General features: G+C 63.0%; 102 protein-coding genes, 2 tRNA genes and 1 pseudogene (1 of these 105 only partly in view). 52 read left to right on the top strand and 53 right to left on the bottom strand.

Translation table 11 applies throughout. The features are described 5' to 3' along the window. Window positions 1–36: 36 nt before the first annotated feature. Together AC5I5I_RS13575 and secB are read left to right on the top strand one after the other, a co-directional pair. Window positions 37–531: an FxsA family protein gene (locus tag AC5I5I_RS13575; RefSeq protein ID WP_495973800.1), complete on the top strand. Its 495-nt coding sequence runs from the start codon at window positions 37–39 to the stop codon at window positions 529–531. 137 nt (window positions 532–668) lie between these two features. Beyond that, complete coding sequence (secB, locus tag AC5I5I_RS13570) at window positions 669–1,157, top strand: protein-export chaperone SecB (protein WP_495973798.1); 489 nt, start codon at window positions 669–671, stop codon at window positions 1,155–1,157. Between the two features lie 133 nt (window positions 1,158–1,290). On the opposite strand, the gene dnaQ is transcribed toward secB, so the two are convergent. The 4 genes from dnaQ to AC5I5I_RS13550 form a co-directional block, all read right to left on the bottom strand. Then, window positions 1,291–1,986 (bottom strand): DNA polymerase III subunit epsilon, encoded by a 696-nt coding sequence (gene dnaQ / locus AC5I5I_RS13565; protein WP_495973796.1) that lies wholly within the window; start codon window positions 1,984–1,986, stop codon window positions 1,291–1,293. A gap of 22 nt (window positions 1,987–2,008) precedes the next feature. Beyond that, a complete protein-coding gene (coaE, locus tag AC5I5I_RS13560; protein WP_495973794.1) occupies window positions 2,009–2,605 on the bottom strand; it encodes a dephospho-CoA kinase in 597 nt (198 codons plus the stop codon). A gap of 109 nt (window positions 2,606–2,714) precedes the next feature. Continuing rightward, a complete protein-coding gene (locus tag AC5I5I_RS13555) occupies window positions 2,715–3,326 on the bottom strand; it encodes a Maf family protein (protein WP_495758405.1) in 612 nt (203 codons plus the stop codon). Then, the gene (locus tag AC5I5I_RS13550) at window positions 3,327–4,166 is read right to left on the bottom strand and encodes a pyruvate, water dikinase regulatory protein (protein WP_495758404.1); all 840 of its coding nucleotides are present in this window, start codon (window positions 4,164–4,166) and stop codon (window positions 3,327–3,329) included. Between the two features lie 114 nt (window positions 4,167–4,280). Between AC5I5I_RS13550 and AC5I5I_RS13545 the strand changes: the two genes are divergently transcribed. The 7 genes from AC5I5I_RS13545 to AC5I5I_RS13515 all read left to right on the top strand — a co-directional run bounded on the left by AC5I5I_RS13545 (window position 4,281) and on the right by AC5I5I_RS13515 (window position 14,661). After that, a complete protein-coding gene (locus AC5I5I_RS13545; RefSeq protein ID WP_495973792.1) occupies window positions 4,281–4,511 on the top strand; it encodes a hypothetical protein in 231 nt (76 codons plus the stop codon). A 41-nt stretch (window positions 4,512–4,552) separates the two neighbouring features. After that, the gene (gene hemE / locus AC5I5I_RS13540) at window positions 4,553–5,590 is read left to right on the top strand and encodes a uroporphyrinogen decarboxylase (RefSeq protein ID WP_495973790.1); all 1,038 of its coding nucleotides are present in this window, start codon (window positions 4,553–4,555) and stop codon (window positions 5,588–5,590) included. A gap of 8 nt (window positions 5,591–5,598) precedes the next feature. Further along, complete coding sequence (gene hemJ / locus AC5I5I_RS13535) at window positions 5,599–6,117, top strand: protoporphyrinogen oxidase HemJ (RefSeq protein WP_495973908.1); 519 nt, start codon at window positions 5,599–5,601, stop codon at window positions 6,115–6,117. 288 nt (window positions 6,118–6,405) lie between these two features. Continuing rightward, on the top strand, window positions 6,406–7,671 hold the full coding sequence (gene rho / locus AC5I5I_RS13530; RefSeq protein WP_495973788.1) for a transcription termination factor Rho: 1,266 nt from the start codon (window positions 6,406–6,408) through the stop codon (window positions 7,669–7,671). Window positions 7,672–7,919: 248 nt separating this feature from the next. Continuing rightward, a complete protein-coding gene (locus AC5I5I_RS13525) occupies window positions 7,920–9,596 on the top strand; it encodes a tetratricopeptide repeat protein (RefSeq protein ID WP_495973786.1) in 1,677 nt (558 codons plus the stop codon). 93 nt (window positions 9,597–9,689) lie between these two features. Further along, window positions 9,690–12,155 (top strand): tetratricopeptide repeat protein, encoded by a 2,466-nt coding sequence (locus AC5I5I_RS13520; protein ID WP_495973784.1) that lies wholly within the window; start codon window positions 9,690–9,692, stop codon window positions 12,153–12,155. 184 nt (window positions 12,156–12,339) lie between these two features. Continuing rightward, window positions 12,340–14,661, top strand: a complete 2,322-nt coding sequence (locus AC5I5I_RS13515; protein WP_495973782.1) for a transporter substrate-binding protein — start codon at window positions 12,340–12,342, stop codon at window positions 14,659–14,661. 136 nt (window positions 14,662–14,797) lie between these two features. On the opposite strand, the gene AC5I5I_RS13510 is transcribed toward AC5I5I_RS13515, so the two are convergent. Further along, window positions 14,798–16,849, bottom strand: a complete 2,052-nt coding sequence (locus tag AC5I5I_RS13510) for a thioredoxin domain-containing protein (protein WP_495973780.1) — start codon at window positions 16,847–16,849, stop codon at window positions 14,798–14,800. A 138-nt stretch (window positions 16,850–16,987) separates the two neighbouring features. Between AC5I5I_RS13510 and AC5I5I_RS13505 the strand changes: the two genes are divergently transcribed. Further along, window positions 16,988–17,728 (top strand): sulfite exporter TauE/SafE family protein, encoded by a 741-nt coding sequence (locus AC5I5I_RS13505; RefSeq protein ID WP_495973778.1) that lies wholly within the window; start codon window positions 16,988–16,990, stop codon window positions 17,726–17,728. Between the two features lie 57 nt (window positions 17,729–17,785). Here the strand turns inward: AC5I5I_RS13505 and AC5I5I_RS13500 are convergent, their stop codons facing one another. Then, window positions 17,786–18,052 carry a Txe/YoeB family addiction module toxin gene (locus AC5I5I_RS13500; protein WP_495973776.1) on the bottom strand — a complete coding sequence of 89 codons (267 nt, stop codon included), beginning with the start codon at window positions 18,050–18,052 and terminating at the stop codon, window positions 17,786–17,788. Further along, the gene (locus AC5I5I_RS13495) at window positions 18,049–18,324 is read right to left on the bottom strand and encodes a type II toxin-antitoxin system Phd/YefM family antitoxin (RefSeq protein ID WP_495973774.1); all 276 of its coding nucleotides are present in this window, start codon (window positions 18,322–18,324) and stop codon (window positions 18,049–18,051) included. Before AC5I5I_RS13495 ends, AC5I5I_RS13500 begins: the two co-directional genes overlap by 4 nt. 74 nt (window positions 18,325–18,398) lie before the next feature. Here AC5I5I_RS13495 and mnmE point away from each other — a divergent pair, with 74 nt between their 5' ends. The 7 genes from mnmE to AC5I5I_RS13460 all read left to right on the top strand — a co-directional run bounded on the left by mnmE (window position 18,399) and on the right by AC5I5I_RS13460 (window position 25,960). Further along, the gene (gene mnmE, locus AC5I5I_RS13490) at window positions 18,399–19,772 is read left to right on the top strand and encodes a tRNA uridine-5-carboxymethylaminomethyl(34) synthesis GTPase MnmE (RefSeq protein ID WP_495973772.1); all 1,374 of its coding nucleotides are present in this window, start codon (window positions 18,399–18,401) and stop codon (window positions 19,770–19,772) included. Between the two features lie 146 nt (window positions 19,773–19,918). Next, window positions 19,919–21,790 (top strand): tRNA uridine-5-carboxymethylaminomethyl(34) synthesis enzyme MnmG, encoded by a 1,872-nt coding sequence (mnmG, locus tag AC5I5I_RS13485; RefSeq protein ID WP_495973906.1) that lies wholly within the window; start codon window positions 19,919–19,921, stop codon window positions 21,788–21,790. Beyond that, window positions 21,790–22,506, top strand: a complete 717-nt coding sequence (gene rsmG / locus AC5I5I_RS13480; protein ID WP_495868006.1) for a 16S rRNA (guanine(527)-N(7))-methyltransferase RsmG — start codon at window positions 21,790–21,792, stop codon at window positions 22,504–22,506. Before mnmG ends, rsmG begins: the two co-directional genes overlap by 1 nt. 30 nt (window positions 22,507–22,536) lie before the next feature. After that, window positions 22,537–23,406, top strand: a complete 870-nt coding sequence (locus tag AC5I5I_RS13475) for a ParA family protein (RefSeq protein WP_495973769.1) — start codon at window positions 22,537–22,539, stop codon at window positions 23,404–23,406. Window positions 23,407–23,470: 64 nt separating this feature from the next. After that, window positions 23,471–24,361 carry a ParB/RepB/Spo0J family partition protein gene (locus AC5I5I_RS13470; protein WP_495973767.1) on the top strand — a complete coding sequence of 297 codons (891 nt, stop codon included), beginning with the start codon at window positions 23,471–23,473 and terminating at the stop codon, window positions 24,359–24,361. 163 nt (window positions 24,362–24,524) lie between these two features. Further along, a complete protein-coding gene (locus tag AC5I5I_RS13465; RefSeq protein WP_495973765.1) occupies window positions 24,525–25,625 on the top strand; it encodes a DUF2336 domain-containing protein in 1,101 nt (366 codons plus the stop codon). Between the two features lie 41 nt (window positions 25,626–25,666). Further along, window positions 25,667–25,960: a PilZ domain-containing protein gene (locus AC5I5I_RS13460; RefSeq protein WP_495973763.1), complete on the top strand. Its 294-nt coding sequence runs from the start codon at window positions 25,667–25,669 to the stop codon at window positions 25,958–25,960. A gap of 23 nt (window positions 25,961–25,983) precedes the next feature. Here AC5I5I_RS13460 and holA read toward each other — a convergent pair whose 3' ends face one another. The 3 genes from holA to leuS all read right to left on the bottom strand — a co-directional run bounded on the left by holA (window position 25,984) and on the right by leuS (window position 30,336). Continuing rightward, window positions 25,984–27,012: a DNA polymerase III subunit delta gene (holA, locus tag AC5I5I_RS13455; RefSeq protein WP_495973761.1), complete on the bottom strand. Its 1,029-nt coding sequence runs from the start codon at window positions 27,010–27,012 to the stop codon at window positions 25,984–25,986. 104 nt (window positions 27,013–27,116) lie between these two features. Then, entirely contained in the window at window positions 27,117–27,716 is a 600-nt protein-coding gene (lptE, locus tag AC5I5I_RS13450) for an LPS assembly lipoprotein LptE (protein WP_495973759.1), read from the bottom strand. After that, window positions 27,703–30,336, bottom strand: a complete 2,634-nt coding sequence (leuS, locus tag AC5I5I_RS13445) for a leucine--tRNA ligase (RefSeq protein ID WP_495973757.1) — start codon at window positions 30,334–30,336, stop codon at window positions 27,703–27,705. The genes lptE and leuS overlap by 14 nt, the downstream gene beginning before the upstream one ends. 155 nt (window positions 30,337–30,491) lie before the next feature. On the opposite strand from leuS, the gene AC5I5I_RS13440 reads away from it, so the two are divergent. After that, a complete protein-coding gene (locus tag AC5I5I_RS13440; protein ID WP_495758419.1) occupies window positions 30,492–31,178 on the top strand; it encodes a YggS family pyridoxal phosphate-dependent enzyme in 687 nt (228 codons plus the stop codon). Between the two features lie 40 nt (window positions 31,179–31,218). Here the strand turns inward: AC5I5I_RS13440 and AC5I5I_RS13435 are convergent, their stop codons facing one another. Then, window positions 31,219–33,024, bottom strand: a complete 1,806-nt coding sequence (locus AC5I5I_RS13435; protein ID WP_495973754.1) for an ATP-binding protein — start codon at window positions 33,022–33,024, stop codon at window positions 31,219–31,221. A 133-nt stretch (window positions 33,025–33,157) separates the two neighbouring features. Then, window positions 33,158–33,688 (bottom strand): L,D-transpeptidase family protein, encoded by a 531-nt coding sequence (locus AC5I5I_RS13430; RefSeq protein ID WP_495973752.1) that lies wholly within the window; start codon window positions 33,686–33,688, stop codon window positions 33,158–33,160. A gap of 121 nt (window positions 33,689–33,809) precedes the next feature. Between AC5I5I_RS13430 and AC5I5I_RS13425 the strand changes: the two genes are divergently transcribed. Together AC5I5I_RS13425 and AC5I5I_RS13420 are read left to right on the top strand one after the other, a co-directional pair. Beyond that, the gene (locus AC5I5I_RS13425) at window positions 33,810–34,496 is read left to right on the top strand and encodes a response regulator transcription factor (RefSeq protein ID WP_495973750.1); all 687 of its coding nucleotides are present in this window, start codon (window positions 33,810–33,812) and stop codon (window positions 34,494–34,496) included. A gap of 21 nt (window positions 34,497–34,517) precedes the next feature. Next, window positions 34,518–34,979, top strand: coding sequence for a Crp/Fnr family transcriptional regulator (locus AC5I5I_RS13420; RefSeq protein ID WP_495973748.1), 462 nt, complete (start codon window positions 34,518–34,520; stop codon window positions 34,977–34,979). Here the strand turns inward: AC5I5I_RS13420 and AC5I5I_RS13415 are convergent, their stop codons facing one another. Next, complete coding sequence (locus tag AC5I5I_RS13415) at window positions 34,980–35,795, bottom strand: exodeoxyribonuclease III (protein ID WP_495973746.1); 816 nt, start codon at window positions 35,793–35,795, stop codon at window positions 34,980–34,982. It lies immediately after the preceding gene. Between the two features lie 74 nt (window positions 35,796–35,869). Between AC5I5I_RS13415 and AC5I5I_RS13410 the strand changes: the two genes are divergently transcribed. Beyond that, entirely contained in the window at window positions 35,870–37,105 is a 1,236-nt protein-coding gene (locus tag AC5I5I_RS13410; protein WP_495973744.1) for an NAD(P)/FAD-dependent oxidoreductase, read from the top strand. A 132-nt stretch (window positions 37,106–37,237) separates the two neighbouring features. On the opposite strand, the gene AC5I5I_RS13405 is transcribed toward AC5I5I_RS13410, so the two are convergent. From AC5I5I_RS13405 to tesB, 9 genes are all read right to left on the bottom strand, one after another. Continuing rightward, window positions 37,238–38,032: an outer-membrane lipoprotein carrier protein LolA gene (locus tag AC5I5I_RS13405; protein ID WP_495973742.1), complete on the bottom strand. Its 795-nt coding sequence runs from the start codon at window positions 38,030–38,032 to the stop codon at window positions 37,238–37,240. A 112-nt stretch (window positions 38,033–38,144) separates the two neighbouring features. Next, complete coding sequence (locus AC5I5I_RS13400) at window positions 38,145–40,595, bottom strand: DNA translocase FtsK (RefSeq protein ID WP_495973740.1); 2,451 nt, start codon at window positions 40,593–40,595, stop codon at window positions 38,145–38,147. 5 nt (window positions 40,596–40,600) lie between these two features. Beyond that, on the bottom strand, window positions 40,601–41,830 hold the full coding sequence (locus AC5I5I_RS13395) for an aminotransferase class I/II-fold pyridoxal phosphate-dependent enzyme (protein ID WP_495973904.1): 1,230 nt from the start codon (window positions 41,828–41,830) through the stop codon (window positions 40,601–40,603). Between the two features lie 221 nt (window positions 41,831–42,051). Beyond that, the gene (locus AC5I5I_RS13390) at window positions 42,052–43,500 is read right to left on the bottom strand and encodes an ammonium transporter (protein ID WP_495973738.1); all 1,449 of its coding nucleotides are present in this window, start codon (window positions 43,498–43,500) and stop codon (window positions 42,052–42,054) included. Window positions 43,501–43,528: 28 nt separating this feature from the next. Then, entirely contained in the window at window positions 43,529–43,867 is a 339-nt protein-coding gene (locus tag AC5I5I_RS13385; RefSeq protein WP_495973736.1) for a P-II family nitrogen regulator, read from the bottom strand. A 491-nt stretch (window positions 43,868–44,358) separates the two neighbouring features. Continuing rightward, window positions 44,359–44,994: a 2-hydroxychromene-2-carboxylate isomerase gene (locus AC5I5I_RS13380; protein ID WP_495973734.1), complete on the bottom strand. Its 636-nt coding sequence runs from the start codon at window positions 44,992–44,994 to the stop codon at window positions 44,359–44,361. A gap of 56 nt (window positions 44,995–45,050) precedes the next feature. Next, on the bottom strand, window positions 45,051–46,037 hold the full coding sequence (locus AC5I5I_RS13375; protein ID WP_495973732.1) for a tripartite tricarboxylate transporter substrate binding protein BugD: 987 nt from the start codon (window positions 46,035–46,037) through the stop codon (window positions 45,051–45,053). A gap of 197 nt (window positions 46,038–46,234) precedes the next feature. Continuing rightward, a complete protein-coding gene (locus AC5I5I_RS13370) occupies window positions 46,235–46,573 on the bottom strand; it encodes a P-II family nitrogen regulator (RefSeq protein ID WP_495973730.1) in 339 nt (112 codons plus the stop codon). A gap of 114 nt (window positions 46,574–46,687) precedes the next feature. Continuing rightward, the gene (gene tesB, locus AC5I5I_RS13365; protein WP_495973728.1) at window positions 46,688–47,554 is read right to left on the bottom strand and encodes an acyl-CoA thioesterase II; all 867 of its coding nucleotides are present in this window, start codon (window positions 47,552–47,554) and stop codon (window positions 46,688–46,690) included. A gap of 80 nt (window positions 47,555–47,634) precedes the next feature. Here tesB and AC5I5I_RS13360 point away from each other — a divergent pair, with 80 nt between their 5' ends. Next, a complete protein-coding gene (locus AC5I5I_RS13360) occupies window positions 47,635–48,861 on the top strand; it encodes a ubiquinone biosynthesis hydroxylase (RefSeq protein ID WP_495973726.1) in 1,227 nt (408 codons plus the stop codon). Here AC5I5I_RS13360 and AC5I5I_RS13355 read toward each other — a convergent pair. The 6 genes from AC5I5I_RS13355 to AC5I5I_RS13330 form a co-directional block, all read right to left on the bottom strand. Beyond that, a complete protein-coding gene (locus tag AC5I5I_RS13355) occupies window positions 48,858–49,826 on the bottom strand; it encodes an alpha/beta hydrolase family protein (RefSeq protein ID WP_495973724.1) in 969 nt (322 codons plus the stop codon). The genes AC5I5I_RS13360 and AC5I5I_RS13355 overlap by 4 nt on opposite strands. Before the next feature lie 10 nt (window positions 49,827–49,836). Continuing rightward, complete coding sequence (locus tag AC5I5I_RS13350; RefSeq protein WP_495973722.1) at window positions 49,837–50,460, bottom strand: glutathione S-transferase family protein; 624 nt, start codon at window positions 50,458–50,460, stop codon at window positions 49,837–49,839. Window positions 50,461–50,584: 124 nt separating this feature from the next. Continuing rightward, window positions 50,585–50,779, bottom strand: a complete 195-nt coding sequence (locus AC5I5I_RS13345) for a Trm112 family protein (RefSeq protein WP_495973720.1) — start codon at window positions 50,777–50,779, stop codon at window positions 50,585–50,587. Between the two features lie 48 nt (window positions 50,780–50,827). Then, entirely contained in the window at window positions 50,828–51,502 is a 675-nt protein-coding gene (locus AC5I5I_RS13340; RefSeq protein ID WP_495973718.1) for an LON peptidase substrate-binding domain-containing protein, read from the bottom strand. A 69-nt stretch (window positions 51,503–51,571) separates the two neighbouring features. Next, the gene (gene trxA / locus AC5I5I_RS13335) at window positions 51,572–52,495 is read right to left on the bottom strand and encodes a thioredoxin (RefSeq protein WP_495973716.1); all 924 of its coding nucleotides are present in this window, start codon (window positions 52,493–52,495) and stop codon (window positions 51,572–51,574) included. A gap of 113 nt (window positions 52,496–52,608) precedes the next feature. Then, entirely contained in the window at window positions 52,609–53,115 is a 507-nt protein-coding gene (locus AC5I5I_RS13330) for a prolyl-tRNA synthetase associated domain-containing protein (protein WP_495973714.1), read from the bottom strand. A gap of 166 nt (window positions 53,116–53,281) precedes the next feature. Here AC5I5I_RS13330 and AC5I5I_RS13325 point away from each other — a divergent pair. From AC5I5I_RS13325 to AC5I5I_RS13300, 6 genes are all read left to right on the top strand, one after another. Beyond that, window positions 53,282–53,356 (top strand) — tRNA-Gly (locus AC5I5I_RS13325). Between the two features lie 239 nt (window positions 53,357–53,595). Continuing rightward, the gene (locus AC5I5I_RS13320; protein WP_495973712.1) at window positions 53,596–54,318 is read left to right on the top strand and encodes an AzlC family ABC transporter permease; all 723 of its coding nucleotides are present in this window, start codon (window positions 53,596–53,598) and stop codon (window positions 54,316–54,318) included. Then, window positions 54,311–54,622, top strand: a complete 312-nt coding sequence (locus AC5I5I_RS13315) for an AzlD family protein (RefSeq protein ID WP_495973710.1) — start codon at window positions 54,311–54,313, stop codon at window positions 54,620–54,622. The genes AC5I5I_RS13320 and AC5I5I_RS13315 overlap by 8 nt, the downstream gene beginning before the upstream one ends. A gap of 92 nt (window positions 54,623–54,714) precedes the next feature. Further along, on the top strand, window positions 54,715–55,323 hold the full coding sequence (locus AC5I5I_RS13310; protein WP_495973708.1) for a LemA family protein: 609 nt from the start codon (window positions 54,715–54,717) through the stop codon (window positions 55,321–55,323). A 13-nt stretch (window positions 55,324–55,336) separates the two neighbouring features. Next, on the top strand, window positions 55,337–56,134 hold the full coding sequence (locus tag AC5I5I_RS13305; protein WP_495973706.1) for a TPM domain-containing protein: 798 nt from the start codon (window positions 55,337–55,339) through the stop codon (window positions 56,132–56,134). Continuing rightward, the gene (locus tag AC5I5I_RS13300) at window positions 56,134–56,745 is read left to right on the top strand and encodes a TPM domain-containing protein (RefSeq protein ID WP_495973704.1); all 612 of its coding nucleotides are present in this window, start codon (window positions 56,134–56,136) and stop codon (window positions 56,743–56,745) included. Before AC5I5I_RS13305 ends, AC5I5I_RS13300 begins: the two co-directional genes overlap by 1 nt. Before the next feature lie 33 nt (window positions 56,746–56,778). On the opposite strand, the gene AC5I5I_RS13295 is transcribed toward AC5I5I_RS13300, so the two are convergent. Next, entirely contained in the window at window positions 56,779–58,221 is a 1,443-nt protein-coding gene (locus AC5I5I_RS13295; RefSeq protein WP_495973702.1) for a sensor histidine kinase, read from the bottom strand. A 166-nt stretch (window positions 58,222–58,387) separates the two neighbouring features. After that, complete coding sequence (locus AC5I5I_RS13290; protein WP_495973700.1) at window positions 58,388–58,669, bottom strand: hypothetical protein; 282 nt, start codon at window positions 58,667–58,669, stop codon at window positions 58,388–58,390. Window positions 58,670–58,886: 217 nt separating this feature from the next. Here AC5I5I_RS13290 and AC5I5I_RS13285 point away from each other — a divergent pair, with 217 nt between their 5' ends. Further along, on the top strand, window positions 58,887–59,702 hold the full coding sequence (locus AC5I5I_RS13285) for a helix-turn-helix domain-containing protein (protein WP_495973698.1): 816 nt from the start codon (window positions 58,887–58,889) through the stop codon (window positions 59,700–59,702). Window positions 59,703–59,799: 97 nt separating this feature from the next. Here the strand turns inward: AC5I5I_RS13285 and ggt are convergent, their stop codons facing one another. Then, window positions 59,800–61,524, bottom strand: coding sequence for a gamma-glutamyltransferase (gene ggt / locus AC5I5I_RS13280; RefSeq protein ID WP_495973696.1), 1,725 nt, complete (start codon window positions 61,522–61,524; stop codon window positions 59,800–59,802). Between the two features lie 112 nt (window positions 61,525–61,636). Beyond that, a complete protein-coding gene (locus tag AC5I5I_RS13275) occupies window positions 61,637–62,185 on the bottom strand; it encodes a peroxidase-related enzyme (protein WP_495973902.1) in 549 nt (182 codons plus the stop codon). 354 nt (window positions 62,186–62,539) lie between these two features. On the opposite strand from AC5I5I_RS13275, the gene AC5I5I_RS13270 reads away from it, so the two are divergent. After that, entirely contained in the window at window positions 62,540–67,378 is a 4,839-nt protein-coding gene (locus tag AC5I5I_RS13270; protein ID WP_495973694.1) for an NAD-glutamate dehydrogenase, read from the top strand. Between the two features lie 93 nt (window positions 67,379–67,471). Here the strand turns inward: AC5I5I_RS13270 and purH are convergent, their stop codons facing one another. The 3 genes from purH to htpX all read right to left on the bottom strand — a co-directional run bounded on the left by purH (window position 67,472) and on the right by htpX (window position 72,371). Continuing rightward, a complete protein-coding gene (gene purH / locus AC5I5I_RS13265; RefSeq protein ID WP_495973692.1) occupies window positions 67,472–69,058 on the bottom strand; it encodes a bifunctional phosphoribosylaminoimidazolecarboxamide formyltransferase/IMP cyclohydrolase in 1,587 nt (528 codons plus the stop codon). 192 nt (window positions 69,059–69,250) lie between these two features. Continuing rightward, on the bottom strand, window positions 69,251–70,975 hold the full coding sequence (locus AC5I5I_RS13260) for a heparinase II/III family protein (protein ID WP_495973690.1): 1,725 nt from the start codon (window positions 70,973–70,975) through the stop codon (window positions 69,251–69,253). 379 nt (window positions 70,976–71,354) lie between these two features. Further along, window positions 71,355–72,371 (bottom strand): zinc metalloprotease HtpX, encoded by a 1,017-nt coding sequence (gene htpX / locus AC5I5I_RS13255; protein WP_495973688.1) that lies wholly within the window; start codon window positions 72,369–72,371, stop codon window positions 71,355–71,357. Window positions 72,372–72,569: 198 nt separating this feature from the next. Here htpX and AC5I5I_RS13250 point away from each other — a divergent pair, with 198 nt between their 5' ends. Further along, the gene (locus tag AC5I5I_RS13250) at window positions 72,570–73,133 is read left to right on the top strand and encodes a thermonuclease family protein (protein WP_495973686.1); all 564 of its coding nucleotides are present in this window, start codon (window positions 72,570–72,572) and stop codon (window positions 73,131–73,133) included. 43 nt (window positions 73,134–73,176) lie between these two features. On the opposite strand, the gene AC5I5I_RS13245 is transcribed toward AC5I5I_RS13250, so the two are convergent. Further along, the gene (locus AC5I5I_RS13245; protein ID WP_495973684.1) at window positions 73,177–73,710 is read right to left on the bottom strand and encodes an REP-associated tyrosine transposase; all 534 of its coding nucleotides are present in this window, start codon (window positions 73,708–73,710) and stop codon (window positions 73,177–73,179) included. Between the two features lie 630 nt (window positions 73,711–74,340). On the opposite strand from AC5I5I_RS13245, the gene AC5I5I_RS13240 reads away from it, so the two are divergent. Continuing rightward, window positions 74,341–75,051, top strand: a complete 711-nt coding sequence (locus AC5I5I_RS13240) for an alpha/beta fold hydrolase (protein ID WP_495973682.1) — start codon at window positions 74,341–74,343, stop codon at window positions 75,049–75,051. A gap of 142 nt (window positions 75,052–75,193) precedes the next feature. Here the strand turns inward: AC5I5I_RS13240 and AC5I5I_RS13235 are convergent, their stop codons facing one another. Then, on the bottom strand, window positions 75,194–75,706 hold the full coding sequence (locus AC5I5I_RS13235; protein WP_495973680.1) for a L,D-transpeptidase: 513 nt from the start codon (window positions 75,704–75,706) through the stop codon (window positions 75,194–75,196). Between the two features lie 195 nt (window positions 75,707–75,901). Then, a complete protein-coding gene (acs, locus tag AC5I5I_RS13230; RefSeq protein WP_495973678.1) occupies window positions 75,902–77,848 on the bottom strand; it encodes an acetate--CoA ligase in 1,947 nt (648 codons plus the stop codon). A gap of 134 nt (window positions 77,849–77,982) precedes the next feature. Here acs and AC5I5I_RS13225 point away from each other — a divergent pair, with 134 nt between their 5' ends. After that, complete coding sequence (locus tag AC5I5I_RS13225) at window positions 77,983–79,146, top strand: DNA topoisomerase IB (protein WP_495764445.1); 1,164 nt, start codon at window positions 77,983–77,985, stop codon at window positions 79,144–79,146. On the opposite strand, the gene AC5I5I_RS13220 is transcribed toward AC5I5I_RS13225, so the two are convergent. From AC5I5I_RS13220 to tsaD, 3 genes are read right to left on the bottom strand one after another with little or no spacing between them, the layout of a single operon-like run. After that, the gene (locus tag AC5I5I_RS13220) at window positions 79,143–79,559 is read right to left on the bottom strand and encodes an EVE domain-containing protein (protein ID WP_495764449.1); all 417 of its coding nucleotides are present in this window, start codon (window positions 79,557–79,559) and stop codon (window positions 79,143–79,145) included. The two genes, AC5I5I_RS13225 and AC5I5I_RS13220, sit on opposite strands and share 4 nt — an antisense overlap. A 3-nt stretch (window positions 79,560–79,562) precedes the next feature. Further along, window positions 79,563–80,552: an NAD(P)H-dependent glycerol-3-phosphate dehydrogenase gene (locus tag AC5I5I_RS13215; protein ID WP_495973675.1), complete on the bottom strand. Its 990-nt coding sequence runs from the start codon at window positions 80,550–80,552 to the stop codon at window positions 79,563–79,565. Between the two features lie 2 nt (window positions 80,553–80,554). Next, a complete protein-coding gene (tsaD, locus tag AC5I5I_RS13210; protein ID WP_495973900.1) occupies window positions 80,555–81,601 on the bottom strand; it encodes a tRNA (adenosine(37)-N6)-threonylcarbamoyltransferase complex transferase subunit TsaD in 1,047 nt (348 codons plus the stop codon). A 95-nt stretch (window positions 81,602–81,696) separates the two neighbouring features. On the opposite strand from tsaD, the gene hemC reads away from it, so the two are divergent. The 5 genes from hemC to AC5I5I_RS13185 all read left to right on the top strand — a co-directional run bounded on the left by hemC (window position 81,697) and on the right by AC5I5I_RS13185 (window position 86,639). After that, window positions 81,697–82,638 (top strand): hydroxymethylbilane synthase, encoded by a 942-nt coding sequence (gene hemC / locus AC5I5I_RS13205; RefSeq protein WP_495973673.1) that lies wholly within the window; start codon window positions 81,697–81,699, stop codon window positions 82,636–82,638. A gap of 4 nt (window positions 82,639–82,642) precedes the next feature. Further along, window positions 82,643–83,365, top strand: coding sequence for a uroporphyrinogen-III synthase (locus tag AC5I5I_RS13200; RefSeq protein WP_495973671.1), 723 nt, complete (start codon window positions 82,643–82,645; stop codon window positions 83,363–83,365). Window positions 83,366–83,455: 90 nt separating this feature from the next. After that, entirely contained in the window at window positions 83,456–84,880 is a 1,425-nt protein-coding gene (locus AC5I5I_RS13195; RefSeq protein WP_495973669.1) for a COG4223 family protein, read from the top strand. A gap of 12 nt (window positions 84,881–84,892) precedes the next feature. Further along, the gene (locus tag AC5I5I_RS13190) at window positions 84,893–86,494 is read left to right on the top strand and encodes a heme biosynthesis protein HemY (protein ID WP_495973667.1); all 1,602 of its coding nucleotides are present in this window, start codon (window positions 84,893–84,895) and stop codon (window positions 86,492–86,494) included. 70 nt (window positions 86,495–86,564) lie between these two features. Beyond that, window positions 86,565–86,639, top strand: a tRNA-Thr gene (locus AC5I5I_RS13185). Window positions 86,640–87,281: 642 nt separating this feature from the next. Here the strand turns inward: AC5I5I_RS13185 and AC5I5I_RS13180 are convergent. After that, the gene (locus AC5I5I_RS13180; protein ID WP_495973665.1) at window positions 87,282–87,638 is read right to left on the bottom strand and encodes a response regulator; all 357 of its coding nucleotides are present in this window, start codon (window positions 87,636–87,638) and stop codon (window positions 87,282–87,284) included. A gap of 1,245 nt (window positions 87,639–88,883) precedes the next feature. Here AC5I5I_RS13180 and AC5I5I_RS13175 point away from each other — a divergent pair. Together AC5I5I_RS13175 and AC5I5I_RS13170 are read left to right on the top strand one after the other, a co-directional pair. Continuing rightward, window positions 88,884–89,120: a hypothetical protein gene (locus AC5I5I_RS13175; RefSeq protein ID WP_495973663.1), complete on the top strand. Its 237-nt coding sequence runs from the start codon at window positions 88,884–88,886 to the stop codon at window positions 89,118–89,120. Window positions 89,121–89,245: 125 nt separating this feature from the next. Continuing rightward, a complete protein-coding gene (locus AC5I5I_RS13170; protein ID WP_495973661.1) occupies window positions 89,246–91,396 on the top strand; it encodes a hypothetical protein in 2,151 nt (716 codons plus the stop codon). A gap of 7 nt (window positions 91,397–91,403) precedes the next feature. Here the strand turns inward: AC5I5I_RS13170 and AC5I5I_RS13165 are convergent, their stop codons facing one another. Further along, the gene (locus AC5I5I_RS13165) at window positions 91,404–91,871 is read right to left on the bottom strand and encodes a hypothetical protein (protein ID WP_495973659.1); all 468 of its coding nucleotides are present in this window, start codon (window positions 91,869–91,871) and stop codon (window positions 91,404–91,406) included. 353 nt (window positions 91,872–92,224) lie between these two features. Between AC5I5I_RS13165 and AC5I5I_RS13160 the strand changes: the two genes are divergently transcribed. Together AC5I5I_RS13160 and AC5I5I_RS13155 are read left to right on the top strand one after the other, a co-directional pair. Beyond that, window positions 92,225–92,866, top strand: a complete 642-nt coding sequence (locus AC5I5I_RS13160) for a competence protein CoiA family protein (protein ID WP_495973657.1) — start codon at window positions 92,225–92,227, stop codon at window positions 92,864–92,866. A 141-nt stretch (window positions 92,867–93,007) separates the two neighbouring features. Next, window positions 93,008–93,673: a nuclear transport factor 2 family protein gene (locus AC5I5I_RS13155; protein ID WP_495973655.1), complete on the top strand. Its 666-nt coding sequence runs from the start codon at window positions 93,008–93,010 to the stop codon at window positions 93,671–93,673. A 348-nt stretch (window positions 93,674–94,021) separates the two neighbouring features. Here the strand turns inward: AC5I5I_RS13155 and AC5I5I_RS13150 are convergent, their stop codons facing one another. The 9 genes from AC5I5I_RS13150 to AC5I5I_RS13110 all read right to left on the bottom strand — a co-directional run bounded on the left by AC5I5I_RS13150 (window position 94,022) and on the right by AC5I5I_RS13110 (window position 101,726). Next, entirely contained in the window at window positions 94,022–96,328 is a 2,307-nt protein-coding gene (locus AC5I5I_RS13150) for a VapE domain-containing protein (protein ID WP_495973653.1), read from the bottom strand. Further along, a complete protein-coding gene (locus tag AC5I5I_RS13145; protein ID WP_495973651.1) occupies window positions 96,312–96,626 on the bottom strand; it encodes a hypothetical protein in 315 nt (104 codons plus the stop codon). Before AC5I5I_RS13145 ends, AC5I5I_RS13150 begins: the two co-directional genes overlap by 17 nt. 59 nt (window positions 96,627–96,685) lie before the next feature. Then, complete coding sequence (locus AC5I5I_RS13140) at window positions 96,686–97,453, bottom strand: hypothetical protein (RefSeq protein WP_495973649.1); 768 nt, start codon at window positions 97,451–97,453, stop codon at window positions 96,686–96,688. Window positions 97,454–97,465: 12 nt separating this feature from the next. After that, on the bottom strand, window positions 97,466–97,669 hold the full coding sequence (locus AC5I5I_RS13135) for a hypothetical protein (RefSeq protein WP_495973647.1): 204 nt from the start codon (window positions 97,667–97,669) through the stop codon (window positions 97,466–97,468). Between the two features lie 200 nt (window positions 97,670–97,869). After that, entirely contained in the window at window positions 97,870–98,061 is a 192-nt protein-coding gene (locus AC5I5I_RS13130; protein ID WP_495973646.1) for a hypothetical protein, read from the bottom strand. A 79-nt stretch (window positions 98,062–98,140) separates the two neighbouring features. Further along, a complete protein-coding gene (locus AC5I5I_RS13125; protein ID WP_495973644.1) occupies window positions 98,141–99,139 on the bottom strand; it encodes a hypothetical protein in 999 nt (332 codons plus the stop codon). 50 nt (window positions 99,140–99,189) lie between these two features. Further along, window positions 99,190–99,570, bottom strand: a complete 381-nt coding sequence (locus tag AC5I5I_RS13120) for a hypothetical protein (RefSeq protein ID WP_495973642.1) — start codon at window positions 99,568–99,570, stop codon at window positions 99,190–99,192. Continuing rightward, complete coding sequence (locus AC5I5I_RS13115) at window positions 99,567–99,815, bottom strand: hypothetical protein (RefSeq protein WP_495973640.1); 249 nt, start codon at window positions 99,813–99,815, stop codon at window positions 99,567–99,569. Before AC5I5I_RS13115 ends, AC5I5I_RS13120 begins: the two co-directional genes overlap by 4 nt. Window positions 99,816–100,493: 678 nt before the next feature. After that, a complete protein-coding gene (locus AC5I5I_RS13110; protein ID WP_495973638.1) occupies window positions 100,494–101,726 on the bottom strand; it encodes a tyrosine-type recombinase/integrase in 1,233 nt (410 codons plus the stop codon). A 249-nt stretch (window positions 101,727–101,975) separates the two neighbouring features. Between AC5I5I_RS13110 and AC5I5I_RS13105 the strand changes: the two genes are divergently transcribed. The 10 genes and pseudogenes from AC5I5I_RS13105 to AC5I5I_RS13060 all read left to right on the top strand — a co-directional run bounded on the left by AC5I5I_RS13105 (window position 101,976) and on the right by AC5I5I_RS13060 (window position 112,545). After that, complete coding sequence (locus AC5I5I_RS13105) at window positions 101,976–102,485, top strand: hypothetical protein (RefSeq protein WP_495973636.1); 510 nt, start codon at window positions 101,976–101,978, stop codon at window positions 102,483–102,485. A gap of 525 nt (window positions 102,486–103,010) precedes the next feature. Then, window positions 103,011–103,367, top strand: coding sequence for a cupin domain-containing protein (locus tag AC5I5I_RS13100; RefSeq protein ID WP_495973634.1), 357 nt, complete (start codon window positions 103,011–103,013; stop codon window positions 103,365–103,367). A gap of 132 nt (window positions 103,368–103,499) precedes the next feature. Next, the gene (locus tag AC5I5I_RS13095) at window positions 103,500–105,068 is read left to right on the top strand and encodes a sugar ABC transporter ATP-binding protein (protein WP_495764921.1); all 1,569 of its coding nucleotides are present in this window, start codon (window positions 103,500–103,502) and stop codon (window positions 105,066–105,068) included. Further along, window positions 105,061–106,014 (top strand): ABC transporter permease, encoded by a 954-nt coding sequence (locus AC5I5I_RS13090; RefSeq protein ID WP_495973631.1) that lies wholly within the window; start codon window positions 105,061–105,063, stop codon window positions 106,012–106,014. Before AC5I5I_RS13095 ends, AC5I5I_RS13090 begins: the two co-directional genes overlap by 8 nt. Then, window positions 106,011–106,991 (top strand): ABC transporter permease, encoded by a 981-nt coding sequence (locus tag AC5I5I_RS13085; protein WP_495973629.1) that lies wholly within the window; start codon window positions 106,011–106,013, stop codon window positions 106,989–106,991. Before AC5I5I_RS13090 ends, AC5I5I_RS13085 begins: the two co-directional genes overlap by 4 nt. 42 nt (window positions 106,992–107,033) lie before the next feature. Then, window positions 107,034–107,996 carry a sugar ABC transporter substrate-binding protein gene (locus tag AC5I5I_RS13080; RefSeq protein WP_495973627.1) on the top strand — a complete coding sequence of 321 codons (963 nt, stop codon included), beginning with the start codon at window positions 107,034–107,036 and terminating at the stop codon, window positions 107,994–107,996. Window positions 107,997–108,080: 84 nt separating this feature from the next. Then, window positions 108,081–109,757 (top strand): GMC family oxidoreductase, encoded by a 1,677-nt coding sequence (locus tag AC5I5I_RS13075; protein WP_495973625.1) that lies wholly within the window; start codon window positions 108,081–108,083, stop codon window positions 109,755–109,757. Between the two features lie 54 nt (window positions 109,758–109,811). Next, window positions 109,812–110,840 carry a ketopantoate reductase family protein gene (locus AC5I5I_RS13070; protein ID WP_495973623.1) on the top strand — a complete coding sequence of 343 codons (1,029 nt, stop codon included), beginning with the start codon at window positions 109,812–109,814 and terminating at the stop codon, window positions 110,838–110,840. 351 nt (window positions 110,841–111,191) lie between these two features. Then, window positions 111,192–111,494, top strand: a pseudogene (locus AC5I5I_RS13065) (amidohydrolase family protein); the annotation flags it as partial. A 190-nt stretch (window positions 111,495–111,684) separates the two neighbouring features. After that, window positions 111,685–112,545, top strand: a complete 861-nt coding sequence (locus tag AC5I5I_RS13060; protein ID WP_495973621.1) for an amidohydrolase family protein — start codon at window positions 111,685–111,687, stop codon at window positions 112,543–112,545. Between the two features lie 428 nt (window positions 112,546–112,973). Here the strand turns inward: AC5I5I_RS13060 and AC5I5I_RS13055 are convergent, their stop codons facing one another. Continuing rightward, a protein-coding gene (locus AC5I5I_RS13055; protein WP_495973619.1) for a cupin domain-containing protein crosses the window boundary here: on the bottom strand, window positions 112,974–113,291 show its 3' portion. Its footprint extends 216 nt past the window's final position; 318 of the gene's 534 nt are visible here — the last part of the coding sequence; its start codon lies beyond the right edge, outside the window — the gene reads right to left on this strand; the stop codon is at window positions 112,974–112,976.

Genomic DNA, 113,291 nt, shown 5'->3' with positions numbered 1-113,291 from the left:
CAAAGGCCAACACGAGACCGCGATTGGGACGCGCCGATGCCGGTCGGAAAACTCATCCTGTTCGGACTTTTAGGCCTGGTTGTGGCCGAGGTCGCGGTTTTTCTGACCATTGCATGGGTATTCGGCTCATTCGTCGCGGTCTTCGCCCTGCTGGCGACCTCGGGCTTCGGAATGCTGGTTCTCGCCCGGATGGGCCGGCGACTGGCCGGTCGCCTCGCGGACTTATTGTCTCAGGGCGGCTTGTCTCAGCGCGGCCTGGGCGTCGCCGGCGCCCGGTCCGGCGGGCTGCTCACGACACTGGGCGGGCTGCTGCTCGTGCTACCGGGCTTCATCACCGACTGCGTGGGCCTGGCTTTGCTGGTGCCGGCGATCCAGCAAAGGTTGATCGACCGCGCCCCGACCGGCCGGCCCCGCCCGACCAAGGGCGTTATCGAACTGGACCGCAGCCAGTGGCGCGACCTGCCCGACCGGCACATCGAGAACGCCAGCGACCAGCCCCCCAAGATCCCGCCCAAACGCCGGCGGCGCTGATCGCCGGCAGCCTTTATGGAAGAGATATAAGCTGAGGCAGCTGGGCGCCGCCCATCCTTGTTCGCCTTCGAGGCGTGTGTTAGCCACACCGCCGCACGCGCTCTTTCGCGGCGCGCAACACTGACGCAGGATTGACGATGGCGAACCCGACCAATGGCGGCCCGCACCCTTCCGACGAGCAAGTGGCTCCGCCGCAGCTCAACGTGCTGGCGCAATATGTGAAGGACTTCTCGTTCGAGAATCCGAATGCGCCGCGGTCGCTGCAGCCATCCAACGAACAGCCCCAGATCAACATCCAGATCAACGTCAACGCGTCGCCGCTGCAATCCGATTACGAGATCGACCTCAAGATCGAGGGCAAGGCGGAGCTCGGAAACTCGCTGCTGTTCGCCTTCGACCTCGTCTATGGCGGCGTGTTCCGGATCCAGAACGTTCCGCAGGAAAGCATTCATCCGGTCCTGATGATCGAATGCCCGCGGCTGCTGTTCCCGTTCGCACGCGAGATCATCGCGTCGGCGGTGCGCAATGGCGGCTTCCCGCCGCTCTATATCGATCCGGTCGATTTCGTCGGGCTCTACCGCCAGAAGCTGGCGGAGCAGGCCGCAGGCCAGCAGCAGCCAAGCTGACCCTTGCGGTCATGGCCGGCGTAGCCGTTCGAAGAACGGCGTCGCTTCGCTAGCCTGTGACCCGGCCATCCATCGCCTCGATTCTATTTTGCGTTGTTGATGGATGCGCGGGTCAAGCCCGCGCATGACAGGATCAATTGGTTACGCCGTAACCTCGCCACACCGCGGCATCGCCCAGCGTCGCGACAAAAGCCGCATGCGCGATGCGCTCCTCGTCGCTGATCCGCGGCGGCAGCGGTGTCGGCCGGACGCGGCTGGCGATCTGACCGCCGACCGTCACGATGCGGCTTCCGGTCGCGACCAGACCAAGCGTGGTCTGCCGCGCATCGGTCAGCTCGATATAGACTTCGGCCAGCAATTCAGCATCCAGCAGCGCGCCGTGCTTGGTGCGTTTCGAGTTGTCGATCTTGTAGCGGGCGCAGAGATCGTCGAGCTTGTTGGACACGCCAGGATGCTTGCGGCGGGCGAGCATCAGCGTGTCGATGATGCGGTCGCGCGCGAAGACCGGACGCTTGGCGAGATCCAGTTCTGAATTGATGAAGGCGAGATCGAAATAGCCGTTATGCGCGACCAGCGGCGCGTCGCCGACGAAATCGAGAAACTCTTCGGCGATATCGTGAAACAGCCCGTGCTGCCGCAGAAACTCGATCGACAGCCCGTGCACGTTGAAGGCTTCGATAGGCATGTCGCGCTGCGGGTTGACGTATTTGTGAAACGTCCGTCCGGTCGGAAACCGGTTCAGCAACTCGACGCAGCCGATCTCGACGAGCCGGTGGCCCTGAACCGGGTCGAGGCCCGTGGTTTCGGTATCGAATACGATCTCGCGCAAGATGGTCCGCCTGCAGTCCGAATCAGCGTTTCGGCGGCATGTTAACAACCTTCGCCAGGATGTCCCGCACCTGCAGACGTGCCTGTTCGATGCCGTGCCCGCTATCCACGATGTAATCGGCCCGCCGCCTCTTTTCGGCATCGGGAGTCTGCTTGGCGAGCAGCGCCTCGAATTTTTCCACGCTCATGCCGGGCCGCTCCAGCACCCGCTGCCGCTGAATCTCCGGTGCCGCCGACACCACCACCACGGCATCCACGAGCGCGTCGCCGCCGGTTTCGAACAGCAGCGGAATATCGAGCACGACCACGGGCGCACCCGCTGCACGGGCCTCAGCGAGAAAACGGTCGCGAGCCTGCGCGACCAACGGATGCACGATCGCCTCGAGCCGCTTCATCGCATCGGGCTTGCCGACCACCGCCTGCGCCAGCAGCACGCGATCGACGCGGCCATCGCGGGTGGTCCCCGGAAATGCGGCTTCCACCGGCGCCACGGCCTCGCCTTCATAAAGCGCATGTACGGCTGCGTCGGCGTCGTGCACCGGCACGCCTTCTTCCGCGAACAGCCGCGCGGTGGTCGACTTTCCCATTCCGATCGAACCGGTCAGACCGAGGACAAACATCTCTATCCTGTGGTCATTGCCGGGCTTGACCCGGCAATCCATCGTTGCTGCGCAAAACCTGTATTTGTCCGATGGATGCGCGGGTCAAGCCCGCGCATGACGGCAAAAGCTATTCCTTCAGGAAGCCCTGCTGCCGCAGGAATGCCAGCAGCGGCAGCAGCGGCATGCCGAGAATCGTGAAGTAGTCGCCTTCCACCCGCTCGAACAAATGCACTCCGAGCTTTTCGAGCTGATAGCCGCCGACGCTCTGGGTCACCGACGGGCCGGCCGCTTCCAGATATTCCTCCAGGAACTTGTCGGAGAAATTCCGCATCCGCAGCCGCGCGGTATCGACCACCTTGAACAGCACCGAACCGTCTTGCACCAGCGTCACGGCCGATTGCAGGGTATGGCTGTTCCCGCGCAGTCGTCGCAATTGCTCGCGCGCCTCGTCGCGGTCGGCCGGCTTGTTGAATCGCACCGAACCCATTGCCAGCGTCTGGTCGGCGCCGACCACGATCCGCGATGGCAAGTTGAACGACACCGCACTGGCCTTCTCCCAGGACAGCAGCAGCGCCAGTTCGTCCGGGTCCCGCTTTTCGCCGAGCGTGCGCTCGATCGCCCGCTCGTCGATCTGCGCATGCACGATTTCGATCGGAATGCCGGCTGCACTCAGCATGGTGCGCCGCGCCAGGCTTTTCGACGCCAGAATCAGCGGAGCCGGAGCGGACCAGAACTGCATCTAGAGTAACGGAGCGCGTCGCTTCTCGGCGAGAAGCTGGAGCACGGCCGCGGCGGTTTCCTCGATCGAGCGGCGGGACACGTCGATCAGCGGCCAGTTGTGACGACCGCACAGCTTGCGGGAGAAATTGATCTCGTCCGCGACCGCCTGCCGGTCGATATAGGACGCCTCGTTATGGTGAGCCTTCAAACCGAGAAGCCTGTTCTGCCGGATCTGCACGATGCGTTCCGGGCTCGCGAATAACCCCACCACCAGAGGCTTCGTCAAGGCTTCGATCTGTGCCGGTACCGGCACGCCCGGCACCAGCGGATAATTTCCGGTCTTCACCCCGCGATTGGCAAGATAGATCGAGGTCGGCGTTTTCGAGGTGCGCGAGACGCCGACCAGAACCACATCGGCCTGCTCGAGATCGTCGATATGCTGACCGTCGTCATGCAGCATGGTGTAGTTGAGAGCATCGATGCGCTTGAAATATTCGGCATTCAGGGTGTGCTGGGCGCCGACCCGCGGCGTGGTCGTCGCTCCGAGATAGGACTGGAACACCCGCAGCACCGGTCCGAGGATCGAGCGGCAGGGCAGGCTCAGTTCCAGACACTTCTTCTCCAGCCGATCGATCAGCTCCTCGTCCAGCAGCGTGTAGAGGACGATCCCCGGCGCCTCCTCAATCTCGGTCAACACCCGGTCCAGCTGCTTCTGGGTGCGGATCAGCGGATAGACATGCTCGATCGGCGAGATCTGGGCATATTGGGCCGCGGCCGCATGCGCGACGGTGGTCAGGGTCTCTCCGGTGGAATCGGAGACCAGATGCAGATGGAAATAGCTCGGATTACGATGCGGCAAAGGAGGGCTCAGACCGGGTATATACACGGGACGATATGTGCGGCGCTGGGGAGAAGGCCATGCCGTTGGGCAAAGCGCAAGGCGATCGGCCGGCCGGGCGGTCCATTGCTCCACATGGCTGGCCGGTTGGACAGAATTCGGGAAATTGCCGATGCTGGTGTTGAAAACGGGACAGTCGACGGCTCCGGCGCGGTAATTGCGCCCGACAAGCCTTACGAGTCAGTGACTTGCCACCTGTTGATGGATGTGAACAAGCGCAGGCGAAAAGTGGGGATGTGTGCAGAAGCGATGAGCAAGCCTGCAACAACGAGTCGTGAGTCCAATCAACCGCGTAATAAAAACTGAACTGAAGATTCTAAGACTCTTTTAAGGGAAGGATGCCTGCGGTGAGTGCCCTTGTGAACAAACCTCTCCTGAGCGTGCTGAACGGTCAGCGCGCTAAAGTTCCGCCGGTCTGGATGATGCGGCAGGCGGGCCGCTATCTTCCCGAGTACCGAGCAACGCGGCAGCAGGCCGGTTCGTTCCTCGATCTGTGCTTCAATCCCGAACTGGCTGCCGAAGTGACCCTGCAGCCGATCCGCAGGTTCGGGTTCGACGGCGCCATCCTGTTCTCGGATATTCTGGTCATCCCCTATGCCCTGGGCCGCAAGGTCGATTTCGTGGCGGGCGAGGGACCGAAGCTCGAGCCGATCACCGAGCCGCAATCGGTAAGTCAGATCAACCGCGAGGTCGATCACGGGTTGCTCGAGCCGGTCTATCAGACGATCCGGCGGGTCAAGCCGCAACTGCCCGAGCATGTGACATTCCTCGGATTCTGCGGGGCGCCCTGGACGGTCGCGACTTACATGATCGCGGGTCACGGGACGCCCGACCAGGCGCCGGCCAGGCTGTTCGCCTACCGGCATCCCGATGCCTTTGACGAGCTGATCAATGTGCTGGTGAAGGCCTCGGCCGAATATCTTATCCAGCAGCTCAAAGCTGGCGTCGATGCGGTGCAGATCTTCGACACCTGGGCCGGCGTGCTGCCGCCGGAGGAATTCGCGCGCTGGTCGATCGCGCCGACCCGGCGGATCGTGCTTGCGGTGCGCGACGCCATTCCGGATGCGAAGATCATCGGCTTTCCGCGCGGCGCGGGCGCGACCCTTTTGCCGTATGCCACCGAAGTGCCGGTCAACGCGGTCGGTCTCGACTGGATGATCGACAAGACCTTCGCGCGCGAGCGCATCCAGCCGATCAAGCCGGTGCAGGGTAACCTCGATCCGCTGGTGCTGATCGCGGGCGGCGAAGCGCTCGACCGGTCCGTCGACGATGTGATGCGGGCGTTTTCAGACGGCCCGTTCATTTTCAATCTCGGTCACGGCATCACGCCGGAAACGCCGATTGCCCATGTCGAGCAGATGCTGCGGCGGGTGCGGGGCGGCTGATGCCGGCGATGTCTGCGACCGGCACCGTGATTCTGCGCGCGTCGATCGCTCTGGCGATCACAGCAGCACTCGCCTTCCTGCTGTTCTGGTGGAACCCGTCCGGTCTGTATCCCTGGCTGAAGTCCCTCCACGTCATCGCCGTCATCGCTTGGATGGCGGGCATGCTCTATCTGCCGCGGCTGTTCGTCTATCACTGCGAGGCGGAGCCGGGTTCGAAGCAATCCGAGACCTTCAAGGTGATGGAACGTCGGCTGCTGCGGGCGATCATGAATCCGGCCATGATCGTGACATGGGTTGTTGGCCTGTGGCTGATGTGGTCCGCCGGTTTTCTGAGCAGCGGCTGGATGCACGCAAAACTGCTGCTGGTTGTCGCGATGTCGGCCATGCACGGGATGCTGTCACGCTGGGTGCGCGACTTTGCTGCCGACCGGAATCTGCACAGCCAGAAATTCTACCGATTTATCAATGAGGTACCGACCCTCTTGATGATCGTCATCGTCATCCTGGTGATTGTGAAGCCGTTCTGATGTCAACATCCGGCGGCGATGCGGCAGGATAGCCACTTGCGGAATCGGATGTCTGTCCGTATTCTCAGTCATCCCCCCGAACGCAGGCGGATGCCCGACAGCGCCATCGGTACACCCGTAAGGGCGCAAGCATCGGCCGGGACGTAATGCCCGTCAGCCAGGTCTCTAAAACTCCAGACTTTCGGCACGACCCTCCGGCCAAGACCTGCGGACTCCTCTCCTGAATCGCTGCCGCTGTTTCGATTTTTCGTCTGGCGCCGGTGATCCTCATCCCAAGGACTGCCCCCTATGCGGGAAGTAAAGCTTCAAGACCTCAAGACCAAAACCCCCGTCGAACTTCTCTCCTTCGCCGAAGAACAGGAGATCGAAAACGCCAGCACGCTGCGCAAGCAGGAGCTGATGTTCGCGATCCTGAAACAGCTCGCGACCAAGGAGATCGACATCGTCGGCGAAGGCGTCGTCGAAGTGCTGTCCGACGGCTTCGGGTTTCTCCGCTCGCCGGAGGCGAATTACCTGCCGGGCCCGGACGACATCTACGTCTCGCCCTCGCAGATCCGCCGCTTCGGCCTGCGCACCGGCGACACCGTCGAAGGCCATATCCGTTCGCCGAAGGAAGGCGAGCGCTATTTCGCACTGCTCAAGGTCTCGACCATCAATTTCGAGGACCCTGACAAGGCGCGCCACAAGATCAACTTCGACAACCTGACGCCGCTTTATCCCGACGAGCGGCTGAAGATGGAACACGACGATCCGACCAAGAAGGATCTTTCGGCGCGCGTGATCGATATCGTGGCGCCGATCGGCAAGGGCCAGCGCGCCCTGGTGGTCGCTCCGCCGCGCACCGGCAAGACCGTGCTGCTGCAGAATATCGCGCACGCCATTACCGCCAATCATCCCGAATGCTATCTGATCGTGCTTCTGATCGACGAGCGTCCGGAAGAAGTCACCGACATGCAGCGTTCGGTGAAGGGCGAAGTGGTTTCGTCGACCTTCGACGAACCGGCCACGCGTCACGTCGCCGTCGCGGAAATGGTGATCGAAAAGGCCAAGCGCCTGGTCGAACACGGCCGCGACGTGGTGATCCTGCTCGATTCGATCACCCGCCTCGGCCGCGCCTACAACACCGTGGTGCCGTCATCCGGCAAGGTGCTGACCGGCGGTGTCGACGCCAACGCGCTGCAACGGCCGAAGCGCTTCTTCGGCGCCGCGCGCAATATCGAGGAAGGCGGATCGCTCACCATCATCGCGACCGCGCTGATCGATACCGGCTCGCGCATGGACGAAGTGATTTTCGAAGAGTTCAAGGGCACCGGCAATTCCGAACTCATCCTCGACCGCAAGGTGGCCGACAAGCGCACCTTTCCGGCCATGGACATCACCCGGTCCGGCACCCGCAAGGAAGAGCTGCTGGTCGAGCCGCAGGTACTCAAGAAGATGTATGTGCTGCGCCGCATCCTCAACCCGATGGGCACCATGGATGCGATGGACTTCCTGCTCGACAAGCTGCGCAACACCAAGAGCAACGCGGAATTCTTCGAGAGCATGAATACTTAAAGAGCAGCCGGTCCAGTACCGACACTGCGAAAAGCCGGGCATATCGCCCGGCTTTTTTGTTTCGACGTGTCCTGTCGGCATGGCGATGCGGGCCAATCGTAATTTCGGATGATTCTAATTCCAGTCTGAAGCTGCAGAGCAACGCGGCGATGTTTCACGCGGCTCGGGCGGTCATGTCGCGTGCGCCTGTGCGCCCGATGCCTTACGGTGCGATGCGCACCATGAGGCTTCACAAACGGGAAAGCGGCATGCACCTGATTGTTCGATGCGCTGCTGTGATTGTTGCGGCGGGATGCTGGGCGTCCGCGACTCAGGCGGATGACCGCGCCTTGTGCTCGGGCAACGAGGGAACCCGGGACGACCGGATCGCGGCTTGTACGCGGCTGATCGAGCAGGACAAGGTGGAAGGCGCGGGCCTTGCCCAGGCGCTGCAGAATCGCGGCATGGATTATGCGGCCAGGGGCGACCGCGAGCGCGCGATTGCCGACTACAGCCGGGCGATCGAGATCAATCCGTCGCAGACGGCTGCGTTCGTCGCCCGCGCCAACGCCTATGTCGCGATGAAGCAGTATGACCGGGCGATCGCCGATTACAGCGCGGCGATCAAGCTTGATCCGGATTCGGCCGTTGCCTATCGCAATCGCGCCATCGCCTATGGCGCCAGGGGCGAAACCGGGCCCGGCATCGCCGATTACGGCGAGGCGATCCGGATCGATCCGAAGGATGCGCTGGCGTTCTACAATCGCGGCAACCTGCATTACCGCGCCAAGGACTACGACCGCGCCATCGTGGATTACAGCGAGACCGTCCGGCTCGATCCGGATCATGCGGCGGCTTACAACAATCGCGCCAATCTTTACCTGATGAAGCGCGAGGCCGACCGGGCGATGCCGGACCTCGACGCGGCGATCCGGCTCGATCCCAAACAGACCGCGGCCCTGATCAACCGCGGCAACATCCGTCGCGACCGCAAGGATTACGAGGGCGCCATCGCCGATTATAGCGAGGCGATTCGGCGCAATCCGGATTATGCCCTGGCCTACAACAACCGCGGCAGCGTGCACCGGATCAAGGGCGACATCCGGCAGGCGATTGCGGATTATGGCGAGGCGATCCGGTTGAACCCGAAGTCGGCGACCGCGTACAGCAACCGCGCCAATGCCTATCTGGCGCTTGGCGACAGCGACAATGCGATTGCTGATTTCGGCGCGGTGTTGCGGCTCGATCCGAAGCAGACGGCGGCATGGATCGGTCGGGCCAATGCGAGTCGCGGCCGCAAGGATTACGACCGCGCCATATCGGATTACAGCGAAGCGATCCGCCTCGATCCCAACAAGGCCGGCATCCATAACGATCGCGGCAGCGCCTATCACATCAAGCAGGATTGCGGCCGGGCGATCGCCGATTACAGCGAGGCGATACGGCTCGATCCGACCTTCGTGGCGGCTTACAGCAATCGCGCCAATTGCTACCTCGTTCAGGGCGACACCGATCTTGCCATGGCAAACTTCGACGCGGTGATCCGGCTCGATCCGAAACACGTCGCCACCCTCATCAATCGCGGCAATATCTTCCGGGATCGCAAGGACTATGACAGCGCCATCGCCGACTACAGCGAGGCGATAAGGCTCGATCCGTCAAATGCCATCGCTCACAACAATCGCGGCAACACCTTCCGCAATCAAGGCGACATCGCCCGTGCTATCGGCGATTATGACGAAGCGGTGCGGCTCGATCCGCATTATGCGGTGGCCTACATGAATCGCGGCGCTGCGCATTACGAAGCCCGGAAATTCGAACGGGCGCTGGCGGATTTCGAGAAGGCTTTACAGATCGATGCCGCCTTGTCGGACGCGATCAAGGGCCGCGACCTGGCTAAGATTGCGCTCTCAGCGGCAAAGCCTGTGGACCGCCGGAAGCCATAACGCCCCACCTCGCCTCACCGAGTCTTGACCCGCCCGGAGTCGCGACAAGTCCGCCGTCCGTGGTAAAACGGTGCGGCGAGTGGGAGGGCTCCAATGGGTCGCGGTTCGATTCTCGGAATTGCGTTGCTGGTCCTGATGTCGTCAGTTGCCGTCGCGCAGAAGAACGATCAGAATCTTTGCGCCGGCGAGACCGGGACCGCCGAAAGCCGGGTGGCGGCCTGTACGCGATTGATCGCGGCAGGACGGACCAAAGGTGAAGCGCTCGCCGATCTCTACGTCTATCGGGCGTTCGAATTTTATACGCACCTGAACGACTATGACCGCGCCATAGCCGACTACAATCAGGCGATCCGCCTCAATCCGAAATCCGCCACGGTCCATCGCAGCCGCGGCAACGCCTATCTTCAAAAGAAGGACATCGATCGTGCGATCGATGACTTCTCGACCGCCATTCGCCTCGACAAGAAGTATGTCGATGCGTACATTTCTCGCGGCGACGCCTATCACGGCCGCGGGGATTACGATCTCGCCATCGCCGATTACAGTGCGGTGATCCGGCTCGATGACAAGAACGCACTCGCGTATCACAGCCGCGGCAATTCCTATCACGACAGCAAGGATTACGACCGCGCCATCGCCGATTACAGCGAGGCGATTCGTCTCGAACCGAAGGACGCGACGCGCTATGCCGCGCGCGCCGGTTCCTATGGTGACAAAAAGGATTTCGACCGCGCGTTGAAGGACGCCAACGAGGCGGTTCGGCTCGATCCGAAACTGGCCGACGCCTATTTCAGGCGCGGCTATATCTACGGAGAGCTGAAGGATTTCAAAAAGTCGATCGCGGAATATGATGCCGCCATTCGCCTCGATCCGGAGATGAATTCGGCATATCAGAATCGTGGTCATTCCTATTGGCAGTTGAAGGACTACGACAGGGCCATCGAGGACTATTCGGCTGCGATGCGGCTTGCTCCGGACGATTCTGGTTTGATCCGCAGCCGTGGAGAGATTTATCTTGTGAAGGGAGATCACGCGCGCGCGTTTGCGGATTTCAACGAGGCCATTCGCCGCAATCCGAAAGATGCGTTGAATTACCGCTCTCGCGGTGAGGCCTATCAGGAATTGAAGGATTTCGATCGGGCGCTCGCGGACTATCGAGAGGCGATCCGGCTTGATCCGAAAGACCCGGAGAACATCGCGCGGCGCGGCGGCGTTGCCTATGACCGGAAGGATTTCGACGCTGCACTGGTTGATTTCGACGAAGCGCTGAAGCTCGATCGCAAGAATGTCTTTACGATCAACTATCGCGGCGTCACCTTGTACGCTAAGAAGGAATACGACAGCGCGCTGGCCGAGTTCAACGAGGTGCTGCGGCTCGACGACAAGCTTGCTGTTGGCTACAGCAATCGCGGCGAGGTGCTCAACGCCAAGCGGCAGTTCGACCGCGCCATTGCCGACCTGAACGAGGCGATCAAGCTCGATCCCAATCTCGGTCAGGCGTTCAGCCATCGCGGCATCGCCTATCTCGGCAAGGGCGACGTGCAGCGCGCGCTCGCTGACCTGAACGAGGGCATCCGGCTCGCACCCAAGGATCCCTACACCTATTCGAAGCGCGGCGACTTCTACCATGCGCAGGGCGACAACCAGCGGGCGCTGGCCGATTACGACGCTGCGCTGCGGATCGACCCCAGGCTGAACGAGGCGCTGGAAGGCCGCGAGATCGCGCTCGGTACCACCAGTCGCGGCAACGCTGCCGCCGTCGCGACGGCGGCGACGCCCTCGGTGCCGGCCGGGCCGCAGGCGGCGCTTGGGCTGATGTCACCGCCGGCGGGCGCGGGCGCGGGCAGGCGCGTGGCGCTGGTGATGGGCAACAGTGACTACCGGCATGTTCCGAAGCTGGACAATCCGATCACCGATGCACGGACGATGCGGGACATTCTGACGAAGCTGGGCTTCGAAGTCGTGTATGGCGAGAATCTCGACAAGCGCGCCATGGGCCGTCATATCGGCGAGTTCGGCGCGATCGTGCGCGATGCCGATGCCGCGATCGTGTATTTCGCCGGGCATGGCTCGACCTTCGGCGATGTCCCGTATGTCGTGCCGGTCGATTCCAGATATGCCAAACTCTCGGATATCCCGTCCGAGCTGATCCAGGTCGAATCGCTGGTCGGCGAATTGAGACGTGCGCGCGGCGTGCGATTGGTGATCCTCGATGCCTGCCGGGACAACGAGCGCGAGGTGGAGCTGCGCCGGCAGGACGCGGTTGCGCGCGGCGCGGCCACGCGCGGCGGCGGCGGCAGCCGCGGGCTGGCGCGGCTGCAGAATCCGGACGGCCTGATCGTGGTCTATTCAACCCAGCACATGACGACGGCGGCCGATGGTGCGCCGGGCAGCAATAGTCCGTTCACCGGTGCGCTTGCCAGGCATCTCGTCACGCCCGGCATTGACATCAAGGACGTGCTGTTTCGCGCGGGACAGGAAGTGATCAGCAAGACCGGCGGGACGCAGCGGCCCGAGATTTCGATCTCGCTTTATGAGCCGTTCGTGCTGGCGCAATAGGCCACGCGCGCGGCCGCCCTGCGCATTTCACTGTCACATGCGGTGCAATGCTCAGCATAAAATATGAGCGGCCGCTGACTCAAATTCGTGCGTGGCATCGGCCTGGTCAATAACGCTTTGGCAACGGCATCCGTGTGAAGTCCATTCCAGTCGAGTGACGCCGGTCATCGATTCGGAATTTCAGATGACACAGACTGTTCAGAAACCGGCGCTCTGGCTTTCAGTGCCGGTTTTCCTCGTCGCGCTGATGGCGCTCGGCCTGCAGCTCGCCGTCGGATGGACCGTTGCGGTCGGCGCTGCCGCATTCGGTGCGGTGATTGTCGGATGGTTTGCGGAGAACCGGATTTCCCGCCTGCTCGCCGGACTTGTGCGCATTGCGCAGGGTGATCGCTTTGCGAGCCTTCCGGAGGCGGTGGGCGACGGCAGCGTGCAACGTTTCGGCGAAGCGGCCGAGGCCATGCGTCTGGCGCTGAGCCAGGCGGACAACGTCGCCATCGACCGTGATCGCCGGATCACCGAATCGCGTTTGCGTCAGGCCGGACGGCAATTCATCACCCGACGTTTCCAGTCGGCGATCGACGATGTGACGCAGGCCTTCACCAGTGCGGGAGAGCGAATCCGCGTGACCGCGGCCGATCTTGCGGTTCGTAACCGCGATATGTCGGACCGCGTCGCCAATGCGTCGCAATCGGCCGAAGCCGCCGCGATCGATGCCGGCAAGGTCGCCGATGCCGCGCGCGAGATGCGCGAGATCGTGCTGCGGTCCCGCCGGTATGTCGAGGCGGCGCGAAGCGCCAGCCACCGCACCGCTGCGGAGCTTCGCCACGCCGACCAGACCATCCACCAGCTGTTCGACGCGGCAAAGCAGATCGATGCAGTGATCAAGCTGATCCAGTCGATTGCCGGTCAGACCTCCCTGCTCGCGCTCAACGCCACCATCGAGGCCGCGCGCGCCGGTGATGCCGGCCGCGGTTTCGCCGTGGTGGCAAGCGAGGTGAAGGAGCTGGCCAACCAGACGGCCGGCGCCACCAAGGAGATCCGCGCGCAGATCGCCGCCATTCAGAACGCGGTGAGTCAAACGGTGTCGGCGATCGTCGCGGTCGGCACCAGCGTCGAGGCAACCGGCGCCGTCAATCACGATCTGGACGCGATCCTCGAGCTGCAGCTCGAAGGCCTGGACCATATTGGCGATGAGGCCAACCGCGTGGCGACGACGGTGTCGCGCGCGTTGCCCGATATCCAGTCGGCGATCGTCGAGGTGGCGCAGGCGGGCGAATGCGTCCTGGGCACGGCCGACGATCTCGCCTTGCGCTCGCAGACGCTTGTCGGTTCGATCGGCGGTTATTTCAGGGAGCTGGATCACGGCGCGATCCGCGTCGGCATCCTGCATTCGCTGTCCGGCACGCTGACCGCGGCAGAACGGCCGCTGCAGCAATTGCTGGTGATGTTGATCGAGCAGCTGAACGAGGCCGGCGGTCTTCTGAACCGGCCGGTCGAGGCGGTGATCGCCGATCCGGCTTCCGATCCGGCGCTCTACGCGGAACATGCGGAGGCGATGCTGACCGAACAGGACATTGCCGTCCTGTTCGGTTGCTGGCGGTCGGCGTCGCGCCATCAGGTGCTGCCGGTGCTCGAGCGGCACGGCGCATTGCTTTTCTATCCGAGCCAGTATGAGGGCGAGGAGCAATCGCCGCATGTCTTCTATACCGGTGCGACACCGCGGCAGCAGGCCTTGCCGGCGGTCGATTACCTGCTCGATCGGGGCAGCCGTCGCTTCATCCTGGCGGGGACCGACGGTGTCTATCCGCGCACGACGAACGCGATCGTGAAGGCGTATCTGGCATCGCGCGGCGTGCCGGACAGCCAGGTCATGGAATTCTACGCTCCGTTCGGCGAGCGGTTATGGCGTGAGCCGATCGAGCGCATGGCGGCGTTCGGCGCCCGGGGCAATACCGCGATCGTGTCGACGATTTCGGGCGACGCCAATGTGCATTTCCTGCGCGAATATGCGCGGCAGCCGCTGTCGTCTGTCTTGCTGCCGGTGATGACGCTGTCGATCGGAGAGCGCGAACTTGCCTCGCTCGCGGGCGTGCCGATGGGTGGGCATTTTGCCTGCTGGAGCTATTTCGGCGCGATCGATCATCCGGCGAACCATGTCTTCGTGAACCGCTGGCGCAACTTCAAGGGTACCAATGCCGCGTTGCCCAACGACGCGATGGAGGCGACGCTGATCGGCTTCTGCATGTGGGTGGCTGCGGTCGAGCGCGCCGGAACCACCGATCCGGTCGCGGTACGGGCCGCGATGGCGGATATCACCTATGGCGCGCCGAGCGGCTTCACGGTGCGGATGGATGCTGTGTCCCAGCATCTGCACAAGCCGGCCTTCGTCGGACGGTTCGACGGTGCGGGCGCCATCGTACCGGTCTGGGCGAGCGAAGGTCTGGTGCCGCCGGAGCCATGGAGCCCCTGGCTCAAACGCGCCGGTGAGATGCGGCTGGCGTCGTAATCGCGCAGATCTGGCGCTACGGCCAGAAGTTGCGCTGCATCCGCATGGTCGCGGTCCAGTGAGTCATGGCCGCAGCCGCTTCACGGCGTCGCTGACGGACGCCTGACCTGACTAGCAGGATGATCCGCGGCGTCGGTCAAGCCGACGCGGCGTTGGCGGCATGCGAGACGATCCGGTCGGGGTCGGTGACCGGGAGCGAGCACGTCTCGCCGATGCAGATGAAGGCCGCGGGCCCGCTGGCCGCTTCCACCTTCTCCCGCGCCGGATGCGCGTCCGGCAACGCCTCGACCGATGGCGCGCGCAGCACCGCTCGGTTGACATAAGGCAGCGCGAGCGCGGCACTCACCAGCGCGTCGGCGCCCGCGCCCTCCCCGGTCACGACGATCTCGGCCAGGTTGAGCCGCATGTCGATGGCGTTCAGGAGCGCGACATGCATGAACAGGTTGTCGCCGCCCAGCGACAGCACGCCTTCGATCAGCCGGTCGGCCTGCTCGCGGAAGGCGTGATCGCCAGTGAAGGCGGCCAGCCGGATCAGGTTCTGCGCAGCGATCCCGTTCGGATTGGGCGTGGCGTCGTCGGTGGTCAATGCGGGCCGGATCACCAGGCCCTCGGCATCGTCGGCGGTCAGGTAATAGGTGCCGGTGGCCGGATTGACGTAGTGGCGGTCGAACGCCGATTGCCAGGTCAGGGCCTGATCGAGATAGCGCTGCTCGCCGGTGGCCTCGTACAGCGACAGCGAGCCCCGGATCATTAAGGCATAATCGGAGGCGAGACCGGGATAAACCATCCGCCCCTCCCGCCAGGAATGGCCGAGCCGATCGCCCCGCGCCATGTTGCGCTGCACAAATTCGAAGGCGCGGGCGGCCAGAGCCACCCAGTCCGGCTGCCAGAAGGCGGTTCCAGCGTTGACTAGCGCCGTAATCATCAGGCCGTTCCAGTCGACCAGTATCTTGTCGTCAAGGCCCGGACGCACCCGCCTTTCCCGCACTTTGTGCAGCATGGACCGCAGGATGGGGAGCGCAGCATCGATTTCCATGCTGCGCGGTAAGCCATTGAGACGGTTGAGGATATTTTTGCCCTCGAAGTTGCCGTCACGGGTTACGTCGTAATGCTGCGCGAAAAGCGCAGCATTTTCGGCCCCCAAGATCGCCTCGATCTCCGCCAGTGACCAGACGTAGAACTTGCCCTCTTCGCCCTCAGAATCAGCGTCCAGCGAGGCGTAGAATGCGCCCTCCCCGCTGGTCATCTCGCGCTGGAGCCAACCCACAGTCTCCTCGGCCCGTTCCCGGTACAGCATTTTTCCGGTTCGGCCCCAAGCGAGCGCCAGCAGGTCGAGGAGCTGGGCATTGTCGTAGAGCATTTTCTCGAAATGCGGCACCAGCCACTTGTCGTCGACCGAATAGCGCGAGAAGCCGCCGCCGATATGGTCGTAGATGCCGCCTTCGCTGATTTTCGTGAGCGTCAGATCGACGATGTGGAAGTAGCGCGCCTCCCCGGTCCGCAGCCCCGCCCGCCACAGATTCTCGAACATCGCGCATTGCGGGAATTTCGGTGCGCCGCGCAGGCCGCCATTCACCGGGTCCATCGCGCTGCCGAGCTGCTGCGCCACCTGATCGAGCTCCTGCCGCCCGATGGTGACGCGCTTCGGATGCCGCGCCACCTCGGACAGCCGCGACATGAGCGCCGCGCGGTTCTGCTCGATCTTGGCCGGTTCCTCGCGGAACATCCGCGCCACTTCCCGCATCGCGTCGACGAAGGCCGGCCGGCCGTAGCGCGAGGTCGGCGGAAAATAGGTGCCACCCCAGAACGGCTCGCCATCGGGCGTCAGAAACATCGTCAGCGGCCAGCCGCCCTGCTCGCCCAGGTGATGCAAGGCCTGCATGTAGATCTGGTCGATGTCCGGCCGCTCCTCGCGGTCAACCTTGATGTTGACGAACAGCTCGTTCATCACCCGCGCCGTCGCCTCGTCTTCGAAGCTCTCACGCGCCATGACGTGGCACCAGTGACAGGCGGCATAGCCGACCGACAGCAGGATTGGCTTGTTGCTGGCTTTCGCCTCGGCCAGTGCATCCGGTCCCCACGGCCGCCAGTCGACCGGATTGTGCTTGTGCTGCAGCAGATAGGGCGAGGTCTCGTGCGCGAGCCGGTTTTCGCGACCGAAGTTTTGGGTCGATGCGGTGCCGGACATAACGAGCCTCGCGGAGGTGCTGGATCCGACGTTAACGGCTGAGCGCCGCAAATGGCAGTACAGCCATTCCCTTTTTGCGAAGGCAGCCTTCGCGGTTTAGGCATTGCGGCGTCGGGCGACTCGTTTCAAGTGCGGCGCATGGATCCGTTTCTCATCGCGCTTGTGGTCGCCGCCTATCTGCTTGCGGGATTCGTCAAGGGCGTGATCGGCATGGGATTGCCGACAGTCGCGATGGGGCTGCTTGCTGCGGTGATGTCGCCGGCGCAGGCGGCGGCGATCCTGATCGCGCCATCGCTCGCCACCAATATCTGGCAGATGGTGGCGGGACCTTACCTGCTCGCTCTGGTCAGGCGCCTCGGCGCCATGTTGCTCGGGTTGTTCGTCGGTGCCTGGCTGGGCAATGGCATCCTCACAGGTGAAAACGCGAAGCCGGCCGCGATTGGGCTTGGTGTCGTGCTGATCGCCTATGCGCTGATCGGCCTGTCGAAGGTGAAGTTTGCGGTGCCGCGTGCCAGCGAAATCTGGCTCGCGCCGATCGTCGGCGTGGTGACGGGCATCGTGATGGCGGCGACCGGCGTGTTTGTCATTCCCGCTTTGCCCTATCTGCAGGCAATCGGTTTCGACAAGGATGAGCTGGTTCAGGCGCTCGGCCTGCACTTCACGGTATCGACCGTCGCGCTCGCGCTGATCCTGTGGGATGGCGGCGCGTTCGATATATCGCTCGGCACGCTGTCGCTGTTTGCGATCGCACCTGCGGTCATTGGTATGTATGCGGGACAACGGATGCGCGCGCGCATCAGCGCGGAAAGCTTCCGGGTGTTTCTGTATGTCGGATTGCTGGCGCTCGGCGCGCTGCTGGTGGTGCGGAATTTGGCTTGAGTTGGCGCAGGAGCGCGTGGTCGGAGAACGATTTCGTAAAATCGCCCTGTGTGGCGGTCAATAATGATAACGGCACGACAAGATTTCCAATCGCCGGTCCTTGCCTTTGCCTGTCACGCGATAGACCAGTCTGTGTTCTCCGGTGATGCGACGTGACCACCAGCCGGACAGATCGTACTTGAGCGGCTCTGGTTTCCCGATGCGTTTGAATGACGATGAAGCGATGTCGCCGATCAACGCGTTGATTCGTTCATGAACCTTTGGATCAACGTCGCGCCACCGCTCATAGTCTGCCCAGGCTTCGGTTGCCCAGGCAATTTTCATTTGAACGCGGATGCGTTCTTGGAAGCGATGATGTCGCGTTCAACGACGTCTCCCGATTTGAATTCATTGAGGCCGCGCTGAAGATGCGCGGCATTGGCCGGGTTGCGTAGAAGGTGCAACGTCTCGATCATGCTTTCGTATTCCTCTTCCGAAAGCATGACGACCGAGCGCTCGTTCTGGCGAGTGACCGTTAGCGCGTCGCGATTGTCGCAAACCTCGTCCATGTATTTGGCGAGATTGCTTCGGAGTTCGGTGTAAGACACACGAGCCATAGTGGCCTCAACTGCGTGTTTGACGTACAGAAATAGGTACGTACAAATATACGTACAATCCATTGGATGGTCAAATGTCCGGCTCATCCGACACCATCTACGCGCTGTCGTCCGGCTCGGTGCCGGCCGCGATCGGCGTGGTCCGAATCTCGGGACCGCAGGCTCGCGCCGCGCTCGAAGCGCTGGTCGGCCGGGTTCCCGAATCGCGCCGCGCCATGCTCGCCACCATCCGCGATCCGGCTTCCGGCGAGATGATCGACCAGGCGCTGGTTCTTTTCTTCGAAGGGCCGAACAGCGAGACCGGCGAGGACGTTGTCGAACTGCAGCTGCACGGGGGCAGGGCGGTGATCGCCGCCACGTTCGCGGCGCTCTCGCGTCTGCCCGGCCTGCGGCCCGCCGAGGCCGGAGAATTTACCCGGCGTGGCTTCGACAACGGCAAGCTCGACTTGACGGCAGTCGAGGGGCTGGCGGACCTGATCCATGCCGATACCGAGGCGCAGCGGCGCCAGGCGGTGCGGCAGCTTCAGGGTCTGCTCGGCGACCGCGCCGAAAACTGGCGGCTGCGGCTAATCGAGGCCATGGCGCTGGCCGAAGCCGGGATCGATTTTTCGGACGAGGCGGATGTCGCGGCGGATGTGGCGGTGCGTGCGCTGAATGCTGCGCGTTTGCTGCAGCAGGAAATCGCAGCACTGCTCGCCGAAGGCACGCGGGGAGAGCGGTTGCGCGACGGTCTGGTGGTTGCAATCGCTGGACCGCCCAATGCCGGGAAGTCGACATTGCTGAACCGGATCGCCCGCCGGGACGTCGCGATCGTCTCACCTCATGCCGGGACGACGCGTGACGTAATCGAGGTCTATCTCGATTTGGGCGGCTACCCGGTTACGCTGCTGGATACCGCCGGCATTCGGGAAACCAGGGACCCGGTCGAGCGAGAGGGCGTGGCCCGTGCCAGGGACCGCGCCGCGGGCGCCGATCTCATTTTATGGTTAACAGAAAGTGAAGGTGCGAATCCGGATTCGGAACCTGTTCCGCCCCCTGGTTCCGGGCAGGATCTTTGGAAGGTGAGGACGAAAATCGATCTTCGGCGAGAGGAACCCGCCGAGGACAAACCTCGGAGCGCGCTCCGGCCCGAGGATTCGCACTTCTACGAGCTTTCAGTGGTATCGGGAGATGGGGTAGATCGGCTTCTGGCCGACCTGGGCAAGTATGCGCGGTCGGTCTTTGGACGAGGCGAACCGGCGCTGGTGACGCGGGAACGACAGCGCCATCTGCTCGAACAGGCAGAATCCGCCCTGAATCGCGCGATTTCCGAGGGCGAGGGTGGCCGCGAGGATACCTTTGCCGAGGAATTACGCGTTGCCGCTCAGGCACTTGGCCGGCTGACCGGCCGGGTGGATGTCGAGGATATTCTCGACAAGATTTTCCGCGATTTCTGTATTGGTAAATAGCGCGTTTACCTTTTCTGATTCGAGTCCAGACTCTTCCGGCAAGGCTCTGAGACTCCTGCGTTTCACGTGAAACCTGCCACCCGAATCGTCGCTGGCGCATCCGGCCTTTTGACGGTGCGGGTCTGCTCCACTAAATGTCCGCAGCTATGGATCATCGCTTCGATGTCATCGTGATTGGCGGCGGACACGCCGGCTGCGAGGCCGCGTCCGCGTCCGCACGCCTTGGCGCATTCACAGCGCTGGTGACCCATCAATTCGCGACCATCGGCGCGATGTCCTGCAATCCGGCGATCGGCGGGCTCGGAAAAGGGCATTTGGTCCGGGAAATCGACGCTTTGGACGGCCTGATGGGCCGCGTCGCCGATCTCGGCGGCATTCAATTCAAGGTTCTCAACCGCCGCAAAGGCCCGGCCGTACGCGGACCGCGCGCCCAAGCCGACCGCAAGCTTTACGCGGCGGCTATGCAGGCGGCGATCCGCGAAACCGCGAATTTGACCGTGGTCGAGGGTGAGGCCGACGATCTGCTGGTCCAGGACGGCCGGGTTAAGGGCATTCGGCTGGCGGATGGCCGGATTCTGGGCGCCGGGGCGGTGGTTCTGACCACCGGCACCTTTCTGCGCGGGGTTATCCATATCGGCGAACGCCAGATTCCTGCCGGACGGGTCGGGGAGGCGCCCGCGATGGGGCTTTCCGGCGCCCTGGAACGCGTCGGGCTTGCTTTGGGCCGGCTTAAGACCGGGACCCCGCCACGGCTCGATGGCCGGACGATCGACTGGGCGTCGCTGGAGATGCAGCCGGGCGACGAGCCGCCCGAGCCTTTCTCCACTTTGACCACACGAATCGAGAATCCGCAGATCCAGTGCGGCATTACCCGGACCACCGAGGCGACCCACGCGGTGATCCGCGCCAATGTGCATCGGTCGCCGATGTATTCCGGCCAGATCGATAGCCGTGGACCACGATACTGCCCCTCGATCGAGGACAAGATCGTCCGCTTCGGGGAACGGGATGGCCACCAGATCTTCCTCGAGCCGGAAGGGCTCGACGATCATACGGTTTATCCGAACGGCATCTCGACCTCACTGCCGGAAGACGTGCAGCATGCGTTGGTGGCGACCATTCCCGGGCTTGAGCGGGCACAGTTCGTCCGACCCGGTTACGCGATCGAATATGACCACGTGGACCCGCGCGAGCTCGAGCCGACCCTCGAAACCCGGCGTTTGCGAGGACTTTTCCTCGCGGGACAAATCAACGGCACCACCGGATACGAGGAGGCTGCGGCGCAAGGATTGCTCGCCGGCCTGAATGCGGCGTCCCGCGCAAGTGGCGGATCCGGAATCACTTTTGACCGTGCCGAGGCCTATCTCGGGGTCATGGTGGACGACCTTGTTTCACGTGGAATCACAGAGCCCTATCGCATGTTCACGTCGCGGGCCGAGTACCGGCTGGCGCTGCGGGCCGACAATGCAGACCAACGGCTGACGGAGAAGGGGATCGGGCTCGGCTGCGTCGGACCGGAGCGGCGGGACGCCTACCGCGAAAAGGCGAAAGCCCTGACGGAAGCGCGCGAATTCGCCCGCTCGGTGTCGGTTTCGCCCTCCGAGGCGGAGCGGCACGGGCTGAATCTCAAGAAAGACGGCCATCGCCGCACCGCTTTCGAGCTTCTGTCCTACCCGGACGTCGGGCTGGCGGATGTTTCACGGATCTGGCCGCGGCTCGGGGCGCTGCAGGCGAAAGTGGCCGAGCAGCTGGAGATCGACGCCAAATACGACGTCTACCTGTCGCGTCAGACCGCCGATATTGCCGCTTATCGGCGTGACGAAGCTCTCGCGCTGCCAGACGATCTGGATTATGCGGCGATTGTCGGCCTGTCCAACGAGGCCCAGCACAAGCTGAGCACCCACCGGCCCCGGACCATCGGTCATGCCGGGAAAATCGAGGGCGTAACTCCTGCGGCGCTCACCCTGCTGGTCGCTCATCTGCGGCGGGGCGGCCGGACACGCGCCGCGACCCTTTGATGGCACGCGGCGGGCCAGCGGCGGCACCTCGCGATCTCGACGCGCGCCTGGCCGCGGACCGCGAACAGGCCCTCGCCCTGCTGTCGCGGACCCTGACCGATTCACGTGAAATACCGCCCGCGGTGCTGGCCCGGCTCGGCCGTTTCGTTGAGGCGCTGCTGCAGTGGCAGGCCAAGACAAACCTGGTGGCGCCGTCCACCCTGCCGGAGCTCTGGACCAGACACATCGCGGATTCCCTGCAGCTCCTGCCGCTGGCGCCGAATGCCCGACACTGGGTCGACCTCGGCTCGGGCGGGGGCTTTCCGGGGCTGGTGATCGCCTGCGCGCTTGCGGAAAGGCCCGGGAGTGTGATCCATCTCGTGGAAAGCAATCTGAAGAAAGCGGCCTTCCTGCGCGAGGCAGCCCGGCTCACCGGGGTGCCGGCCAAAGTTCATGCTGTCCGGATCGAGGACGTTGTGGATGGTTTCGCCGAACCGGTGGAGATCGTGACCGCCCGGGCGCTCGCGCCCCTCGATAATCTGATCGAAAGCGCCTATCCCTTGTTGAAAAGGGGCGCCGAGGCGCTGTTCCTCAAGGGACGAGATATAGAGGTTGAATTGACCGCGGCATCTAAATGTTGGAGCATCGACGCAGAGTTGATCCCCAGCGCTACCGATTCCTTTGGGCGCATTGTCCGGGTCCGCTCGGCTGAACGCCTTCGTCCAGACCGGGAATAGATACGACTATATTCCTACCGTGAGGCCACGATGACCGACGCACCCACCATCGCTCCGACCGATCCGGCGGAAGCGCCCGACCTGTCGCCCGACGCGCCCAAGGTGATGCGCGTTCTGTCCGTCGCCAATCAGAAGGGCGGGGTCGGCAAGACCACGACCGCGATCAATCTCGGCACCGCGCTGGCCGCGATCGGCGAGCGCGTCCTGATCATCGACCTCGATCCGCAGGGCAATGCCTCGACCGGACTCGGCATCGATCGCAAGAGCCGCAGCCGCTCGACCTATGACGTGCTGACGGGTGAAGCGAGTTTGCGCGACTCCATCCTCACCACGTCGGTCCCGCGCCTGCATATCGCGGCATCGACGCTCGACCTCGCCGGCCTCGAGCTGGAGATTTCCAGCGCCCGGGATCGCGCGGTGCGCTTGCGCAACGCGCTTGGAAAACTGAACGAAGGCGCCGCCGAGGGCTCCGACTACACTTACGTCCTGGTCGATTGCCCGCCGTCGCTGAACCTGCTCACCGTCAATGCGATGGCGGCGTCCGACGCGGTGCTGGTGCCGCTGCAATGCGAGTTCTTCGCGCTCGAAGGTTTGTCGCAACTGCTGAAGACCGTCGATCAGGTCAAGGAGCTGCTGAACCCGCGGCTCACCATCCATGGCATCGTGCTGACCATGTTCGATGCACGCAACAACCTGTCGAACCAGGTCGTCGCCGATGTGCGAGAGTTCATGGGCGCGAAGGTCTATGACACGGTCATCCCGCGCAACGTGCGCATTTCGGAAGCCCCGTCCTACGGCAAGCCGGTGCTGGTTTATGACCTCAAATGTGCCGGCAGCGATGCTTATCTGCGGCTCGCGACCGAGGTGATCCAGCGCGAGCGCGAGCAGGGCGCGCATTGATCCGCACGTCGCATCGGACTTGAAATTGGAGGCACGGGTGGCGCGAACATCAGGAGCGGCCGACATGGCAGAGGATTCGCGATCGCGATTGGGGCGCGGCCTTGCCGCGCTGATGGGCGATGTCGGTCCCGATTCTCCGGTGGCGGATCGTGCGGCGCAAAAGCTGCCGCCGCGGAAAGTCCCGATCGAACATCTGACGCCGAACCCGCGCAATCCGCGCCGCATCTTTGCCGATACCGAACTCGACGAACTGTCGCAGTCGATTCGCGAGCGCGGCATCATTCAGCCGATCGTGGTGCGATCGACTCCCAACGGCGGCAAGAATTTCGAGATCATCGCCGGCGAACGGCGCTGGCGCGCATCGCAGCGGGCAGGCCTGCACGAAGTGCCGATCGTGGTGCTCGAAGTCACCGATGCCGAAGCGCTTGAACTTGCGATCATCGAGAACATCCAGCGCGCCGACCTCAACCCGCTGGAAGAGGCGGCCGGCTACCAGGCGCTGGCTTCGCAATACAGCCACAGCCAGGACGACATCGCACATATCGTCGGGAAGAGCCGCAGCCACGTCGCCAATACGTTGCGGCTGCTGCGGCTGCCGGATGCGGTGAAGGCCTATATCAACCAGGGCAAGCTGACGGCGGGGCACGCCCGCGCCCTGATCAACCAGACCGATCCTGAAGGCGTGGCGCGCGACATCGTCGAAAAGGGACTGAATGTCCGCGAGGCCGAGAAGCTCCGTCAGGACAATGCCAAGGCCGCCGGGAAGAAGCCGAAGAAATCCACCGCCAAGGCGATGAAGGATGCCAACATCGCCGCGCTCGAACGGCAGCTGTCGGATGCGCTCGGCCTGGTGGTCGAGATCAACGACCGCGGCCGCGCCGGTGGCACCCTTGGCATCCGCTATCGCACCCTCGATCAGCTCGACGAGGTGGTGCGGCGGCTGCAGCGGTCGTAGCGATTCGCAAAATTTGCGCCAGACGTTAATACCACAGCTTATGCGTGAATTAAATATCGCGTGATTTCAGACGCTTACGAGCAGTCTGGAACTTCTCAGTGCAATTTTAACGAGAGTTCCGTAGCCTTTGTCGCGTCGATTGATGACGGGGCTAGGGCTCGAAATGTCCAGTGCAGGGGCATCGCTGATTGCCGAGCTTGAAAGCGCGGTCCAGAGCGGCTCCAAGACGGAGCGTGTCGACACGCTGCGCCGGATCACCGATCTGTTCCTGTCCACCCAGGAGAGGCTGAGCGCCGAGCAGATCGATGTCTTCGACGAAGTCATCGGCCATCTCGCCAGGCGCATCGAAATCCGGGCGCTCGCCGAACTGAGCGAGCGACTGGCTCCGATCGACAATGCGCCGCCTGGCGTGATCCGCAATCTCGCGCGCGAAGATGAAATCGCCGTCGCCGGTCCGGTTCTCATGAACTCGACCCGGCTCTCGAATCCGGATCTCGTGGAGATCGCAAGCACCAAGGGTCAGCCGCATCTCCTCGCAATTTCCGGCAGGCGCGCACTCGCAGAGCCGGTCACCGATATCCTGATCGAGCGCGGCGATCTGCAGGTCTATCGCAAGCTCGCATCCCGGAGCGATGCGCGCTTCTCCGAACACGGCCTGTCGCGGCTCGTGAAACATGCGGAGGACGACGATACATTGACGGAGACGCTGGGGCTGCGGCTCGACCTGCCGCTGCATCTGCTGCGGCAATTGCTCGAGAAAGCCCGCGACATCGTTCGCGAGAAGCTGTTGAGGCTGGCTTCGCCGCTGCATCGCGATGAAATCAGGAACGTGCTCTCGAGCATCGACACCGAGGTGTTGCGCGGATTGCAGCCGGCACCCGATTTCGATATTGCGCGCCGCATCGTACACAAAATGCACGTCGATGGCGAACTGGACGAAGTCGCGTTCCTGCAATTCGTGAAAGGCTCGCGTTATGCGGAGTCGATCATGGCGCTGTCGCAGATGTGTTCTGCGCCGCACGATATTATCGACCGCATCGTGCAGAGCGATCGCAGGGAGGCGCTGATCATTCCCTGCCGCGCTGCCGGCTTGAGCTGGACGGCGGTACGGGCGTTCCTGCAGAGCCGAGCGCCGGCCGGTATATCGCCAGCGGAACTCGAAGCGCTCAAGTCCGACTACGCGAAGCTGACGCCGGCCACGGCACAACGCGTGCTGCGGTTCTGGAGTGTGCAGAAGGCGGCGGGGAAAGATTTCTCCAGCTGACGATATGGCGCACGTGAACGGGTGGGAGCTCTGAGCGATCCATGACCGGCTACCGGAAAAGGGCGCTTCGACGGAAGCTGAAAATTCCTGTCGTGGTGCGACAGGAAAATGGCGAGCGGATCGTGAGCACACATACGCTCGACTTCTCGACCGGAGGAGCCAAGATCAAGCTCGATCTCTCCGTCGACCTGCCGGAGCGATTCCTGATCATCCTGTCCGAAAGCGGTGAAGTTCAGCGGCTGTGCAGCCTGATCTGGCGTTCGGCCGGCGAAGTCGGCGTGCGCTTCGTTCAACCGGAAACGCGCACAGCGCCCACCGCGCCGGGCGGATCATAAGCCGCAGCGGTCGATCGGCAGGGTCAGGCCTTTTTCCTGGCCGCGGTCGCGAGTGTCATCAAGGTGCGATGGGCGATTGTTTCCGCGAGATTCGATTGCAGCCGTGTCTGCAGCAGGGCATCGGCTAGCGCGCTCATCGCGTCCAGAAGCTTCGCCCCCGTCCACACCCGTAGTGCAGCTTCGATCGCGGGCTTTCGCTTGAAATGAATCGGCGGCCGCGCGCCTTCCACCGCGCCGGTGATCGACTGACCGTCGTCGATCGCAGCCCGCATCCGGTGCAGGTTCGACAGATGTCGCAACGCTGCCGAGACCATCGCTCCAGGCGCGGTGCCCTCGCCGCGCGCCTTGGCAAAATGGGTTTCGACCCCGGCCGGATTGCCGGCGAAGGCTGCATCGATGACGTTGTCCAGCGCGACCGCGGACGCATCCGCGACCACCTCCATCACGTCTTCGATGGCGATGCGATCCTTGCCATGCACGTAGAGCGCAAGCTTGCGCAGTTCGTTGCGCGTCGCCTGACGGTCGCCACCGAGAAACGGCAGCAGCGCCGCGCGCGCGTCCGGCGTGATGGTGAGTCCTGCGGTCTTGAGTTCGTCGTCGACGACCCTTGCGATGTCCTGCGCCTCGTCGGGATAGCAGGCGATGGCCGCTGCGTTCCTGGCCTTCTCGCAAAGCGAGCGCAATGGCGAGGTCTTGCGCAACTCACCGGCCTCGATGATGACGCGGCAATCCGGCGAGGGTGCGTTGATCACGGCTTCGACGGCGGACGCAATGTTGCGGCTGCCGGCCTTGACCCACAGCGCGCGGCGTCCGCCGAACATCGGAATGGTGTTGGCTTCCTCGACCAGCCGATAGGGATTGCCGGTCAACTCATCGCCGTCGATGCGGATCAGTGAGAACATGTCATCGACATTGTCCACCGAGACGCGGGCCAGCGCCTCGGCGCGTTCGTGGACCAGACCGGCATCCGGGCCGTAAATCAGGACGATCGGCCGGGCCGGATCGGGACGCGCGATGAAGGAATTCGCTTCGCTGGATTTCAGGGCAACCATGTCGAGTCGTCCCTGCGAAAGCGGGGACCCATAACCACCGCTCTGAAATATAGGTCCCGGCCTTCGCGGGGACGACCGAAAGATTTCCCGGCGATCGACGTCGCCTATCCGCCTGAGACGAAATAGGAGGCGAGCCGCGACTTGATCTGTTCGGCGATGATCGTCGAGGCCCGGTTCTGGGCGTCGCGTTCGCCGCGGGCGCGGGCGAAGCGCTGCTGCTGGCCGGGAATGTCATAGGACGCGCGCGAGAATGCGCGGCCGGTCAGGACCACCCTCTTGGTGCCAATCTCGATCAGGCTGTAGGTCGCGTCGATGCCGTAGATTTCCTGGTCGGCGCGCGCCGTCGTGATGTCCACGATCACGTTCTGGCGGTTGCCCTTCAGGTGGATCTTCAGCGTGTGGGTGGGCGGCAACTGGCCCGACCCGCCGGTCAGGCCGAAAATCAGGTCGTTGCGCACCTCGACCCCCAGCCGCGCTTCCGGGGTGCCGTTCGGCGCATCGATTTCCTCGACCTCCACGCTTGCCAGCGCGTTCCGGATCGGCGGCGGACCGCCGGCATCCAGGGAACCATTGCCGTAAAGAGGCTGGAAACAGCCGGCCGTCAGCGCGGCGGCCCCGAAGGCCAGCCCTAGCGCCAGAAACCGCCCGATCCCGTTGCGGGCCCCCTTGGGCGCTTGACCTCTATGTCCCTTAGGCGACGACATTCACAATCCTTTGCGGGACAACAATGACCTTTTTGGGGGCCTTGCCGTCCAGCGCCTTTATTACCGCATCCAGCGTTAATACGGCAGCCTCGATATCAGAATTTCCTGCGTCCCGTGGCACGGTTACATCAGCCCGCTTCTTGCCGTTGATCTGGACCGGGAGGGTGATGGTGTTTTCCACCAACAATTCCGGCTCCACCTCCGGCCAGGCCTGCATCGAAACCAGGGTTTTGTGGCCCATCGCGGCCCAGCATTCCTCGGCCAGATGCGGCATCATCGGCGCAAACAGCTGGACCAGGATGCCGGCGGCCTCGCGGATCGCCCAGGCGAAATCCGGCGTCAGGTCGGCCGGGGAGGCGATATCCCCGATGGCGGCCGAGAGCGCGTTCGAGAATTCGTAGATATGGGCGACGCAGCGGTTGAACCGCAGCTTCTCGATATCGTCCGAAACCTTGGCGAGCGCGCCATGGGCCGCCTTGCGGACCGCCATGGCGCGCTCGCCGAATGCCGCCGGCCGGTCCGCCGGCGCTTTCGCGGCGATCTCTGCCGCCTCGCCGATCAGACGCCACAGCCGCTGCACAAAGCGCCACGACCCCTGCACGCCTTCCTCGGTCCAGATCACGTCGCGCTCGGGCGGGGAATCCGACAGGACGAACCAGCGTGCGGTGTCGGCGCCGTAGGCGCCGATGATGTCGTCGGGGTCGACGGTGTTCTTCTTCGACTTCGACATCTTCTCGATCGAGCCGATCTCGATCGGCTCGCCGGTGGTCTTCAGCGTTGCGGTGCGCGCGTCACCCTGCGCCACGATCGCAACCTCGGACGGCATGACGTATTCGCCGTCCTGCTTGCGAAAGGTCTCGTGCACCACCATGCCCTGCGTGAACAGGCCGGCGAACGGCTCTTCGACGCCGGCATGCCCGGTCTTCTTCATCGCGCGGGTGAAGAAGCGGCTGTACAAGAGATGCAGGATCGCATGCTCAATGCCGCCGATATATTGATCGACCGGCAGCCAGCGATCGACATTGGCGCGGTCGGTCGGGGCGTCAGCGATCCACGGATCGGTGAAGCGCGCGAAGTACCAGGACGAGTCGACGAAGGTGTCCATGGTGTCGGTTTCGCGACGCGCCGGCTTGCCGCATGTCGGGCAAGCGACATTCTTCCAAGTCGGATGACGGTCCAGCGGATTGCCGGGACGGTCGAAGGTCACATCCTCCGGCAGCTTCACCGGCAGGTCGGACTTTGGCACCGGCACGACACCGCACGCATCGCAATGGATGATCGGGATCGGACAGCCCCAGTAGCGCTGACGCGAGATGCCCCAGTCGCGCAGGCGGAAATTCACCTGGCGATGTGCGATGGCTTTGCCGCCGCGCAATTCGCTTTCGAGCCGGCGCGCAACCCTTTCCTTTGCGTCCGCAATCGAGAGGCCATTCAGAAAATGCGAGTTGATCATCGTGCCGTCGCCGTCATAGGCGACGTCGGTGATGACGAAGGTCTTCGGATCCTGACCCGGCGGACACACCACGGGCACGTTGCCGAGTCCGTATTTGTTGACGAAATCGAGGTCGCGCTGGTCGTGCGCCGGGCAGCCGAAGATGGCGCCGGTGCCGTAATCCATCAGGATGAAGTTCGCGACATAGACCGGCAATTGCCATGTCGGATCGAGCGGATGGATCGCCTTGATGCCGGTGTCGAAGCCCATCTTCTCGGCGGTATCGATCTCGGCTTGCGAGGTGCCGCGGCGCTTGCACTCGTCGATGAAAGCGGCGAGCGCGGCATTCTTTGCCGCCGCCGCCTTCGCCAGCGGATGATCCGGCGCGATCGCCATGAACTTCGCGCCGAACAAGGTGTCAGGCCGCGTCGTGAACACGTCGAGTTCGCTTTCACCCGATGGTGTCGTTTTCGCATCGAGCGCGAAGCGAATGAACAGCCCTTCCGAGCGGCCGATCCAGTTGCGCTGCATGATGCGCACCTTCTCCGGCCAGCGGTCGAGCGTGTCGATCGCGTCGAGCAGGTCCTGCGCGTAATTGCTGATGGTGAAGAACCATTGCGTCAGCTCGCGCTGTTCGACCAGGGCGCCGCTTCTCCAGCCGCGGCCGTCGATCACCTGCTCGTTGGCGAGCACGGTGTTGTCGACCGGATCCCAGTTCACCTTCGACTGCTTGCGTTCGACCAGCCCCGCCGCGAGGAAGTCGAGGAACATCGCCTGCTGATGCTTGTAGTAGTCCGGATCGCAGGTCGCGATCTCGCGCGCCCAGTCCAGCGACAATCCCATCGACTGCAGCTGCGCCTTCATCTGCGCGATGTTCTGGTAGGTCCAGGCCTTGGGATGGACCTTGCGCTCCATCGCCGCGTTTTCCGCCGGCATGCCGAAGGCGTCCCATCCCATCGGGTGCAGTACCGAGAAGCCGCGCGCGCGCTTGTAGCGCGCCACCACGTCGCCCATCGTGTAATTGCGGACGTGGCCCATATGGATGCGCCCCGACGGATAGGGGAACATCTCCAGCACGTAGTATTTCGGGCGCGGATCGTCGTTCTTCGTGGCGAAGATGGCCTGATTGTCCCAGGTCTTCTGCCAGCGCGGCTCGGCGTCGCGGGCGTTGTAGCGCGAAGCGGTCATGAAAGGCCCAAAAAGCTCAGAAATCGTGCCGGACGTGCCATGAATCCGTCTTTGGGGTCAACGGCATGGCAGCCGGTCGCTGCGCGCGCCGGGCTTTCCCGCTTGCGACCGCAACCGGGCGCCGTTAGTGGACGCCTCCGGAGAGAACCGCGACCGTGAGTGAATCGCAATCCCAGCATATTGCCGCCTCCCTCGCGGCCGTGCAGGCCGAGATCGCCCGCGCCTGCCGCGAGGCGAAGCGGGACCCGGCCGCGGTGACCCTGATCGCGGTGTCGAAGACCTTCGGCGCCGATGCCATCGAAGCTGCGATTGCGGCCGGCCAGCGGGTGTTCGGCGAGAACCGGGTGCAGGAAACCAAGGCCAAATGGCCGGAGATCCGCGCGCGGCATGACGGACTGTCGCTGCACCTGATCGGACCGCTGCAATCCAACAAGGCGAAGGAAGCGGTGGCGCTGTTCGACGCCATCCATTCGGTCGACCGGCCGAGCATCTGCGAGGCGCTGGCGAAGGAAATCGGCAAGCAGGGGCGGGCACCGCAGCTTTTCGTCGAGATCAATACCGGCGCCGAGCCGCAGAAGGCCGGCATCCTGCCGGAAGAGGCGGACGGCTTCCTGCGCGATTGCCGGGACACGCATGGCCTGACGATTTCCGGGCTGATGTGCATTCCGCCCTTGGACGAGGCGCCGGCGCCGCATTTTGCGCTCACCGCCAAGATCGCGGCGCGTAATGGGCTCAAGCTGCTGTCGATGGGCATGAGTGCGGACTTCGCGACCGCAATCCAGTTCGGCGCCACCCATGTGCGGGTCGGAAGCGCGATCTTCGGTGGACGGCCGAAGCCCTGACGCGAACCAGGCCTGGCGCTCTTGCCGCCAATTCTTCGCGCTACCGCCGGAGTCTGGGAGCGCCCGCGAAATCCGGCGCCGCGCCAAGCGGCTGCTTGAGAATCCGCGAGCGTTGCGGATCGAGGCTATCGGCCGAGAAGGCCGGTTGCATCGATGGCGATTCTTCGTGCGTAAAGCCGGAGTCGTAACCCTCGTCGTCAGAGAGCCGCTGACTCATGGTCGCGCTGCGCCACCGATCGACCACCGACGCAATCAGATCGAGACCGGCATCGCCACGCCCGCGCGCGCCGTTTCCGACATCGCTGGACGGCCGCGCGGCTTCTGGAAGCCTGCTGAAGGTCATCTGCATCGGCAGCGCCACCGCCGAGCCAAACACGAAGGCTTCGCCGGTGCCAAGCGAGGGCACGAAGGTCAGCAGGCTCGACGCAGCGTCGGAAATCGCCGAGCGGATCAGCGCCTGATCGCGGTCGTTGGACAGACGCATCACGAACATGGTGTTGCACTGGGAGATGATGTTGGGATCGATTTCGTACGGGCGCTGTGTGACCAGTCCGAGATAGACCCCGTACTTGCGGCCCTCCTTGGCGATGCGCGACAACGCGCGCCGCGTCGGCCCAAACCCGGTTCTCGCTTCCGCCGAGGAGGCATACCGATGCGCCTCCTCGCAGATGAACAGAAGCGGCGCCACGCCATCGCTCCAGAGGCCGAAGTCGAACGCCATGCGGCACAGCACCGACACCACCGAATCGACCACTTCCGCCGGAAATCCGGCGAGCTGCATCACCGTCACCGGCTGACCGTTTGCCGGCAGACGAAACAGCGTCGAGATGATCTCCGCCATGGTGTCGCCGCCGACATTGGCGTTCTCGAACATGAAGGCGTAGCGCGGATTGTTGCGGAAGGTCTGGATCCGCTGCATCAGCCTGAAATGGTATGCGCGCGACGAGCGGTTTTCGAGCTTGCCCATACGCTCGTCGATCAGAGCGAGCAGATCTTCGAGCCGGTAGGGCGCCGGTGTGTCGGCGGTGAAGCCGGAGCTTTTCGGATCGCGCTTCTTGACCAGCGATCGGTCGGCGGCGTTGCGATATTGCAGGTAGGCGCCCTTGGCGATCGGGATCACCTCGGCCAGAATCTCGACCTCTTCGGGCACGCCGGGCCGTGCGCCGAAGAAGGCATCGACGGTTTCCTCGAAATTGAAAAGCCAGAACGGCAGGCGCAGATTGCGCGGGTTCAGGACCTGCGCCTTGTCGCCGAAGCAGCGTCCGTACTCGTTATGCGGATCGACCAGAAAGATGCGCATGTCCGGCCGCGCCTCGAGGATCTGCCGGAGAATGATGGCGACGCCGCTCGACTTGCCGACACCGGTTGTGCCGAGAATGGCGAAATGCTTGTTGAGCAATTCGTCGACATCGACCAGCGCTTCAATCGTCGGATCCTGGCGCAGCTTGCCGACATGCGCGGGATTGACCGTATTTCCGTAGATCAGCCGCAGCTCTTCGTTGCTCATCAGCAGCGCCGGTTCGCCGATGGCGGGATAATCGGTAATGCCGCGCGAGAAACTCGGGCGCCCGTCATGGTCTCGCATCTCTCCGAACAGATCGATCTGCGCGGTGCCCGCACCGCGAACGCTCGCCTGTTCGGAAATGTGGGTGACCATGCCGATGATCACGCCCTCGCCGCTGACGATGCCGATGAACTTGCCGACGGTGGTTCGCGCCGCATCGCGGCCGACCGTTCCGGCGAGCTGGATCGTGGCGTTCGATCCACTGACCGAAAGCACGCGGCCGATGATCTCGCGATCCTCGTCAATGGGCCCTGACTGGCCCGGTGCGTCGATGGCAGGCATGTACAACCGCTGGTAAGAACCCCGTCATCGGCATCCTGCGCGAGCAGCGTCGTCAACCCGTTAACAAATGGGAACTCGTCGGATTCTCCGTTGCCGTTCTGCTAATCGGTCGCGGCAAAGCGGGGTTGCGCCTTTAAGAGATATGAATCCAGGTCCGCGGCGAGAGCCGCTCCAGCAACCGCAGCAGGTCGTTGCGGCGGAGCGCGACGCAGCCGGCGGTCGGCGCGAAACCCGCGCGGGCGACATGGATAAAGACGGCGCTGCCGCGTCCGGCGATGCGGGGCCGGTCGTTATGATCGATCTCGACGATCAGGTCGTAAAGGCCATCGTCCCGCATCAGCCGGTCCCCCGGCTCCCCGGCGCGTCGGCGGACCGGCCGGTTGTAACGGCGGTCAGACGGATCCTCGCTCCAGGCGTCGGACGGACCGATCGGTCGGACGGGCAGGCCGGTCCGCGGCCGGGTGATTCGGTCGGCCCGCCACCACAGCCGTTTCAGGCGGAACCGGCCCCGGGGTGTTCCGCCATCCCCCTCGCGCTTGTTGGCAAGAATTCCCCCGCGACCCAGCGCAACCGGGAAAAATAGGCCGCCGGCCCTCAAAATGCCTCGCGTTTTGCTTCCAGATCGGCTCTGGACATGGATATGGACAAGGGTCCGGGGCGGCATGGTAAACAGGGCGTGGCTCGATTGCGGATACCAAATACGCAAGTCCCGCTTGCTCCTGCAATCTCCAATGCCCTATTTCGCCATAAATCGGTAATCTCTGGGCCCTTGGGGGGCCACTTATATGTCGAATGCCAGAAAACTGCTGATTGTCGACGACGACGCCGAGCTGCGCGACACCCTGGTCGAGCAGCTTGCGCTGCACGAGGAATTCGAAGCGCAGTCGCAGGACAGCGCCGCCAAGGGCATCCAGGCGGCCAAGGATGGCCAGATCGACCTGATTATCATGGACGTCGGCCTGCCCGACATGGACGGCCGCGAAGCGGTCCGGGTCCTGCGCAAGAGCGGCTTCAAGGCGCCGATCATCATGCTGACCGGGCATGACACCGATTCCGACACCATCCTGGGACTGGAATCCGGCGCGAACGATTACGTCACCAAGCCATTCCGCTTCGCCGTGCTGCTGGCGCGCATCCGCGCGCAATTGCGCCAGCACGAGGCCAGCGAGGACGCCGTCTTCACCATCGGGCCGTACAGCTTCCGTCCCAGCTCGAAATTGCTGACCGGCGACAAGGGCAACAAGGTGCGGCTGACCGAGAAGGAGACCGCGATCCTGCGCTATCTGTATCGGGCCGGCCAGCGCTCGGTGTCGCGCGAGACGCTGCTGCAGGAGGTCTGGGGCTACAATTCCGGCGTGACCACGCACACGCTCGAAACGCACGTCTATCGTCTTCGCCAGAAGGTCGAGAAGGATGCCGCGAATCCCGCGATTCTTGTCACCGATGCGGGCGGCTACAAGCTTGTGCCCTAGGCGGCAATCAGGCCGCCGCAGGTGAGCATCGACGATGATATCGCCGTGCTGGAGCAGGTCCCGATGCTCCGGGCGCTTGGCCGTGCGGCGCTGCGGCTGATCGCGCTCGGCGCCGAGACCCGCGAAATCCAGCCCGACGATATCCTGTTCCGGCCGGGCGAGCGCGTCGACTGCGCCTATGTGGTGCAGGACGGCCGCTTCCGGCTCAGCAGCAATCCGGCTCAGCCCGGAAAAGTCATCGATGTCGGTCCGGGTACGATGCTCGGCGAATTCGCGCTGATCTCCGACAATGCGACACCACTCTGTGCCACGGCGCAGGACAACTGCACCGTGATCCGCATTTCGCGCAGCATGTTTCGCAAGATCCTTGAGGACGATGCGAACGCCGCCTTGCGGCTGCGCGATTACGTTGCGCATCGCGCGCGCCAGTCGATCTCCGAAGTACTGGATATCCGCTACAGTCTCGATCCCGGCGAGAAGTAGCTAGTCCTCGACCGTTGCCGTCACCGGCACATGGTCGGACGGTTGCGCCCAGCCGCGCGCTTCCTTGGCGATGCGGATCTCCGAGACCCGATCCATCATCCCGGGCGACACCCACATGTGATCCAGCCTGCGGCCCTTGTCCGCGGCCTTCCAGTCCGGTGAACGATAGCTCCACCACGTGTAGAGCTTCTCCGGCTCCGGCACCAATTCGCGCATCGCATCGACCCAACCGCCGGCTTGTTGCGCGGCGTTGAGCTTCTCGGTCTCGATCGGCGTATGCGACACCACGTTGAGAAGCTGTTTGTGGCTCCAGACATCGTGCTCGCGCGGCGCGACATTGAGATCGCCGACCAGGATTGCGCGCGCATGGCCGTTAACATGCACCTCGCTGCAATCGCGCATCTCGTCGAGAAACGACAGCTTGTGCTTGAACTTCGGATTCAGCTCGGGATCGGGAATATCGCCGCCGGCCGGCACATAAAGATTATGCACGACGATGGGATTTTTCAGGCCTGCGCGTTCGCCAAGCGTGACCGAGACATGGCGCGAATCGTTGACGCCGCAGAAGCCGCGCTTGCTGGTTTCATCGAAGGGCAGGCGCGAGAGCACCACCACGCCGTGATAACCCTTCTGTCCGTTCATCGCGACATGCTCGTAACCGAGCCGCTTGAATCGCTTGAGCGGAAACTTGTCGTCCGGGCATTTCGTTTCCTGCAGGCACAGGACATCCGGCCGCGCCGCCTTGATGAATTTTGCCACCAGATCGATGCGGAAGCGCACCGAATTGACATTCCAGGTCGTGATCTTCAACGTCATGCGGTCTTAATAAGCTCGGTGTTGCCGGATTTCCAGCAACGGGACGGGCGTTCTCCTGGATGATGGACTGGCGGATGGATAAGCCGCGACCCCGCGTCATCATTGTCGGCGGCGGCTTTGCCGGGCTGGAATGCGCCCGCGCGCTGGCCCGGGCGCCTGTGGATATCGTGCTGATCGACCGGCAGAACCACCATTGTTTTCAGCCGCTGCTCTATCAGGTCGCGACCGCCGCCCTGTCGCCGGCCGATATCGCCTGGCCGATCCGTGGCATCCTGAGCCGGCAGGGCAATCTGCGCGTCGTGATGGCAAAGGTCACGGCGGTCGATACTGCAGCGAAGATCGTGCAGGCCGACGCGCTGGCGCTGCCTTACGATTATCTGGTGCTCGCCTCCGGCGTCACCCATGCCTATTTCGGCCATGACGAATGGGCGGAAGCGGCCCCCGGCCTGAAGACCATCGAAGACGCACGGCATATCCGCGGCCGCTTTCTGCGGGCGTTCGAACAGGCGGAAACGGCGGCCGACGATGCGGCGCGCCGCAAGCTGCTCACTTTCGTCGTGGTCGGCGGCGGCCCGACCGGTGTCGAGATGGCCGGTGCGATGGCGGAGGTCGCCCATGAAACGCTGACGGAGGATTTCCGCCGCATCGATCCGCGCATGTCGCGCATCCTGCTGATCGAGGCGGGACCGCGCATCCTGCCGGCGCTCCCCGACAATCTGTCAGCCTATGCCAAAGGCGTGCTGGAGCGGATGGGCGTCGAGGTCATGGCCGATACCCGCGTGACCGATTGCTCGCGCGATGGCGTGACGCTGGGTGACGGTCGCCGCATCGATGCGTCGACCATTGTCTGGGCTGCCGGCGTGGTGGCTTCGCCCGCGGCGCAATGGATCGGCGCGGCACATGATCGCGCCGGCCGCATCGTCGTCAACGCCGATCTGTCGGTGCCGGATCATCCGAATGTGTTCGTGACCGGCGATCTCGCGTCAGTACCGAATGTGCCGGGCATCGCGCCGGCCGCGAAACAGATGGGCGGATATGTCGGGCGGCTGATCGCTGCGCGCGTCGAAGGCCGCGATTTGCCGGCGCCCTTCCGTTACAAGCATGCCGGCGATCTGGCTGCGATCGGCCGGCGCGCGGCGGTGGTGAAGATCGGCCGCTTCGAACTCACCGGCTTTCTCGCCTGGTGGTTCTGGGGCATCGCGCACATCTATTTTCTGATCGGCTTGCGCAACCGTTTCGTGGTCGCGATCAACTGGCTGTGGAGCTGGCTCACCTTCCGGCGCGGCGCGCGACTGATTTCGGCGCGGTAGGAATGAATGATCTTTCCCCGGCATACTGAGGTGCGAGCATAGCGAGCCTCGAAGGATGTACGGCCGTCGCCCTTCGAGGCCGTTACTGCGTAACGGCACCTCAGGGTGACGGTTCGAAGACTGGCGCGAAAATTACTGCAGCATGCGCTCGTAATTGATCTTGAACAGCGCCGGATCTGGCTTCTTGGTCATGTCGAGATCGTAGATCGCGACGGTGGTGTCGAAGCCTTGCGGATCGGTGACTGTCCATTGCTTCAGCGTCAGGTCCTTGGCGTCGAACATCAGCATCAGCTTGTGCTTGCCGCCGAGCGTCTGCCGCTCCTCGATCACCACGGTGGCAAAGATATCGTCGGAATAGACGCCGACCACGTTGGTGTCGCGCAGGAGATCGACCTTGTCGGCGAGCAGGAAACGCAGCGGCGTCTGGCCGAGCGGATAGAGATCCTGTGTCGCCAGCCTGCGGTCGCGGACAACCAGCGAGGTGCCGTCGGCAATCAGCTGAACCGGGCTCGGATCGTCATATTCGAAACGCAGCTTGCCGGGCTTCTGCAGGAAAATGTCACCGGTGGTCTTGCGTCCGTCCGGCCCGACCTGGACGAATCGTCCGACCACCTGCCGCATGCCCGAGAGATAGTTGGAGATCCGGTCCACCAGCGCGCGCTGGCTGCCGTCGAAAGCGGTGGCTTCGCCAGGCTTGCCGGCGGGCGCGTTCGGCCGCACCGGGGAGGGGGCCGGAGCGATCATGCCGGGCGGGGTGGGTCGCGCCTGCGCGACAATCAGCGGCTCCACATTGATGGTGCCGGATTTGGCAAGCGGCGCCGGCCGCGGCAGCGGAACCGATTGCGCCGATGCACCGGATAGGCCGGCCAGCCCCGATATCAGGCCTGCCGTCACGAGAGCGCATAGGCTGGTCAGCGTCCGCGTCATACTTCACTCCATTGCACCGGACTTTTAATCCGCGCGTGTGGCGACTTGGCGGCCGGTTTCGAGTTAATCGGCGTCAGGCCGAATCTCAATAGCGGCAGCGATTTTGATCAGTCTAGCCGAAACGGCTGGCGCCTTCCTCAATCAGGATTTCACGTTTTCCGGCGTGATTGGGCTGCCCGACCACACCTTCCTGTTCCATCCGCTCCATCAGCGACGCAGCCCGGTTGTAGCCGATCTGGAGCCGGCGCTGAATGTAACTGGTCGAGGCCTTGCGATCGCGCACCACCACCTCGACGGCCTGCTGGTAGAGGTCTTTTTCCGCGCCCATCCCGGTGGAGTCGAACACCGCCCCGTCCTCGTCCTCGGATTCGTCACGGGTCACTTCTTCGAGATATTGCGGCACGCCCTGCGACTTCAGATGGCGCACGACCTTCTCGACCTCGTCGTCCGCGACGAATGGTCCGTGGACACGGCTGATGCGGCCACCGCCGGCCATATAGAGCATGTCGCCCTGGCCGAGCAGCTGCTCGGCGCCCTGCTCGCCCAGAATGGTGCGGCTGTCGATCTTCGACGTGACCTGGAACGAGATGCGGGTCGGGAAATTCGCCTTGATGGTGCCGGTGATGACGTCGACCGAGGGGCGCTGGGTCGCGAGCACGACATGGATGCCGGCGGCGCGGGCCATCTGGGCCAGCCGCTGGATCGCGCCTTCGATATCCTTGCCGGCCACCATCATCAGGTCGGCCATTTCGTCGACGATGACCACGAGATACGGAAGTTCCTCGAATTCGAGATCCTCCTTCTCGTAGATCGCCTCGCCGGATTCCTTGTCGTAGCCGGTATGCACGGTGCGGGTCAGCACCTCGCCCTTGGCCTTGGCTTCGTTGACGCGGGTATTGTAGCCGTCGATGTTGCGGACGCCGAGCTTCGACATCTTCTTGTAGCGCTCTTCCATCTCGCGCACGGCCCATTTCAGCGCGACCACGGCTTTCTTCGGATCGGTGACGACCGGCGTCAGCAGATGCGGGATGCCGTCATAGACCGACAATTCCAGCATCTTCGGATCGATCATGATCAGCCGGCATTGATCGGGCCGCAGCTTGTAGAGCAGCGACAGCAGCATGGTATTGATCGCGACCGATTTGCCGGAGCCGGTGGTGCCGGCGATCAGAAGATGCGGCATGCGGGCGAGATCGACCACCACCGGCTCGCCGCCGATGGTCTTGCCGAGGCAAAGCGGCAGCTTGGCCGGCGTCTTGTCGTATTCACTGGCCGCCAGCATTTCGCGGAAATAGACTTTCTCGCGAAACTCGTTCGGCAATTCGATGCCGATGGCATTGCGGCCGGGAACCACCGCGACACGCGCCGACACCGCGCTCATCGAACGGGCGATGTCGTCGGCAAGACCGATGACACGCGACGACTTGATGCCGGGCGCGGGTTCGAGTTCGTACAGCGTCACCACCGGGCCGGGGCGCGCATTGATGATCTCGCCCTTGACGCCGAAATCTTCCAGCACGCTTTCCAGCGACTCGGCATTCTCCTCGATGTCTTCGGCGCTCATCGTCGCCTTGTCGCTCGCCTTCGGCGCGGCAAGGAGATTGAGCGGCGGCAACACGAAGGCACCGGAGCGCTTGGCCGGCTTGGGCGCGGGCTTGGCGCGGGCCTTGCGCGGGGCGGGCTCTTCCTCCGCCTCCTCTTCCTCTTCGTCCGGCGCGTCGTCGTAATCGTTGTCGTCGTCGTTGTCGTACGCGTCTTCCTCGGGCTCCGCGCGCATGCGGGGCTCGGTGCGTGCCCCGCCCGCGGCGGGCCTTGCGGGTCGCACCGCGATTTCGTCATCGTCCGACAGGCGCCGCCGGATGAACAGCGACAGCCGCGCCTTCGCGCTCAGCATCAGATGCACAAGCCAGCCCAGCGACACCGAGCCGCGCTCCTCGTCCTCGTCGAACTCCTCGGCCTCGCGGTGGATGTCCGCGGCAAGATCGCCGCGTTTGCGGAAGCCGAAGCCCAGCACGATGGCGGTCGCCGCGACCGCTGCGACGCCGATCACGCATGCCAGCACGAAGCGGCTTGTGCCCGATGAGCCGAACAGAAAAAGCGGCAGCCTGACGATGGCGTCGCCGGTGACGCCGCCCATCCCGGCCGGAAGCGGCCAGCCAATCGTGCGCGGCAGGCAGGAGGCGAATGCGGCCGACAGCGCGAGTGCGACGATCCAGAATGCCAGACGAAGCCAGCGGCGGCCGGGCGCGCGATGCGTCACCAGCCGCCAGCCCCAGGCCGCGACCGGCAGCACCAGCATAATCGACGCCAGGCCGAAAAGCTGGACCGACAGATCGGAGAAGATGGCGCCGCTGCGCCCGAGCCAGTTGCGCACCGGCGAATCGGTCGCATGGCTGAGACTCGGATCCTGCACCGACCAGGTCGCCAGCGCGACGGTCAGCAGCAATGCCACCATCAGCAGGGCGATGCCGCAACACTCGCCGACGCGGCGTCGGATCGCGGCGCGCAAATCGTCGGAGAGAAATTCGAACCGGTCGAGACCGCGCTGGCTGATGGCTGGCATGCGCGCTACCCGAGCACCGACACGAGGCGATGCAGCGCCTCGGCGGTGGTTGCGTTGTCATGCACCATGGCGACGCGGATATAGTCGCGGCCCGGGTTGCTGCCGTCGGCTTCCGTGAACGAAGCGAATTCGCCTGGCAGTACGCGAAGACCCGCCTCGCGCCACAGCCGTTCGGTGGCCGCGATGCTGCCGCCCTGTGCCGATACATTGAGCCACAGGAAGAAGCCGCCCGGCGGACGCTTGTAGCCGTAGCGGCCGCCGAGGATCTGGTCGGCGAGATCGAATTTCTGTGCGTAGGCGGTGCGGTTCTCGATCACATGCATCTCGTCGTCGAGCGCGGCCGCGGCCACGGCCTGCGCCGGCATCGGAACCTGCGGCGCTGAGTTGTTCCGGTATTCCAGGAAGCGAGCGAGGAAATTGCGATCGCCGGCGACGAAGCCGACGCGCAAGCCAGGCAGGTTCGATCGCTTCGACAGCGAATTGAAGGCGATGGCGTTGGAATAGTCCGCTCCCGCGACTTCGAGAATCCCGGTCGGCTTTTCGCCGAAATAGATTTCCGAATAGCACTCGTCGGAAAACACCATGAAGTCATGCTTGCGGGCGAGCGCGACCAGCCGCGTGAGGTAATCGCGGCTGGCGACCGAGCCCTGCGGATTGGCGGGCGAGGCGATGTAGAAGGCGACCGTGCGTGCGAGCAGCGCGTCGTCGAGCGAATCGAGGTCGGGCAGGAAATCGCTCGCAGCGGTGGCGGGCATGTAGACGGTCTCGCAATGCGAGGCCGAAGCGCCGGCCGAATAGGCGCCATAGCAGGGATTGGGCACCAGGATCGCCGGCCGTCCCGCGCGCGGCGGAGCGTTGCGCGCAGCGGCGAGCGCCGCGAGGAACAGGCCCTCGCGGGTGCCGTTCAGCACCAGTACTTCGGTTTCCGGATCGAGCGGGCGCGGCAGCGCGTAACGACGGCTCAGCCAGCCGGTGACCGATGTGCGGAACAGCTCGGTGCCCTTGTTGGCCGGATATTTCCCGAGATCGGCAATATGCTTTGCGAAGACCGGGCCGGCAAAGGCGGGCACCGGATGCTGCGGCTCGCCGACGGCGCAATTGATCGCCGGCTGTCCCGGTTCGATCGGCGCCAGCAGGTCGTTCAGGCGCGCAAAGGCCGACCGATTCTGCGTGCGCGGATCGGCCGTCCGCGCGGACGACGGGGGCTGTTCGCGTTCGGCGGCATTCATGAACATCACGCGCATTTCGGCCGGATTACTCGATGCGGCCAAAGCCTAGGTGCCGCTGGTTAAGGTCCGATTAACCATCGACCGTCGCGGACGATTTCCGGGCGACCGCGAGCGCCCAAAAAAGCGAGCCCTAAAAAGAAAAGAGGCCCCGGTCTTACGACCGGAGCCTCCATTCGGCGAGGGGACGGTGCCGGGTATACGCCCCGCCGCGCGACGCTTCGAGCGTCCTACATGTTATAGGCGCGCTCTCCGTGTTCGGTGAGATCGAGACCTTCGCGTTCCTTGTCCACGGTGATGCGCAGGCCGACGATGATGCTGATGACGAACAGAATGATCGCGGTGCCGACACCCGTCCACACGACGGTCAGGAGCACGCCCTTGGTCTGGGCGATCATCTGCGTCGCGAAGTCGTATTCTCCGACCTTGCCGGTGACATAGTCGAAGATGCCGGTGCCGCCGAGTGCCGGGTTCACCAGGATGCCGGTGCCGAGCGCGCCGACGATGCCGCCGATGGCATGGACGCCGAACACGTCCAGTGCGTCGTCGTAACCGAAGGCATGCTTGATGGCCGAGCAGAAGAACAGGCACACCACGCCGGACACGAGGCCGAGCACGATCGCACCCATCGGACCGGAGAAGCCCGCCGCCGGCGTGACGGCGACCAGACCGGCAACTGCGCCGGTCACGATGCCGAGCAGCGACGGCTTACCCTTGATCATCCATTCGGCGAGCATCCACGACATGGCGGCGCCGCAGGTGGCGACAAAGGTGTTGATCATCGCCAGTGCCGCGGTTCCGTTGGCTTCGAGGTTGGAGCCGACGTTGAAGCCGAACCAGCCAACCCACAGCAGCGAGCCGCCGATCATGGTCATGACCATCGAGTGGGGCGGCATCACTTCCTTGCCGTAGCCGGTGCGCTTGCCGACCATGATGGCGGCGACAAGTCCGGCAACGCCCGCGTTGATATGCACCACGGTGCCGCCGGCGAAGTCGATCGCACCCCAGGAGAAGATCTTACCGGCGTCGGCGAGAACTTCGTCAAGTGCCGCTTGAGCCTTGGTCTTGGCAGCTTCGTCCGTTGCGGCCGCAACGGCTTTCGCGGCAGCGTCAACCGCATCCGGGCCGGCCCAATACCAGACCATGTGTGCGATCGGGAAGTAGATCAGCGTCACCCAGATCGGGATCAGCAGAGCCACCGCGGAGAACTTCATGCGCTCCGCAAACGCGCCGACCATCAGCGCGGGCGTGATCATCGCGAAGGTCATCTGGAAGGCGATGAAGGCGTATTCCGAGACGCCGACGCCGACCGAGAAGGTGCCGCCGATCGAATCGGAGGTCACTCCCGACAGGAAGGCCTTCGAAAATCCGCCGATCCATGCCGATCCACCGGTGAAGGCGAGGCTGTAGCCGTAGATCACCCAGATCAGGCCGCAGATGCAGACCGAGTAGAAGACATGCATCAGCACCGAGAGCATGTTCTTGGGGCGAACCAGGCCGCCATAGAACAGGGCGAGACCCGGAATGGTCATCAGCAGCACGAGCACCGCCGAGGTCATAAGCCAGGTGTTATCGGCCTTGCTGAGAACGGGATCGGCGAAGGCCGGGCCCGCAGCCAGCGACGCCGCGGCCAAAGCAGCGGCGGTCAATCCGGCCCGCGTTGGAAACTTGAAAGACATAGTTGAGCTCCTGTCCGAATGCGTCGGTTTAGAGGGCGGAGGCGTCTGTTTCGCCGGTGCGGATGCGCACTGCACTTTCCAGGTTCACGACAAAGATCTTTCCGTCGCCGATCTGGCCGGTCTTGGCCGCGCCGGAGATGGCTTCGATGACTTTGTCGACCTGGTCGGTGGCGACTGCGACCTCGACCTTGAGCTTCGGCAGGAAGCTCACGGCGTATTCGGTGCCGCGATAGATTTCGGTATGTCCCTTTTGACGCCCATAACCCTTGACCTCAGTGACGGTCATGCCGTGCACCCCGATCGCGGTCAGGGCGTCGCGGACCTCGTCGAGCTTGAATGGCTTGATGACGGCCATGACGATTTTCATGTGGTTCGATCCCCGTTGTCCCGAAGCTTGCGTGAGCTCCGGACTGTCTCACTCGGGTTCCGGCAGGCATGGTTTCGCCCCCGCAGGCCAGTTCCCGCGCTTACGTAATCAAACCCCGTGCCACTTCGCCGCAAGGGTACTAACAGGTTGATTCAACGAGCGATTTCAGGGGAGTGGAATCCTCCGGCGATTCGCCTTTGGAAGCAGCGCACAAACGGACGGCAGGATTGCCTAGTAAACAGTCAGGTGCCTGTGCCTGAGTCGCCTGAAATACAAAGCGGGGCCGAATTACAGCCGGCGAAGGTAATTTGGTGGGGTGGCGCGGCCAGCGCGGTGACGGCGAGGCCCACAATTTTTCGTCGGTGCGCGTCACAATCGCGCTCGAGGGCATGCCCTTCGAGGTCGAGGTGACGGGCGGATCGTCAGCGCCCTGCGGCCCGGCCGCCTGCCTTCGCGCCAAGCGGGGCTCACGCATGGAGGACGGCGGAGACTCAGCCGAAGCGAAAGCCGTCGAGGCTGAGCCCGTGCTTCTGCGAGAGCCGCCAGTCCAGCATCAGCAGCCGGTCCTGCCCCCAGAACAGCTCGCCCTCATAGACATAGGTGGGAGCGCCGAACACGCCGATGCGGATCGCTTCCTCGGTATTGCGCTCATACTCGGCCTTCACCGCTTCGTCTTCGGTCGCGGCCAGCAGCGCCTTGCCGTCGAAGCCGTTCTCGTCGGCGATCGCAACCAGCGTCGGATGATCCGCAATGTTGCGATCCTCGACCCAGACCGCGCGCAGGATCGCGTTGGTCAGCAGGCTCCAGTCGAGCCCCTTCTGCATCGCCGCGATCACCAGATAGCAGGCCCTGCGATCGGCAACCGGATGAAAGGCCGGTTCGAGATTGCACGGTCGGTGCAGGATCTCGCTCCAGCGCTTCAGTTCGAGATGCCGGTAGACCTGACGTTGCTGCGCGCGCTGCTTCAGCGGCAAGCCGCCGGACACCGACCACACCTTCAAGAGATCCATCGGTTTGTGCCGGATGGTCAGGTTGAAGCGCTTAGCGAGCTGTTCGAAGCGCTGGTGCCCGAGATAGGTCCAGGGCGACGACATCGCGTCGAAGTAATCGATGAAGGTGTCCGGCATGCTGTCTCGACGCTCTGGCAATTGCGGGCGCGGCGCATTCGCCGCGCCCTTTGCGATCAGTTGGTGTTGATCTTGATATTCGCGGCCTTCACGATTGGCCACCATTTTTCGATCTCGGCCTTCTGATGCGCTGCCAGCGCCTGCGGCGTCTGCTGATCCGGCGGCGGGATCACCTGTCCCAACGCTTCGAGTTTCGCGCGCACCGCAGGATCGGCGAGTGCATCCTTCACCGCGGTGTTGAGCCTGGCGACCGCGTCTTGCGGTGTGCCCTTCGGCGCCCACAGGCCGAACCAGATCGCAACGTGCAGCTTCGGCAGTCCGGCTTCGTCGACGGTCGGAATGTCCGGCGCCGAGGGAGCGCGCTTGTCGTCGGTGATCGCATAGGCCTTGATCTTGCCCGCCCTGATCTGCGGTAGCGCGTTCGCAAGATGATCGAACATGAAGTCGATATTGCCGGCGAGCAGATCCTGCATGGCGGGAGCCGCGCCGCGATACGGGATGTAATTGAGCTTGGTGCCGGTGAGGTTCTCGAAATAGACGCCGGCGACATGCGCCGCACTCCCCGCGCCGATGCTGCCGACCGAGATCTTGTCCTGATTGGCTTTCACCCAGGCGACGAATTCCTTCAGGTCCTTTGCCGGCACGTCGTTTTTGGAAACGAGAATCATCGGATAACTGGTGAGCAACGCGACCGGCTCGAGATCGGTGAGCAGGTCGAACGGCAGCGGATAGACCGCGCCATTGATGACATGCGTGCTCCAGTGGCCGAAGCTGAGGGTGTAGCCGTCAGGCGCTGCCTTGGCGACGCGGCCGACGCCGATGGTGCCGGCGGCGCCGGTCACGTTTTCGACCAGCACCGGCTGGCCGAGGGTCTGATGCATGCGCTCGCCGAGGGTGCGGATCAGCGCGTCGGTCGGGCCGCCGGCCGAAAACGGCACGACGACGGTCACCGGCCGGGTCGGAAAGTCCTGCGCTGGCGCGGCGGCGGTGCCGGCAGCCAGCAGGGCAGCCGCAAAGGCAGCGCCCGCGAATCGATGTGTCATTGAGGTGCTCCGTGCCGGCGGGCGCCATAAAATGCCCGCTTCGCCAGATAAGTAGAAGACTATTCTATCTCTTCGCAATATCGCCGCAGCAATTAGAAAAATCATTCTCCCGTGGGCGAGTAGGAAAAACGAATTCTCCCAAATCCATCTTCCGGACGAAGTTCCCGTTTCGACCGGACGGCCGCCCCGGCGTCTCTTCAGAGCGCGTCGGTGTCGGTCTCGCCGGTGCGGATGCGAACCGCGCGGTCGATCGGGGTCACGAAAATCTTGCCGTCGCCGATCTGCCCGGTCCGGGCGGCTTGGCTCACCACTTCGACCACCTTGCCGACCCGGTCCGAGCCGACCGCGATTTCCAACCGCACCTTGGGCAGGAAGTGCACGGCATATTCGGAGCCGCGATAGATCTCGGTGTGGCCCTTCTGACGGCCATAGCCCTTCACCTCGGTCACGGTCATGCCGTAGATGCCGACCGAGGTCAGAGCGTCGCGCACCTCTTCCAGCTTGAAGGGCTTGATGATCGCGGTAACCAGTTTCATGGACTGAGCCTCTGCCGGAGCCACAATGTCGCGGCCCGCGCCTCACCCGGCATGGACCATCCTGGGCCGCAGGTTATCGGCAACCCGCGCAAAGATTAAGCGGAGAATGAGCGCCTAATCGGGCCGCCGCCGCAGCCGGACCAGTCCCTCCTGCGCCACCGAGGCGACCAGCGTGCCGTCGCGCTTGAAGATCGATCCCCGGGACAACCCGCGCGAGCCATGCAGGTTCGGCGAGTCCTGCGAATAAAGCAGCCATTCATCGGCCCGGAAGGGCCGGTGCATCCACAGCGCATGGTCGAGGCTGGCGCCCATGAAATCCTTCTCGAACAGCGTGCGGCCGAGCGGCACCAGCGCGGTATCGAGCAGCGTCATGTCGGAGGCATAGGCCAGCACGCATTGATGGATCGCGGCATTGTCCGGCAGCGGGCCGGTGCCCTTGATCCAGACATTGAAATGTCCGTTGTCGGGCTTGCGGCCGAGATAATGCCCGTAATCGATCGGACGCAATTCGATCGGCCGCTCGCGCTTGTAATAGCGCTGCACCTGCTCCGGCAGCGTCGGCAGGATATCACGCAGCATGGTCTCTTCGTCCGGCAGCGCTTCCGGCGCCGGCACGTCCGGCATGGTCATCTGGTTGTCGAGCCCGTCCTCGTCGTTGTGGAAGGACACGATCATGATGAAGATCGGCCGGCCGTGCTGGATCGCCTTGACGCTGCGGGTGGTGAAGCTCTTGCCGTCGCGGGTGCGCTCGACCTCGTAGACGATCGGCACCGTGGGATCGCCGGCCAGCACGAAATAGGCATGCATGGAATGCGCGGTGATGCCTTCGACGGTGCGGCTGGCGGCCACCAGCGCCTGGCCGATCACCTGCCCGCCGAATACGCGCGGCCATCCGGTCTGCGGCGAGCGGCCGCGGAACAGGTTGACTTCCAGCGTTTCGAGGTCGAGGACCTCCAGGAGAGCCGAGACGGCGCCGGACATGAAAAAGCTCTTTCGTTACCTTACATAAAGAAGGCGCGGACCGCCGCGCTCAAGTCAAGTGTTGGTACGGCCGGACAGCAATGACGCAAGCGAACGCAAAGATCGATATCCTTATCGCCGGCGGCGGATTTGCCGGACTGGCGCTGGCCATCGCGCTGCGTCAGGGGTCCGATGGCGCATTGTCCGTGGCGCTCGTGGACCCGGCGATGGACCGCGCCTCCGGCGACCCGCGGGCCTCCGCGATTGCTGCCGCCGCGCGCCGGCTGTTCGAGACCATCGGCGTTTGGCCCGCGATCGCCGACGGCGCGCAGCCCATTCTCGACATGGTGGTGACCGATTCCCGGCTCGACCATGCGATGCGGCCGACCTTCCTGACTTTCGACGGCGAGATCGCGCCGGGCGAACCGTTTGCGCATATGATCGAGAACGGCCCGATGATCGCGGCCCTGCTCGGCAAGGCGCGCGAACAGGGCGTCGATCTGCGGCCGGTCGCGGTCACGCAATTTCAGCACGATCCGGCCCGCGTGACCGCGCAACTTTCCGATGGCGCGTCACTGTCCGCGCGGCTCTTGGTCGCCGCCGATGGCGCACGGTCGGTGATCCGCGAGCAGGCCGGGATTGCCGTTCATGGCTGGGACTATGACCAGGCCGGCATCGTCACCACCATCGCGCACGAGCGCCCTCACAACGGCCGCGCCGAAGAACATTTTCTCCCGGCCGGGCCGTTCGCGATCCTGCCCCTGACGGGTCATCGCTCCTCGATCGTCTGGACCGAGAGCAAGGCCGACGCCGCGCGCATCGTAGCGCTGTCCGATGCGGAGTTTCTCGCCGAACTCGAACAGCGCTTCGGGCTTCATCTCGGCGATCTCGCGCTTGCGGGTCCGCGCCGCGCCTTTCCGCTCGGCCTGCATGTCGCGCGCAGTTTCATCGCGGAACGCATTGCGCTCATTGGCGACGCCGCGCATGTGATCCATCCGATCGCCGGGCAGGGTCTCAACATGGGATTGCGCGATGCCGCGGCTTTGGCCGAAGCGGTGATCGATGCAGCGCGGCTTGGCATCGATGTCGGCGCGGTATCGGTGCTGGAGCGCTATCAGCGCTGGCGGCGCTTCGACACCATGGCGATGGGAGTCGCGACCGACAGCCTGAACCGGCTGTTCTCCAACAATTCGGATGTGCTGCGGCTGGTTCGCGACATGGGTCTCGGCCTCGTCGACCGGATGCCGAATCTGAAGGAGTTCTTCATCCGCGAGGCCGCGGGCCTGACCGGCGACGTGCCGAAGCTGTTGAAGGGCGAAGCGCTCTAAGGCGCGACCGAACGCACGAACGCGACCAGCGCAGGCATCAGCGCCGGATCGAGCGGCGCCGCCGGATCGCGATAGAGCGCCAGATTGCCAGCGCGATCGGCGGGCGATTGTTTCAGCGTATGGTTGGCCTCCGGAAGTTCCAGCGTCTGCACATCGCCGCGGGCGCCACGCAACGCGTCGAAATCCACGGCTGACACTTGCAGGTCGCGGCCGGCATGGACGATCAGCGCGGGAGTCTTCGTCTGTGCCAGTGCGGCGGCCGGATCGAAATTGCCGATGGACATCAGGAATGGCTGCACCGACGGCCGGAAGAAAGCTGCAAGCTGTTGTGGCAGGTCATCGACCCGCTTTCCGGCAGCGAGTGAATCAAGGATCGCAGTGGCGCTGGCATCGAGATCCGGCGGAAGCTGTCCCTTGAGCTGCGCCCGCATCAGCGTGAGATAGGTACGCCCCGGCGTGGTCAGCAGCACGAGGCCCGCGATCGGCACACGCGCCGCGACCGCGAGCGCGATCAGGCCGCCCTCGCTGTGTCCTGCAATCACGATCGATGACACGTCGGACCGCTTCTGCAAGCTTCGAAGCGCAATGATCGCGTCCGACACGAACGTGTCGAAGACCACGTCGTCCTCGCGCGTCACCAGGGTACGACTTTCGCCGACGCCGCGCTTGTCGTAGCGCAGCGACAGGATGCCGCTTGCTGCAAGCCCCTCGGCCAGCTTGCGATAGCTGTCGGTCTTTAGAAATGGATTGGCGCCGGGTCCGTTGCCGTTGCGATCGGTCGGACCGGAACCCGCAACGATCAGCACCGCCGGTCCACGCACATGGTCTGCGGGCTTGGCGAGAGTGCCGTGCAGACCGCCCTCGGTCCAGGCTTCCTCGATGACCTTTGCGCGGGAGGTGGCCATCGACGATGCAAGCACCAGTGCGGCAATCGCTGCAATCCAGCCGAGCCGCAACCGGGCCATCGCGCCGCCCTTACGTCAGCGGGATCGAGCCGACCTGCGCCTGGAAGGCCGGCCGCTTTTCGATCTCGGCGAACCAGCGCTCGAGATGCGGCATCTGCGGCCGCTCCGGACACAGCACGCGGAAGCGATAGGCCATCACGCCGACCGGGATATCGCCCATCGAGAAGCGCTCGCCGGCGACGTAAGCGGTGCGGCCGAGCTGTGCATCGAGCATTACCATCGCTTCGGTGGTCTTGCGCTGCGACTCGGCGATGGCCGCCATGTCGCGCTTTTCCGCCGGCGTGCGGATCAGGCCCCAGAAGGCCTGGAAGATGGCAGGCCCGGCCACCGTCAACTGCCAGTCCATCCATTGATTGGCGCGCGCGATCTCTTTCGGATCGGACGGCTCCAGCGTTCCCGCGCCGTAGACGCGCGCCAGATAACGCACGATGGCATTCGATTCCCACAGGATGAAACCGTCCTCATCGAGGGTCGGCACCAGGCCGTTCGGATTCATCGCCAGATAGTCGGGCTCCTTGTTCTTGCCGAAGGCGCCGCCGACATCGATGCGTTCGTACTTGAGATTGAGTTCGCCGATCGCCCACATCGCCTTCTGCACGTTCGACGATGAGTTGCGTCCATAGATTTTCAGCATGTTTCCCCCTTGATCCAATCCCGCCCTCATCCTGAGGAGGCTGCGCAGCAGCCGTCTCGAAGGACGAGGGCGGCCCCATCCTTCGAGACGCGCCTTCGGTGCTCCTCAGGATGAGGCCGAAAACTCAATCCAGCTTCCGCGCCTCTTCCGCCAGCATGATCGGAATGCCGTCGCGGATTGGGTAAGCGAGCTTGGCGCCGCGCGAGATCAGCTCCTGCTTTGCCGGATCGTATTCCAGCGCAGCCTTCGTCAGCGGGCAGACGAGAATCTCCAGCAATTTCGGATCGACCTTGTCGCCGATGGCTTTCTCGTCTGACATCTGCGGTTCTCTCTGGATGGCCGGCCGAGGCCGCCGGCGATGACATCGTTATTGCAAAGGCGTTTCGCCGTCGGAGGAATTCTTGGCAAGCTCGATTTCGGTGACCGCGATCAGGATCTCGGCGCGTGTCTTCAGGTCGGGCGCCTCGAGCAGCGCCTGTTTCTCGGCCGCGCCATAGGGCGACATCATCGCCAGCGCATTGACCAGCGCTTCGTTCGGAGCATTCTCGATGCCCTCCCAGTCGGCCTTCAGGTCGTTTGCGGTGAGGAAGTCCGCGAGCGTGCGCAACAGGTTCTTGCGGTCGACTTCCTCCTCGCCCTTGCGGGCGATGAAATCGTCGGCGAAGGGCGCGTAAGTCACGCGGCATTGCCGGTACGCGGTCGCGACGGTGAGCTCCTCCTCGACGCGGAAACGCGCGACTCCGGTGAGCTGCAGCAGATAACGGCCGTCGCCGCTTTCGGCGATCTGGGTGATGCGGCCGACGCATCCGACCTTGAACAGATTCGGTTTGTCCTCAGGGCCGGGATTGCCGCTGTCCGGCTGGATCATGCCAATCAGCCGGTGACGCGACGCCAGCGCGTCGTCGATCATCTCCATATAGCGCGGCTCGAAAATGTTGAGCGGCATCTGGCCGCGCGGCAACAGCAGCGCGCCCGGCAAGGGAAAAACCGGAATCACCTCCGGCAGATCCACCGGTCCGTGATAGATCGCATTCATGGGCATTGCCGCACTCCGCCCTCGCGATGGCTCAAGATCCGATCGCCATACACACGCATTGTCACCGTTCACGCATCAGGCGAACAGCACCGACGACAGCCGCTTGCGCCCTTCGACCGTGGCCTCGTCGGTCGGACCCCAGGCGTCGAACAGCTGAACCAGTTGCTTGCGGGCGCCGTCGTCGTTCCATTTGCGGTCGCGCCGGACGATTTCAAGCAGCTGGTCGACCGCGCCGTCGCGATTGCCCTTGGCATTGAGCGCCAGCGCCAGATCGAAGCGCGCCTGATAATCCTTCGGATCGGCAGCGACCTTGGCTTCGAGATCGCCGATCGGTCCGAGATCTTTCGTCTGCTCGGCAAGCTCGATTGCGGCACGCGCCGCGGCGACACTGGAATCGCCGCGCTTTGCCTCCGGCACCATGTCGAGCGTCTTCTTCGCCTGTTCGACATTGCCGGTGCCGACATAGCAGCGTGCGAGTCCGGCCAGCGCCGCGATGTTGTTGGCGTCCTGCGCCAGCACCTGCGCATAGAGATCGGCGGCGCCGGCGTAATCCTTCTCTGCCAGGGCGGCATCGGCTGCGGCCAGCGCATCCTTCTCCTCGCCGCCGACGCGATCCTTGATCATCCGCTCGACGAATTCGGTGATCTGCTTCTCCGGCAGCGCGCCGAGGAAACCGTCGATTGGCTGGCCGTTGACGAAAGCCAGCACCGCGGGGATCGACTGGATGCCCATCTGCTGCGCGATCTGCTGGAAGATCGGCGGGTGCTCGTCGATGTTCATCTTGACGAGCTTGATCTTGCCCTTGGCGGCCTTCACCACCTTTTCCAGCACCGGGGTGAGCTGCTTGCAGGGTCCGCACCACGGCGCCCAGAAGTCCACCAGGACCGGGCGGGTCTTGCTCTCCTCGATGACGTCCTTGACGAAGGTCTGCGTGGTGGTGTCGGCGATCAAATCCGCGCCGGGCGCGGCGATCGGCGCCTCGCCGAAATTCTGTAACATTGTCAGCAATCCTTGCGTGCCCAAGGCCCGAGACCGATGTCCCGAAACCCCGGGCCGGTCACCCGGTTAACTCAAGTCCATTAAATGGCACGGAAACGGTCAATTGCAATCCGTTATGGCGCCGAACCGCCCGAGACCGGCCGGATCAGCGGGCTGTGCCCGGTGGCGGCGGCAAAGGCCAGCAGGTGGTCGCGGGCGATCGAGGTGGTCATGGTGTTGACCAGCGGATGGAAATTGAGGAGCGGGCGCTCCATCATCGCTGCGTCGAACACCGGCATCACCCGGCGGTCGCGGTCGTTGATCAGCGAGAACGGGGTCACCGATCCCGGCTCAACGCCCAGCGCCTCGCGCAGCAGGTCGGCCGAGCCGAACGACACCCGGCCGCAGCCGATCAGGCCGGGCAGGGCCTTCAGGTCGACCCTGGCATCCTCCAGCAGCACGATCAGGTAGAGCGCGCCGCGGGTATCCTTCAGGAACAAATTCTTGCTGTGGCCGCCGGGTACCCGGCCCCGCAGCGCGATCGATTGTTCCACCGTGAATAGCGGCGGGTGTGACACGGTCGGATGCGGGATGGCGAGCCGGTCGAGAAAGGCGAACAGGTCGTCGGGGGTGGCGGGCATGGTTTCTGCGTCATTTCGGGGCGGGCGGCGTCGCGGCGCCCCGGAATGACGAAGGAAGCGGCCTTTATCAACCCCATCGGCGATATTTCCGCCCTTGCAGTTGCAATGCCCGGGGCCATTTGGCATAGGAAGGCCCCCGGCGAACCCAGCCGGGCTTTTACAGGATGCGGGTGTAGCTCAGGGGTAGAGCACGACCTTGCCAAGGTCGGGGTCGAGGGTTCGAATCCCTTCGCCCGCTCCAATCATAGTCGGTTCGCCACCCACGAAACGGCCTCGTCCGGGCGAAGCCCGAACCGATCCTCGATCAAGGTAAAATGACGAGCGCTCCGCACCACGCTGCGCGCATAGCCCGTCCGCATCCGCGTCGTCGCACGCGGATTGGGTTTCGATAAGATTTATCGGTGAGTCGGTGCCGCCCGCAACGCGCGGGGAATGTCTATCGGCATTTCGCCATAACGGTGCGACCACGGTGAGGGTTGGATGGACGTCAAGGCACGTGATGGAGCACCGGCTCCGTATTGGAGTCTTGTCGGGGTGCGGGAAGGGGCCATCGCGGTCATCCCCGGTTTGCCCGGTGTCGTGGTCTTCTCTGCCTCTTTCGGTGCGCTGGCCGCGCAGAAGGGCGTGCCGCTGCTGGAAACAGTCTTGATGAGCGCGCTTGTATCCGCCGGTATCTCGCAGTTTCTGGCGGTGGAGATGTGGGCGCCTTCGATTTCGGTACTTTTGCTGGCGACCATCGTTGCCACCACCATCGTCGTGAATTTGCGTCTCTCGATTCCGCCGGCGGCCATGCAGCCCTGGATTGCCGGCTCGCCGCCGTGGCAGGTTTATCCAAGCCTGTTCATGATGACGATCACAAACTGGATCCCCACCGTGCGCTATCGCGCGTCCGGCGGCGCGGATGTCGGCTTTCTGTTCGGCGGCGGGCTCGCCTGCTGGCTCACATGGGTTGGAGCGACCGCAGCGGGACAGATCTTCGGCGGCTTGATCACCGATCCGAAGCGCTACGCTATCGATCTCATTCTGCCGCTGTATTTCGTCGCCCTGCTGACGCCGACCTACAAGGGCATAGGCCGTTCGATTCCCTGGGCGGTCGCTGGCGCGGTCGCGTTGCTGATGCAGCAGCTGGCGCCCGGTTATTGGTATCTGATCGTCGGCGTTGTCGCCGGCGCGATCACCGCTGGATTGATGTCCGATGAATAGCGTCGTTCCCTACGGGCCGTATGTCGCCATCATCTGCATGGGTATAGTGACCGCGACGTTGCGGTTTTCCGGCTACTGGCTGATGGGGAATGTGCAGTTCACGCCGCGCATTCGACGCATCATGGAGGCCTTGCCCGGCTGCGTGGTTGCTGCGCTCATCTTGCCGATCCTGCTCAGGGAGGGCGCGCCCGCGGTGGTCGCTGTTGTCGCCGTGGCGCTGCTGATGGCGTGGTGGCGGAAAGAGTTCGCGGCTCTGGCCGTCGGCGTGGCCGTCGCGATGACCGTCAGGTCGCTTGCTCTCTAGCCGCTCGCTTTTTCCAGGCAAAGCGGGGAACTTTCCGCCATGATACGCGTTCAGGAGCGCCCGCACGGGCGCCTTGATCCCGGAGTGTCCCCATGACAGCGCTCGCCGTCTCTCTGCCCCGCCGCCTGACGCCAGTCCTCGCGATCCTGCTCGCCCTGTTCGTGTCGGGTTGCGGCATCAACAACATCCCGACGCTGGATGAGCAGGCCAAGGCGAAATGGGCCGACGTGCAGAACAACTACCAGCGCCGCGCCGACCTGATCCCCAATCTGGTTGAGACGGTGAAGGGCTATGCCAAGCAGGAGAAAGAGGTGCTGGAGGCGGTGATCAACGCCCGCGCCCGCGCCACCCAGGTCCAGGTCAATGCCGATACCATCACCGATCCCGATGCATTCAGGAAATTCCAGGAATCGCAGGCGCAATTGTCCGGCGCGCTCGGCCGCCTGATCGCGACGGTGGAGAATTATCCGGACCTGAAATCGAACCAGAATTTCCTGGCGCTGCAATCGCAGCTCGAAGGCACCGAGAACCGCATCGCGATCGCACGGCGCGATTACATCGAGGCGGCGCGTGCCTATAACACCGAGCTGCGCACCTGGCCGGGTATCATCTGGGCAAAGACGGTCTATGCCAGCCACAAGCCGATGGAAACCTTCACCGCGACCGCGGGCTCGGACAAGCCGCCCAGCGTGAAGTTCTGACGGGCGGCCGCGCATGCGGCTTCGCGCTTTCATCGTTGCGCTCGCGCTTGCCGTCATTTCTACGGCGGCGCTGGCGCAATCGCTGACCTTTCCCGAATTGACCGGCCGCGTGGTCGACGGGGCTGGCATTCTCGATGCGTCCACCCGCGAGCAGCTCGAAAAGCTCTCCGCCGATCTCGAGGCCAAGACCACGGACCAGCTCGTGGTCGTGACGCTGAAATCGCTGCAGGGCACGTCGATCGAGGATTACGGCTATCAACTCGGGCGCAAGTGGCAGATCGGCCAGAAGGACAAGAATAACGGCGTCATCCTGCTCGTCGCGCCGAACGACAGGCGGGTGCGCATCGAGGTCGGCTACGGGCTCGAGCCGACGCTGACCGACGCGATTTCGAGCGTCATCATTCAGGGCTCGATCCTGCCGCGTTTTCGCGCCGGCGACTTCGCCGGTGGTGTCCGGCGCGGCGCCGAGGACATCGCGCAGGTGCTGTCCGGCGATGCCAGGGAAATCCAGGAGCGCGCGGCGCAGCGGCAATCGGCCTCGCGCGGCATGAGCATCGAAGAGATCCTGATCCTGGCGTTCTGGATCTTTGTCGCGTTCATAATCATCCGCAATGTGATCGCGAATATGCGCGGACAACGCGGTGGCATCCGGCCCGGACAGGTGCGCCGCACGAGCGATTGGACCAATTACAACCCGGTGATCATCGGTGGTGGCCGGTCCGACAACGGCTGGGGCGGCGGCTCGTCGGGCGGCGGATTTTCCGGCGGTGGCGGTTCGTTCGGCGGCGGCGGTTCGTCGGGGAGTTGGTGATGCTGATTTCAGACACCGACAAGAAGCGGATTTCCGCGACCATTGCCGCAGCCGAACACAAGACGGCGGGCGAAATCTTCTGCGTGATCGCGCGGCAATCCGGTGACTATCGTCTGGTGCCGGTCGTGTGGGCCGCCTTCGCGGCGCTGCTGCTGCCGCTGCCGCTGATTTTTTTCACCGCCATGCCGGCGCAGTGGATCTACATCGCGCAGCTTGCGCTGTTCGCTGTGCTCACGCTGGCGCTGTCGATTGATGCCGTCCGCTTCCGCATCGTGCCGCGGCGTCGCATGCATGAGCAGGCGCACGCCGAAGCGGTCCGGCAATTCTGCGCGCAGGGCCTGCACAAGACCGAAAACCGCACCGGCGTTCTGATCTTTGCTTCAGAAGCCGAGCATTATGCCGAAGTCATCGCCGACGCCGGCATCAATGCGAAAGTGCCGCAGGCGGTGTGGGACGATGCGGTGGCCGTCCTGATCGCCGAGATTGCGCGGGGGCGAGCGGCGGACGGCTTTGTCGGTGCGGCGGAACGCTGCGGCAATGTGCTGGCGCAGCACTTTCCACCCGGCGCGCTCAATCGCAACGAATTGCCGGACAGACTGATCGAGATTTGAGTTTCGCGCCGCGAGGCGAAAGAAAGCCCGGCCTCAAGTCGACTTCGCCAATGCCGCATCTGTCACGGATTTGCTCGGCACGATCAGGTCATATCGATATTTTCCCTCGTGCCATCCAAGCTCGGCCTGCCCTCCCAGTTGCTGTGGAATCAGTCGCGCCAGCAATTGCGTGCCGAAACTTCGTCGTGCGGGAATGGTGTTGCTTTCGATTGGAGGGCCACCGGTCTGCAATTCGGTCCAGGTGAGCCGGAAGGTGTCGGCTTGCAAATCCCATGACAGGATGACGCGCTGGTCTTTTCCAAGAGCACCATGCTTCAGCGAGTTCGTCATCAACTCATGAATGGCGAGCGGCAACAGCTGCGCGGCGGCAAACGACAGCTTTATCTCACGGCCCGACACGTCGACATTGGTCCGAAAGCTGCGCGTAACCTCTTCAGCCATGGCTCGCAATTCCGCCGTCTCTGACGATCCCAGGCCCGCCGCAAGGGCGGACAGTCGGCCCTGAAACTCTGCAAACGCTTCCGGCGTTTCTTTAAATGACTGTCGAGCCAGTGCGATTGCCATAGCGCAGGTATTGCGCACCCGATGGTTCAACTCGCCCACAATGGTCTGCAAAACCTTTTCCGCGGCTTCCTTGCTGGAAAGCGCGGCCTGCAAAGCCACATTGTTGCGAAGGATCGAAAAGGTGAGAAGAGCCAAGAGGAGCGCGATCGTGACGCCAAAGCCAAAGATCGAAAGGCCGCTCTGCACCAGTCCATTTTCACTGTGGACCTGCAGCCGCAAAAGATAGTCGCGTCCCGCGAATGTGATGGTCCGTGTGACAGCGGACGCTTCGGACGGCGGTCCCGCATGGAACACCGGCCCGAAATCGGCGGCAGCGGTGTCCACGATTGTCAGGGTCGTATTTGCCGGGAGCGGGCTCGGCATCAATTCAGAAAACAGAAAGCTGAAGCCCAGAACTCCGAGCAACCGGCCGTTGACCGATATCGGTCCATAGATGATCAACGCAGGTTCGGACGGATTCTGGATGAGACGCAGGGGCGAAGTCGCAACCGGCCGATTTGATCCAACTGCCTTCTCGATCGCAGCCTTCGGCTGCGGGCGAGAGTTCAGCGCCAGGCCTACCGAACTGAGGTTCGGGTCGGTTGGAGGAGCGATGTCGAGGTTGACATACAGCACCTCATTGGGTGGAGGAACGTCACTGGCGGTCGGGCCGAACAGCGTCGCGTTTTTGCGAGCTAGCGCATCGATCAAAAGCGGTCGTTCGGACGGCGAGACACGTACGCCCCAGACCATGGAATAGGCATTGGGGATGAGACCCAGGACGCGGCCGGCGAAAGCGCTTAAGGCTTCCGGGTCGAAAGGGTCTTGCGGTTGAAACGTGGCGGCGGACAGGCGCGCAAAGGTCTCGTATGTCGCAAGCTTGCGACTCAAGTCCGCAGCGTAGCGATCCGCCAGGCTTTCGTGTTCGACCAAATCCGATTCCGCCCGAAGGACCGAGTCGCGGATGGCGAGTGCGCCGCAGAGGATGCAGCCCAAGCTAAACACGCAAACGCTGATCAATAAGGGACGCATCAAATGTTTATGCTTCAGATCGATTTTGCGGCGTTCCGAACGTCAAGAGACGAAGTGGAAGTCGTGCCTAAACAGCAATCGGGTCGATGAACGTGACGCCAAAGCGATCTGCTTCAGCGAAGGGTCTGGAATTCGACTCCAAGACGCTGAAAGCATCCCTTCGTGTCGCCGATTCGCTTGTCACGTGGATCAGACTGAGCGTCTCCCGGTCCCAGACCTGCAAAGCGCGGCGGTCGAACGCTGCCAGCCTGACAACGGCCTGGATCGCCTGCTCCACGCTTTCCGCATTCAGAATCGCCAGGGAGTGTCGCCCGTTGGCTTCCGAGAAAAGCAGGATAAACTCTTTCATGGGTTTCTGCCGCACGGTCCTTCGGGGCGCGCCAGTCAGGACGTAGCGGAAACCGAGAGGGCTGACCGTTCACCGATTGCTATACAATATCACGGATTGCTGCGGATGAGCGGTGTTTGGGTACCTATTTGGAGCAGACGGTCGGATGTGCGCGACTAGAGTAGATTTGCAACTTCGGGCCCTCGAATCGAAGCGTCCGGTGCGGCGCGATTGGGAAATGCGCGGCTTCTTCGCGGAGAGCGTCGACCTCTGCGCCGGCGCCGGGTTCGATTATCAATGGAGCGGAAGCCGTCACTATCTCGCGCTGCACGACATCAGGCTGAGAGATGGAGAGGCTTCGATCGATGGCGTTCAGGCTCCACACATCTTGGATTTGCGCCAAACCCTTACCTTCGCTCCGAAAGGCTGCCAGATTTCGGGATGGTCGCTGACCGAAAACAGAAACAACAACTATCTGGCATTCACATACGAACCTTCGTTACTCGAGGAGGAGTTCGAAAGATCCTTTTTATCGGTTGAGGCAAGACCGCTGCTTTACTTCAACGATACGCCACTCGGGTTCACGCTCGAAAAGATCAAGCATGAACTCAAGCTGGAGCGACCGGATACTCTCTATCTGGAAACTTTATGTCTTTGGACCGCTCTTGAAGTCGAGCGGCTTACCCAAAGTGGAAAGTTGCCGCCTGCGAGCGGACCGGGGGTATTATCGGCAGCGGCTGTCGAAAAAGTGCGCGAGTACATACACGCCAATCTGGCGAAAGACATATCGCTGAGCGAGCTCGCGTCGGTTGCGGGCCTTAGCCGGTTTCACTTTTCACGTTCGTTCAAAAAAACTTTCGGCCTGGCGCCCCGTCAATATCTGTTGCGGAGTCGTGTGGAGCGCGCCAAGACGCTGATTGCCGAGAGCGATCCGGCGCTGGCAGAGCTATCCATGCTGTTGGGATTTAATAGCCCTGCGAGACTGTCGGCCGCTTTCAGACGCTATGGGGGCGGCACCATTGCGCAGTACCGGCGAGAGAATCGGGAGCCCTGATGGGCGTCTCAAATTGACGCGCAGGCAACCGGATTCATAAGGCCGGGTTTGCTACCCGCCTCCGATTTCCCACGGTCACGCCGGATCGCCGCTGTCCTCAATACCCCACCGCCGTTGCGCCGCGCGTCCGCGTATCCGCCGCGCCGGCGAAACCGTCCTTGGTGATCAGGATCGAATTCGCCGAGGTGTTCGGCACCCGCGTGGCAATCGCGTGCCCGCGTTCGACCAGCCCCTTCAGCGTCTCATCCGGGTAGGTCTTCTCGGCAAACACCTCGTCCGGCAGCCATTGATGATGGATGCGCGGCGCCGACACCGCCTCGGCCACATTCATCCCGTGATCGAGCACGTTGAGAATGATCTGCAGCACAGTGGTGATGATCCGGCTGCCGCCCGGCGAGCCGGTGACCAGATACGGCTTGCCGTCCTTCATCACGATGGTCGGCGTCATCGACGACAGCGGACGCTTGCGCGGCGCCGGCGCATTCGCCGTCGCGCCGACCAGGCCGAACGCATTCGGCACGCCGGGCTTGGCGGCGAAGTCGTCGAGCTCGTTGTTGAGCAGCACGCCGGTGCCCTCGGCGATCAGCCCGTTACCGTAAGAGAGATTGAGCGTGTAGGTGTTCGACACCGCATTGCCGAAGCGATCGACCACCGAGAAATGCGTGGTGTTATCGCCTTCCGCCGCGACCGGGTCGCCGTTGCGGATCTCGGAGGATGGCGTCGCGCGCGCGCCGATATTCTTGGCTATGGTCCGCGCATAGCGCTTCGAGGTCAGCCCGCGCACCGGCACTTCGACGAAGTCGGGATCGCCGAGATAGACCGCGCGGTCGGCATAGGCGCGCCGCATCGCCTCGACCATCAGATGCACGGTCTCGACGCTCGATGGCCCGGTCTTCTTCAGGTCGTAGGGCTCGAGAATATTCAGCATCTCGATCAGATGCACGCCGCCTGAGGACGGCGGCGGCATCGAGACGATGCCGTAGCCGCGATACTTGCCAGTGACCGGCTTGCGCTCCTTCACCTGGTATTTCCTGAAATCGTCCGCGGTCATCACGCCGCCGGCGTCGCGCACGGCCGCCGCGATCTTTTCCGCGACATCGCCATCGTAGAAGCCCTGCGGACCCTTTTGCGCGATTGCTTCCAGCGTATTGGCCAGATCGGTCTGGATCAGCCGGTCGCCCTCGCCATAGGACGAGCCGTCGGCTTTCAGCATCACTTTCACCGACGACGGCCAGCGTTCGAACAGCGGCTTGGCCGCAACCATGGTGTCGGCAAGATCGCCGGTGACGATGAATCCGTCGCGGGCAAGCTTGACCGACGGCGCGAGCAGTTGCGCCAGCGTGAACTTGCCGGACCCGTATTTCCGGTGCGCCAGCGCCAGTCCTGCCACCGTCCCCGGCACGCCGACGCCAAGACCGGACTTCAGCGATTTCTGCGGATCGGCATTGCCGGCATCGTCGAGGAACGAGTCCCTGTCGATCTTGCCCGGCGCCATCTCGCGATAATCGATCGCGATCGCCTTGCGTGGCTTGGCGAGCCAGATCACCATGAAGCCGCCGCCGCCGATATTGCCGGCGCGCGGATAGGTCACCGCCAGCGCAAAGCCGGTCGCGACCGCCGCATCCACTGCATTGCCGCCCGCTTTCAGGATATCGACCCCGATCTGTGCGGCCATCGCTTCCTGCGCGACCACCATGCCGTTCCGGGCGGTGACGGCCTGCGCGCGCGGCGCTTCTGAGAGCGGCTTGTCGTGAACCGGGCCTTCCTGCGCGAGCGCGGGCGAGGCGAGAAGGGCGAGGAGGAAAACGAGAACTCGGATCATTGCGATTGGTCTATCCCCCGCTCAGTCCCGCGCAAGCAGGAATCCAGCAAATCTGGGTCCCCGCTTGCGCGGGGACGAGCGGACATTGGTGCGCCCCCAAGAGGTCTTGTCGTTACCGCGCCATCCCGTGATAGACGCTGTTCGGCCGCATGTCGGTCGCTGTCGCGATCCGGTTCGACATGTTGTAGAACCCGGCAATTGCGGCAATATCCCAGATATCGCGGTCGGAAAAGCCCGCGCGGCGGAGGCTGTCGCGATCGTGAACTTCGACCGCCCAGGGCTCGTTGGTCATCTTCACCGCGAAATCCAGCATCGCCCGCTGCCGCTTCGACAGCCGCGCGGCGCGATAATTCATCACCATGAGCTCGCCCAGCGCCGGATCGCCGGATATCTGCCGCACCGCGGAGCCATGCGCGGCCAGGCAATAATAGCAGCGGTTCTGCGACGACACCGCGACCGCGATCATCTCGCGCTCGAGCTTGCTTAAGCCCGATGGCCCCAGCATGAGGTCGTTATACATCGCGACAAAGGCTTCCAGCTTCTTCAGGTCGAACGCATAGGCCTTCAGCACATTCGGAATGAATCCAAGTTTCTCCATGCATTTATCGAAATAGGCCTGCATCGTTTCGTTGAGCGCAGGCTCCGGCAGCGACAGCGCCACGAATGCGGTGTCGTCGCCCGCGGTTGCGGACGGCGGGGCCGGTTTGAGCAGGGCGGTCCTGGACAGAGCTGTGTTGGACGGGCCTGTCGTGGACGGACGCGTCTTGGACGGACTCGTCTTGGATTTGTCATCACGCGATGCTTTGGTCCGCGGGTTCCGCCCGGCCGGTTTCTTCTGCGCTTTCGCCACGCGTTCCTCCCACAAGCTCAGCGCCGAAGCGTAGCGCCGGGCGCGGCCGGACGAAATCCAAGATTGCATGTTGCGATGCAGCACTCACGATCGTGACATTGGCGCCGCCAGACCTCGACGAATGGCGGTCGGTAGACGAAACTCCCGACTCAGGAGAGGCCATCCATGAACATTCAGAAGCCGCTCGCGGCAACGGGCGAACGCTCGATCACGCAACTTGTGGCGCAAGCCGGAGAGATATTGCGATCCGGGCGCAGCGGTGTTCCGGACGGTTTCGCGGCCCGCCTGTTCGAGCGCGCGTCCTTCGAGGATCTCTCCGTTTACACGCCGAAGGAGATCGCAGCCTTTGCGGCGCAGGCCTATGCGTTCCTGTCGCAGCGCCGGCCCGGAGCGCCGAAGATCCGAATCTACGCGCCTGAGGAGGCTGACGGCAAGTTCAGCCGTGCGGTGTCGGTGCTCGAAATCATCAACGACGACATGCCGTTCATTGTCGATTCGGTGATGGCGGAACTGAGCGCGCGTCATGCGAAGGTGCGGCTTGTGGTGCATCCGATCTTTGCGGTCGCGCGCGATTCCGCCGGACATCTCGAGCGGGTGTCGACCGAGGAGCCGGCGACCGAAGGCGAACGCCGCGATAGCTTCATCCACATTCATCTCGACCGCATCGCCGATGTGGCGACGCAGAATACGCTGATCCTCGGGCTCGAACAGGCGCTCGCCGACGTCAGCGTCGCGGTGCATGACTGGCGGCCGATGCTGGCGCGCGTCAGCGACCTGATTGCGGACATGAAAGCCAATCCGCCGCCGTTGCCGGAAGCCGAACGAACCGAGTCGGTCGAGTTCATGGAATGGCTGGTGGCCGAGAACTTCACCTTTCTCGGCATTCGCGAATACAGGGTCACCGGCCAGGATCGCGAACCCGCATTGATTCCGGATTCCGGATTGGGCGTGCTGCGCCGTGCCGATGCGCATGAATTGAGAGCGCGCGCCGGACAGGAGGTCATCACCGCGGCCCTGCATAAATTCTACGCCGAGCCGACCGCGCTCCTGATCACCAAGGCGAGCCTGCGCTCGCGCGTGCATCGCCGCGTGTTCATGGACATGGTCAGCGTCAAGCGCTTCGATGCGAATGGCAACGTGTGCGGCGAATTCCGCATCGTCGGCCTGTTCACCTCGACCGCCTATACGCGCTCGACCCGTTCGATCCCGTATCTGCGCAAGAAGGTGGATGCACTGCTCAAGCGTGCGCGATTCCATCCATCGGGGCATTCCGGCAAGGCGCTGGTCAATGCGCTCGAAACCTATCCGCGCGACGACCTGTTCCGCATCGACGACGACCTGCTGTACGAATTCGCGATGCTGATCCTGGAGTTGGACGAGCGGCCGCGCGTGCGCGTGCTGGCGCGCCGCGATCGCTTCGACCGCTTCATGTCGGTGCTGGTCTATCTGCCGCGGGCGCGTTCCTCCAACGACGTGGTGGAGGCGGTCGGAGAGCTTCTGTGCAAGAGCTACAAGGGTCACGTCAGCGGACTCAGCCTGTTCTTCCCGGAAGGACCGCTGATGCGCGCGCATTACATCATCGGACGGTCCGCCGAGCCGATCGACGATCCGCAGCGGTCCACGCTGGAGGACGGAGTCTCCGCAATCGTGCGCACCTGGGTCGACGCGCTCGACGACGAGATTGCGCGCACCCAGGAGGCCGGCCGCGCGCGGCAATTGTTCGAGCGCTATCGCAAGGCCTTCAGCGCCAGCTTCCGCGACCGTTACTCGCCGGAGACCGCGCTCGACAATATCCGCACCATCGAGGGGCTGTCGGCGGAACGGCCTCTCAGCGTCGACTTCCATACCCGGCCGAATGCCGAAAGCCATGTGATCGGCCTGAAGGTCTGGAGCTATGGCGGCGCCATTCCGCTCTCCAGCCGGGTGCCGATGCTGGAGAATATGGGCTTCAAGGTGGTGGCCGAGCGCACCTACGAAATTCGTCCGGGAACGCCGTCCGATACCCATGTCTGGCTGCACGACATGACGCTGGAAAGCGCGGATGGCGCGCCCGTCGACATCGCCGCATTGCAGACGGCGCTCGAAGCATGCTTCCTGATGGTGATGCGCGGCATTGCCGAGAATGACGGCTACAACGCGCTGGTCCTGAAAGCCGGACTGCAATGGCGCGACATCGTGCTGATCCGCTCGGTGTCGCGGTTCCTGCGCCAGGTGCGGGTGCCATTCTCGCAGGACTACATGTGGAACACGCTGCGCGCGCATCCGGCAATCGCGTCGCAGATCGTGGCGCTGTTCCACGCGCGGTTCGATCCGCGCGCCGAAGCCGACATCGCCCGCAAGACGAGGCAGACCGAGATTGTCGCCGAGATCGAGGCCGCGCTCGAAAAAGTGCCGTCGCTCGACGAGGACCGCATCCTGCGGCATTTCGTCAATGCGGTGCAGTCGGCGCTGCGCACCAATTTCTATCAGATCGGCGATGACGGCCAGCCGAAGGCGCAGATCGCGATCAAATACGAGAGCGGCAAGCTGACCACGTTGCCGGCGCCGCGCCCGCTCTACGAAATCTTCGTCTATTCGCCGCGGGTCGAGGGCGTGCATCTGCGCTTCGGCAAGGTGGCGCGCGGCGGCATCCGCTGGTCCGACCGGCCGCAGGATTTCCGCACCGAAATCCTCGGACTGGTGAAGGCGCAGCAGGTCAAGAACGCGGTGATCGTGCCTGTGGGTGCAAAAGGTGGCTTCGTGCCGAAGCACCTGCCGGTCGGCGGTGCACGCGATGCGATCGCGGCCGAAGGCATCGCCGCCTACAAGCTGTTCATCGGCTCGCTGCTCGATGTCACCGACAATCTGTCGGCCGAAGGCGCGGTGATGCCGCCGGACAATGTGGTGCGGCACGATTCCGACGATCCCTATCTGGTGGTCGCCGCCGACAAGGGCACCGCCACCTTCTCCGATACGGCGAACGAGATCTCAATCTCGCGCAATTTCTGGCTGGGCGATGCCTTCGCGTCCGGCGGCTCGGCCGGTTACGACCACAAGAAAATGGGCATCACCGCGCGCGGCGCCTGGGAGGCGGTGAAGCGGCATTTCCGCGAGATGGACGTCGACATCGGCGTCACGCCCTTCACCGTGATCGGTGTCGGCGACATGTCGGGCGACGTGTTCGGCAACGGCATGCTGCGCGAAACCACGATCAAGCTGGTCGCGGCCTTCGATCACCGCGACATCTTCATCGATCCCGAACCCGATCCGGCGAAGAGCTTCGCCGAGCGGCAGCGGCTGTTCGATCAGCCGCGCTCGAGCTGGCAGGATTACGACAAGTCGCTGATCTCCAGGGGCGGCGGCGTGTTCCCGCGTTCGCTGAAGGAAATTCCGCTGTCGGCGGAAATGAAGGCGCTGCTGAACCTGACCGCCGACAAGGCCACGCCGATTCAGGTGATGAGCGCAATTCTGAAAGCGCAATCAGATCTCCTGTTCTTCGGCGGCATTGGCACCTATGTGCGGGCCGCGAGCGAAACCGACGAGCAGGTCGGCGACCGCGCCAATGACGCGATCCGCGTGATCGGCTCCGACCTGAATTGCAAGGTGATCGGAGAGGGCGCCAATCTCGGCATGACCCAGCGCGGCCGCATCGAGGCGGCACATAACGGCGTACGCCTCAACACCGATGCGATCGACAATTCCGCCGGCGTCAACACCTCCGACGTCGAGGTGAATATCAAGATCGCACTCGGCGGTCTGGTGCGGTCCGGCGCGCTGCCATTGTCCGACCGCGACACGCTGCTGTTCGCCATGACCGACGAGGTCGCGGCGCTGGTGCTGCGCAACAATTATCTGCAGACGCTCGCCATCTCGCTGGCCGAACGCAACGGCCTCGACGATCTGGCGTCACGCCAGCGCCTGATGCAGACGCTGGAAGCGCGCGGCCTGCTGGACCGCGGCGTCGAGTTTCTCCCCGACGACGCCGAACTCGCCGAGCGCCGCCGCAGGGGCCAGGCGCTGACGCGGCCGGAGCTTGCGGTGCTGCTCGCCTATGCCAAGCTCACCTTGAGCAGCGATCTCAACGAGACCTCGGTGCCGGACGATCCCTATCTGGGCAAGGAGCTGTACCGGTATTTCCCGGCCGAGCTGTCGCAGCGTTATCCGGAGGCGCTCGAGCATCACCGTCTGCGCCGCGAGATCATCGCCACGCAGCTCACCAATTCGATCATCAATCGCGGCGGGCCGTCGCTGATCGCGCGCATGACCGACGAGACCGGCGCCTCGGCCGACCGGATCGTGCGCGCCTTCGCCGCGGTGCGCGACAGCTACGGCATGACCGAACTGAACGGCGAGATCGACGCGCTCGACAACAAGATTCCCGGCGCGCTGCAGCTCGATCTTTATGCAGCGGTGAAGCGCCTGATGATGGACCGCATGGTCTGGTTCATCCGCAACGTCGACCTCGACCAAGGACTGATGGGAATCGTCGAGCATTACAAGGCCGGCATCAAGGCGGTGGCGCGCGCCCTGGAATCGGCGCCGGGCGACGACGCCACACTCGCGCGCGACGGCCGCGCCAACGAGCTCACGCGCTCGGGCGTGCCGGAGCGGCTGGCCAAGCGGATCGCAAGCCTGCCGGCGCTGACGGTGGCGCCGGACATCGTGCTGGTCGCCGACAAGTGCGGACGCGACATGGCCGACGTGGCGCGGACTTTTTTGGCGGTGGTGCGCTACTTCCGGCTGGAGCGCGTGGTCGAAGCCGCGCGCCAGATCGAGGCGACCGACTACTTCGACCGCCTCGCGCTCGACCGGGCGCGCGATTCGCTTGGACGCGCGGCACGCCAGCTCACCGTCGAAGTGCTTAAGGGCGGCACGGGCACCGAAGCGATGGACGAGTGGGTCAAGCCGCGCGCTGTCGAGGTCGAGCGCATCCGCAAGTCGATGCACGAGATCGCCGATACCGGACTGACGATCTCGAAACTGTCGGTGGCGGCGAGCCTGCTGGGCGATCTGGCGGGGCGGTAAGCCGCGGACATCGGTCAGGATTGTACGCAGAGCGATGCCGCGTGTTTCCCTCGCCCCGCTTTAGCGGGGAGAGGGAAGAAGCGGGGAGAAGGGTCAATGCCGGAAATGCCGCGTCCCGGTGAACACCATGGCGATGCCGGCGTCGTCGGCGGCCTTGATCACCTCGTCGTCGCGCATCGAGCCGCCGGGCTGGATCACCGCGGTGGCGCCGGCTTCGATCGCGACCAGTAATCCATCGGCGAACGGGAAGAACGCATCCGACGCCACCACCGAGCCCCGGGTCAGCGGTTCCCTGAGGCCTAGCTCCTTCGCCGCATCCTGCGCCTTGCGCGCGGCGATGCGCGCGGAATCGATGCGGCTCATCTGGCCGGCGCCGATGCCGACCGTCGCGCCATCCTTCGCATAGACGATGGTGTTGGACTTGACGTGCTTCGCCACCCGGAACGCGAAGATCAGATCGCGCATCTCGGCCTCGGTCGGCGCGCGCCTCGTCACCGGCGTCAGCGTCATGTCGTCGGCCACCGCATTGTCGCGGCTTTGCACCAGCAGTCCGCCGGCGACCGATTTCATAAGCCAGCCCGGCGCGCGCGGATCGGGCAGGCCGCCCGCCAGCAGCAGCCGCAGGTTTTTCTTGGCGGCTACGATGGCGATCGCTTCGTCGGTCGCGTCCGGCGCCACGATCACCTCGGTGAAGATCTCGGTGATGACGCGCGCGGCGGCGGCATCGAGCGTGCGGTTGAGGGCGACGATGCCACCGAAGGCCGATGTGGGATCGCAAGCCAGCGCCTTGCTGTAAGCGTCACCGAGGGTCGCGCTTTCGGCCACGCCACACGGATTGGCGTGCTTGACGATGACGCAGGCTGCGGTGCGGGCGGGATCGAACTCCGCTACGCATTCATAAGCGGCATCCGTATCGTTGATGTTGTTATAGGAGAGCTGCTTGCCTTGCAGTTGCCTTGCGGTGGCAACGCCGGGGCGCTGCTCGGGTGAACGGTAGAACGCCGCGGTCTGATGCGGGTTCTCGCCGTAGCGCAGCGCTTCGGCGAGCTTGCCGCCGAAGGCGCGATAGGTGGGCGCCGTATCGTTGAGCTGCGCGGCGAACCAGTTGGAGATCGCCGCGTCATAGGCGGCGGTGCGGGCATAGGCCTTGGCCGCAAGCCGTCGGCGGAAATCGAGCGACGTGCCGCCGGCCTGCAGCGCGTCGAGCAGTGGCGCATAATCCTCCGCATCGACGATCACCGCGACATCGTCATGGTTCTTCGCCGCGGCGCGGATCATCGCCGGCCCGCCGATATCGATATTCTCGATGCAGTCCTCGAAACTTGCGCCCTTCGCCACGGTCGCCTCGAACGGATAGAGGCTGACCACCAGCAGATCGATCGGCTTGATGTCATAGGCCATCATCGCGCCGGCATGCTCGGCGTTGGCGCGGATCGCCAGCAGGCCGCCATGCACCTTCGGATGCAGCGTCTTGACCCGGCCGTCCATCATTTCAGGAAAGCCGGTGAGCTGCGAGACGTCGGTCACAGCAAGCCCAGCATCGGCGATGGCCTTGGCGGTGCCGCCGGTGGAGACCAGCTCGATGCCGGCCGCGGCCAGCGCGCGGGCGAAATCGATCAGGCCGGTCTTGTCGGATACGGAAATCAGCGCGCGTTCAATGCGGCGCGGGGAAGTCGGCATTCGCTATCTCTCGTGTGGGCGGCGCGGCATGCACTGTAGGCCCCCTGCCCCTGGAAGGGGGAGGGTAGGGAGGGGGTCTTCTACAAGATGCGAGGGGTCATCTACAGGAAGCTTTGAGCAAAAGGGACCCCCACCCGACTGCCGTCGATCCGCGACGGCAGTCGACCTCCCCGTTTCAGGGGGAGGTAAAGGTCAGAGCGGCAGTTCCGGCTCGTCCTGCGGTTTCCGGCGTCCGCCGCTGTCGCTCTTCTTCGGCGCCGCCTGGCGCGGCGTATGGGTGAAGGTCCAGTGCACCCGCGGCACCTGGCGGGCGCGGCCGTGGATCACGAGCTGCACGGTCCGCCGCGGCCCCTCGGAGCCGCCGAGATAGACGCTCTCCTCCAGCTCGACCCGGTCCTCGTGGCTGTCGAAGGTCCAGACATCCTTGTTCGGCAGCACCAGCATCGCGCCGTATCCGTCCGACCGCCGGCTCGCCTTCACCGCCGGATGCAGATGGAAGCGCACCGCGAATTCATCCAGCGCGCCGAGCGGCAATATCTCGCCATGCGTCGGCATGAACACGTCCTCGCCTTCCAGCTTGTTGCCGCCGGCCGTCAGCATCACCGCGCGCTGATGGATGATGCCGTAGCGGCCATAGCCGTCATGCGAGGCGCGCAGGATCATCGAATCGCCATGCTCGTTGCGACCCACCGCGACGCGTGACGGACCGTCGACGATCGGTACGCCGATCAGCTCGCGGAACGCGCCCTCTTCGCGGAAGATGCAGGACGACGCATTGTTGAACGTCACCGTGGAATGCGCCGGCGTCGCGCGCGCGACCTGCCGCCAACTTTCCTTGTTGATCGCGGGCACCCCGCAATTGACGACGATGCGATGGCCGCCGGCGCAGAACTCGAAGGCGAGACACCCGGCATGCGCCTCCTGGCTCATCGCCATCGGCGGCGGCGTGCCGGTATCCATCAGCACCAGCAGATTGTTCTGCTTCAGCCGCTGGTAGCCGGAATGCGAGGCATTCGAGATCGGTTCGCCGCGCACATCGTCATAGGCGAGGATGGTGGCGATCAGGTCGGGCGCGGTCGGTCCCATGCCGTTGAAGAGCGCGAAACAGCCGTCGTCGTGCCGGAAGAAGCGCAGCATCGGCATCATCCGGTCGATGGCGTTCAGCAGTTGCGGCGGCGGCGGCATGTTGCGGCTGGCAAAGGCCTGTTTCAGCGGCAGCAGGTCGAGCAGGAGGTCGATGATCACGCCGGGATTGCGGCTGATATGCCCGCCATCGGGCAGCACCTGCTGGTCGAGTTCGTCGCCCAGTCGCCTGGTCACGGCCGGGATATGCCGCTCCTGGCTCGCCATGCACAGCGTCGCATAGGTGAGTGCGATCGTGACCTGCAGATGCGGCGCACCCTCACGGGCCTCCGCCGCGTTGTGCCGCAGGAAGCGCACCTGCTTGGTCAGGCTGCGCATGAACCGGCGATAGAACGCGGCGTCGACATCCTGCAGGATCAGCGGCGCCTGGCTGACCCAGGAGATCACGCGCCGCGCCAGCACATCGGCGCGCCAGGCGAGCGGATGCCACGAGCCCTGCAGCGTGATCCATTCGTCCACCAGCGCGCGGGCATTGGCGCGCGTGATGGCCGAATCCGCGGCGCGCAGATGGCGCAGCCAGCCGAAGCCGCATAATTCCGTGGCCCATTCTTCCGACGGCGGATTGAACTCGAACGGCGATCGTCCGTCACAGATCACCACCTTGCCGGCGAAGGCGAAGCGGCCGGAATAGATTTCGCTGGCGCGGGTGCCGTCCGCGGTGCGCAGGTCCTGCGGCGCAAGCAGAAGCCGGTCGGCCTTGCGCGGTATCAGGCGCCACGGCAGCAGCGGCAGATTGTTGACGCGGCCGCTCGCCCGGCGCAAACCCCGGCGCATCAGGATCAAGGACAGCCTGGTCCGCTCTCCGACCGTTACCCCCGCCATACCCCGCACTGGCTCCCCGTTCCGCAGCGCGCCGCCCGCGCGCCCGCGCCTCTTGATACCCCACGCAGCCTCATCCGTGCAGCATTGCGATCGCAGGCGCGGCGCGAAAGGATGGAGCAGGGCAGGACCCTAGCTCAAGCGGCTGATTCTGCGTCCCTCAATCGGTCACGATCTGGACGCGGAAAATGCGGCGGACGCGAGGCGCGCGACCGCCGCCATAATCGTTAACGGGTTGATCCGCCGAGCATTTTAGTCGGTACCCCGCGCTTCATCTTCCCCCCTCCCCGCCGCTCGCGGGGGAGGGAAAAGAGAGTGCAGCGCGTGTTGCGACCTACCGCCCCCAGGGACCGCCGGGACGCGGACCGCCGCGGCCGGCGCCGCCCCAGGGCCCTGCGCCCGATGCCGGAACGCTGCCGCGGGCGCGCGGCTCGGCGCCGGCATAGTTGCCTTCGCCGACCGAATAGCCGCCGCCACCGCCGCCGAAGCCGCCCTGTCCCATCTCCTGCGACAGCTTCTGCAGCGCCGCGATCCGGTTTTCGGTCGCCGGATGGGTCGAGAACAGGTTGTCCATCCGCTCGCCCGACAGCGGGTTGATGATGAACATATGCGCCATTCCCGGATCGCGCTCGGCGCGCTCGTTCGGGATCGCGTGCGCGGCGTTGGCAATCTTCGCCAGCGCCGACGCGAGCCACACCGGCTGGCCGCAGATCTGCGCGCCGAGCTTGTCGGCGGAATATTCGCGCGTGCGGCTGATCGCCATCTGCACCAGCATGGCGGCGATCGGCGCCAGGATCACCATGGCGAGCGTGCCGATGATGCCCATGCCGCCACCGCCATTGCTGTCGCGGTTGCCGCCACCGAAGAACATGCCGAACTGCGCCAACATCGAGATCGCGCCGGCGATGGTGGCGGTGATGGTCATGATCAGCGTGTCGTGGTTCTTGATATGCGCAAGTTCATGCGCGACCACGCCCGCGACTTCCTCGCGCGACAGGCGCTCGAGCAGGCCGGTGGTCACGGCGACTGCGGCATTCTCCGGATTGCGGCCGGTGGCGAACGCGTTCGGCTGCGCCTCGTCCATCATGTAGACCTTCGGCATCGGCATCTGCGCCCGCGCCGCCAGCTCTGCCACCATGTTGTAGAGGTCCGGCGCCGTGCGCGCGTCGACTTCCTGCGCGCCGGCCATGGACAGGACCATCTTGTCCGAATTCCAGTAGGTGAAGATGTTCATGCCGGCCGCGACCACCAGCGCGATCATCGCGCCGCCGGCACCGCCGATCAGATAGCCGACACCCATGAACAGGGCCGTCAGGCCTGCCAGCAACATGGCTGTCTTGACGTAATTCATTTGCTCCCTCCAGGCTCGGGGATGCTGCGCCATCGGCGCGCAATGTCCCGGCCGCGACAAAGGATGGGAACCCCTTAAGGTTCCTTCAAGACCGCGCGTCACTGGGACGCTGGGTCCACGCTGGGGAGCCGACGGTATTCGGCTGCACAACCGCAGATTGCGGTTGCGAATCGGAACGGCATATGGTCCTATAGGACCATGTTCCTTCAATCGAGATTATTGTCCGGGCCGCCTGTGGCCGTGCTGATCGGGCTGGTGTTCGCCGCAGGCTTTGCGGCCGGCGCGGCGTTCCAGGCGGGGGTGCCTGCAGTTACGGCGCGCGCGGCGGATGCTGTGCCGATGGAGCAGCGGCGCCCGGAGGCGCCAGCGCCCTCTTCACTTCAGGAGTTGCGAGTCGCCGCCGGCGGCCACCCGGCCGAGGTGCTGCGGGTCAATGACGGCGATACCTTCGAGGCGCGGGTCCATGTCTGGCCGGGCATGCAGGTGACCACCAAGGTGCGGTTGCGTGGCATCGATGCCGCCGAATTCCGGTCGCAATGCGCCGAGGAATACCGTCTCGCGACCGCGGCGCGCGATGCGCTGGCGCGGATGCTCGCCGAAGGCGGCGTTACCATCGGACGCATCGACTTCGATAAGTATGGCGGACGCGTTGTCGCGAATGCCGCGACGCGGAATACGCCGGATATTTCGGAGGCGCTGCTGAAGTCCGGATACGTGCGCGCGTATGACGGCGGGCGACGGGATGGATGGTGTGGGGGGTAGATTCATCGCTCATCGTAGGATGGGTTGAGCGCAGCGAAACCCATCACCTTTCGCCGAAACCGGACGTGCCGGTTGCCCCATCGCCGGCCCAGTCTTCAGCGTAAATGCCAAGCCTCACCATGCGATGAAATGACGAGAACGGCCAGTCTGCGACGCGTTTCACATGCCCATGCTTCACCGGATTGAAATGGACGTAATCGGCATGGCGCTCAAAATCCCGCTCGTCACGAAGCGTGTGCTCCCAATATCGGCGCTGCCAAATTCCGCGTTCGGTTTTGCGAGTCCGACTTGCCGAAACGGCTTCAGTCTTCGGTAACGCGCGCGAGAAGGCCGATTTGATCAGGCGCCATCGCGTTGCGAAATCCTGATCTGCGTCAGGCAACGTCCATATCGCGTGCAGGTGATCCGGTAGTATGACGATTGCATCGATCGTGAACGGATGTCTAGCGCGGGTTTCTCTGAACGCCGAAAGCAACAGCCCAATGTGATCGGTCAAAAGCCGCTCGCGGCGGTCGGCTAGGTTCACCGTGAAGAAATAACGGCCGCCCCGAATGAAATTGCGCCGATAGCCGGTCATCGAAGGAGATGGGTTTCGCTGCGCTCAACCCATCCTACGATGATCTGTGTTGGCACGCACCCCGCAACTCTCGATCAAGGATTATATTCCTTATTTCCGCCATCTTCCTCTGATCTATTCCGTCTCATCCCGCCTCGTCCAAGGGGCGTCTGATCAGCGTCATGAGACGCGGGGCGGGATGCGGTGGCCGTTGTAAGGCGCAAGACGTGCGTCGTGCAGCGGAGGCCCAAGCTGCGATGATCCGGCTCACCGGCCGTGGGTCACCAGCGGAGGATATCAAGAAAGTCCGCCCGGCGCTGCCGGTCAACGGTGTCTGTCCTCCGGGGTTGTCGCAGAGCAAGCCTAAAAACACCGCGCGCGGAACGCCGGATTCCTTTCGGCGGTCCGTGGTGACTATCGCTCATGCGCTTTCACACTTCGCGCATGGGGCCATGGGCTTTGGCTGAAAGCCCGGCGTTCCGCGCGCCCTTGGGTCTCCCAGGGGAAGGAATGCGAGTTGGAATACGGGCGCGCCCGCGCCGGCTAAAAAATAAGGGACTGCGGAGCTTTGCCTGCCGGAGCGTGGTGAGCCGCCACGCATTTCGCTTTCGCTCAACGCGCGCTACGAAGCCTCGGCAGGAGGAAACAACCATGAGCACCTACGTCCTCATCCACGGCGCCTGGGGCGGCGGCTGGAAATTCGCCCGCGTTGCCGAGCGTCTGCGCCAGCGCGGGCACGTCGTGTTCACCCCGACGCTGACCGGCGCGGCCGAGCGCTCGCATCTGCTGACGGGCGCGATCAATCTCGGCACCCATGTCACCGACGTGCTGAACGTGATCCGTTACGAGGATCTTTCCGACGTCGTGCTACTCGGCCATTCCTATGGCGGCATGGTGATCACCCAGGTCGCGGATCGGATTCCGGAGAAGATCGCGGCGCTGGTCTATCTCGATGCATTCGTGCCGGAGGACGGGCAGTCGCTGTTCGATCTCAACATCCCGGCCAACACCAAAATGTTTCTCGATCGCGCCGGCCAGAATGGCGGACTGCTGATTCCGCCGCCGCCGGCCAAGGCCTATTTCGGTGTCAACGACGCCGATGCGCCCCGTGTCGATGCGCTCGCGGCGCCGCATCCGGTCGGCACCATGATCGAGAAGGTCAAACTCACGGGCGCGTATCGCGGCGTGAAGAAAAACGTCTACGTGCACGGCGCGGTGCTGCCGCGCGAAAGTCCGTTCAAGGGATTCTACGAGGCCGCGAAGGTGAAGGGCTGGGACGCCCATGCGCTGCCCTGCGGACACGACATCATGCTCGACCGGCCGGACGAGTTGACGGAGATCCTCGACAAGGCGGGCCAGTGAATGGCGAGCCGATGATCGCGCGCGCCCGATCGCGCACGCTGAAAACAAAACGGCCGGAGCGTGAGCCCCGGCCGTTTGTGATCGTTTGCGATCGCTGTCGCGGACCTTGTCCGCGTCTGACGCCCCGAGAAACCAGATGCCGTTAGCGGGTCACGACCACGCGCGTGCCGTAGCCGACGCGATTATACAGGTCGAGAATATCGGAATTGTGCATGCGGATGCAGCCATACGACACGAAGCCGCCGATCGAGCCCGGCGCATTGGTGCCGTGAATGGCGTATTCGCCGCCGGACAAAGTGAGTGCCGCGGCGCCCATCGGGTTGGCGGGCACGCCGCCCGGAATGACGTCCGGCAGGCGCGGATTGTCGCGCTTCACCTCGCGCGGCGGCGACCAGGCCGGCTTGATGCGCTTGCCGTCGATATAGCGGGTGCCGAACCAGGACTTGCCGGCGCGGCCGACACCGACGGTATAGGCGATCGCCCTGCCGCCGCCGACGACGTAATAGAGCCGGCGCTGGCTGTGCTTGATGACCACCGTTCCCGGCGCATAGTCTTCGCGGAAGCTGACCGGTTCCCGCGCATCCGCGGGGCTGGCGACCGCAAACGAGGCGGCGACGACCGAAGCGGCGATCGAAAAGGCCAAGGCAAGGCGCATGACTTCATTCCCGAATTGCGAGTGGGGCGGCATTCTGCCCGAATTGCGCCGGAAAATAGCTTAATCCGCACGGCGGCAAAAGCGTGCGTTGGCAATAATGTAAAGGGTGTTGAAATTGGGCAACGGAGGTTATCCCGTTGCCGTTAGCGTCCCGGCAAGAGCGGTAAAGAGCTGTAAAGAGCCGTAAACGAGGCCCTAAGCGCTTGGCCGGTTCTGCCGGTTGTTGACCAGATCGTCGACCACCGCCGGATCGGCCAGTGTGGTGGTGTCGCCCAGGTTGGAGAAATCGTCCTCGGCGATCTTGCGCAGGATGCGCCGCATGATCTTGCCGGAGCGGGTTTTCGGCAGGCCCGGCGCGAATTGAAGGAGGTCCGGTGCCGCGATGGCGCCGATCTCCTTGCGGACCCAGGTGACCAGTTCCTTCTTCAGGTCGTCGCTGGGCGTTTCGCCGGCCATCAGGGTGACATAGGCATAGATGCCCTGGCCCTTGATGTGGTGCGGATATCCGACCACGGCGGCTTCCGACACCTTCGGATGTGCGACCAGTGCGGATTCCACCTCCGCCGTGCCCATGCGATGGCCCGAGACGTTGATCACGTCGTCGACGCGGCCGGTGATCCAGTAATAGCCGTCCTCGTCGCGCCGGCAGCCGTCGCCGGTAAAATACTTGCCGGGATAGGTCTTGAAATAGGTGTCGACGAAGCGCTGATGGTCGCCATAGACCGTCCGCATCTGGCCGGGCCACGAATCCGCGATGCAGAGATTGCCGGTGGTGGCGCCTTCCAGCACCTTGCCCTCCGCATCGACGATTTCCGGCTTGATGCCGAAGAACGGCAGTGTGGCCGAACCCGGCTTCTGCGCGATCGCGCCCGGCAGCGGGGTGATGAGAATGCCGCCGGTTTCGGTCTGCCACCAAGTATCGACGATCGGGCAGCGGCTGTCGCCGACCACGCGGTAATACCATTCCCAGGCTTCCGGATTGATCGGCTCGCCGACCGAACCGAGCAGCCGCAGCGACGCACGCGAGGTCTTCTTCACCGGATCGTCGCCGGCCTGCATCAGCGCGCGGATCGCGGTCGGTGCCGTGTAGAAGATGTTTACCTTGTGCTTGTCGATCACTTCCCAGAACCGCGAATTGGTCGGGTAGTTCGGCACGCCCTCGAACATCAGCGTGATCGCGCCGTTCTGCAGCGGGCCATAGACGATGTAGCTGTGGCCGGTGACCCAGCCGACGTCGGCAGTGCACCAGTAGACGTCGCCGTCGTGATAATCGAACACATATTGATGCGTCATCGAGGTGTAGACAGCGTAGCCGCCGGTGGTGTGCAGCACACCCTTCGGCTTGCCGGTCGAACCAGAGGTGTAGAGGATGAACAGCGGATCCTCCGCTTTCATCTCCTCGCACGGGCAATCGGCCGACACGCCTTTCGCGGCCTCGTCGTAATAAACGTCGCGGCCGGCCTTCATGTTGACGGGTGCGCCGGTGCGCTTCACCACGATGACCGACGTCACGCCGCCAGCCTTGTCGCAGGCAGCGTCGATATTGTTCTTCAGCGGGATCTTGCGGCCGCCGCGCAGCCCTTCGTCCGCGGTGATGATGACGGTGGACTTGCAGTCCTCGATGCGGCCCGCGATCGAATCCGGCGAGAAGCCGGCGAAGATGATCGAATGCACCGCGCCGATGCGCGCGCAGGCCAGCATGGCATAGGCTGCTTCCACGATCATCGGCAGGTAGATGGTGACCCGGTCGCCCTTCTTGACGCCCTGCGCCTTCAGGACATTGGCGAACCGGCACACTTCGGCATGCAGCTGCTTGTAGGTGACGGTCCGAAAATCTTTCGGGTCGTCGCCTTCCCAGATAATCGCGGTCTGGTCGCCGCGCTTGGCGAGATGCCGGTCGATGCAGTTATAGGCGAGGTTGAGCGTGCCGTCCTCGAACCACTTGATCGAGACATTGTGCGGATCGTAGGAGGTGTTCTTGACCTTGGTATAGGGCTTGATCCAGTCGACGCGCCTGCCCTGTTCGCCCCAGAATGTGTTCGGGTCGGCGACCGATGCCGCATACATCTCCTTGTACTTGGCGTGATCGATGAACGCCCGCTTCTGCCAATCGGGCGCAACCTCATAGATCTTGTCGGACATCTATCCCTCCCCGGCACGCTGCAGGGTTCAAACCGGTTTTCCTGAGCGTCTGTCTTGATTTGCCGCAAGTATGCGACAGGCCCTTGGGCAGCGACAAGGGCTTGTATGTTCCACTTTCGTCAAACCACTGCGCTATGCGTGGGAGAGCCCTGCGGAACGCTTTCCAGATATGGCCGTTAAGAGCCGTTGTGACCGACATCATATCCGCCGAAATACTGTCCCCCTCGATCGCTCCGGAGCGGCCGGTGCCGGCACGGGCCGGATTGCCGCGTTGGTCGGCCTCGACCGTACGACTGGCTCGGCGTTTGAAGCTGTCGCTCGTTCGGGTCGACGAGCTGACATGGAGCCGCCGCCGCTACGGAAAGTCCTACCGCTACCTGAACGCCGAGGGGCTCCCGTTGCGACGGAAAGACATTCTCGCGCGGCTGGCTTCGCTCGCAGTCCCGCCCGCTTACGAGGATGTACGATACGCGTCGGACCCCGCGGCACACCTGCAAGCCGTGGGTCGCGACGCCGCCGGCCGGCTGCAATACCGATATCACCCGGATTGGGACAGGCTCCGCGAGCTGCGAAAGGCGCGGCGGCTGGCGCGGATGGTCGATGCCTTGCCAAAGGTGCGGCGCAAGGTGGCGAAGATTTTGTCGGGCAGCCAGCCGACGCGGGATTTCGCATTGGCGGCGGTCATCGAACTGATCGCGCGGACAGCGATTCGTGCCGGCAACGAAACCTATACCCGCGTCAACGGTACGCGAGGTGCCACGACGCTGCTGAAATCCAACGTGTCGATTGATGGCGACTGCATCGTGCTGTCGTTTCGGGCCAAGGGCGGCAAGCAAGTCCAGAAGGAATGCGACGCCGAGCGCCTGGTGCATGCGGTCGGCGTCTTGAAATCGCTGCCCGGAAGCAGGCTTTTCCAGTACCGCGGCGGCGACGGCACGGTCCGGCCTGTGTCATCCGCGCAGGTGAATGGGTTTCTGCGCGACATTGCGGGGACATCGATCTCGCTGAAGGATTTCCGCACCCTGCTGGCTTCCGCCGCGGTGATGGACTCGCTTGCGCGCGTTCGGCCAGCCGACAGCGAAAGAAAGCGAAGAAAGCAGGTGCTGGATGCAATCCGCGAGACCGCGGAAGAACTCGCCAATACGCCGGCGATCTGCCGCAAGAGCTACGTTCATCACACCGTGGTCACGGCTTTCGAGAACGGCATTCTTGAAAAGTTTTCACGCACGTTGAAATCATGCCGCTCGGCTGGCGGGCGGGAAAAGGTGCTGGCTCAGGTGATTGCTGCGGCGGGCTAGACCCCGCCCATCTTGCAGACGACCTTCCACTCCGCGGCGGTGACCGGCTGCACCGACAGCCGCGACAGTTTGACCAGGGCCATGTCCTTGAGCTTCGGCTCGTCCTTGATTGACTCGAGCGTCACCGGCGTTTTCAGCGGTTCGCGGGCGGCGAAATCGACGACGACCCAGGGATCGCCGGCCTTGGCGGACGGGTCCGGATAAGCCTCGCGGACCACCTCGACGATGCCGACGATCTCCTTGCCGACATTCGAATGATAGAAGAAGGCGAGATCGCCCTTCTTCATCTTCTGCAAATTCAGTTTCGCGGAGTGATTGCGCACGCCGGTCCAGGCTTCGCCCTTCTTGCCGGACTTCACCTGCTGCTCCCATGACCAGGCATCGGGTTCGCTTTTGACCAGCCAGTAATTCATCTTTCAAACCTCTGCACGGACCGGGCGCGCCAGCAGGCGTTCGATCACGTCGTCCACACTTGCCTTGCCGTCGACTACATCGGCAACGGCCTCCATGATCGGCATTTCGACGCCGGCTTCACGCGCCATCTCATGAAGAACCGACGCCGTGAAGACCCCTTCGGCGAGCTTCTCGTTGCCGAGCGCCTCCAATGGCGACAGCCCGCGTCCGAGCGAAAGCCCGAAAGAGAAGTTGCGCGATTGCGGCGTCGAACAGGAGAGGATGGTGTCACCGAGGCCAGACAGGCCGGTCAAGGTTTCGGCCTTCGCGCCCAGCGCGCGGCCGAAGCGCATGATCTCGGCAAAGCCGCGCGTCGTCAGTGCGGCCGCAGCACTGGCGCCGAGTCCGCGGCCCGAAACGACGCCCGACGCGATCGCCAGCACGTTCTTTGCAGCGCCGCCGATTTCGACGCCGCGAAGATCGGTCGTATGATACGGCCGGAAGCTCGCGGAGCCGAGTGCCCGCGTCAGCGTGGCTGCGACCTTCTCATCCGCAGCGGCGAGCGTGACCGCGGTCGGCAAACCCTTGATCACATCGGCCGCAAAGCTCGGACCCGAAAGGATCGCGGGCGCAGCATTCGGCGCAGCTTCCGCGATCACTTCGGTCATGAACTTGCGGGTGCCGCGTTCGATACCCTTGGCGCAGGCGATGACCGGCATCCCGTTGGTGATCAGCGGCCCAAGCGCAGAGGCGACCTCTCGCAGTGCCTGGGCCGGGACGACCAGCAGGATGGCATCGCAGCGCGCGGCCTCATCAAGGCTCGCCGTGATCGCGATGCGATCGTCGATGCGGACGCCGGGCAGTCGCTCGCTCTGCCGCGTTCGGCTCAGCTTTTCCGCGGCCACGGCGCTGCGGGTCCACACCATCACATCGCGACCGGCCCGTTGTGCGGCGCTGGCAAGCGCCAGTCCCCAACTCCCGCCGCCGATAATGGAAAGCCTCTGATAGGGCATGGTCAGTCTCGCAATCCGGCATGCGCCACCGCTTCCAGCGGCCAGCGCGCGCGAGGGACGACATCGAGCGTGTCGGTCAGACCGGCCGCGAGCCGCTCGGCGCCGGCCCAGGCGATCATCGCGCCGTTATCGGTGCACAAAGCCGGCGGCGGCACGATCAGGCGGATGCGCGCTTCGCCGGCCAGACGCTGCAGCACGTCCCGCACGCTCTGATTGGCGGCGACGCCACCCGCCGCCACCAGCGCCTGCGGCGCTCCATAGCGCTCGGCAAACAGGCGTAGTCCGGCGCGCAGCCGGTCGTGGACCGTGTCGACCACGGCCTGCTGGAACGAAGCGCACAGATCGGCGACATCCTGATCGGACAACGGCGCGATCCGCTCCGCCTCGAGCCGCAAGGCCGTTTTCAGTCCGGACAGCGAGAAATCGGGTTCGCGCCGGTATTGCAGCGGCCGCGGCAATGCGAAGCGGTGCGGGTTGCCGCGCTGGGCCATCCGCTCGACCTGAGGACCGCCCGGATAGCCGAGACCGAGCAGCTTGGCGGTCTTGTCGAAGGCCTCACCAATGGCGTCGTCCATGGTGTTGCCCAGCAGGACATAGTCACCGACATCGCGCACGGCGACGATCTGGGTATGGCCGCCGGAGGCGAGGAACAGGCAGTAGGGAAAATCGACGCCATCGGTCAGCCGCGCCGTCAGGGCGTGCGCTTCCAGATGATTGACCGCGATCAGCGGGGTCTTGTGGACCATCGCGATGGCTTTGGCGGTGGTCAGCCCGACGATGACGCCGCCGATCAGGCCCGGTCCTGCCGCGGCCGCGACGCCGTCAAGCGAGGCGAAATCGCATTGCGCTTCCGCCATCGCCTGGGCGATCAGCAGGTCCAGCACCTCGACATGGGCGCGGGCGGCGATTTCCGGCACCACGCCGCCGAAGGCAGCATGCTCGTCGGTCTGCGACAGCACGATATCCGACAGAATACGTCCGCGTCCGGCGTGATCGCGCTCCACGATCGCAGCCGCGGTCTCGTCACAGGTCGTTTCGATGCCCAGCACGATCATCGGCTTGCAATCCTTGCCGGGACACGGCCCTATGTCGGCGCCAGAACGGGGCCTATTGGCAGTGGCCCGGGTTAGCATTGCGAGGTTTGATGGCGCAATCGGCTTCTTCCGCGCACCTGTTGCGGATCGGTACGCGCGGCTCTCCATTGGCGCTGGCGCAGGCGCATACCGTGCGCGACCGGCTGGCCGCCGCGCATGGCTGCGCGCCCGACGACGTTGCCATTCATGTCATCAAGACAACCGGCGACCAGATCCTCGACCGGCCGCTGTCCGAAGCCGGCGGCAAGGGCCTGTTCACGAAGGAAATCGAGGAGGCCCTGCTCTCGCACACAATCGACATTGCGGTGCATTCATCCAAGGATATGCCGACGGCGCTGCCGGACGGGCTCGCGCTGGTCGCCTATCTGGAACGCGAGGATGTGCGCGATGTCTTCATCAGCCACAAGGCCGCGACAATCGCCGACCTGCCCGTGGGCGGTCTGGTTGGAAGCGCGTCGCTGCGCCGTCAGGCTTTGGTGAAACGCTTGCGGCCGGACCTGCGGGTCGAAGTATTTCGCGGCAATGTGCAGTCGCGCCTGCGAAAACTCGGCGAGGGCGAGGTCGATGCGACGTTGCTTGCCCTCGCCGGCCTGAAGCGCCTCGGTCTTGAGGATGTTGCAACCGCGATCCTGCCGCTGGATGTCTTTCCACCGGCGGTCGGTCAGGGCGCGATCGGCATCGAGGCTCGCGAGAACGACACGCGCACGCTCGATTTGCTGGCGCCGATTGCGGATCGCGATACCGCGATTGCGCTGGATACCGAACGTGCATTCCTGGCGGCGCTCGATGGTTCGTGCCGGACACCGATTGCCGGTCACGCCATCGTCGAGGGCGATGCGTTGTGTTTTCGCGGCATGATCCTGCGCCCCGATGGCAGCGAGGTATTCGAGACTGTGCGGGACGGCGCGATCGCCGATGCAGTGCGCATGGGAGCCGACGCCGGCCGCGAGTTGAAGGCGAAGGGCGGGCCTGACTTCTTTACTGGCGGATAAAGACGTGCGGCTGTTGCTGACGCGGCCCCGGCCCGAAGCGGAACGCACCGCGGCGGCATTGCGTGCGATCGGGCACGAGCCGGTCTTCGCGCCAGTGCTCGAGATCGAAAACATTGCGGATGCCGCCATCGGTCCCGGCCCGTATGCCGCAGTGCTGCTGACGAGCGGGAACGCCGCGCGCGCCATCGCGAAGCATCAGGACCGCGAGCGTGTTGTGGCGCTCGATTGCTTTGCGGTCGGTCCGCAGACCGCGGCCGCGGCCCGGCTTGCCGGCTTTGCCAATGTCCAATCCGCCGGTGGCGATGGCGGCGACCTGGCACGGCTGATCGGGGAGCGGCAGGCCGGAGGAGGGCGCGCCGATCCACTTCTTTATCTTGCCGGCGACGATCGGGCGCGCGATATGGCCGCCGAACTCGCGCCCTACGGCTTGCGGCTCGATCTCGTCGTGGTTTACCGCGCCCGGGCCGCACGCAATTTTGCACCGGACGTGGCCGCCGCCCTGAAAGCGGGTGCGTTCGACGGTGTGCTGCATTATTCGCGCCGCAGCACCGCAATTTTCGTCGATTGTGTCCGGGCCGCCGGTGCCGAAGCGGCAGGCGCGCGCCTGACACATTTCTGCCTGTCCGCGCGGGCGGCGGAACCGCTGGCCGCGATTAACGCCAAATCCATTCTTGTTGCGCAAAAAATGGATGAATCGGCGATGCTGGCGTTGGTCTCCGCGTCCTAAGGTCAAGTTGCCGCAATGCCTCATCCTTAGTATCGAGAAACCACGGGAGCCGGGTTGCGGTTCTCGTCGTCTCGTCGCAGGAGACCGCGCATGGCCAATGAAAAGAACGATCCGAACAAGCCGGCCGGCGCGGCCGCGCAGCCTCAGAAGCGGCCGAATACCATCGACCTGACTGCCACGGAGATTAAGCCGGAACCGGCGGCGAAGCCTGAGGCGAGCGCTGAAAACAAGCCGCAAGCCAAGGCCGAGACAAAGCCCGACACCAAGCCCGAGTCGGTGGTCAAAACGGAACCCGTCAAACCGGCGGCTGAGCCGGCCAGCACACCGCCGCCGCGCGCGCCCGAAACCGTCAGGTCCGCACCGGAAACGGGCCACCGGGCAACCGGGAATGTTCCCCCGGTCGACGGTGATCGCGCCGCAGCGGCGCAGCCCAGCAGAGGCATGCCATGGTCGGTCATCGGGATCGCTCTCGCCGCTGCCGTGATATTTTTCGCGATCGGCATGGGGGCCGGCCAATGGCTGTCGAGTCGCGCGCCGCAAACGGGCGCGCTCGCCCCGCAGCCGGCCGTAGCGGCGCTGCCGCCCGAGTTGCAGGGCCGCATCGACAAGCTGGAGGCGCAAATCGGCGCGCTGCCGAAAGAAGACCCGCAATTGCAGGCGCGCCTCGCCAAACTCGAAGCGCAGCTCAATGCGCCGCGCGCCAGCGATCAGCAAATCGTCGCGCGCATCGTAGCCGCGGAAGCTGCCGTCAAAACGCTCGCCGACATGACCGCATCGCGTGAGAAGCGCAGCGACGATATCGCGGCGGTGGCGAATGAAGCCCGCGAGCGGGCATCGAGTGCGGCGTCCGCCGCCGAAGCGGCGCAGAAATCGCAAGGTCCGTCGCCGGAAGCGCGCGCCGATCTCGACGCGCTCAACACGCGGATTGCCGCCCTTGAACAATCGGTGCGCGATAGCCAGGCCGAACTCGCACGCCGCCTGTCCGCCGACGACGCCAAGGGCCGGTTCGCGATCGCGGCGCTCGCACTGCGCGATATGGTGGACAGCGGCACGCCGTTTGCCCCGGAACTCGCTTCGGCAAAATCCCTGTCAGGAGATGCTGCTGCATTCGCTCCGCTCGAATCGTTTGCTTCGTCCGGTGTGCCGAGTGCGGCATCGCTCGGTCGCGAACTCGCCGGTCTGATGCCGGCGATCTGGAAGATCGCTCGCAAGGATGAAGTGCAGCAGGAGACGTTCCTGGAGCGGCTCAAGGCCAACGCATCGAAGATTATACGCATCAGGCCCGCCGGTGATGTCGTTGGTGATGATCCGACAAGTGTCAGCACCCGGGTCGAAACCCGCGCCGAACATGCCGATATCCGCGGTGCGCTGGCCGAGCTCAACAAGTTGCCGCCGGATGCGCGTGCGCCGGCCGCGGCCTGGATCAAGAAGGCTGAAGCACGCAATGCGGCGATCGCGGCAGCGCGCAATGTTTCGCAGACCGCGCTGGCTGCACTGACCAAGCCGGGCTCCTGAGGCGATTACCTGATGGTTCGAGTCGTATTATTTCTTGTCGTTGTCGGGCTGATCGCACTCGCGAAGGCTTGGCTTGCCGACCGGCCAGGCGATGTCGCCATCAAGTGGCTTGGCTGGCATATCGAAACGTCCGTGATGGTGCTCACGGTGGGCGCCATTGCGCTGTTCGCGATCACGTTGCTGCTGTGGTCAATCCTGCGCGGTTTGTGGCGCTCGCCTGCACGGGTCTCGGCTGCGCTTCGCGACCGGCGCGACATGCGCGGACAGCGCGCAATCATGCGCGGATTGATCGCGGTCGGCGCCGGCGACGCCCGGGCCGCGCAACGCTATGCGGAGGAAGTGCGGAAGATCGCGCCCGCTGATCCGCTGGCGCTGCTGTTGACAGCGCAAGCCGCGCAACTGGGCGGCGACCGCAATGCTGCTGAAAATTCGTTCCGACGCATGGCCGGCGATGAACGCACCAAGCTGCTCGGGCTGCGCGGTCTGTTCATCGAGGCACAGCGTCGCGACGATCTCGCAAGCGCGAGCGCCTATGCCGAGGAGGCCGCGAAGATCGCACCGGCGTTGCCATGGGCCGGCAGCGCCGTGCTGCAGATCCGTTGCGCCAGCGGCGACTTCGCCGGTGCGCTCGACATGCTGGAGAAAAACCGTGCCGCCGGCGCGCTCGACCGGGCGAACTACCGCCGTCAGCGCGCCGTGCTGCTCACCGCACGCGCGCTTTCCCTGCAGGACAGCGAACGCGAGACCTCGCAGCCGCTGGTCCATGAGGCGGTGAAGCTTGCACCCGATCTGGTGCCTGCAGTCGCGCTGGCGGCGCGTTATCTCGCCGAAGGTGGCGATCTGCGCAAGGCGACCCGCATGATCGAGCGCGCGTGGGAGGTCACGCCGCATCCCGATCTCGCCGAGACTTACGCCTATCTGCGCTTCGGCGATTCCGCCCGCGATCGACTCACACGGGTGCGACGGCTTGCGGGACTTGCGCCCAGTCATGTCGAGAGCGCGCTGGCGCTCGCACGCGCGGCAATCGATGCGCGCGAATTCAGCGAAGCCCGCAACGCTCTCTTACCGTTCCTCGCGCAGCCCACGCAACGCGTGGCCCTGCTGATGGCCGATCTCGAACAGGCGGAGTTCGCCGACGAAGGGCGCTCGCGCGAATGGACGGCGCGCGCCGTCTATGCAGCGCGCGATCCGGCCTGGACGGCGGATGGATTTGTCTCCGAGCAATGGATGCCGATGTCTCCGGTTTCCGGCCGTATCGATGCGTTCGAATGGAAGGCGCCGGTTGCCGCCATCGCGTCGGCGCCTGCTGCCGATGAGGTCGTGGCGGAGCCGGAACCGGCGCGTCCGGTCATCGAGGCTGTTCCGGCACCTGACCCGGCGCCACCGCCTGCTATTCCAACCGCGGCTCCGGCGGCACCCAAGGCATCGGCGCCGGCTGCTCCGCTACCGCCCGCAGCCCCTCGCGCCGTCACCGGAGCACGCGAGGTGCCGGAATCGGTCGTTCCGATCGCCCATGTGCCGGACGATCCCGGGCCCGATCCGGACCAGGAACGCGAGCCGCTGCCGGACTCGACATCCAGTTCGCCTGGCTGGAAGCGGCTGTTCTTTTTCTGATCAGGCGGGACTGCGCCTTGAAAAAAGAGGGTCAGGCGGCTATCAGGAGCGCCTTACCGCATTGCAGTGAGCCGGCGTAGCTCAGTGGTAGAGCATCCGCTTCGTAAGCGGGTGGTCGGGGGTTCAAATCCCTCCGCCGGCACCAAAAAAACCCAATAAAATGCGATAGCCTCGAACCGGGCGAGGGGGCGTTTGTGTCTGGGGTCGATCTGGGGTCGGTCGACTAGAAGCGTGTCCGCCGCCGGCGGTCGATTTTCGCAGGAGGACCCTACACGCGTTGAATCGGGAAGGGGCTAGGTCGGAGCCTCAGAAGGCCCTAGCCCTCGCCGACGGGGCGGTTTCCCGGCACCCTAAGCTGATCTTCTTAGCACCCGTCGATTGAAGAACGCACGCAGCCTGCGGAGCCTTTTGGCTCCGCGAAGAGACGGTACAATTGGGCCTGCTGCAGTGGCAACCAGATGCATCTCCATATCGCATTGCACGCATCGGAAAGACTGAATTTCGTTGCCGTCATTCGGTTCTCGCCTGAAGCAATGGGCGTTGCCACCACATGCCGCACAAGCCACCGCAGGAACGAGATGTGAGAATGCGAGTCCAATGGGAGTATCTGGCATGGTGCTGTCGCAATACGCAAAAGGAAAGGCGAAAGCACAAACCGGTCTCTCAGCCACCGACGCCTTGTAGGGTCGATATCGGTGATGATGGAACTCTACACTGATTTGTACGCCACGCGTGTGTTCAAATACACATAGGTGATGTGAATTACGCGTATTCCACTTCCCATTGCTTACACGTCTAAGGCCGCTCCGACGTGCTTTTGGAGGTCGGAAAGGGCGTAAGGTTTGGGAAGAAAAACCGCAACATCTATTAGGGCGGGCTTGGGCCGTGCCGACGTCACAATAACACGAACCGGCGGCCAACGCTTTCGGACAGCGTCCGCTAATTTGGCGCCGTCCATGGAACCCGGCATATGGATGTCGGTGAAAACCAGCCTAATGTCCGGGTAGGTCTCCAACAGCCGGATTGCCTCATCTGCGTCTCCGGCTTCAAGCGTCACGAATCCCGCTTCTTCGAGGGCGTCGACCGCAACCGCCCTTATTAGGAGCTCGTCCTCCACGACAAGAACCACTGCACCCGTACGCATCGTGCCACCGGTCCAAACTCTCGGAACGAGTGTAGAAGCGGTGGCGTCGCGAAAAGTTCACCACGCATTTTCCTCAACTCATCATTGCCGTCCCAGCAACAAAAAGGCCGGGCAACGAGTGCCCGGCCTTAAGCCTCAAACGGCCCGCCGTCGGAACCGCTACTGTTGCGGCTTCGGCGACATGTCCATTCCTTTGTGGGGGTCGTCGCCTTGCGTCCCGCCGGGTCGCATCATCGCCATGCCGCGGCAACACGGACACATCCCCATGCCGCCCTGCGATTGTTGTTGGGGCTGGACCTTCATTCCGAATGGGTCTTCGGCTTGCGTCGAACCCGACGGACGGCCGCACATCATGCCGCCTTGCCCAGTCGATTGCGCTTGCTGACCCATGCCCATGCCGCCGCACATAGCCGACGCTGGGGCGGTGCTCAGAATCAGTGCCAGTGCCGAACACGAAAAGAGAAATGAGCGCATTGCAAATCCTCCGTCTGAGCTATCAACCTATTCCACATGTCGGAGCGGCGGGTTCACGTTCCTGTCAATTGGAACACTGACGCGGCTTGGCGACTCGTCATAAACTTAGACCATAGGGCACGCCACTCGCCGCCGACCGCGCGGAGCCGGTGCCCCATGCCTCGAACCCGAACCGATTACATCGGCACCCTTGCGGAGCTTCGGCGTGCCGTCCCGTGGTTCGTCATATGGTGCGAAGGCAAATTGCCCGGCGGCTATCAGTGCATGCACTCCGGCGCTTCAGCGGTCGTGCCGCACATGATCCGGCTCGGACCGGATGCGCCAATATACAGAATGCTCGCCGCCTTCCGCTGTACCGAGTGTGGGCACAAGGGTGCGTCGATGATGCATCCGAGTTGGGGGCTGGACAATCGCGGTGCGCTGTTTCCAACCTTCCCGGCTAATCAGGTTAGTGTCGCAGATGATGCGAGCACGAATAGAATCGGCAGAACCATGAAGCACGGCTCGGCCGCGATTCGTGTCAAGTATGTTCGCCCACAACGACTCTAGGGTTGTGAAGAGCCGGGACAAGCATACCGCCGGTTGACTCGGAACTCCGAATCCATCCGTAATCAAGCTGACAAACGAAGAGCCGCCAGTTGACGCTGGCGGCTCTTGTTTGCCCGCGCAACCCAATAAGCCGGGCTGCGGGCCGAGGCAGTGGTGAACACCCGGATTACAATCCGGGAATGCCTTCAGGTCAAGCCCGGCTCCTAAGACGGAGCTATTTCAATGGCGCAATACAAGTATGGTCAACATCTTAATCAGAGCGACCATTCAGCTTACGATTCCAAGTACAAGCCAGGGACGGTGGTCAGCGACTCCGGCATCTATCGTTGTGTAAATTGCGGGGATGAAATCGCGGCGAATAAGAACAATCCGCTGCCGCCGCAAAATCATCATCAACATCAGGACCGGAGCAAGCCAATTGAGTGGCAGCTCTTGGTCTTCGCGCAACAAAAGCCTTAACAGAATGCGCTGCGGACGCGGTGTTGTGCGCCCGCAGCGCAACTACGTTTCATAGGCGACAGCAATTTGTAAGTTCAGCGTCGAACGCACCATTTTTCAGATGCGTGTGTCGATGGGAGCAGCGAATGAGCAATGTCACACGCCGTGCGTTGAGAGTTTACGCCGCGCTCTCCGAGTTGCGCGGCCCGGATAGCGATGTACTTGACGCTCTCATTCCATTCTTCGAGCCAATATTCGTGCTCATGAATGGGAAGGTATGGAATCCGCATACCTTCTCTGCCGGCGTTCGGAAACTATATCGCTGGCGATTCACTGGCGACATTGCGGCGAGCTTCGTTCCGAGGCTGGAGCGTAAGGGAATTTTGCGCCGACAGGCCAAGACGGTCGGGAACCAAGCAATCTGGACCGTGCATTACACCGACTCCAAAGCCGATGTGACTCCGCCTGCAATCGTGACGGCGTTCGAGCAAATCATAGATGAATTTGAAAAATTCCCTCCGCGTGTGACAGACCTTCTCTCGTACAAGAAATCGCGCGATGAGTTGAAGGAGATTCTGATTCGATTCTTAGTCCTAATGGACGCGCAGGGTCAGGGTGCATATGCGCGACAACTCGGAGACTTGGAGCCAAGCGGCGAGGCTGGCGAGTTGGTATCTAAACTAGAGGAGGGCGAAACGGGCCTCGACCCGAACGATCGGTACATGTGTGCACGTTTCGTTAGGCATCTAATGCGCCGACGGCAAGAGTTCGCGCCGCATCTCATACGGCTTTCCTCTATCGCCTTGTTGGCGGAGGTCGTTGAAGATTTTCTGAAGCCGACACATACAGAGAATAAGACCGACCTAACCGTAATACTTGACGCGCCCATGGCGTTGGATTTCGTCGGTTGCTCTGGCAAAGCCTTGAAAGATGACATCGTTACAGTAGTCAACGCGTTGCGGAAGATTGGCGTTAGCTTCGTTGTGTTGCCGATTAGTTGTGTCGAAATGCAGCGTAACTTGCGAAGCATGATGGGGCTGCCGCCCGAGCAGCGCCGCGGCTACACTCACAACGCCATGATAAGAAAAGAAGTCTCTGCCGAATTTGTCTCAGCGGTCGCAAACAATCCCGAACGTGCATTAGATAACGCAGGGGTTACAGTTAGACCGCTGACCTTGGACAGCTTTCCGGGCGCTCACAGATTCTTCACCGCAGAACACTACGAAGATTTTTTGGGCTCGGTTTATTGGGGCAACTATGTCCCAGCAAAGGAGCACGACACGACATGCGTCACGTTGGTGATGCGGCTTCGCGAGGGTCGGCATAGCAGCGACGTTTTCAAGAGTCGCTACGTTATGGTCACGAGGAACGGTTCGTTCGTCAGCCATGCACGAAATTATTGCCTGCAGAACCGCATGATAAACGAAACTCAGGAGGGCCCGATTATACATGCGCGAGAGCTAGCAACGACGGCTTGGCTAAGAACTGGCTTAGGTGCCGACGAAACGATACCGCGCGGACATCTAATCGCTACATGCGAGAGGGTCTTGCAGATGCGACCCGAAGTCAGAAACGCGCTTGCCAACCATCTTGCGCAGGTCACCCCAGAACGGTTGGAGCAATTTAATCTTCTGATGCAAGACGCTCGAAGCGTCCAAAAGCTTGCTGACGAGACGCTCAATAACGAGGAGTTCGTCACAGCAGAAAGCGCTGAACACCTACTCAACGTCATGCGTGAGGCGACAGCAGAAGAACTAAAGGAAAAACATCAGGCCGAGCTTGAGGCTGAACGGGCAGCAGCTTCGTCAGAAATATCAAGCCTAAATGAACAAGTAGGTCGATTGCGTGACGCGGAGTCGCGGTCTCTCGTTTTGACTGAAAACCAAGTAAAGAACGCCGTAACGGCGGTCAATCGAAGCGCACGCAATACGGAATGGGTCGCTGCAATTGTGTTGCTCCTGCTTGGAGCGGCGGGCGCTGTAAATATGGCAACGGGCTTCTTTGAGGGTTCTCCAATCTGGAACGTTATCCTGATTTTGTTCGGAGTGGCGAGTTTCGTTCGGTTGCTATTCGGTTTGCTAGAGCGGCCGATGCCGGGCGTAGCTACGGCCCTGAATTACTATTGTCGTTGGTCGGCGAAGCGCCGCCTAAAAAGTCTGGGCCTGGACTCAAAATTGTCTCGTCTCGAATTCAAGAGTGGACGCGCGGTCCTTTCGGACGAACCCGCGGTTATTGAGCCGCCAGTGCTGCCCCGTGACATTACACCGATGAAGCGACCTGAACTTCCGCTCAGATGACGAGGCTCTAGTTGTGTTTCTGTTTGCGCTGTTTCGCGGCGTCCGAGGCGGCGGCGATATATGCACCGCAAAGTTCAAATGCGCCAGCGGCTGTTTTTGTGTCGTCTAAACTTTCAGCGTGTTTAGCTTGCTCTGGTGTTAGTGCAGCATGGTAGGCCTTTCGTAATTCGGCCAGCTTGGCGTAAATTTTAGTTTGATCAAACGTATGTGCAATCTTGTTACGGAGTTCATTAGCAGCTTTTAGCACTTGCCAAATTTGCGCATCAATTTCTGGTGGATTCAACAGTTGGCATTTGTCAACTTTGCCTTGAAAGGTGCCTCGCTTGCTCCTGCCAGCAACGGCCAAAAACTCATTTATGAACTGTTCGACGACAATGTGATTTTGCAACACAGTCAGAATTAACTCGTTGATTTGTTGTCGGCGCTCGAATAGCTCCTGCAAGTTCGCCCTTAGTTTCGGGTCGTCCGCCTTCATTAGTTCTCTCCGTGATGCCTTAAACGCCGCTCGGCGTTGACAGGTCGCGATTAATCGCATCTACTGTGCCCGCTAGATGGACTAAGAAGCAAGAATGCCCGGCGAACGGGTCGCGACGAACGGATAAGCGGCAACGATAGCCCGCCCCCCCATCGGCACCCCTGAAGCAACAGATACGCTGACAACTATTCGGGTCAGCCCTCACAGCTATTGGAGTGTCGTCATGACAAAGTTTGCGCTTGTGAATGGCGTTCGGAGCGAGGCCAAGCCGGACGTTCGCGGCGAATGCGAGGACTGCCGCGGAGCCATGGTTTCAAAATGCGGGACGCGCCGGATTTGGCATTGGTCGCACTTTGTCGAAGCGCGACTGTGACTCTTGGCACGAGCCCGAAACCGTTTGGCACCGTGCGTGGAAAGACAATTTTCCAACTGACTGGCAGGAGATTTCCCTTCGAGCGCCGAGCGGAGAGATACACAGGGCGGACGTAAAAACTAAGGGCGGCTGCGTAATTGAATTCCAACACTCACCACTGAGTGTTGCTGAGCGGCAATCGCGCGAAAACTTTTATGGGAATATGGTTTGGGTCATTGACGGTTTGCGGACAAAGAGAGCCAAACGCAATTTCTTCGATGCGCTCCGTTCGCGTCGGGCCATTGATCAGAGCAGGTTCGTCTACGTCGTTGCGTTGCATGAATGCAGTATTTTAGAAGAGTGGTCGGGAAGCGGCCGCATCGTCTTCTTTGACTTCGGCGAATGGGAATCGGGCGTAGATTTGTTCGCTAACCGAGTACTCTGGAATTTGAGCCCGAAAAGCCCCAAGGGTCAGGCTTTGCTGCAGCCCATTCCGGTCGAGACCTTCATTAAAGAGCTCTCGGATGGCTCGCCCTTCCAAGAGCGGGTCATCGAAGTTCCGGTCCCTCGTCAGTCGCCTCAGCCTCTCTCCGGCTTTCAGCGACATATGGCTTTGATGCAACGGAGACGGCGGCGATTTTGACTACTGAAGGATCGTCGGGCCAGCCGAGTTTTTGAATCTGATTCAGATTTTTGCACGGCGCGGAAGTTCGCCCGCATAGCATTCTAACGAGACCGGGACCCGAAAATATTCCTACGTCAACTCTGCGTCCAGATCAGGAGCGTGGCGCAACAATTAACCGCTGATGAATGGATCATTGTGGCCGCCTACACTTCATTAGAACTATTGCGGCCACCGCGGGCGAAGGGGTTCTACAGCGGATTAGTTGTGAAAACCAAAAATACATCTTGGACCTCGGAGGAAGAAGCGATTCTTGTCCAGTCGGTTCGTGACGGGGTAAGCCCTGCACGTCTCTCGGTACGCCTTCGGCGCTCCGAAGGAGCCGTCAAGCGGCGCATTCGCGAACTCGGCCTGTCACGATCGGGTGTCGGCCCGGAACGGGCAGCTTCGTCTCACATTCGCGTTTCCGTTGACCCCATTGCACAAGTTCAGCGGTGGCTCAGTGCATGTAGGTCCGGTGACCTGGGCTCCTGCCTTGAGTTCTATGCGTCGGAAGCGACGCTGGAATGTGCTTGTAGCGGTCCCGCTGTCTATGCTGGTCGCAGTGCGCTTAAAGAATATTGGCGCCCGAAGCTCCAATCAAACTTACCGGGCAGGTTCTCGTTGATTAGAACGGCTGTTGAGGGCGAACGGGTGACGATTGACTACCTCAGTTATGAAGGTAAGCCCGTGCGTATGATTCTGTCATTCGACGAGACCGGAGCCATCGCCCACTCTAAGTGCGGCCCACACAAGCGCGATAAGGCCCGAGGTCTGACGAAGCATTAGCTTCTTTCAACACTCGAAAAATTAATCGGTATCTCGCCCGCCAAAGCGTTACCGCCTTCGAGGGGGTCACGCACTCTTGCGCCTAGGGGGTAACGCGACTTGTCTTATTTCATGGGCATAACTTGCACGCCGTTACCCCCGATACCCCCGTTGCCCCCATTCCCTGTAGAGTGCTGGCGTAAATGCCATATCCCGCTCTGATAATCCGTATCTCCCGTCGCGGTGCTTTTCCATTAGAACTCTATAGAGAATAGGGGGTAACAGGGGTAACACCCCTAATTAATGCCGATAAAATCAGGCGAAACCCGTTACTCCCCTTGGGGGGAACGTGGGGGAAACGGGGTAACGCTATTCAGCCTCTTCAAGCTCTAGAGCATCATGTGAGACATAAGCGTCGGGTGCCGTGCCGTTTACGAACAAACGGTGCCACGGCTGCGGGCCTTTCACATAACCCTTCATGGAAATGCCGTCGGCACGGATTTGCCTTCGAACCCATCCTAGATAACGCATGCTGGCGCCCATCCGGTCGTTGACGACTTGCGTTCGCAGGCCGGGCACGGTCAGCCCCAGAATCTTCCAAACGTCTTCGGACGTGATCTTGCCAGCGGCTCCGCTCAGCACGTTCGCCAGCGTATCCGTGAACGGGTCGGATTTCGCGTCGGTACGGGCCGTCTGGGCGGCCGTTGCAGCGGCATATAGCGACGGATCAAGTCGCGTCGCGTCTCCCCATGCCTCCCGGCATGCCGCCTCGCCCCACAGCTGTTGCAGGTCGGCCCGGAGCCGATCTAGGTCGAAGCGGTCGACTTTCACGGGCCAGAATCGGCGGTTGCCGGTCCGGTCGCGCAAATAGTTGTCGGCGTTCGCCGTGCCGTAAATCACGAATTGCCGCGGGCGTTCGGTAGTCAGTCGCCCATACGCCAGGCGGGCGCGGTCAACCTGTCTCGATAGCTGGGCCTTTACGTGGTCAACGTCGGCATTCCCCATCCCGTGCAAGTCGGCGCATTCGACGATCAGCTTTCCGGTGACCGCTTCAATGGTCCGCTTGTTGTCCGCGTTCAATGGCAGCGAGTCAGTAAACCATTCCGGCCGTATCGCCAGCACTTCGAGGGCCGAACTTTTGTTTTTGCCTTGCGCCGATTCCAGCACCGCCATTTCGTCGAACTTCGCGCCGGGATTACGGATGCGACGAACGGCGGCAATCAATGGCAGGGCCGACGCCGCGCGATTGAATGGCGAATCCTTCGCGCCGCCGTAGTCAATCAAGAGGCGGTCGAGTCGCGCCTTGCCATCCCATGCGGATTGCGCTTCGTCGAGATAGTCGCGGACCGGATGAAACGACCGGCGCCGCGCATAGTCGAGAATGACGGTCGTGAAAAAAGATTTCTCCGGCCGGAAGTGAAAGCGCGCGTCGACCTTAAGCCAGAGCCGATCTAACGCGGCGTCGTCCAGATACGGGCCGAAGCCCTTCAGGCCCTCAATGCGAATCTTGTCGGCGAATTCGTCATAGCTGACCGAAGCGCCCAGCGTGTCGATTGCCATTCTGACGTTATGCTGACTCGCTGCAACGATGTCGCCTTTCTTCGACCGGTCGAACTCCGGTTCGGCGTCGAACTCGAATTCGGTGTTTGCAAGGTCGACCTCTTCGGCAATGAACGGGATATCGTCGCCGAAGGCGTCGGCCGCGGACTCGGTCGGCAAGAGCAAATCTTTTCGCTCCGCCTTCACTAGATGCCGATTCAGACTCGCAACCGTCACGCCCTCGTCGCGGTCGGCGTGAAGCGAGTCCCAGCGGTGCCCGATTTCGTCGGCCGCGTCGGCGTATTCAGGATCGGCGGTCGACCACGCGACGAACTCTTGTCGGCCCTCGCCGCCGGTCGCATGGTGGCAAGCCATCATAAGCTGTAACCAGTCGTCATGCGCCCGGAATTTCTCCGGGTTCAAGCCTTCGAGCGCGGCGGCAAGCCGCGCGGGCGTGATATGCCCTCCGCCCTCCGATGCCTCCCGGACCGGCCGCGCGATGGCCCCCAGCAGCCCAGCGGGCACGTCTGGCGCGTCGGCGAGGTTGTCACGCTCCCATTTGTAGAGCTTGCCGTTAGGGTGCCGGGAGCCGGGCGCAACGATCTGACGGCCGACGCTCTTGAACTCGACCCCGGCATAGCGGCGCGGGTCGAATTCGTTCGGTTGCTCCGGGTCTTCGTCATGCTGGAGCGTATCCAGCAGCTTCACGCCCGCGGGCTTGCGGAGAAAGTAATGCCGACCGCCGGAGCCGGTCCGTTGGCAGGGCCACGCGTCCGGGTCTAGGCCGAAGTCTTCGCAGAGCTTCGCAAAGCCTTCGTCGCCGCCGTTGCGCGGGTCAATGTCGATCACGACCCAGTCGTCAGGAATACGGGCGCCGATGTTCCAGCCGTTCGCGGCGCATTCGGCAATGACGGCGGCCGAGTCATAGTCGCGCGTCGTCCAGTTGGAGTCGCGCGGAGCCTTGCCAAGCTCCCGGCGGAGCGGCTTTCCGTCCTTACCCAGCACGGCGACGCCGTTGCGCTTCACGGTCCGCTTGGCGTCCCATTTATGCAGCGGAATCGCAGCGAAACCGACTTTAATGAGAGGCTTCAGCGTGTCTTGAAACCGGTTTTTGCCGGTGCTATTTTGTCTGGGCATTGCTCGACTCTCCAATCGACGCATTACAGTCTGAAACCCGGCCGGTTCGCTCCCGCGCCGGGTTTCGCTTTTCTGACGCTTCGAGACGCGTCGCTAGGTATTCGACCCAATTCAGCAAAAACGACTCGCGGTCGATATCGTCCTGCGAATAGAGCCAAGAGCGAACGGCCGCGCGGTTGTTGGCTAGGTCGGCGCCGCGGATCAGGTCATAAGGGCGCAAACGCTCGATTCCGAGCGGCCAATAGACGCGCCACAGTGCCGGTGGAACATGGCGAGTTTCTTTGCGTTTGCGTCGCATCACTGACTCTGCCTTCCCAGCCCGCCGCGTGCTACAAGACGTAGCGGGCCTTCACTTTCTCAAAACTTCACAATGTCCGTAAAAATGTTGCTGGGCGTGGTGGTGATAGGTTTGCGGCGGACTACCTTCGGCCGCGGCAAACGGTCGATTGTGTCGCGGTCATACGTGTTGTCGTCGCGCGGCTCAGGGTACTTGCCGGAAATGACATGCGCCCAAAACTCTTTCATGGTCAGGCCGAGTCGCGCGGCGGCTTGGTAAGGCGTGACAGTCACAGCCGGGCCAGCGGTTAGCGCGCGTTCCTCTTCTGCCAATCGTGCGGCTTGTGCCCGCTTCGCCTCTTCTCTGCGTTGGCGTCTGTCTTCAGCGGCAATCCGCGCGTCTTCGGCCGCGTCTTCAGCGGCTTGCCGTTCGTCCCATAGCCGGTCGAACTCGCGTTCCGCTTCGTCGCAGGCGCCCAGATACGCCACATAAGCGGCATCGCAAGCCGCGCGGCACGCGGCCTCAGCGGCTTTTTGATCCGCCTTATACTTTTCGTCGATAGCGAGATTCCGCGCTTTCCATGCTTTACCCGCCTTCTCATGGGCGGCGTTGTACGCATCAGCGTATCCAGCGTCGGTCCGGCCCCGCGGCTTTATCGTCGCGCTGATAACCTTTTGTTCGGCCGTCAATTTCGCCTGTGAGGCTTTGAGTGCCGCTTTGTGATCAGCGTCATTTGAGTCGTACGCCGCGTCGAGAACAGCCTCGGCAACGGCTCTTGCGCCGTTGTAAACCTCTTTGGCAGCGGCAATCGCGGCGTCCCGATCAATTTCGAGTTGGTCCTTAGCCATGGAATCGACTCCTTATCCGGTCACGCGGCGCTGGACGTTGCGGATTGTTGGAAGGCGTTCGAGCGCGCGAAGCTCATTCAATGAGAACCGGCGGCCCGGATGCTCTTGAATTTGCCCTTCGGCTGCGACTGTCAAAACGAATTCGCCACTCTTGCCGATCTCATTCGCCGCGGCGGCGAGCGGGATCAGGTATGAATCTTTCTTGTAATTACGCATGGTCGAGTCCTTTCCGTTGATTGACCCGCTCCCGACCGGAGTCTGACCACAAACACAGCCGGGAGCGGGGTTTGCCCATCGCCCGTCTGTCAACCCTACGAGTCAACGGGCGGCGAGCGTGTTGCCGTCGGTTTCCGACTTCGGCAGCAGAGCCGACGGCGGGCCGACCTTCGGGCGTTCATACCTGCTTGCGCTTCGCCCTATGCCGGTTTCCGTTTGTTGAATTTCGCGTACACGGCCGCGGTGTCGATTTCATCGAACGACTTCGGCCGACGCGCGCTCACGTCGCCGTCGTCGCCGTCGTCGACGAAGTCCGAAAAGTCGTCGCCGTCGTCGCGTGACGCCGTGACTCCGCCGGTGCGAGCGCGTTCGTCGTTCGTCACGCCGCGCATGCGGCGCTCCGCAGCTTCAATCATCTTCAGTGTTTCCGGTTTCATTGTCTTGACTCCCATAGGTTCGAGGTTGCCCGCACTAAGCGGCTTCGGTCGCCAGCTTGCGGCTTGCGATTGCGTCGGTGTCCGGCTCAATACCCAGCACGGCATTAAGCGACACGGTATCGGCACGGAGCGGAACGAAGACGCCCTTCGCTGCGAGCGCGCGAATGACTCGGCCCTCTTCAATTTCCAGCTTGTCGATTTCCGCGCGGAGCTTCTGAATCTGTTTCTTGCGCTGGGCGTGCGACAGCGGCTTTTTGCAGTCGAAGGCGTGCAGGTCGCCGATTTCCCGAAGGCGATTTTCGCCCCAGGACAGAATCAGTTCGCGCAAACTCAGCAGCCCGATTCGCTCAATGTTGATTGTGGGGCTGTATGGAAGCAAATCGCCCCTTTCGTTGTAGTCGACATGAAAAAATCCGCCGAGTCCGGTAGTGCCCGCCTTGTTTTTCAGTTCGGATTCGATCCGACGCTTGAAGGCTTGGAACGCTTCGACGACGGTCAACGGCGCCTTTTGCGCGGCTTTGATGGCGGCATTCGCGGCCGTGATCTTGCCGCGGACGCCTTCCAAAGCGTCAATCGTCGCGTTGGCTTCAGGCAGCGGCGCGCCGGGAATATCACGGTGCGGAACGTGCCAGCGTTTCCGCGCGTGATCTTCGCCTTTCTCTTGCCATGACAGAGTCCGCGACTTGGCGCGGGCGTCGCGTTTCTTTTCCGTCGCCTGTTGATGTTTGTCGAGACGGGCTTTCTTGCTATCGCGGACCGCCTCTTGCGACTTCACGAATTGCAGGTCTTTCGACGTTGCGTTCGGCGCGTCGTCATAGGCGCGCTGGACGGTCCGCAAATGATTTTCTGCTTCCATAAGTTCACGGGCGAGAACTTGTTGCCGGTCGGCGTCGACGCGTTGTTCGTCGCGAATGCGGTCTTCAGCCGCGCGCCATTGCTCAACATAGTCGCGCGCCGCTAGCGGCAGGTTGCTGAAAACCAACGCTTCAGCATCGGCGACCATATGAGCGGGATTGGTTTCGAGTTTAGACATTGCGTCTGCTCCGGTTCGTTTGAAACTCGAGCGATAATAGTGGCGCACGTCTAAGCGTTCACGGATTCCAATCGGGCATTCGAGTCCACCTTCTTCGCCGCTCGCCAGTAACGCGCCATCGTGTCAACGTCGTATCCGCGTCCCGGAGCTTCAGCGGCGGCTATCCTAATAGATTCGGCTTCGTCGACGCCGTCGGCTATAAGCTCCCGAATGCGCGCAATGGCCTTGGCTTTGGTATCGACCTTTTGCCCGCCGCGCTTGCGCTTGCGCCCGAATAATTCATCGCACCGCGTCCGATATCGCGTCTCTTGTTCGGCGGTCAGTTTGTATTGGTCGTGAACGCTCATTGCTTGCAAGATGCTGGAATAATGCTCGAACAATTCGAGCAACGCATTCCATGCGCCGTCCGATATGGTCTCCCGCGCGTTCATGCATCTAGCTCGAACGTCGGCAACGGACTGCCGCGCCGGGCCTCGATCACGCGGCGGAGCATGACAGCAGCGGCTGGTTCGCCTTTGCCGGTCAGTATCGCGCGGACCGCGTCGGCCGCTGGGCCGGTCGCCTTGTTGATGCGGCGGAACGTCTGGGCGAGCGAACTAGCGGTTGCGTCGGCCTTTATCACGCCGAAGCTCTGGGCGATTCGCAATGGAAGCGTCAGAGCGTCGGCCGCGTACAAGAGTCCGATCGGGCTTGTACTGACGTTGTTAAGGCCGCTTGCCTTTGGCAGAAGTGCGAGCAATATCCGACACGCCGTCGCGAAGTTCGCCGCCGTCGACAAAGCCGCAACGTCGGCCGCGTCGATAAGCGCGCAAACGTGTCGGACATGCGCACGGACCTCCGCCGTGCAACGATCCGCAAGCCAGCCCGTCGTGCTGGTATGAAATGAACGACGACTCATTGCCGCGGCCTCACGCGGCCTTCGTGCGATGGCCCTTATTTTTCGGCGGGTCGGCGCCGAGTGTCCGACTCTCCCATGCGAGCAGGTCGGAACGCCGCCAGTACGGGCGCGACGCTCCGAGGTACACGGGCGCCGGGAATCCAGCGTTCTGTTGTTTGCGGTGAATCCACATATCCGACGCGCCGCCATAGCGGGCGCGGACCATTGGCTTAGTCAGAAATTCGCAAGATGGGTCGTCACTGCTGGGCGTCGACATGGCACATACTCGGAACGCCGCGCCCCAAGGCGGCGCGACGTGCGACAAAATTGTCGGTTCCAGTGTATGTGCCCGAACCGTCTCAACCGGACGGAGCCGCCCTCATTGGCGTGGCAGCCGGAAATTAGGATCAGTGGTGAAAGATTGCAAGCCGGGTTATGGCGGCGATATAGCGAGTCCGATCCGTCTCGGACCCCCTGTCAGGCCGGGACGGCTTCGGCTTGTTCTGGCACAAGCGGGACAGACTCGCCCTTCACAAGCGCGGCGACATGCGCGCCCCATTGGTCGAAAGCCTCCCGCCGTTCCTTTGCGTACGATTGATGTTGATATCGGCCGACGAGTCCGCCGCGAACGCCGGAGACATGATTAAGCGCCGCCTCGATCACGACGACCGGGACTCCAAGCTCGCCCATGCCCGTTGCACAAGTCCGGCGAAGATCGTGAAACGTCCAAGCCGGAACGCCCGTCATCTTGCGGTCGAAGATTCGCTTAGCGCGGCTGAAGCCGGAGACGGGAGACTCGCCGGTCGTCGTGAAGCACAAGCCGGGCTTGTCGCCGATCTTCGGCAATGCCTTCAGCACGTCTAGCGCGACGTCGCTTAAATGAACGATATGTTCGCGACCATTCTTCACGCGGTCGGCCGGAAGCTTCCATTCGCGCTTGTCGAAGTCGATTTCGGATCGATGCATTTCGGAGACTTCCCGGAGCCGCGCGCCGGTCAGCAGCAAGAGCTTTGCCATCGGTCCGAACGGGTACGCCATTTCGTCGGCGGCTTTCCATAGTGTTTTGATTTCGTCGGCGGTCAGGACACGGTCGCGTTGCGGCTTGCCCTTGGCCGGGTGTTCGAGTCCAGCCATCGGCGAGCGGTCAATCAAGAGCTTGCCCAGTGCCCAGTTGAAAAACGCTTTGCCGACGGCGTACGCGTGCGCCCGATCGCCTGCGTTGTCGACCGCTCGCAATACTTCGGCGGGTGTCACGTCCGGCAACGGGCGCCGCGCGAACTTCGGCAGATATACCAGCTTGAAAATGGACTCAATGTTCTGAATCGACTTCGGCCGCATTTGCCGAACGTCCCGTGCCCATCTCAGGTACCGCTCATAAACGGCACCTAGCGTCTGCTCCTTATCGAGCCCGGCGACGGCCTTGCGACGAGCGACGATCTTTTCGCCTTGGGGGTCTTTGCCGGCGGCGACCTTCAGCAGCACGTCGGCGGCGAGCTTGCGGGCGTCCCCCAGCCCGACCCGGTCGAACTCGCCCAGCGTGTACTTGCGTTCGCGCTTGTCGACCGAATACCGGACCACCCATGACTTATGGCCGGAGGGCTGGACGGCGAGGCGAAGGCCCTTCACCCCGTCGTCGTGTTCCTCGAACCGGGTCGGCCGCGGGGCCAGGTTGCGATAGTACAGCGCGGACTTCAGCGGAGCCTTGGCCATGGCAAAATCCCTCTGGGGTCGGTCTGGGGTCGACGAAAAGGCCGGTTAAGGGCGTTAGGTCGCGTTAGGCCATGTGACGCTAAACGCCTTGAAAAACAAGGGTTTCCGGCGAGTCTGTTATAGCTATGTGATGGCAGGGTTAAGCGTTGTTTTCCGCTTCGTAAGCGGGTGGTCGGGGGTTCAAATCCCTCCGCCGGCACCACGGTTTTACAATCGAAAATTGGTTCGGAATGCACCGGAGCGTGTTCAGTGCAATTTCCGAATGAAAAGGGGCGGATAAAGGCCCTCTTTTTTCGCTATCCCGAGAGCCGGGCTGCCTTCGGCTCGACAACGGTGCCGCGCACCATCCATCTTGCCGGATCGGGACCCATGGGCTCATGGTATCTTGCGCTCGATCATGCCGGCGTTGCCGAGGAGCCAAACCTGATTGTCGTCTCGATCCCGGGACCAGGTATCGCGCGCTTCAGGTTTGAGACGGGTGTTGCTGCGCGTCGACCAGCTGCCGGCCAGTCTGCCCGATGCGCCGCTGCGGAAGTTCAGGCCAAGATCAAAGAGCTTCCGAAGACCACCGAGGCCGAGCGGCTTGTCGTACAGCGCATCGGCCAGGACATATTCCGGGCGAGGCTGATTGAGTACTGGCAAGGACGCTGCCCCTTGACCGGCATCTTGGACACCGCGCTGCTGCGCGCCTCCCAAATCGTACCGTGGAAGGATTGCCCCAGCGACGCCGAGCGGCTCGCTCGTAACCTTCGACGATGACGGTCGTCCTCTGCTTTCGCCCAGGCTGAGCAAGACCGCTCGTGCCGAATTGCGCTGGCAAAACTCCTTGTCGCTGACGGATAAGCATCGCGCCCGCCTCGCGACTCATAGAAGCGCTTTCTTTCAGCAATGAGTGCGGTTGGACGCTCCTAGATTGCCAGCACGCAGTGACGCACGAGATCAGGGAAACCTATCTGTCATGTCGTCCAAAAGTGCCTTCGCGGCGACCACCATGGGAAGCCAGGCTGTCATTGCGCTGCTTGGCGCAGAAATTCCCACGAGATGATGAAGCGATAGCGTCGTTAGAAATGATATCTGCCGCAGCGCACAATTCCGTCCGTAACGCATCTGCGCCGTAGGTCTGCCCCTCGGAAAATTGGCTTGCATTCAACCGGCGCTTCGTAAATTTTATGAGCGAAAGGGCGGGGGTATTGCGTGGCGCCAAGCGAGGACAGCCGTTTCAAGATTGTTCCGCAAGCGGTCGCGTCTGATGCGTCGCTGACCGAAGATCGTGGCTGGCACAAGATGGACGTGCGCTGGCTAATCACCTCCTCAACGATGCCGTCACAACAGACCGTTGTGGGAAAGACGACAATGCCGCCGGGCGTGAAGGCTCAGCACGCCATGCACCGGCATCCCAATGCGGAAGAATGGGAATATGTCATTCAGGGCGTTGGCATCAAACGCGTCGGCCAGGAAGCCTTCTATTTGCGCGCGGGCGATCTCGCATTTGTGCCCCGCAACGCGTATCACGCGCTGGAGAACGCCTCCGACACCGAGACGCTGGTGACCATCTGGGGCTATTGCGGCGCATCCAGCCTCGATGAAGCAGGTTACTTCACGCCGGAGGATGATCAGAAGATCCCCGATCGCGGCGCGTAGCCGCGTCAGAGAAGCGAATAACAAGCAACAAATTCGGCTGAAGGCAGACGCAAGATCCGTCTCGGCCAATATGGGAAGAAACGCGGAGGATACGGTGGTCAACGGGAGTTGTGTCAGCAACGCTGGCGCTTCATGCGGGCTGAGGCTCGTGCGGTGCTTGTGAAGGCCGACGTCGCGGAGACCCGTAGCGGTGTGCCAGCCGCGCAGCAGGGCGTGCCGCTCCTGGAATTGCGGAACATCAGCAAGACGTTTCCCGGCGTGCGGGCGCTCGACGATGTATCTTTTGCGATCTTCGCCGGCGAAATTCACATGCTGTGCGGCGAAAATGGCGCCGGCAAGTCTTCGCTGATGAAGGTGCTGTGCGGCGCCTATGAAGCCGACGACGGAGAACTGCTCCACCACGGGGAGAAAATCGAGATTCGGTCGACACTGGATGCCCGCAATTTCGGGATCGCCGTCATCTTCCAGGAATTCTCGCTCGTCCCTTACCTGAGTGTCGCTCAGAATATCTTTCTCGGACGGGAATTCCCTGGCCGCATTCCAGGCACGATCGACCGCGCCAAAATCCGCCAGGAGGCGGCCCGGGTGCTCGCGACGATCGGCTCCGATATCGATATCGATGCGCCGGTTCATAAGCTGGGTGTCGCTCAACAGCAGATCGTGGAGATCGCCAAGGCCCTGTCGCAGAACGCGCGTGTTCTTGTGATGGACGAACCGACGTCCGCGCTATCGGACTCGGAAACGGAGCACCTGTTTGGCATGATGCGGCGGCTCAAGGCCGACGGTGTCGCTATCGTCTATATTTCGCATCGCATGGCTGAAGTCTTTCTGCTGGGCGATCGCATCACCGTTCTGCGGGACGGCAAGAAGGTCGCAACCGTGCTGCCGGACGAAACCTCGCCGTCCGATCTGGTCCACAAGATGGTTGGGCGCAAGATCGACGCCATCCATCGGCGCGGTTCGGACATCAACGTGGGCGACATCGCACTCGATGTGCGGAATTTGAGTGCGCCGAGCGGCATCGCGGACATCAACCTTCAGGTGCGCGCCGGCGAGATCGTCGGGCTGTCTGGCCTTGTGGGGTCCGGCCGGACTGAAGTCGCGCGTGCGATCTTCGGCGCGGATCGCATGTCCGGGGGTGAAGTGCATATCTTCGGCGAGCGATTCACCGGAGGCCCGGACGATGCCGTGCGCCGTGGCGTCGCGCTGATACCTGAGAGCCGCAAGGCGCAAGGTTTGGCGCTCATCAGATCGGTCGGTGACAATGTCGTCCTTGCGACGCTTGAAAGGCTGTTCCCGTCGCGCGTGTTTCGCCCGGGAACGGCGAAGCACGTCGCCAACGACATGATCCGCAAGCTGCGGATCGTCACGCCCTCCGAGCGGCGTCCCGTTCAGGTCTTGTCGGGCGGCAATCAGCAGAAGGTGGTGGTCGGCAAATGGCTCGCCGCCGAGTCGAAGCTTTTCATCTTCGACGAGCCGACACGCGGGATCGACGTTGGCGCCAAGGCTGAGGTCTTTTCGCTGATGTATGACCTCGTACAGAACGGCGCGGCTGTGTTGATGATCAGTTCCGAACTGAGCGAAATCGTCAATGTCTGCGACCGCGCCTATGTCATGCGGGAGGGCCGCATCGCCGGGGAGCTATCGCGCGACCGGTTGACCGAAGAGAACATCCTGAGTCTGGGAATGCATCATGAGTGAGCGCGTACTTGCATCCGGCGTTTCCTTACTGGGGCGCGTGCCGGGCGTTGCGCTCGTCCTTGCAGTGCTATTCGCGATCTTCGCGAGCGTGAATCCCGGCTTCGCGTCGGTCGCGAACCTATCGAATATCCTGGTTCAGTCTGCGATCCTGCTTCTCCTAGCGCTTCCGATGACCTTCATCATCATGACGGAAGGGCTTGATCTATCCATCGGCGCCGTTCTGACGCTGGGTTCGGTCGTTCTTGCTCTTGTCGCGGTTGCGACCGGCGGACTATCGGTCGCCTTCCTTGCGGCGCTGGCCGTATGCCTAGCATTCGGCCTGCTCAACGGTTGGATCATTGCGTATCTCGACATTCCCCCATTCGTCGCAACGCTTGGCACTCTTGGCGTTGCGCAGGGCCTTTGCCTTGTCCTGACGGATGGACAAAGTGTGGTCGGGCTGCCCGCTGAACTGCAGGTCTTCTATGCCGGGCATCTGCTCGGCATCCCGAACCCGATCATCATCGCCGCGGTCGCTTACGCGGTCATGCACTTCGTTCTCTATCACACGCGTCTTGGGACCTATATCCCGGCGCTTGGCGGGAACCGCGAGGCGCTTCGGCACGCCGGCGTGAACGACCGGCTGGTGCTCGCGGTGATTTACGGTATCGGCGGCTTGATGGCAGGCCTGGCCGCCATCCTCTTGACCTCGCGCATCAACTCCGCGCATCCGACCGCGGCGATCGGCATGGAGTTTGATGCGATTGCCGCGGTCGCGGTCGGCGGTACGCAATTTGAGCGCGGCGAAGGCTGGTTGCTCGGGACTTTGCTGGGCGTTCTGGCCATCGGCGTCCTGCGCAACGGGCTCAACCTCATGGCCATGCCGTCATCAGTGCAGGTCGTTTGCGTCGGCTTGCTGGTGATTGTCGCGCTCCTGATCGACGGACTGCGGAAGTCGCCCGAATGAGCCAGATTGAAAACAGCGCGACATCGCTGCGGCCGATGCTCTCGGAGAACGTCATCAGCGTATCCTACCGGCTGCTGGCAGTGTTCATCATTTGCGTGGTGCTCTCGTTCGTCAGCGAGGCATTCCTCACGACGAACAATCTTTTGAACGTTCTGCGCCAGGCTAGTTTGCTCTTTTTCATGGCATCGGGACTGACACTCGTCATCCTTACGGCCAATATCGATTTGTCGGTTGGGGCGACGGTGGGGCTGAGCGCGTGCGTGGCCGCGACGGTCATCAAGGCAACCGGCTCACCGTGGATTGGCGCTGCGGTCGGGATCGGGATCGGCGCGATCGTCGGTCTGGCAAACGGCGTGCTGGTAACCAAGCTGCGTATTCCGTCATTCATCGCGACCTACGGAATGCTGTGGGTCGCACACGGCGCAACGTACTATTACATGGGCGGGCAGTCGGTTCATGGCTTCCCGCCGGAATTCCGGGCCCTCGGCAGTGGTCATTTGCTCGGCATTCCGATTCCGATTTACCTGATGGTGGTTTTCCTGCTGCTTGGGAACCTGCTTCTCAACCGGACCACGTTCGGGCAGCAAATCTACGCGGTTGGGGCGAACGCGGTCGCGGCGCGGTTGTCCGGCGTGCCGGTCCAGCGGCGGCTGATCCTTGTGTTCGTTGCGTCCGGCGCCATGGCGGGGCTCGCTTCGATCATCTTCCTCGCGAGGCTGAATTCGGCGGAAGGCGATATCGGTGAGGCGCTGACGCTGCCCGCCATCGCCGCGGTCGTTATCGGGGGTACTTCGCTGTTCGGGGGTGTTGGCTCGCTGTTCGGCACGCTGGTCGGCTGCCTCATCCTTACGTTGATTCTCAACGGCATGAACCTGATGAACGTGAACGCAAACTGGCAGCCGCTGGTGACCGGGTTCATCGTCATCCTCGCGGTCTGGCTCGACATGAAGACGCGAACGCGAACCAATGCGGCTTGATGAACTAAGATAAACGACAACGATTAAGATGGGAGTGAAGCGATGAAGACACTTGCGACCATAATTTCCGCGGCCGGGATCGTGGCGATCGCTGCCATCCCCGCTAATGCTCAAAAGGAGACCGTTGCGGTCTTCACCAAGAACCAGACCAATCCGTTCTTCGAAACCGTGCGAGTTGGGACTGCGAATGCCGCCAAGGCGCTCGGGGTGACGGTGATCCAGTACATTCCGATCAAGCCCGACAGCATTCCGGAGCAGCTCAGCCAGGTTGAAGACGTCGTCATCAAGAAGCCGAGCGCCGTGCTGTTCACGCCGGTCGACTACAAGGCTTTGGTGCCGGCCATCGACAAGATGGTCAACGCCAAGATTCCGGTCGTGGGCATGACCGACAGGCCTGCCGGCGGAGGCATCCTTTCGTTCGTCGGTGTCGACGATCACAAGCTCGGTGTCGAAACGGCAACCAATCTTTTCAAGGCCATGGGTGGCAAGGGGAGCGTGATCGCACTGGAAGGCGTCAAGGGGACACTGACCAGCACCGACCGGATGCGCGGTTTCAACGACGCGCTGAAAGAATTCCCGAACATCAAGCTGCTGGCGTCCCAGCCGGCCAATTATCAACGGCTGCAGGCGCTTCAAGTCATGGAAAACCTGATGCAGACCCATCCCCAGGTCGACGGGGTTTTCGCCGCGAACGATGCGATGGCAACCGGCGTCGTCGAGGCGCTGGCCGCGGCCAACCGCAAAGCGCTGGTCGTCGGAATCAACGGCAGCAAGGAAGCGGTCGACCTCATCAAGGCCGGCAAGATGCACGCGTCGGGGTCGTCGGATCCCTTCATGCAGGGATGTCTCGGGATGCTGACCACGATCCGCGCGCTGCGGGGCATGCCGATCGCGAAGGAGTTGATGGTGCCTGTGGTGGTCATCGATTCAGCTAACGTCAAGGACCACGATATCCCGATCGAGTCGCGGTCCTGCCCGAAGATAGAGGAGGTGGCGTCGAAATAGTCTCGACCACTTGAATCTATCGGTGGCGGCGCGGGCTTGGAAAGTTCGCGCCGCCGCATTTTGATGCCGCAGGGTTACGGTTGAATGCCTGATGCCGATTATCTGATCGTGGGCGCCGGTAGCGCAGGTGCCGTGCTCGCGGCGCGATTGTCTGAAAATCCTTCGACACGCGTTCTGCTGGTCGAGGCCGGTGCCGATACGCCGCCCGACGCGGTGCCCGCCGACATTTCGGATATCTTCCCGCGCTCGTCATTGAACCCCGCCTATTTCTGGCCGGGGCTGCGCGCGCGACGGACACCGGGCGGGCCGCTCTATCCGTTCCCGCAGGCGCGGATCATGGGGGGCGGCTCGAGCATCATGGGCATGTGGGCGCTCCGCGGCGTGCCTACGGATTTTGCGTCATGGCGCTCCGCCGGTGCCGACGGCTGGGATGCGGACGACGCCCTCCGCGTGTATCGAAAATTCGAGAACGATCTGGACCGCGACATGAGCCAGCGCCGCTCGGCAGCACCCTACACCATACGGCGTGCGCCGAGGAGCGAGTGGTCTCCGGTGGCCGAAGCATTCCAGCGCGCGGCGATAGCGAAGGGATTGCCGGTCGCCGAAGACATCAATGAATCCGTAGGCGACGCATTCTTCCCAATGCCGGTGAGTCAGAGCGCGACGGAACGGTCGTCGAGCGCGGGCGCCTATCTCACCGAGTCCGTCCGCCGCCGGCCCAATCTCCAAATCATGACCGGGACGTTGGTGAAGACGATCCGCTTCGAAGGCCACAAGGCCGTCGGAGTTACCCTGACCCGCGGTGGTGAGGATAAGGATGTGAGCGCGCGCGAGATCATCCTTTCGGCGGGCGCCATTCATTCACCGGCGATGCTTATCCGCTCCGGGGTTGGACCGGAAGATCAGATGCGGAATATCGGCGTCACGCCGGTAACGGTCCGCCCCGGCGTCGGGCAGCGGCTTCAGAATCACGTCTACCTGAATATCGCGCTGACGCTTCCGCCGCGCTCGCGCCAAAGCCAGGCGCTGCGCAATTTCGCGATCGCCGGCATCCGGCTGTCGTCCGGGCTAGACGATTGCCCGCCCACGGACATGCTGGTCTTCCTGATCGGCCGGGTCAGCGCGCGCGCTTGGGGACCGAGTGTCGCCATGGTCGGAGCCGGCCTTTATGCCCCTTATTCCCGTGGACAGGTCACGGTGTCGAGCCGGGACGCCGGAGTGCATCCGCACATCTCGTTCGGACTGCTGTCAGATCCGCGAGACGCGCCGAGGATTATCAAGGCTGCGCGTTTCTCAGAAGAACTCCTCTTTACGGCGGACACTGCAAACCTGTTCCGCGATGCCTTCCTGCTGCCGCCGGTCATGGCGCTGGACCAATTCAACAAGCCGGGCATCCGCGGGGCGCTCCTGGGACAGGCGGCGAAGCTGGTCCTCGATGCGCCGTCTGCCATGAGCCGCACGGTTCTCGGCAGGATGTTGCGGCCGGGCAGATGGATCGGAAACAGGTCAGGCCGGCGGCCCCTGTCCGATGAGGACATCCTGTCCGCCATTGCGCCAATGGGCCATGTGACAAGCACATGTTCAATCGGCCGCGACGACGATCCGATGGCGGTCGTGGACAGCGCCTGCCGTGTCTATGGTGTCAGCAATTTGCGGGTGGTCGACGCATCCATCATGCCGTCGGTGCCGAGCGCGAATACCAATCTGACCACCATCATGGTCGCAGAGCGGGCCGCGGAGCTGATCGCGTCCGAGGCGTAAGGCCTGGGCGCTTCGGCCTACAATGTCCACCTCCTTCAGCAATCGAGAGAGAGAATGCCAGGTAAGAAAATCGCCGTGCTCGGAAGCGGAGCGAATGGTGCATCGATCGGCGCGGACCTGACACGCGCCGGCCTGGACGTTGTCCTGATCGATCAGTGGCCCGAGCATGTCGATGCCATGCGCCGGAACGGGATCAGGATCGAGATGCCCGACGAGACGCAGGTGACGCCGGTCCGTGCCTATAACCTGTGTGACGTTTGCACATTCCGACACCAGTTTGACATCGTGCTTCTGCTGATGAAGGCGTACGACACGCGCTGGGCCTGCCAGCTTATCGAGCCGTATCTGAAGGCAGACGGTCTTCTCGCCGGTGTGCAGAACGGTATGACGATCGACGTCGTTGCGGACGTCGTCGGCGCCCACCGCACGATTGGCTGCGTGATCGAGATTTCGTCCACGATGTTCGATCCTGGCGTCGTGATGCGGGACTCGCCGCCGCCGCGCTCATGGTTTGCGGTTGGCGGAATTGACCCTTCGACCAAGGGGCGCGAGACCGAGGTCGGCGATCTGCTCAAGCATTCCGGCGCCGTGGCCTATGCCGACGACATCCGGGCCAGCAAATGGATGAAGCTCGTCAGTAACGCGACGACGCTCGTGACGACCGCGGTGCTCGGGCTGCCGATTCACGAGGCTGCCAGGATTCCAGAAATGCGAGAACTGATGGTGCGATCCGGTCAGGAAGCGCTCGATACTGGCCGTGCGCTCGGGCATCCGGTGCTGCCGATCTTCGGCCTGTCTCCCGAAGATGTGCGGCAATCCAATCGGTTGGTGGAGATGCTGCTCGATACGTTGCTGGCGGGGTTCACCTTGCCCAACACGAAGACCACGGTGCTGCAGGACTGGATGAAAGGCCGGCACAGCGAGGTCGACGACCTCAACGGCTGTGTCGTGAAAGAAGCAGAACGACTTGGCACTGCGGCGCCGGTCAATGCAGCTGTTGTCGAATTGGCGCACCAGATCGAAAGCGGAATGTTACGGCCTGACCCGTCCAATCTCGCCTTGTTGCAAGCTAGAATTCGATAGGTGTTTTGCGCCTCAATACGGACATGCAGTGTGGCGTCGCCGCAGAGGAGGCGATGCTTGACGAATATTTGCCCCGGCGGCTTTGCGACCATACCGTCTGGACGCATTCTGCGGCACGTCGGCCCGCGCCGACCGACGGGTGGTCGGGGTCGGAACTTGGACCCCCACGCGCCCACGCGTTGAAGTGAGAAGCTAGGGGAGTAGCTTGGAATGGCTGGGTGGTTCGGGGCCACACTCGGTCCGATACGTTCTAGGAAGACGTCCGCTTGTGACCCATGTCGAAAACCCCGGTTTCGACTCCACAGCGGCTTGGTATATTGGACGGGTGGCTAGTTTGCCTGGGAGGCGCGCATGGGTCGGATTCTGATCAAGGGTGGGTCGATCATCTCGATGGATCCGGCGATCAAGGACCTACCCCATGGTGATGTGCTTGTGGAAGACGGCAAGATCGCTGCGGTTGCGCCGTCGCTGAGTGCGGACGGCGCCGAGACGATTGACGCAGCCGGGATGATCGTCCTACCCGGTCTGATCAACGCACACGTTCACACTTGGCAAAGCGCGCTGCGCGGTATTGCCGGCGATTGGACAGTACCAAAATACATGCAGTCCATGCATGGCGGGCTTGCCGGCCATTATCGTCCCGACGACCTCTACATTGCCAACCTCATGGGCGCTCTCAATCAACTCAACTCCGGAACGACCACGCTAGTCGATTGGTGTCACGCCCGAACACACCGATGCTGCCATCGCTGGGCTCACCGATTCCGGCGCCCGCGCAGTATTTCTACACGGCTCGCCGAAGCCCGATCCCAAACCCGGCCAGAAACATTTCAGCGAAGTCCCGATGCCGCGGGCGGAGATCGCGCGGTTGCGCAAGGGCCGCTTCGCCAGCGACGATGGCCTGATCACCTTCGGGCTAGCGATCCTTGGGCCCTATTACTCGATATGGGAGGTGACCCGGGCCGACGTCCACCTGGCGCGGGAGTTCGATCTGATTGCCAGCATGCATGTCGGCGGCGGCAGCGCGATGCAGCCGAATGGGTTTGAACGTTTGCTGAAAGAAGGTCTGGTCGACGAAAATTTCAATATCGTCCACGGCAACGACATGAAGCACGATGTGATCCGCGCCATAGCCGATCAAGGCGGCCAGTTCACGGTCACCGCCGAGATTGAGCTGCAGATGGGCTACGGCGATCCGCTCACCGGCGTGCTGAGTGCTTGCGGTTCGGCCGTGTCGATCGGCTCGGACGTGGAGCCAGCGGCGCGCGGCGATATGTTCAGCGCGATGCGGATGACACTGCAGCATGAACGCCACCGTCGCACGCTCGAAATCCTGGCCGAAACCGGAAGCCGGCCGATGGCGATGCCGGTTACCTGCCGTCAAGCGCTGGAGTGGGCCACTATCAATGGCGCCAAGATGGCTGGTCTTGAAGACCGTGTCGGCTCCCTTACCCCCGGCAAGCAGGCCGACATTCTGTTGCTGCGTGCGAGCGACCTCAACATGTTTCCGGTGGTGGATCCGGCCGCCTCCGTAGTGATGCAGGCTGGCGTCGCTAATGTCGACACTGTTCTAGTCGAAGGAAGAGCGGTAAAGCGGGATGGCAAGCTGCTCCATGAACAAATTGCGGACAAGAAAGCTACTCTGCAAAAATCCGGCGAGCGCATTCTCACCGATTTTGGCTTGTTGCCGCTGCGGGCCGCCTGAATGGCTTCACGTCGAAATGCTTAAATGCACTTGAGAATCAGTCGTGTAAGGCGTTGCGATGTCGCCTAATGGCACAAAGCGGACTTTCCTCGCTAAGGGATCTGTAACCGGCATGCAACCGAATACGACGTGCCGATCTGTCAAAAGAGCGCGCCTTCCGGTATTCTCGCGCGCCTACTGTGGCGGTCACTTTGTTCGATGGCAGGTTCTGTGTAACCGCAGTAGTAACCGCGACCACTTCAATGATCTCTCGATACCGTCCCGACGCACTCCGTAACGTCGGACGCTCGCTCGGTTGGCGGGTGGTCGAGGCAGGAACTTGGACCCGCACGTCCACGCGCGTTGAAGAGAGAGGTGAAGGGGAGTCGGGTAATTTGCCCAGCCTTCGTTGACGTAGCTGGCCGCCTCACGGCGCTCGTGAGGTCGCTTTAGTTATGTGTTTGACCGATCAGAACGAACGCCATTTTCGCGGGGGATGAACTGTTATTCCGCCATGCATGCCGAGTTCCGTTCTGTACGACGACATCGTGCTTTTTCAGGTGAACAGTTTTGCCGTCATCAAGTTCGAGCCAGATTTCGCCCTCCAGTATGATACCGTAGTCAACGGTTGGCGTCGTATGCATCCCTGGCGCGTCCGGCTCGAAGCAATCGACGAGTCCTGGCGATTCTTCCGCGTGTTCGCGGCCGGCCGCCTCCGGGTTGAAGGTGGGATCGGTCATCACCGAGTCCGGCGGAAAGGTCACTAT

The sequence above is a fragment of the Pseudorhodoplanes sp. genome, assembly GCF_059499825.1.
This window is presented reverse-complemented; position numbering and strand designations above follow the sequence as displayed.

Excerpts from the sequence above, each read along its gene's own strand:
- AC5I5I_RS13500 (WP_495973776.1), bottom strand. The coding sequence starts at position 18,052 with ATGAAAATTGCCTGGGCAACCGAAGCCTGGGCAGACTATGAGCGGTGG.
- tesB (WP_495973728.1), bottom strand. The coding sequence starts at position 47,554 with ATGTCCGGCGCCGTCTCGGCTCTCCTGGAGGTCCTCGACCTCGAAACG.
- ggt (WP_495973696.1), bottom strand. The coding sequence starts at position 61,524 with ATGATCCGAGTTCTCGTTTTCCTCCTCGCCCTTCTCGCCTCGCCCGCG.
- AC5I5I_RS13165 (WP_495973659.1), bottom strand. The coding sequence starts at position 91,871 with ATGAAGGCGGACGACCCGAAACTAAGGGCGAACTTGCAGGAGCTATTC.
- AC5I5I_RS13145 (WP_495973651.1), bottom strand. The coding sequence starts at position 96,626 with ATGCGACGCAAACGCAAAGAAACTCGCCATGTTCCACCGGCACTGTGG.
- lptE (WP_495973759.1), bottom strand. The coding sequence starts at position 27,716 with ATGTCGTCGCCTAAGGGACATAGAGGTCAAGCGCCCAAGGGGGCCCGC.
- AC5I5I_RS13415 (WP_495973746.1), bottom strand. The coding sequence starts at position 35,795 with ATGACGTTGAAGATCACGACCTGGAATGTCAATTCGGTGCGCTTCCGC.
- AC5I5I_RS13310 (WP_495973708.1), top strand. The coding sequence starts at position 54,715 with ATGACAGCGCTCGCCGTCTCTCTGCCCCGCCGCCTGACGCCAGTCCTC.
- AC5I5I_RS13270 (WP_495973694.1), top strand. The coding sequence starts at position 62,540 with ATGAACATTCAGAAGCCGCTCGCGGCAACGGGCGAACGCTCGATCACG.
- AC5I5I_RS13545 (WP_495973792.1), top strand. The coding sequence starts at position 4,281 with ATGGCTGGCCGGTTGGACAGAATTCGGGAAATTGCCGATGCTGGTGTT.
- AC5I5I_RS13405 (WP_495973742.1), bottom strand. The coding sequence starts at position 38,032 with ATGACGCGGACGCTGACCAGCCTATGCGCTCTCGTGACGGCAGGCCTG.
- AC5I5I_RS13515 (WP_495973782.1), top strand. The coding sequence starts at position 12,340 with ATGACACAGACTGTTCAGAAACCGGCGCTCTGGCTTTCAGTGCCGGTT.
- AC5I5I_RS13305 (WP_495973706.1), top strand. The coding sequence starts at position 55,337 with ATGCGGCTTCGCGCTTTCATCGTTGCGCTCGCGCTTGCCGTCATTTCT.
- AC5I5I_RS13465 (WP_495973765.1), top strand. The coding sequence starts at position 24,525 with ATGTCCAGTGCAGGGGCATCGCTGATTGCCGAGCTTGAAAGCGCGGTC.
- AC5I5I_RS13430 (WP_495973752.1), bottom strand. The coding sequence starts at position 33,688 with ATGCCGCCCCGGACCCTTGTCCATATCCATGTCCAGAGCCGATCTGGA.
- AC5I5I_RS13470 (WP_495973767.1), top strand. The coding sequence starts at position 23,471 with ATGGCAGAGGATTCGCGATCGCGATTGGGGCGCGGCCTTGCCGCGCTG.
- hemJ (WP_495973908.1), top strand. The coding sequence starts at position 5,599 with ATGTCTGCGACCGGCACCGTGATTCTGCGCGCGTCGATCGCTCTGGCG.
- AC5I5I_RS13355 (WP_495973724.1), bottom strand. The coding sequence starts at position 49,826 with ATGGCCCGGTTGCGGCTCGGCTGGATTGCAGCGATTGCCGCACTGGTG.
- AC5I5I_RS13120 (WP_495973642.1), bottom strand. The coding sequence starts at position 99,570 with ATGAACGCGCGGGAGACCATATCGGACGGCGCATGGAATGCGTTGCTC.
- mnmE (WP_495973772.1), top strand. The coding sequence starts at position 18,399 with ATGTCCGGCTCATCCGACACCATCTACGCGCTGTCGTCCGGCTCGGTG.
- AC5I5I_RS13505 (WP_495973778.1), top strand. The coding sequence starts at position 16,988 with ATGGATCCGTTTCTCATCGCGCTTGTGGTCGCCGCCTATCTGCTTGCG.
- AC5I5I_RS13410 (WP_495973744.1), top strand. The coding sequence starts at position 35,870 with ATGGATAAGCCGCGACCCCGCGTCATCATTGTCGGCGGCGGCTTTGCC.
- AC5I5I_RS13110 (WP_495973638.1), bottom strand. The coding sequence starts at position 101,726 with ATGGCCAAGGCTCCGCTGAAGTCCGCGCTGTACTATCGCAACCTGGCC.
- AC5I5I_RS13495 (WP_495973774.1), bottom strand. The coding sequence starts at position 18,324 with ATGGCTCGTGTGTCTTACACCGAACTCCGAAGCAATCTCGCCAAATAC.
- AC5I5I_RS13170 (WP_495973661.1), top strand. The coding sequence starts at position 89,246 with ATGAGCAATGTCACACGCCGTGCGTTGAGAGTTTACGCCGCGCTCTCC.
- AC5I5I_RS13085 (WP_495973629.1), top strand. The coding sequence starts at position 106,011 with ATGAGCCAGATTGAAAACAGCGCGACATCGCTGCGGCCGATGCTCTCG.
- AC5I5I_RS13245 (WP_495973684.1), bottom strand. The coding sequence starts at position 73,710 with ATGACCGGCTATCGGCGCAATTTCATTCGGGGCGGCCGTTATTTCTTC.
- AC5I5I_RS13425 (WP_495973750.1), top strand. The coding sequence starts at position 33,810 with ATGTCGAATGCCAGAAAACTGCTGATTGTCGACGACGACGCCGAGCTG.
- AC5I5I_RS13300 (WP_495973704.1), top strand. The coding sequence starts at position 56,134 with ATGCTGATTTCAGACACCGACAAGAAGCGGATTTCCGCGACCATTGCC.
- AC5I5I_RS13190 (WP_495973667.1), top strand. The coding sequence starts at position 84,893 with ATGGTTCGAGTCGTATTATTTCTTGTCGTTGTCGGGCTGATCGCACTC.
- acs (WP_495973678.1), bottom strand. The coding sequence starts at position 77,848 with ATGTCCGACAAGATCTATGAGGTTGCGCCCGATTGGCAGAAGCGGGCG.
- AC5I5I_RS13575 (WP_495973800.1), top strand. The coding sequence starts at position 37 with ATGCCGGTCGGAAAACTCATCCTGTTCGGACTTTTAGGCCTGGTTGTG.
- AC5I5I_RS13135 (WP_495973647.1), bottom strand. The coding sequence starts at position 97,669 with ATGCGTAATTACAAGAAAGATTCATACCTGATCCCGCTCGCCGCCGCG.
- AC5I5I_RS13380 (WP_495973734.1), bottom strand. The coding sequence starts at position 44,994 with ATGCCGGACACCTTCATCGATTACTTCGACGCGATGTCGTCGCCCTGG.
- leuS (WP_495973757.1), bottom strand. The coding sequence starts at position 30,336 with ATGACCGCTTCGCGCTACAACGCCCGCGACGCCGAGCCGCGCTGGCAG.
- secB (WP_495973798.1), top strand. The coding sequence starts at position 669 with ATGGCGAACCCGACCAATGGCGGCCCGCACCCTTCCGACGAGCAAGTG.
- AC5I5I_RS13340 (WP_495973718.1), bottom strand. The coding sequence starts at position 51,502 with ATGCCCATGAATGCGATCTATCACGGACCGGTGGATCTGCCGGAGGTG.
- AC5I5I_RS13375 (WP_495973732.1), bottom strand. The coding sequence starts at position 46,037 with ATGACACATCGATTCGCGGGCGCTGCCTTTGCGGCTGCCCTGCTGGCT.
- AC5I5I_RS13330 (WP_495973714.1), bottom strand. The coding sequence starts at position 53,115 with ATGCCCGCCACCCCCGACGACCTGTTCGCCTTTCTCGACCGGCTCGCC.
- AC5I5I_RS13315 (WP_495973710.1), top strand. The coding sequence starts at position 54,311 with ATGAATAGCGTCGTTCCCTACGGGCCGTATGTCGCCATCATCTGCATG.
- rho (WP_495973788.1), top strand. The coding sequence starts at position 6,406 with ATGCGGGAAGTAAAGCTTCAAGACCTCAAGACCAAAACCCCCGTCGAA.
- AC5I5I_RS13395 (WP_495973904.1), bottom strand. The coding sequence starts at position 41,830 with ATGTTCATGAATGCCGCCGAACGCGAACAGCCCCCGTCGTCCGCGCGG.
- AC5I5I_RS13385 (WP_495973736.1), bottom strand. The coding sequence starts at position 43,867 with ATGAAAATCGTCATGGCCGTCATCAAGCCATTCAAGCTCGACGAGGTC.
- htpX (WP_495973688.1), bottom strand. The coding sequence starts at position 72,371 with ATGAATTACGTCAAGACAGCCATGTTGCTGGCAGGCCTGACGGCCCTG.
- AC5I5I_RS13435 (WP_495973754.1), bottom strand. The coding sequence starts at position 33,024 with ATGCCTGCCATCGACGCACCGGGCCAGTCAGGGCCCATTGACGAGGAT.
- AC5I5I_RS13260 (WP_495973690.1), bottom strand. The coding sequence starts at position 70,975 with ATGCGCCGGGGTTTGCGCCGGGCGAGCGGCCGCGTCAACAATCTGCCG.
- AC5I5I_RS13285 (WP_495973698.1), top strand. The coding sequence starts at position 58,887 with ATGCGCGGCTTCTTCGCGGAGAGCGTCGACCTCTGCGCCGGCGCCGGG.
- purH (WP_495973692.1), bottom strand. The coding sequence starts at position 69,058 with ATGCCGACTTCCCCGCGCCGCATTGAACGCGCGCTGATTTCCGTATCC.
- AC5I5I_RS13525 (WP_495973786.1), top strand. The coding sequence starts at position 7,920 with ATGCACCTGATTGTTCGATGCGCTGCTGTGATTGTTGCGGCGGGATGC.
- trxA (WP_495973716.1), bottom strand. The coding sequence starts at position 52,495 with ATGTTACAGAATTTCGGCGAGGCGCCGATCGCCGCGCCCGGCGCGGAT.
- AC5I5I_RS13140 (WP_495973649.1), bottom strand. The coding sequence starts at position 97,453 with ATGGCTAAGGACCAACTCGAAATTGATCGGGACGCCGCGATTGCCGCT.
- AC5I5I_RS13150 (WP_495973653.1), bottom strand. The coding sequence starts at position 96,328 with ATGCCCAGACAAAATAGCACCGGCAAAAACCGGTTTCAAGACACGCTG.
- AC5I5I_RS13555 (WP_495758405.1), bottom strand. The coding sequence starts at position 3,326 with ATGCAGTTCTGGTCCGCTCCGGCTCCGCTGATTCTGGCGTCGAAAAGC.
- hemC (WP_495973673.1), top strand. The coding sequence starts at position 81,697 with ATGGCGCAATCGGCTTCTTCCGCGCACCTGTTGCGGATCGGTACGCGC.
- AC5I5I_RS13225 (WP_495764445.1), top strand. The coding sequence starts at position 77,983 with ATGCGTGGGAGAGCCCTGCGGAACGCTTTCCAGATATGGCCGTTAAGA.
- AC5I5I_RS13235 (WP_495973680.1), bottom strand. The coding sequence starts at position 75,706 with ATGCGCCTTGCCTTGGCCTTTTCGATCGCCGCTTCGGTCGTCGCCGCC.
- AC5I5I_RS13080 (WP_495973627.1), top strand. The coding sequence starts at position 107,034 with ATGAAGACACTTGCGACCATAATTTCCGCGGCCGGGATCGTGGCGATC.
- AC5I5I_RS13400 (WP_495973740.1), bottom strand. The coding sequence starts at position 40,595 with ATGCCAGCCATCAGCCAGCGCGGTCTCGACCGGTTCGAATTTCTCTCC.
- AC5I5I_RS13290 (WP_495973700.1), bottom strand. The coding sequence starts at position 58,669 with ATGAAAGAGTTTATCCTGCTTTTCTCGGAAGCCAACGGGCGACACTCC.
- AC5I5I_RS13250 (WP_495973686.1), top strand. The coding sequence starts at position 72,570 with ATGTTCCTTCAATCGAGATTATTGTCCGGGCCGCCTGTGGCCGTGCTG.
- AC5I5I_RS13390 (WP_495973738.1), bottom strand. The coding sequence starts at position 43,500 with ATGTCTTTCAAGTTTCCAACGCGGGCCGGATTGACCGCCGCTGCTTTG.
- AC5I5I_RS13240 (WP_495973682.1), top strand. The coding sequence starts at position 74,341 with ATGAGCACCTACGTCCTCATCCACGGCGCCTGGGGCGGCGGCTGGAAA.
- AC5I5I_RS13175 (WP_495973663.1), top strand. The coding sequence starts at position 88,884 with ATGGCGCAATACAAGTATGGTCAACATCTTAATCAGAGCGACCATTCA.
- AC5I5I_RS13510 (WP_495973780.1), bottom strand. The coding sequence starts at position 16,849 with ATGTCCGGCACCGCATCGACCCAAAACTTCGGTCGCGAAAACCGGCTC.
- AC5I5I_RS13360 (WP_495973726.1), top strand. The coding sequence starts at position 47,635 with ATGACGCAAGCGAACGCAAAGATCGATATCCTTATCGCCGGCGGCGGA.
- AC5I5I_RS13520 (WP_495973784.1), top strand. The coding sequence starts at position 9,690 with ATGGGTCGCGGTTCGATTCTCGGAATTGCGTTGCTGGTCCTGATGTCG.
- AC5I5I_RS13215 (WP_495973675.1), bottom strand. The coding sequence starts at position 80,552 with ATGCCCTATCAGAGGCTTTCCATTATCGGCGGCGGGAGTTGGGGACTG.
- AC5I5I_RS13460 (WP_495973763.1), top strand. The coding sequence starts at position 25,667 with ATGACCGGCTACCGGAAAAGGGCGCTTCGACGGAAGCTGAAAATTCCT.
- AC5I5I_RS13370 (WP_495973730.1), bottom strand. The coding sequence starts at position 46,573 with ATGAAACTGGTTACCGCGATCATCAAGCCCTTCAAGCTGGAAGAGGTG.
- AC5I5I_RS13125 (WP_495973644.1), bottom strand. The coding sequence starts at position 99,139 with ATGTCTAAACTCGAAACCAATCCCGCTCATATGGTCGCCGATGCTGAA.
- AC5I5I_RS13100 (WP_495973634.1), top strand. The coding sequence starts at position 103,011 with ATGGACGTGCGCTGGCTAATCACCTCCTCAACGATGCCGTCACAACAG.
- AC5I5I_RS13345 (WP_495973720.1), bottom strand. The coding sequence starts at position 50,779 with ATGTCAGACGAGAAAGCCATCGGCGACAAGGTCGATCCGAAATTGCTG.
- holA (WP_495973761.1), bottom strand. The coding sequence starts at position 27,012 with ATGGTTGCCCTGAAATCCAGCGAAGCGAATTCCTTCATCGCGCGTCCC.
- AC5I5I_RS13320 (WP_495973712.1), top strand. The coding sequence starts at position 53,596 with ATGGACGTCAAGGCACGTGATGGAGCACCGGCTCCGTATTGGAGTCTT.
- AC5I5I_RS13095 (WP_495764921.1), top strand. The coding sequence starts at position 103,500 with ATGCGGGCTGAGGCTCGTGCGGTGCTTGTGAAGGCCGACGTCGCGGAG.
- rsmG (WP_495868006.1), top strand. The coding sequence starts at position 21,790 with ATGGCACGCGGCGGGCCAGCGGCGGCACCTCGCGATCTCGACGCGCGC.
- AC5I5I_RS13090 (WP_495973631.1), top strand. The coding sequence starts at position 105,061 with ATGAGTGAGCGCGTACTTGCATCCGGCGTTTCCTTACTGGGGCGCGTG.
- mnmG (WP_495973906.1), top strand. The coding sequence starts at position 19,919 with ATGGATCATCGCTTCGATGTCATCGTGATTGGCGGCGGACACGCCGGC.
- AC5I5I_RS13060 (WP_495973621.1), top strand. The coding sequence starts at position 111,685 with ATGCCGCGGGCGGAGATCGCGCGGTTGCGCAAGGGCCGCTTCGCCAGC.
- AC5I5I_RS13475 (WP_495973769.1), top strand. The coding sequence starts at position 22,537 with ATGACCGACGCACCCACCATCGCTCCGACCGATCCGGCGGAAGCGCCC.
- AC5I5I_RS13070 (WP_495973623.1), top strand. The coding sequence starts at position 109,812 with ATGCCAGGTAAGAAAATCGCCGTGCTCGGAAGCGGAGCGAATGGTGCA.
- AC5I5I_RS13350 (WP_495973722.1), bottom strand. The coding sequence starts at position 50,460 with ATGCTGAAAATCTATGGACGCAACTCATCGTCGAACGTGCAGAAGGCG.
- AC5I5I_RS13075 (WP_495973625.1), top strand. The coding sequence starts at position 108,081 with ATGCCTGATGCCGATTATCTGATCGTGGGCGCCGGTAGCGCAGGTGCC.
- AC5I5I_RS13220 (WP_495764449.1), bottom strand. The coding sequence starts at position 79,559 with ATGAATTACTGGCTGGTCAAAAGCGAACCCGATGCCTGGTCATGGGAG.
- coaE (WP_495973794.1), bottom strand. The coding sequence starts at position 2,605 with ATGTTTGTCCTCGGTCTGACCGGTTCGATCGGAATGGGAAAGTCGACC.
- AC5I5I_RS13195 (WP_495973669.1), top strand. The coding sequence starts at position 83,456 with ATGGCCAATGAAAAGAACGATCCGAACAAGCCGGCCGGCGCGGCCGCG.
- AC5I5I_RS13180 (WP_495973665.1), bottom strand. The coding sequence starts at position 87,638 with ATGCGTACGGGTGCAGTGGTTCTTGTCGTGGAGGACGAGCTCCTAATA.
- AC5I5I_RS13130 (WP_495973646.1), bottom strand. The coding sequence starts at position 98,061 with ATGCGCGGCGTGACGAACGACGAACGCGCTCGCACCGGCGGAGTCACG.